The sequence below is a fragment of the Pseudomonas sp. Ost2 genome (assembly GCF_018326065.1).
Classification (GTDB): Bacteria; Pseudomonadota; Gammaproteobacteria; order Pseudomonadales; family Pseudomonadaceae; genus Aquipseudomonas; species Aquipseudomonas gingeri.
Map to the genome: position 1 here is coordinate 6,707,672 of NZ_AP021904.1, position 114,297 is coordinate 6,821,968.

Consider the following 114,297-nt stretch of genomic DNA (forward strand, 5'->3'; position numbering starts at 1 on the left):
CGCTGATTCAACCGGCAAAGTTCTCGATCTTGACCTTCCCCTCAGGAAAGGTCGCGATGATCTCCAGTTCCCCCCCCATGGCACGGATGTAATTGCGCAACGTGCTGATGTACATGTCCGTACGCCGCTCCATCTTGGAAACAGCGGCTTGATTGATGTGCAATGTCTTGGCCAAGGCATCCTGGCTCAACTGTTGCGCCTGGCGAAGCTCATGCAACGGCATCTCGGCACGCAATTGCTGATACAGGGCATCGGTACGCACTCGCGCTTCGGGCGAGCGGCGCGCCACCAGATCGGCGAATTTCTTAGCCATTGTCAAAACCCTCTTCTCTCAAGGTGTCCAGGTGCTCGTCATACAGGCGTTCAGCCTTGGGGATGTTTTCTTCGTACCAGCGGTCCTGACCGGTCTTGTCACCCCCCAGGAGCAAAATGGCACACCGACGCGGATCGAATACATACAACACGCGATAAGGCCTGCCCCCATGCTGTATTCGCAACTCGCGAAGATGCCCATGACGTGAGCCTTTGATATGACTGCTATGAGGGAAGCCAAGATGTGGACCGAAATCCCCCAGCAACATGACCGTCGCCTCGACCGAGTCTTGCTCGGATTCGGTTAGACGATCCCACCAGTGCTCAAACTCATCGGTGTATTCAACTTCCCAATTTGCGCTCAAAGTATGCCATCCAAGGAATATAACCCCAAAGGAATTTTTCATATTTCGAAAGCCGGGACAATAGAAGCAAACAATGAGAAACAATAAGGTCGGGGCAAGCTCTGCCCGACACAGCTCGTCACACCCGGTGCCTACCGAATGGGGTCTTCGAGCCCTACCGTGCATTCGAATCTGTAAGATGTAATGCCCCCCATCCACCCGGAGCCCCACCTTGCCCGACACCCGCCCTCCCGCTCTCGACGAAATCGACCGCCAGCTGATCGCCGCCCTGCAGATCAATGCCCGTGAAAGCGTGGCGATGCTCGCCCGGCAGCTGGGAATCGCGCGCACCACGGTCACCTCGCGACTGGCGCGCCTGGAGAAAGCCAGGGTAATTACCGGCTATGGCGTGCGCCTGGGCCAACGGGTGGTGGATGGCGGCCTGCAGGCCTATGTCGGGATCACCGTGCAGCCACGCTCCGGCAAGGATGTGGTGCGCCGCCTCAGCGCCATGGCGCAGGTCCAGCAGTTGTGCGCGGTGAGCGGCGAGTTCGACTACGTTGCCTGGCTGCGCAGCGATTCGCCGGAGCAACTGGACCAACTGCTCGACCAGATCGGCAGCGTCGAAGGCGTGGAGAAAACCACCACCTCGATCATCCTCAGCAGCAAGGTCGACCGCGGCCAACCGGTCTGACACTCGGGTTTACCGGCTGAACGCAGCACCTGCAGGAGCCGGCTTGCCGGCGATTGCGATGCGCCATCCACCCTCGTCATCGCTGATAAAACGCCGCGCTGTGGGCGCGGCGATCAACGCGGATAGCCCTCATATGCTCCAGCGTTCTTACCGAGGCGATCGCCAGCAAGCCGGCTCCCACAAGACTTCGTCATTCCGAGCAACGATATCGTCATAAAGCATCAATACCTTTCAAAACGACGACACTTTGCGTCTTATTTACGTACTCCCCCCTCCCTACAATGGCGCCAGTCTTTTCCTATCTATACTCCAGCCGGGTAAAAACCGGCCCGAGTCGCCAGCAAGGTCAGCCATGAACAAGAACAATCGCCATCCTGCCGACGGTAAAAAACCGATCACCATCTTCGGTCCGGACTTTCCCTTTGCCTTCGACGACTGGATCGAGCACCCGGCCGGGCTGGGCAGTATTCCCGCGCACAACCACGGTGCCGAAGTCGCGATTGTCGGGGCCGGTATCGCCGGCCTCGTCGCCGCCTACGAACTGATGAAGCTGGGCCTCAAGCCGGTGGTGTACGAGGCTTCGAAAATGGGCGGGCGCCTGCGCTCCCAGGCCTTCGAAGGGGCCGAGGGCATCATTGCCGAGTTGGGCGGCATGCGTTTTCCGGTGTCCTCCACCGCGTTCTATCACTATGTCGACAAGCTCGGCCTGGAAACCAAACCCTTCCCCAACCCGCTGACCCCGGCTTCCGGCAGCACGGTGATCGACCTCGAAGGCCAGACCCATTACGCGGAAAAACTCGCCGATCTGCCGGCGCTGTTCCAGGAAGTCGCCGACGCCTGGGCCGATGCCCTGGAAGACGGCTCGCGCTTCGGCGATATCCAGCAGGCCATCCGCGACCGCGATGTGCCGCGCCTGAAAGAGTTGTGGAACACCCTGGTGCCGCTGTGGGACGACCGTACCTTCTACGACTTCGTCGCCACCTCGAAGGCCTTCGCCAAACTATCGTTCCACCACCGTGAAGTGTTCGGCCAGGTCGGTTTCGGCACCGGCGGCTGGGACTCCGATTTCCCCAACTCGATGCTGGAAATCTTCCGCGTGGTCATGACCAACTGCGACGACCACCAGCACTTGGTGGTTGGCGGCGTGGAACAGGTGCCGCTGGGTATCTGGCGCCATGTGCCGGAGCGCTGCGCCCATTGGCCGGCCGGCACCAGCCTCAGTTCGCTGCACCACGGCGCGCCGCGTACCGGCGTGAAACGTATCGCCCGCGCCGCCGACGGCCAGTTCGCCGTGACCGACAACTGGGGCGACACCCGTCATTACGCCGCCGTGCTGACTACCTGCCAGAGCTGGCTGCTGACCACCCAGATCGAATGCGAGGAATCGCTGTTCTCGCAGAAAATGTGGATGGCCCTGGACCGCACGCGCTACATGCAGTCGTCGAAGACCTTCGTCATGGTCGACCGACCATTCTGGAAGGACAAGGACCCGGAAACCGGACGCGACCTGATGAGCATGACCCTGACCGATCGCCTGACCCGTGGCACCTACCTGTTTGATAACGGTGACGACAAGCCCGGCGTGATCTGCCTGTCGTACTCGTGGATGAGCGATGCGCTGAAAATGCTCCCGCAGCCCATCGACAAGCGGGTCAAGCTGGCGCTGGATGCACTGAAGAAGATCTATCCGAAGGTGGACATCGCCGCGCGTATCATCGGCGACCCGATCACCGTCTCGTGGGAAGCCGACCCGCACTTCCTCGGCGCCTTCAAGGGCGCGCTGCCGGGCCACTACCGCTACAACCAGAGGATGTATGCGCACTTCATGCAGGCCGACATGCCGGTCGAACAACGCGGGATCTTCATTGCCGGCGACGATGTGTCCTGGACTCCGGCCTGGGTCGAAGGCGCGGTGCAGACCTCGCTCAACGCCGTGTGGGGCATCATGAATCACTTCGGCGGCAGCTCCCACGCCGAGAACCCCGGACCGGGCGACGTGTTCGCCGAGATCGGCCCGATCGCCCTGGCCGACTGAACGGAAGCGACTCCATGCGCGTAGCCCTTTACCAATGCCCACCGCTGCCCCTGGACGTGGCGGGCAACCTGCAACGCTTGCAGCAACTGACCGTCGAAGCGCGCGGTGCCGATGTGCTGGTGGTGCCGGAGATGTTCCTGACCGGCTACAACATCGGCGCCGAAGCGGCGGCGGCACTGGCAGAGGCCCGTGACGGCGCGGCGGCGCAACATATCGCCGCGCTCGCCAGGGCCTCGAATATCGCCATTGTGTATGGCTACCCGGAACGGGCCGAGGACGGCCGGATCTACAACGCCGTGCAGTTGATCGACGCCCACGGCCGCAGCCTGTGCAACTACCGCAAGACGCACCTGTTCGGCGACCTCGATCACTCGATGTTCAGTGCCGGACCAGACGACTTCCCGGTGGTCGAGCTCAACGGCTGGAAGCTCGGGCTGCTGATCTGCTACGACGTGGAGTTCCCGGAAAACACCCGGCGCCTGGCCCTGGCCGGCGCCGAGCTGATCCTGGTGCCCACGGCGAACATGGTGCCCTTCGACTTTGTCGCCGACGTGACCATCCGCGCCCGGGCCTTCGAGAACCAGTGCTATGTGGCCTACGCCAACTACTGCGGCCATGAAGGCGAGATCCAATACTGCGGCCAGAGCAGCATTGCGGCCCCGGACGGCAGCCGGATCGCCCGGGCCGGCCTGGACGAGGCCCTGATCATCGGCACCCTGGATCGCCCGCTGATGCAGCAGTCGCGAGCCAGCAACCGCTATCTGCTGGACCGCCGCCCCGAACTCTACGGCGACCTCGGCCAGGACTGACCCGCCGTTATCCGCTAGCATGAGCGCTTCTCTGTCACGGAAGTGCTCATGTCTGCGCCGATCTCCCCCGCCCCTGAATGGACAACCCTGGCCAACGGCCTGCGCGTCTCGCTACGCCATGTACCCCAGCTCAAGCGCTGCGCGGCAGTGCTGCGGGTCACGGCGGGCAGTCATGACGCGCCGCCAGCCTGGCCGGGCCTGGCGCACTTCCTCGAACATCTGTTCTTTCTTGGCACCGAGCGGTTTCCTGCCGCCGAAGGGCTGATGGCCTACGTGCAGCGTCAGGGTGGCCAGCTCAACGCCCGGACCAGCGAACGGACCACCAACTTCTTCTTCGAACTGCCGCCCCAGGCCTTTGCCGGCGGACTTGAGCGTCTGTGCGACATGCTCGCCCACCCGCGCCTGGCGCTGGAGGACCAACAGCGTGAACGCGAGGTGTTGGAAGCGGAGTTTATCGCCTGGTCCCGGGACGCCGTGGCGCAACGGCAGTTCCGGCTCTACGACAGACTGTCCGCCGATCACCCGTTGCGTGGCGTGCACGCCGGCAATCGCTCCAGCCTGAAGGTCGAAGATCCGGCCTTTCAGCAGGCACTGCACAGCTTTTACCGGGACTTCTACCAGACCGGGCAAATGACCCTGAGCCTGGTCGGCCCGCAGTCGCCGGACGAACTGAAGGCCCTGGCCCAGGCGCTGACGACAGATCTGCACCCTGGACCGGCCACTGTACAGGCGCCCCCGCCGGCGCTGCTCGACGCCAGCGGGCAGACTTATCCACAGCCCGACCACCAGCGGCTCGACCTGCTCCTGGCCTATGAAGCCTTGCCCGACGGCTCACGGCAGGCCCTGGACTTTCTCTGCACCTGGCTGAACGACAGCCAACCGGGCGGCCTCTGCGCCGAGTTGCGCTCGCGCCTGTGGATAGATTCGCTGAACGTCACGCCGATCTACCAGTTCGCTGGACAGGCCTTGCTGCATATCGAGTTCAGACTGACGCCCGAGGGTGCCAACCACGCCGCCTCGATCCAGGCACTGCTCGGCGACTGGCTGGCGTTTTTCCGCGGCCATGCCGACTGGCCGGCGTTGCGCCGGGAATACCGTTTGTTGCAAATGCGCAAGGCACGCGGCGGCAGCGCCCTGGAACGGGCCCGGCGGGACAGCGAGCAATGGCCGCTGGAGCTCGGCGAAGCAGGTCTGGTCGCCCTCGGGGAACTGCTCCGGCAGACCGCCTGCGCACCTGTGGATAACCTGGCCGTGTCCTGGCAACTGCCTGCCGCCAATCCGTTCCTGCGCTCCACGGCGCCGGCCGAACATCCCGGCCTGATCCGCGGGCAGAGCAGCGCCCACCGAGGCCTGCGGACCTTCGCCCAGGACCGCCTGCGCGGCCGCCAGACCGCCGTGATCACCTACCACCAGACAACGGACGAGAGCGCAGAGGCAGTGATGTACCTACGTTGGCAGCTGGACAGCAGCGCCGACACCCGCCCCCTGCACGCACGGCTGGAGCACAGCCTGCGAACCCTGGGAGCCCAGGCACGCCAGGCGGGCGTGGAACTGTCTTTCACGATTCACCGCGGAGCCTGGCAACTCAAGCTGAGCGGTTTGCGCGAACCGATGCCGGCCATCCTCGAACAGGCCCTGCGCGCGCTGGCCCAACCTGCCGACAGCCTCTGGCAGAGCGCTGCCGACCTGCCCGAACGGGAGCCGCTGATCCCCATCCGCGAACTGCTCAGGCAACTGTCCGAACGCGCAGGCCTCGACCAGGCTGCCGCGCCGCTCCACGGTGCCGAGGCTCTGCGGGCACTCTGGTCCGGCGCCAGCTGGCACGGCCTGGCGCTTGGTTTCCCGCCAGCGGCACAGCCGGCGCTCAACAGCGCACTGAGCCGGGTTCCCGGGCGCATCGGCCGGCAGCAGACTCCGTCACCCTTCACGACAGGCGAAAAGCACTGGCAGATCGTCCCCTGCGACAACCGCGAACAGGCCCTGCTGCTGTTCTGCCCAAGCCCCACGCAAACCTTCGTCGACGAGGCCTGCTGGCGATTGCTCGGCCACTTGCTGCAGGCGCCCTTCTACCAGCGCCTGCGCGTCGAGTTGCAATTGGGTTATGCCGTCTTCAGCGCCGTCCGCCAGATCGACGGCCGCACCGGTCTGCTGCTGGGCGTGCAATCCCCCGATACCGCGCTCGCTGAATTGCTCGGCCACGTCGAAAGCTTCCTGTCGCAGCTTCCCGACCTGATCAACGCCCTCGACGACAATACCTGGAACACCCGACGCGATGCCCTGGCCGAGCACTTCATACTCGACGACCGGCCCCTGGACGAGGCCGCCGAACTGCTCTGGCAGGCGCAACTGGCTGACCGTTCGTCGGATCACTTCGAACAGCTCGGTCCGGTCATTCGCAGCCTTGGTCGCGAACAACTGCTGAGGGCCGCCCGACAGCTCGAACAGGCCGCGGGCGGCTGGTTGTGCCTGGCAAACGGGCCCGGGCCGACCTCTGGCTGGCAGGTCACAGGGTGATCGTTACCGGTACTGCAATGAGCTTTCTCCGGCAACGCGGTCTATCCTCAGTGTCAGATTTAGTAACATTAGCTGCCTAAGCATCTGAACATCTCCGGCCGGAGGTGGACTATATGTATAGACACCCACCGCCCACCCACCCGAAGGAGTCATTCATGTCCTGGACCAAACCCGCCTACACCGACCTGCGCATCGGCTTCGAAGTCACCATGTACTTCGCCAACCGTTGAGCCGCGTTTTTATCCCGCTGCATGCAGTGCAACGCCTCGGCTCGCCGGGGCGTTTTTATTTTCAGGGCTTTATTTCCAGCACTTTATTTCAAAGAACCTTTTTCAGAAAACTCAGAGAGCGAGTGCCACCGCCATGTTCGTCCAGATCCTAGGTTCCGCCGCCGGCGGCGGTTTCCCCCAGTGGAACTGCAACTGCGCCAACTGCGCGGGATTCCGTGATGGCAGCCTGCGGGCCACGGCGCGTACCCAGTCGTCCATTGCCCTCTCCGACGATGGCGTGAACTGGGTGCTGTGCAATGCCTCGCCGGATATCCGCGCCCAACTCCAGGGCTTCGCGCCGATGCAACCGGGCCGCGCCCTGCGTGACACCGGTATCCGCGCGATCATCCTGATGGACAGCCAGATCGACCACACCACCGGCCTGCTCAGCCTGCGCGAGGGCTGCCCGCATCAGGTCTGGTGCACCGACATGGTCAAGGAAGACCTGAGCACCGGCTTCCCGCTGTTTCCCATGCTGACCCACTGGAACGGCGGCCTCGACTGGCAGCGCATCGAGCTGGCTGGCAGCTTCACCATTGCCGCCTGCCCCAACCTGCGCTTCACCCCGCTGCCGTTGCGCAGCGCCGCACCGCCCTACTCGCCGCATCGCTTCGACCCGCACCCCGGCGACAATATCGGCCTGGTCGTCGAGGACCTGCGTACGGGCGGCAAACTGTTCTACGCACCGGGCCTGGGCAAGGTCGACGAGCCCCTGCTGGAGATCATGGCCGGCAGCGACTGCCTGCTGGTGGACGGCACCCTGTGGGACGACGATGAAATGCAGCGGCGCGGCGTCGGCACCCGCACCGGGCGGGAAATGGGCCACCTGGCCCAGAACGGCCCCGGCGGCATGCTCGAAGTGCTGGAGCAACTCCCGGCCCCGCGCAAGGTCCTTATCCATATCAACAACACCAACCCGATCCTCGATGAGGATTCGCCGGAACGGGCGGAGCTTGACCGGCGCCAAGTTGAAGTGGCGTATGACGGCATGAGTATTGTGCTGTAGCCGAGGGCCCTTTCGCGGGCAAGCCCGCTCCCACAGTGATCGCGTAAACCTGTGGGAACGGGCTTGCCCGCGAAGGCGTCCGACCAGACACCAAAGACTTCAACGGTTGTACACCGGAGAACCGCAATGACCGACACCCCGATGTCCCCTGCCGAGTTCGAGCAGGCCCTGCGCGCCAAGGGCGCCTACTACCACATTCATCACCCTTACCACGTCGCGATGTATGAGGGCCGCGCCAGCCGCGAACAGATCCAGGGCTGGGTCGCCAATCGCTTCTATTACCAGGTGAACATTCCCCTCAAGGACGCCGCGATCCTGGCCAACTGCCCGGACCGGGAAATCCGCCGCGAGTGGATCCAGCGCCTGCTCGACCATGACGGCGCGCCAGGCGAAGACGGCGGCATCGAAGCCTGGCTGCGCCTGGGCCAGGCGGTCGGCCTCGACCCGGATCAACTGCGCTCCCAGGAACTGGTGCTGCCGGGCGTGCGTTTCGCGGTGGACGCCTACGTCAACTTCGCCCGCCGCGCCAGTTGGCAGGAAGCCGCCAGCAGTTCGCTGACCGAACTGTTCGCGCCACAGATCCACCAGTCGCGCCTGGACAGCTGGCCCCGGCACTACCCGTGGATCGATCCCGCCGGCTATGAATACTTCCGCACCCGCCTGGGCCAGGCCCGGCGCGATGTCGAGCACGGGCTGGCGATCACCCTGCAGCACTACACCAGCCACGAAGGCCAGCAGCGCATGCTGGAAATTCTCCAGTTCAAACTGGACATACTCTGGAGCATGCTCGATGCCATGAGCATGGCCTACGAACTGAATCGTCCGCCGTACCACAGCGTGACCGACCAGCGTGTCTGGCACAAAGGAATCGCCCTATGAGCTTCGATCGCAACAAGATCCCGAAATGGCGCCCCGGTTACCGTTTCCAGTACGAACCGGCGCAGAAAGGCCATGTGCTGCTGTACCCGGAAGGCATGATCAAGCTCAACGAAAGTGCCGCCCTGATTGGCGGCCTGATCGACGGAGAACGCCAGGTGACGGCGATCATTGCCGAGCTGGAGCAACAGTTCCCCGGCGTGCCCGAGCTTGGCGAGGATATCGAGCAATTCATGGAGGTCGCCCGTGCAGAGCACTGGATCGAACTTGCCTGAGTCATCCGGCCTGCCACCCAAACCGGAAATCGGCCTGCCGCTGTGGTTGCTCGCCGAGCTGACCTACCGCTGCCCGCTGCAATGCCCGTATTGCTCCAATCCACTGGATTTCGCCGGGCAAGGCAAGGAGCTGAGCACCGACCAATGGCTCAAGGTGTTCAGTGAGGCCAGGGAAATGGGCGCCGCCCAACTGGGCTTTTCCGGCGGCGAACCGCTGGTGCGCCAGGACCTTGCCGAACTGATCGCCGGGGCACGCCAACTGGGGTTCTACACCAACCTGATCACCTCCGGCATCGGCCTCACCGAACAGAAGATCAGCGATTTCAAGGAAGCCGGGCTGGACCATATCCAGATCAGCTTCCAGGCCAGCGACGAGCAGGTGAACAACCTGCTGGCCGGCTCGAAAAAGGCCTTTGCGCAGAAGCTGGAGATGGCCCGGGCGGTAAAGGCCCATGGTTATCCGATGGTACTCAACTTCGTGACCCACCGGCACAACATCGACAAGATCGACCGCATCATCGAGTTGTGCATTGCCCTCGAAGCCGACTTCGTCGAACTCGCCACCTGCCAGTTCTACGGCTGGGCGCAGCTCAACCGGGCGGGGCTGCTGCCGACCCGCGAGCAACTGGTGCGCGCCGAGCGCATCACCAACGAATACCGCGCCCGACTCGAAGCCCAGGGACATCCGTGCAAGCTGATCTTCGTCACCCCGGACTATTACGAGGAACGGCCGAAAGCCTGCATGAACGGCTGGGGCAGCCTGTTTCTCACCGTCACGCCGGACGGCACCGCGCTACCCTGCCACGGCGCGCGGCAGATGCCGGTGCAGTTTCCCAACGTGCGCGATCACAGCCTGCAACATATCTGGTACGACTCGTTCGGCTTCAACCGCTTTCGCGGCTACGACTGGATGCCCGAGCCATGCCGTTCCTGCGATGAAAAGGAAAAGGACTTCGGCGGCTGTCGCTGCCAGGCCTTCATGCTCACCGGAGATGCCAGCAACGCGGACCCGGTCTGCAGCAAGTCAGCCCACCACGGCGTTATTCTCCAGGCCCGCGAGGACGCCGAACACGCCACCCAGACCATCGGGCAACTGGCCTTTCGCAATGAACGAAACTCACGCCTCATCGCCAAAGGCTGAAACACCCCGGTGATCAGGCGAGTATCTGCAAGCCGTGCTTGTGCACGATGCTCAACAGCTTGAGCGCCATGCCGCCGGGTTGCTTGTCCCCGGCCTCCCACTGCTTGACCGTCGAGGCACTGGTATTCAGGTAGCGGGCGAACACGGGCTGGCTGACATGATTGCGCTCGCGCAGCGATTTGATCTGCTCGGGAGCCATTTCGTCAGGCACCCGCGCCAGGCAGGATTGGTCGAACTCGCGCATGGTCGCCTTGCTGATCGCGCCAATGGCATGCAGGGCACTGGCCGACTCATGGATCGATTCGAGTGCCCCGGTTTTGTATTTCTTGCTCATAAGCTATCTCCACAAACTCTTTCATATCCAGCAGTTGCTGAATCTGCCGGCTGCTCAGGCCTTCATAAGCCTTGGCCAATGCCTTGAACGCCCGAAGCTCCTGCTGACTGATATTGCCCTGGTCGCTCTTGGCGAACAGGAACTGGAAGATCCAGTAGCAACGTCCCCGCGCCAGGACAATGGATCGATGGCGGTTTTCATTCAGGCGTTTTTTCCAGACCCCTCCTCCCAGGTCACTGCCCTGTCCCCTGATCACATCGCCCATCGCCATCACCAACTCGGCATCGTCAATCTGTGCCTTTCTGGCACTCGTTGCGAAACCCCGGGTTTTGAAGACCCTGTATCGCATGGAAATCCCTCTCCATAAAACATACCACTCAGTGGTATATAAATTCAAACCCATTCGCGATGCCGCCCGCCAAAAGGCAGCAGCAAGCCCGGACCAGCGGGCTGTCCCATGACCCGGCTGAATGCCGCCGACAAAAAAACACCCCGTGCCAAAAGAGTCAGGCACAGGGCGACGCGTTATACCGCGAGACGGTTCGGGAACAGGTTCAGGAAAGGGCGCCGCAATCTGTCAGACGGCAATACCCTTGCGGCATTGCACCTGGGCGGTACGCACCCGCGAGAAGGCTCGCGCCAGTCGCAGCAGCATCTCGTCGATGGCGCCCTGGCTGACGGTCAGGGCCGGAGAAAAGCGCAGGGCGTCCGGGGTCGGCGCATCCAGCAGCAAACCTTCGTGGCGGGCGGCCTTGACCACCGCGTCCGCCGAATCGTCGCTCAGGGTCAGTCCCCAGAGCAGTCCGGTGCCCCGCAGTTCGCCATGGTCATAACGCCGGGCCAGGCGTTCGAGGCCTTGTTGCAGGTATGCGCCCCGCTCGGCCACCTCGGCGAGGAAATCGCCCGCCAGCAGCGTATCGATCACCGCCAGGCCCGCCGCACTCATCAAGGCATTGCCGTGATGGCTGCCGCCGATCTCACCGGATTCGAAACAGCAGGCCTTGCCACGGGCCAGCAAGGCGGACAACGGCGTGCCACCGCCCAGCCCCTTGCCCAGCGCGATGATGTCGGCCCGCACGTCATAGCGTTGTTCGGCCAGCAGGCTGGCGCAGCGCCCCATCCCGGTCTGGACCTCATCGAAGATCAACAGGATGCCCAGTTCCCGGCACAGGCGCTCCACGCCCTTGAGATACGCCTGCGTCGCCGGCGTGACACCGGCTGCGCTCTGGATCGGCTCGAGCATGATCGCCACGGTCTTGGCATCGACCGCTGCGTGCAGCGCCGGCAGGTCATTGAACGGCACCTGGCTGAATCCCGGTAGCTGGGGTTCGAAGCGGTTGCCGAAGACGTCCTGGCCGGACGCCGACAGCGCCCCGAAACTGCGGCCATGACAAGCATTGCTCGCCGTGATGATCCGGCAGGCACCGCCGCGATGCAGCTGGCCCCACTTGCGCGCCAGCTTGATCGCCGCCTCGCACGCCTCGGAGCCGCTGTTGAGAAAGTACACCTGGTCACTGTGGGTGGCACGGCACAGGCGATCAGCCAGTTTCGATTGTGTCGGGTTATGAAAACCCGCGCCGGCATTGATCAGGCCGTGGGCCTGGTCCGCCAGGGCACGGGCCAGCACGCCAGGGCTGTGACCGAGGCTGTTGGCCCCGCCACCCTGGCTGAAATCCAGGTAGGCGCGTTCCTCGCTGTCCCACAACCACGAGCCCTGGCCACGGACAAATACCGGACATGGCCGCTCGGCAGCGGGCATAAGGTACTCACTGGCCGCCTGGTCATGTCGCGGGGAAGGCCGGAAGTCGGCGGTCAGGTCATCCAGGCTCGGCTGCGGCCGACGCAGTTTGAACAGATTCATGCGCTGCTCTCCGGCCCTGTGAGCCGTGTGAATTGGGGTTAGACTAGGCCTCCCCGGCGTTCACGGCCATTTCGATTTTCGAGCATTTTCGATAAGTACAGCTTATGGATTTCAAGCAACTGCGTTATTTCGTCGCGGTGTATGAAGAGGGCCATGTCGGACGCGCCGCCGAACGACTGTCAATCTCCCAGCCGGCCCTGTCGCAACAGATACGCCATCTGGAACACCACCTGGATGTCAGCCTGTTCGAACGCAGCAGCAAGCGCCTGTTGCCCACCCTGGCGGCCCATACCCTGTACAACCACGCCTTGCCGTTGCTGGACGGCATGCAACGCGCCCGCGATGCCTTGCGCAACTTCCAGGGCCAGGCCCTGCGGACCATCGCCATCGGCGTGCTGCAGACCGTGCATACCAGCCTGGTGCCGCAGATGCTCGAACGGGTGCGCAAGGCCCAGCCCCACCTGGTGGTGCAGATCTACGAATTGACCGGCATGGAGATCGAACGGCGCCTGTTGAACGGCTCGCTGGATATCGGCATCAGTTATCTGCCACCGCGCCAGCCCGGGCTGCACGGCCTGCCGTTGTACGAAGACGAACTGCAACTGGTCATCCCCGCCGAACATCCGCTGCGTGAATTCAAGAAAGTCTCCGTCAGCCAGGCAGCGGAACTGCCCATGCTGTTACTCGGCGAAGAGTTCCAGATCCGGCAGATCTGGCAGGCGCAACTGTCCAACCTGGGTCGTCGTCCGCAGGTGCAGGCGGAATTGAACACGATGGCGGGGATTCTCGACAGCCTGCCGCATACCCGCCTGGCGACCGTCCTGCCCGGCCGCTCGCGGGACGAACACGACGATCAGGCACTGCTCTGGAAACCGCTGACCGAGCCACGGGTGCCGCTGAAAGTCGGCCTGGTCTGCCGGGATGTACAACGACAGCAAGCGACGCTGGGGCTGCTGCGCAACTTGCTGGAGGACGTGACGCACGGCCCGGGCGGGCACCTGCCGGGGACGGCGGGGCTCGAAGGCCTGGGCTGAGGAAAACTTTTTCGCACGCAAAAGAAAACCCCGCCGAAGCGGGGCTTTGCAGACTGTTTCCCTGACATCCATTTCTCTCCACCATCCTGGCGGAATCCTACGTGTCCCTGTTGTTGCTTTTGAGCTTCCTGCTCGACGTCCTTGATTTGTAGGTTAACCCTGGATCCAATCCGGCGATATGGGTAAACAGCAGCACGTTATGTAAGCAAATGCTTACGCGAAAAACGCAGCATCAGAACTGCTCGGCATCCAGTAGGAAGAGCGATTCGCTGCCCGCTTTCACCGAGGCGGTCAGCGAGTGAATACGCGGCAACAGGCGTGCGAAATAGAACCGCGCAGTGCCCATTTTGCTCGCGTAGAACGCCTCCTGTTTCTCCTTGCCCGAGGCTGCCTTGGCCATCAGCGCCCACATGTAGGCATAGGCGGTATAGCCAAAGGCTTGCAGGTATTCGACTGATGCCGCACCGATCTCGTCCGGGTTGGTCCTGGAGCGATCCAGTACCCAGGCCGTCAGTTCGTCGAGGTTATCCACCGCCGCCGCGAGGGGCTGGGTGAACTCGTTCAGGTCGGCGCTCGCCGTGTCGATGAAATGGCGTATTTCCTCGGCAAACAGCCGGTAGTAGGCACCACCGCTGCCGACGATCTTGCGCCCCACCAGGTCCAGGGCCTGGATACCGTTGGTGCCCTCGTAGATCTGGGTGATGCGCACATCTCGCACCAGTTGCTCCTGGCCCCACTCGCGGATATAGCCGTGACCGCCAAAGATCTGCTGGCCGTGCACCGTGGTTTCCAGGCCCAGGTCGGTCAGGAACGCCTTGGCCACCGGGGTCAGCAAGGCCACCAGTTCATCGGCACGCTTGCGGGTCGCCGCATCTTCGCTGAACTTGGCGGTGTCCAGTTGCATCGCCACATAGGTGGAGAACGCCCGGCCGCCTTCGTTCGCCGCCTTCATGGTCAACAACATGCGGCGTACATCAGGATGGACGATGATCGGATCGGCCACTTTATCCTTGGCCTTGGGCCCGGTCGGCGAACGGCTTTGCAGGCGATCGCGGGCATACTCGACGGCGTTCTGGTACGAACGCTCACCCGAGGCCAGGCCCTGGATGCCGACGCCCAGGCGTTCGTAGTTCATCATGGTGAACATCGCGGCCAGGCCCTTGTTCGGCTCGCCGATCAGGTAGCCCACGGCACCGTCGAAGTTCATCACGCAGGTGGCGGAAGCCTGGATGCCCATCTTGTGCTCGATGGAGCCGCAGTTCGCCGGGTTGCGCGCACCGAGGCTGCCATCGGCATTGACCAGGAACTTCGGCACCAGGAACAGCGAGATGCCTTTCGGACCGGCCGGCGCGTCCGGCAGCTTGGCCAGGACCAGGTGAATGATGTTTTCGGTCAGGTCATGCTCACCGCCGGTGATGAAGATCTTGGTGCCGCTGACCTTGTATGACCCGTCGGCCTGCGGTTCGGCCTTGGTGCGGATGATCCCCAGGTCGGTGCCGGCATGGGGTTCGGTCAGGCACATCGACCCGGCCCAGACACCGGCATACATGTTCGGCAGGTAGGCCGCCTTGAGCTCTTCGCTGGCGTGGGTGTTGATCGACACGCAGGCGCCGGCCGTCAGCATCGGGTACAGGCCGAAGGCGAGGCTGGAGGAGTTGATCATTTCCTCGACCTGGGCCGAAACGGCCTTGGGCATGCCCATGCCACCGAAGGCCGGATCGCCGCCGACACCCACCCAGCCGCCTTCGGCATAGGTCTGGTAGGCCTGGGGGAAACCGGCGGGCGTGGTGACCGCGCCGTTGTCCCAGCGGCAGCCTTCTTCGTCGCCACTGCGGCTCAGCGGTGCAATGCTCTTGGCGGTGACCTTGCCGGCTTCTTCGAGAATCGCCTCGACGGTTTCCGCGTCCACGCTCTCGGCCAGGGCAGGCAGTTGGGCCCAGAGATTGGCGACCTCGAAAACTTCATTGAGGACGAAGCGCATATCGCGCAGGGGCGCTTTGTAGTCAGCCATGGCAAACCTCGCAAGATCTAAAACGATACGGCCGCGCAGGGCCGATTTCCGAAGGTTTGAGTGTACCCGAACAACTTTTGCGACACATAGGGTCGGGATGTGACGTTTTTGTTATTTTTGGTCACTGGCAAGCCCTGAGGGTAGGCGGCGCCTGTTCTGGCGCCTTCGCGGGCAAGCCCGGCTCCTACAAGGCAGGAGCCGATTTTGGATGTCGTGCACAAGCGCAAACCTGTAGGAGCCGGGCTTGCCCGCGAAGAGGCCCTCAAGGCCAGCAACCCGACTACAGGGCAAACACCTGCGCCGGTAAACGCATCAGGCACTCGCTCCCCGCCTCCACCGCCGCCCGATGAGCGGCAGTGCGTGGCAGCAACCGCTTGAAGTAGAACTCGCAGGTCGCCAGCTTGCCCTGGCAATACTCCGCGTCGCCGCTACCGTCCTCCAGTTGTGCCTGGGCCACCAGCGCCATGCGCAGCCACAGGTAGGAGAGGATGATGTAGCCGCTGTACATCAGGTAATCCAGGGCCGCCGCGCCCACTTCGTCGGGGTTCTTCATGGCGGCCATGCCGACCTGCATCGTCAGGTCGCCCCATTGCCGGTTCAGTTCATCGAGTTGTGCCACATAGGCCTTGAGCTGGGGATGCCCGGCATTCGTCGCGCAGAACTTGTGCACGATCCGGGTGAAGCCGCGCAGCAGCTTGCCCTGGCTGCCGAGCACCTTGCGTCCCAGCAGGTCGAGCGCCTGGATGCCATTGGTGCCTTCGTAGATCGGCGCAATCCGGCAATCGCGCACCAGTTGCTCCATGCCCCATTCGCGAATGAAACCGTGGCCGCCAAATACCTGCATGCCGTGGTTGGTCACCTCCAGCCCGGTCTCGGTCATGAAGGCCTTGCAGATCGGCGTGAGGAACGCCAGCAGGTCCTCGGCTTCCTGGCGCTGTTCGGCCTGCGCGCCGAGGTGGGCGATGTCGAGCCACTGCGCGGTGAAATAGGTCAGCGCCCGGTTACCCTCGTTGAAGGCCTTCATGGTCAGCAGCATGCGCCGCACATCGGGGTGCACGATAATCGGATCAGCCGCCTTGTCGGGTGCTTTCGGTCCGCTCAAGGCACGCATCTGCAAACGGTCGTTGGCATATTTCACCGCGCCCTGGAAGCTTGCTTCCCCAAGGCACAGGCCCTGCATCCCGGTACCGAGGCGCGCATGGTTCATCATGGTGAACATGCAGTTGAGCCCCTTGTTCGCCTCACCGATGAGGAAGCCCTGCGCTTCATCGAAGTTCAGCACGCAGGTGGCCGAAGCCTTGATGCCCATCTTGTGTTCGATCGAACCGCAGCTCACGCCGTTGCGCGGACCGGCATCACCCGCGGCATCCGGCAGGAACTTGGGCACGATGAACAGCGAGATGCCCTTGGTGCCCGCCGGCGCATCCGGCAGCTTGGCCAGCACCAGGTGCACGATGTTCTCGCTCATGTCGTGCTCGCCGGCGGAGATGAAGATCTTGCTCCCGGACAACGCATAACTGCCATCGGCCCGAGGCACGGCGCGGGTCTTGATCAACCCCAGGTCGGTGCCGCAATGGGCTTCGGTCAGGCACATGGTGCCGGTCCAGACGCCCGCCGTGAGCTTGCTCAGGTAAGTGTCTTTCTGCTCATCGGTGCCATGGGCATGGATCGCCGACATGGCGCCGTGGGTCAGTCCGGGGTACATGCCCCAGGACGTGTTGCTGGAGCCGATCATCTCGCTGATCACCAGCCCCAGCGAATGCGGCAGGCCCTGGCCGCCGTACCGTGGATCGGCGGCCAGCCCATGCCAGCCACCTTCGACGTACTGGGCAAAGGCCTGCTTGAATCCCTGCGGCGTCGTCACCACGCCATTGTCGAAGTGACAGCCCTCTTCGTCGCCGGAGCGATTCAGCGGCGCGAGCACCTGTTCACAGAACTTCGCGCCTTCCTCGAGGATGGCCCCGACCATGTCGGGGCTGGCATCGCTGGCACCCAGGCGGTCGTAATGGGCGTGGAAATCGAAAACATGGTCGAGCAGAAAGCGCATGTCGCGTAGCGGGGCTTTGTATTCAGGCATGGTCGTTTCTCCGGCAGCAGATCACTCAACCTACTGCCGTGTCCCGCCCCCGGACAATCACAGTCCAGTCGCTGAATGCGCCGCCATAACTCAGCCGACAGCTTCGCCCGTGCGTACCGCGCCACGGCGCGAGGTCTGCCCGGCGGCCATCACACAGTTGCGTCCGGCGCCCTTGGCGGCGTAGAGCGCCTGGTCGGCGGACTTGAGCACTTCTTCCGGGGTGCGCTGGTCCTGCTGGCGCTCGGCGACGCCGATACTGACCGTCACCGAGACGCTCGACGCCGCGCTGCCGGCCCGGCGCTGGCGGCCTTGCTGGTCATCCTGCGGGCGATTCTCCGGATTGCGCAGATGGATGTTGTAGTTGGCGATGACTTCACGAATCACCTCCAGGTGCGGCAGGCATTCCTCCAGGCTCTTGCCGGCGAATACCACCGCGAACTCCTCGCCCCCGTAACGGTAGGCGCGGCCACCGCCGCTGACCTTCGCCAGCTTGCTAGCCACCAGGCGCAGCACCTGGTCACCAACGTCATGGCCGTGGGTGTCGTTGAATTTCTTGAAGTGGTCGACGTCGGTCATCGCCAGCACATAGTTGCGCCCCAGGCGTTGCATCCGCTCGTTGAGCGCACGGCGTCCCGGCAGGCCGGTCAGCTCGTCGCGGAACGCCATCTGATAGGCCTCGTGGGCCACCGCCGCGGCGATCATCAGCATCACCTGGCTGCACATGATGTTCAGGGTGAACGGCAGGATAAAGGTCATGGGCAACATCCAGAACAGCCCCAGGAGGCCGATCAACTGGGCCGCATGCAAGGGCCGCGGACTGCGCCAGTACTGCACCGCCAGCAGCAGGAACGCCCCCAGGAAGACCGGGTAGGACAACTGGATCAGGCTCATCCAGGCGCCGTGCAACGCGGGCCAGCGGATCTCCGCCAGCCAGCCGAGCAGCGCATCCGGATAGCTTTGCTCCAGCCCCAGGGCGACGCTGCCCACCGCCAGCAGCACGGCAAAACGCGCCACCATGTCCTGGAACAGGTGCGTGCGCTCCTGCCAGGCACCGAACACACCGAACAGCAGCGGCAGCAGCAGGCAGACCAGGTGGAAAACCACCGCGGCGTCTTCGCGGACCTTGCCGTGGTCGCGGTAGTAATCGGCCTGCGTCGACAGCAGGAAGTAGGCGATATACACCGTGAGCATCAGAAACAGTTCGCGCTGGCGCCGGTACACCGCGCAATAGGCCCCGCCCAGCAACAGCACCAGGGTCGGCAGGACGTTGAACAGCGAGGTGAAGAAAACGTTGAGGTCCTTGACGTAGGCAGCCGCCAGCCCCGCAAGCAACAACAGTAAAGAGGGTAGGAAATGACTGAAATGTACAGCGGAAGAACGCGGCAAGGGTAAAGCTCCGACCGGCTGAATCAAGAGGTGGCATTGTGCCTTTATTTGTGCGAGTAAAGCACAAGGAATGTGACATGGATCACGAATGCTCTCTCTTTAACGGCAGGAAACGGCTTCTTCTTAGTGTTTTGCTCAGGAATATTTGTTGTCGCAAGCGACACCGTCGCGGTACTGGAAAAGCGCCCATGAAAAAGCCGCTTCCCCCGGAGGAGAAGCGGCTTGTCAGAGGTCAACCCGGCGGGAATCAGTAGCCCAGGCTGAAGTTCTCTTCCTTCATGTCCATCAGGTTGTTGGCACCCGACAGCATGGTTGCAACGTGGGCCCGGGTACGCGGCAGGATGCGCTGGAAGTAGAAGCGCGCGGTCTGCAGCTTGGCGGTGTAGAAACCTTCCTCGGTGGTGCCGGCGGCCAGTTTCTCGGCAGCCAGGCGCGCCATGTCGGCCCAGAAGTAGGCCAGGCAGGCGTAACCGGAGTACATCAGGTAGTCCACCGAAGCGGCACCGACTTCTTCACGATCCTTCATCGCGGCCATGCCCACTTTCATGGTCAGCTCGCCCCACTCCTTGTTCAACGCGGCCAGCGGAGCGACGAACTCGCTGACGGCCTCGTTGCCTTCGTTGTTCTGGCAGAACTTGTGGACGATCTTGGTGAAGCCCTTCAGCGCTTCGCCCTGGGTCATCAGCACCTTGCGACCCAGCAGGTCGAGGGCCTGGATACCGGTGGTGCCTTCGTACAGCATCGAAATACGGCTGTCGCGAACGTTCTGCTCCATGCCCCACTCGGCGATGAAGCCGTGGCCGCCGTAGATCTGCACGCCGTGGTTGGCGGCCTCGAAGCCGACTTCGGTCATGAACGCCTTGGCGATCGGCGTCATGAACGCCAGCAGCGCGTCAGCCTTCTTCTTCTCTTCTTCATCCTGGCCGTACTTGACGATGTCGACCTGCTTGGCGGTGAAGTAGACCATCGCCCGGTTACCTTCGGCGAAGGCCTTCATGGTCAGCAGCATGCGACGCACGTCAGGGTGCACGATGATCGGGTCGGCGGCCTTGTCCGGCGCTTTCGGACCGGTCAGGGAACGCATCTGCAGACGCTCGCGAGCGTACTTCAGGCCACCCTGGAAACCGATCTCGGCGTGGGACAGGCCTTGCAGCGCGGTACCCAGGCGAGCGGTGTTCATGAAGGTGAACATGCAGTTCAGGCCCTTGTTCGGCGGGCCGATCAGGAAGCCGGTGGCCGCGTCGAAGTTCATCACGCAGGTGGCGTTGCCGTGGATGCCCATCTTGTGTTCGATGGAGCCGCAGGAAACCGCATTGCGCTCACCGACCGAACCGTCGGCGTTCGGCAGGAACTTGGGCACGATGAACAGCGAGATACCCTTGGTGCCGGCCGGTGCATCCGGCAGGCGTGCCAGGACGATATGGACGATGTTGTCGGCCATGTCGTGTTCACCGGCCGAAATGAAGATCTTGGTGCCGCTGACCTTGTAGGAACCGTCGGCCTGAGGCTCGGCCTTGGTGCGCAGCATGCCCAGGTCGGTGCCGCAGTGCGGTTCGGTCAGGCACATGGTGCCGGTCCACTCGCCGGATACCAGCTTGGTCAGGTAGGCCTCTTGCTGCTCGGGCGTACCGTGCTCGGAAATGGTGTTCATCGCGCCATGGGACAGGCCCGGGTACATGCCCCACGACCAGTTGGCCGCGCCGACCATTTCGCTCACTGCCAGGCCCAGGGACTCAGGCAGGCCCTGGCCGCCGTGGGCCACGTCATGGGCCAGGCTCGGCCAGCCACCTTCGACGAACTGCTTGTAGGCTTCCTTGAAGCCGGTCGGCGTCTTCACGCCCGATTCGCTCCAGGTGCAGCCTTCGGTGTCACCAACGCGGTTCAGCGGAGCCAGGACCTGTTCACAAAACTTGGCGCCTTCCTCGAGGATGGCGTCAACCATGTCCGGGGTAGCGTCCTGGCAAGCCGGCAGGCTCTGATAGTGCGCTTCGTAGCCGAGCAGTTCGTCACGAACGAAGCGAATATCACGCAAGGGGGCCTTGTAGTCAGGCATAGCGATAAACCTCTGCTGATGAAACCTGGAATAAGCGACCGCGTCGATTTGCCACGCCGGTCAAACAGTTGTTTGAAACATACGTTTGCGCTCAAATCTTGTCAAGCATCGTTCATAAGCCATTCGTCATACATAAGGGACAGGCGCGCAGGAAAAGGCCTGCGGCCTGGAGCGTAACGGCTGGCGATAAGCTAAGAATAGTCGAGAGAAAAGCAGGCTTTGAGATCAGTGCATGGGACGCGGAGCGTCCAGAGAAACATTCCCACGGGGACCGTCGGAACGATCAGGTGAGAGGCAACGATCAGGTGAGGGGGAACGGCCAGGTACGCAGGAACGCTCAGCGAGCGAGGAAACAGGGATCAACGGATTTTTGAGCGTTCCCCACGCGCTGCGTGGGAATGCAGCCCGTGACGCTGCGCGTCACAGAGACAGGATCAGGCGTAGGTGTCGATCAGCGTACCCAGGGCCTTGTCGGCGGCCTTCTCGACCTTGGCACCCAGTTCGACCTGGAGCTTGCCCTGGGACATGTCGACCATGGTGCTCGACAGATCCTGCCGGCTACGGTCCACCGACAGCAGGCGCTCGACCTGGGCATCGGAAGACTGGCTCTTCACCGAACGTTCGACAGTGGTATTGGCGATCTGGCTGGCAGCCTGATCGACACGGTTCTGCCCAGACTGAATAGTGCTCAGACCGGCATAAAAAGCGGTATTTCCTGAGATTTCCATGGGCGAACTCGACTGTACGGAAAAGTAACAGTGCTCATTGAAGCAGACCTGCCGGAAAAAGGCCCGTCAAAAACACTAATGGCACAATGCCCCGTGATAGCCAAAACCTAGTCCAGCAGGTCCAGTTGCAGATGCGCCGCCACCGCTTCGGCCGTGGCCGCCTTGAGCTTCGGCACCCGTCCCAGGCACGGCGCGGGCAGGCGCTCCGCCAGCGTCGCGAGGTTTTCTTCCAGACGAGAGGTCTTCGGGTCGATGATATTGGCGACCCAGCCGGCCAGTTGCAGGCCATCACGGGCAATCGCCTCGGCGGTCAGCAAGGCATGGCTGATGCAGCCAAGGCGCACCCCGACCACCAGGATCACCGGCAGCCCCAGGCCCTGGGCCAGGTCCGACAGATTGGCCTGGTCCGCCAGGGGCACCCGCCAACCGCCGGCCCCCTCGATCAAGGTGAAGTCGGCATTTTTCGCCAGCACCTCACGCATCGGCCCCAGCAGCGATTGCACGGTCAAGGCGACGCCCGCCTCGCGCGCCGCCAGATGCGGAGCGATGGCCGGTTCGAAGGCCACCGGATTGACCTCGGCATAGGACAGCGGCACCGAGCACTCGGCCATCAATGCCAGGGCATCGGCGTTGCGCAGGCCCTTGGGCGTCACTTCGCAACCGGAGGCCACCGGCTTGCCGGCCGCCGTACTCAACCCGGCTACCCGCGCAGCGTGCAACAGGCCCGCGGCGATGGTGGTCTTGCCGACATCGGTATCCGTGCCGGTCACAAAATAGGCTGCACTCATAGCGGCTTCTCCAGCACGGCGTAGACCACCTGATAGGTCGCCGGCAAACCCTGTTCCTGGCGAAATTGCTCGTACGCGTTCATCAGCCCGAGAATCCGTGCCCGGCCCGTCAGTCCGCCCGGCCGTCCGGGATTGAGGTTATGCGCGCCCAGGGCCTTGAGTTCATGGGTCAGGCTGCGCACATCCGGGTAATACAGGACCTGCGGCCGGCTTTCCAGGCTCAGCACCCGCAGGCCACTGGCCGCGCACAGGCGCTCATAGTCGGCGAATTCGCGGAAACGATTGACGTGGACCATGCCATCCACGGCCCGCCAGCTGTCGCGCAACTCCTGCAAGGTGCCGACACACAGGCTGGCAAAGGCCATCACGCCGCCTGGCTGCAGAACCCGTCGGGCCTCATCGAGCACTGCCGCGAAATCCGCGCACCATTGCACCGCCAGGCTGGAAAACACCAACGCGCAGCTCTGCGCCTGCAACGGCAACCGCTCCGCATCCCCGGCGATAAAGTGCCGGGCGCCCCCCAGGGGCCGGGCGTGCTCGAGCATGCCCTCGGCGATATCCAGCGCCAGCCCGCGCTCCTCACCGAATCGGGCACCCAGCGCGCGAGTGAAATACCCCGTGCCGCAGCCGACATCGAGCCAGCGCGACGGCTTCAGTGGCGCCGGCAAGCGCAGCAACAGTTCGTGTCCGACATCGCGTTGCAACTCGGCAACGCTGTCATAGCTGGCGGCTGCACGGGAAAACGAAGCCGCGACCTGACGCTTGTCGGGCAGGCCGCCCGGCAACGGTGGGTGGGAAAGATCAGTCATCACCGGACTCATGCAGAAAAGCCTGGATGGCCCCGGCCACTCCGTGGGGGTCCTCCAGAAGAAAGGCGTGGCCGGCCTGCTCGATCAGGCCGACTTCAACATCCGGCAACAGCGCCAGCAACGCAGCCGCGGCCTCGGCCGGGACCAGGCCATCGAGCCCGGCGAACAGATGCAACTGCGGTCCACGGTAGGCTTGCAGGGCCTCGCGGGTATCCAGTTGCGCCAGCACTTCCAGGCCGCTCAACAAGACCTGGGCAGCGCTGTTCGGCGCGCCACTCGACAGCAGACGCGACTGCCCACGCGGGTCCGCGCTGCCCTGGGCACACAGCAGGCTGAAGCGCTTGAGGGTGGCCTGGGGCTGCTCGCGGCAGCCGGCGAGGAACTGATCGAACGTCTCGTTGGCCATCGCGCTGGGCCAGCCGTCGCTGACGACGAAGCACGGGTTGCTCGCCAATGTCAGCAAGCCGCAGCAACGATCGCCACGACGCGCCGCCAGCTCCGAGGCGAGCATCCCCCCCAGGGACCAGCCGCCCAGCCAGGTATCCTCCGGCAGGGTCGCATCCAGTTCCTCGATCCATTGCCCCAGCTCACCGGAGTCCAGTTCCGGCAGCGGTTCGATTTCCACCCGCAGGCGCTCGTCCAGCCCGCGCAAGGCGGCCGCCAGCGGCTCCAGCGGTGAAACACCGAGGCCCCAACCGGGCAACAGGATCAGACGATCACGCATGGTGTGGCTCCAACGGCTCATGGGGACCCAGCAACCTGGAACATTCTGCCAATCCTTCTAACAATAGCTGCACCTGCGCTTCACTGTGGGCGGCGGACAAGGTCACCCGCAAACGCGCGCTGCCGGCGGGCACGGTCGGCGGACGAATCGCCGTGACCATCAGCCCGCGCTCGCGCAGTAACTGCGAGAAACGCAGCGCCCGTCCGGCATCGCCGATCAGGATCGGCTGGATCGGCGTGAAGCTGTCCATCAGTGCCAGGCCGATCTGCCGCGCGCCCTCGCGGAACTGGCGGATCAATGCATCCAGGTGTGCCCGTCGCCAGTGTTCGGTACGCAGCAACTCCAGGCTTTTCAGGGTGGCGCAGGCCAGCGCCGGCGGCTGGCTGGTGGTGTAGATATAGGGGCGGGCGAACTGGATCAGGCTCTCGATCAACTCTTCGCTGCCGGCGACAAACGCCCCCGCCGTGCCAAACGCCTTGCCCAGGGTGCCGACCAGCACCGGCACGTCCTCCTGGCTCAGGCCGAAGTGCTCGACGATCCCGCCACCGTTGGCGCCCAGCGGGCCGAAGCCATGGGCGTCATCGACCATCAGCCAGGCGCCCCGGGCCCGGGTCTCACGGGCCAGGGCCGGCAGGTCGGCGAGATCGCCGTCCATGCTGAACACCCCGTCGGTGACCACCAGCGTATTGCCGGTGGCCTTTTCCAGGCGCTTGGCGAGGCTCCCGGCGTCGTTGTGCAGATAGCGGTTGAAACGCGCGCCCGAGAGCAGCCCGGCGTCCAGCAGCGAGGCGTGGTTGAGACGGTCTTCCAGCACCGTGTCGCCCTGCCCGACCAGCGCCGTGACCGTACCGAGGTTGGCCATGTAGCCGGTGGTGAACAACAGCGCCCGAGGCCGTCCGGTGAGGTCGGCGAGGGCTTCCTCCAGCGCATGATGCGGGCCGCTGTGGCCGATCACCAGGTGCGACGCCCCGCCACCCACGCCCCAGCGCGCCGCGCCGGCCTGCCAGGCTTCGATCACCAGCGGGTGATTGGCCAGCCCCAGGTAGTCATTGTTGCAGAAAGCCAGCAGCCGCTGGCCATCGACCACCACGTCCGGCCCCTGGGGGCTGTCGAGCAGCGGTCGCTGGCGATAGAGGTTTTCGGCACGACGGGCAGCCAGGCGTGCAGAGAGATCGAAGGACATGGGCGCCTCGCAGATGCAATCTCAGGAACACAACATGACCTTGTGGGAGCCGGGCTTGCCCGCGAAGCTCTTGGCGACCTCAAGGACGCCTTCGCGGCGACGCGGCATGCCGACAAGCCGGCTCCCACAGGTTGTGTGTTCCCGCAGGAAGGACGGAGTGGATCAGACCGCAGCGTTATAGAACTGCTCGCTGCTCTTCTGCTCCACCAGCGCCTGCTCGATGGCCGCCTGGTGCACTTCGTCGGCGTGCTCTTCACGGGCTTCCGGCTGGATGCCCAGGCGGGCGAACAGTTGCATGTCCTTGTCGGCCTGCGGGTTGGCGGTGGTCAGCAGCTTGTCGCCGTAGAAAATCGAGTTCGCGCCGGCCAGGAATGCCAGGGCCTGCATCTGCTCGTTCATCGCCTCGCGACCCGCCGACAGGCGCACGTGGGATTTGGGCATGAGGATCCGCGCCACCGCCAGCATGCGGATGAAATCGAACGGATCGACATCATCGGCGTTTTCCAGCGGCGTACCGGCGACCTTCACCAGCATGTTGATCGGCACCGACTCCGGGTGCTCCGGCAGGTTGGCCAGTTGGATCAGCAGCCCGGCGCGGTCATCGAGGGACTCGCCCATGCCGAGGATGCCGCCGGAGCAGATCTTCATGCCGGCATCACGCACGTAGGCCAGGGTCTGCAAGCGTTCGCCGTAGGTGCGGGTGGTGATGATGCTGCCGTAGAACTCCGGCGAGGTATCGAGGTTGTGGTTGTAGTAGTCGAGACCGGCTTCAGCCAGGGCGGCGGTCTGGTCCTGGTCGAGACGACCCAGGGTCATGCAGGTTTCCAGGCCCATGGCCTTCACGCCCTTGACCATCTGCAGCACGTAGGGCATGTCCTTGGCCGACGGATGTTTCCACGCCGCGCCCATGCAGAAGCGGGTCGAACCGATGGCCTTGGCCCGTGCGGCTTCTTCCAGCACCTTCTGCACTTCCATCAGCTTTTCTTTTTCCAGCCCGGTGTTGTAGTGGCCGGACTGTGGACAGTACTTGCAGTCTTCCGGGCAGGCACCGGTCTTGATCGACAGCAGGGTCGACACTTGCACGCGATTGGCATCGAAGTGCGCGCGGTGCACGCTCTGGGCCTGGAACAGCAGGTCGTTGAACGGCTGGACAAACAGCGCCTTGACCTCGGCCAAAGACCAATCGTGACGCAAAGTGGCGGTGATGCTGGCGCTCATCGGCGGAGTTCCTTGTTTTATGCTGGGCAAGCGGCGGGGCAAGCAATACCCACAACCGCGACACGGATGCTCGGCATATTTAAGGAAGCGACATGGACTGTCAACCACATAACAAATCACAGGTTTACATCTGGCTAAAAAACAAACAGAGCTGTTTGTTATGCGATGAACCCGGTGACAGCAGTCATCCACTCTGCACGCCCTGTGAAAGCGAACTGCCCTGGCTGCTGGACGGCTGCCAGACCTGCGCCCTGCCCCTGCCGATGCCCGGCCTGATCTGCGGCCACTGCCTGAAGCGGCCGCCCAGCTTCGAACAGGTGATCGCCCCCTGGACCTACCGCTTCCCGGTGGACAGCCTGATCACCCGCTTCAAGCACCAGAGCCAATGGCCGCTGGGACGCCTGCTCGCCGAGCTGCTGGCCGAGGCCCTGCGCGATCGTTTCGACACCGGCCTGCCCCGCCCGGACCTGTTGCTGCCGGTGCCCCTGGCGATCAGGCGCCAGCGCCAACGCGGCTACAACCAGGCGGCGATGCTGATGGACTGGCTGGGCCGAAGCCTGGAAATCCCCGTGGATGACCACCGTTTGCTGCGTATTCAGGACACGGTGGCGCAGCAGGACCTGGACGCCAGGGCACGCCGACGCAACCTGCTGAACGCCTTTGCCCTGGCGCCCGGCGCCCGGGTCGAGGGCCTGCACCTGGCCCTGGTCGACGACGTACTGACCACCGGCGCCACCGCCGAAAGCCTCGCCCGCCTGCTGCTCAAGGCCGGTGCCCGGCGCATCGACGTCTATTGCCTGGCGCGCACGCCGGCCCCACAAAGCCGCTAGTTATGGGAGCGGGCTTGCCAGCGATGAGGCCCGTGAGCCTTGTATCGCCGGACCAGCCGCCATCGCCAGCAAGCCGGCTCCTACAAGGTTGCGGCGACTTGATATGCCGCGCCGGGGCCCACATGTTGCGAGAGCTGGCTTGACGCCACCGACGCCGAAAGGCACCTTGCCTGGCACCTCTACCGTTCGAAGCTCGCCCATGTCCCTGCCCGTCCTGCTCACCCAACATATCGTCCGTCGCCCGCAGCGCATTGCCCTGCTGCAACATATCGCCGAGCAGGGTTCGATCACCCGCGCGGCGAAAAGCGCCGGCCTGAGCTACAAGGCGGCGTGGGACGCTATCGATGAACTGAACAACCTGGCGCAGAAGCCACTGGTGGAACGCAGTGTCGGCGGCAAGGGCGGCGGCGGGGCAAAGCTGTCGGCCGAGGGCGAGCGGGTATTGCGCCTGTACCAGCGCCTGCAAGCCATCCAGGCCCAGGTGCTGGAAGCCGCCGAGGACGCCAGTGACCTCGACCTGCTCGGGCGCCTGATGCTGCGCACCAGCGCCCGCAACCAACTGCATGGCACCGTGATCGCGATCGACGGCCAAGGGCGCAATGACCTGATCCGCCTGGAACTGGCCGGCGGCCTGACCCTGCAGGCGCAGATCACCCATGACAGCACCCTCAGGCTGGAACTGGAAATCGGCACCCAGGTGGTCGCCCTGATCAAGGCCGGCTGGCTGGAATTGATCGCCCCGCAGGCCTTAGTAACACCTGGACACAATTGTCTCAGTGGTCTTGTCGAGGAAATTCTCGAGGACGAAAGCGGGCCTTCGGAGGTCAGGATCGCCCTGCCGAACGGGCAAACCCTCTGCGCCCTGGCCGGGCCGGAACAGCTGATCGCCCTCGGCCTCGTGGCGGGAAGCCCGGTGCAGACGCAGTTTGCGCCGTCCCTCGTATTGCTGGGTACACCGTTGTGACCTCATCACCGGCAAGCCGGCTTCCACAACAGCCCGCCTGCCTCCGGTAGGAACCGGCTTGCCAACGATCGATCCAGCAACACTCGCGACTTTTTCCTGCAACAAATCCGTCATCCCCCCTCACTAAGGTGACCGCTTAACCGCAGGGAGCCTGATGATGAAACTACTAGAAGAAAACCAATCCACCGACCTCGAGCAGATGGTCGGCCTCAGCCGCCGTGGCTTTATCAGTGCCGGTGCCCTGTGTGGCGCGGCGATGTTCCTCGGTGGCAACCTGCTGACCCGCAGCGTGATGGCCGCCAGCGTCAGCGCCGCCTCCGGCAAGCTGCTGGGCTTCGACAGCATTGCCGCCGCCACCAGCGACAGCCTGACCCTGCCGCCCGGCTATATCTCGTCGGTACTGATCAGCTGGGGCCAGCCCCTGGAGAAGAACGGCCCGGCCTTCGACCCCAGCGGCAACGGCACCGCCAAGGCCCAGGAAGTCCAGTTCGGCGACAACAACGACGGCATGAGCCTGTTCCCGTTCCCCGGCGACGACAACCGCGCGCTGATGGCGATCAACAACGAATACACCAACTACCGTTACCTCTACCCCCACGGCGGCCAGCCGAAATCCCTCGAAGACGTGCGCAAGGCCCAGGCCAGCGAAGGCGTCTCGGTGATCGAAGTACGTCGCAAGGGCGAGCAATGGCAGTTCGTCCAGGGCTCCTCCTACAACCGACGCATCCACGGCAACACGCCGATCAGATTCGGCGGCCCGGCAGCCGGCCATCCCTGGCTGCAGACCAAGGCCGACAAGCAGGGGCGCAAAGTCCTCGGCACCTTCCAGAACTGCGCCAACGGCAAGACGCCGTGGGGCACCTACCTGACCTGCGAAGAGAACTTCACCGACTGCTTCGGCAGCAGCAACGCCGAACAGAAATTCGATGCCGGGCAAAAACGCTATGGCGTGGTCGCCACCAGCAAGGAGATCAACTGGCACCTGCACGACCCGCGTTTCGACATGGCCCTGAACCCCAACGAACTCAACCGCCACGGCTGGGTGGTGGAGATCGATCCGTTCGACCCGCAGTCCACTCCGGTCAAGCGCACCGCCCTCGGTCGCTTCAAGCACGAGAACGCCGCCCTGGCCGAAACCCGTGACGGCCGCGCCGTGGTCTACATGGGCGACGATGAACGCGGCGAGTTCATCTACAAGTTCATCAGCCGCGACAAGATCAACCACAAGAATGCCAAGGCCAACCGCGACCTGCTGGATCACGGCACCTTGTACGTCGCCCGTTTCGATAATGGCGACGGCAACCCGGATCGGCCCAAGGGCGCGGGCGAATGGGTCGAGCTGACCTTCGGCAAGAACGGCATCGATGCCAACAGCGGCTTTGCCAGCCAGGCCGAAGTACTGATCCACGCCCGACTGGCCGCCAGCGTGGTCAAGGCCACGCGCATGGACCGTCCGGAGTGGATCGTCGTCAGCCCCATCGACGGCCAGGTCTACTGCACCCTGACCAACAACGCCAAGCGCGGCGAAGACGGCCAGCCGGTGGGCGGGCCGAACCCACGGGAGAAAAACGTCTACGGGCAGATCCTGCGCTGGCAGGCCGCGGGTAACGATCATGGTGCCCTGCGCTTTGACTGGGACCTGTTCGTGGTCGCCGGCAACCCGGGCGTGCATGCCGGCACCGCCAAGGGCGGATCGTCGAACATCACCCCACAGAACATGTTCAACAGCCCGGACGGCCTGGGTTTCGACAAGGCCGGTCGGCTGTGGATCCTCACGGACGGCGACTACAGCAACGCCGGCGACTTCGCCGGCATGGGCAACAACCAGATGCTTTGCGCCGACCCGGCGACCGGCGAAATCCGTCGCTTCATGGTCGGCCCGGTGGGTTGCGAAGTCACCGGCATCAGCTTCGCCCCGGACCAGAAGACCCTGTTCGTCGGCATCCAGCATCCGGGTGAAAACGGCGGCTCGACCTTCCCCGAGCATCTGCCGAACGGCAAGCCGCGCTCGTCGGTGATGGCGATCCGGCGGGAAGACGGCGGGATCGTCGGCGCCTGATAAACCGCTTTCGCGGGCAAGCCCGCTCCCACATGGGGGCTGTCGTTCACAGGAAAACTTACGACACAGCACCTGTGGGAGCAGGCAAGGCCGTCCCCACATGGGGGCTGTCGGTTACAGGAAAGCCTTGCGACACAGCACCTGTGGGAGCGGGCAAGGCCGTCCCCACATGGGGGCTGTCGGTTACAGGAAAGCCTTACAACACAGCACCTGTGGGAGCGGGCTTGCCCGCGAAGAGGCCCGCCCAGCCACCCCATTTCCCAGCCCGCGACAGCGACTGGAACAGTCACCACACTTCATGGCCCCGGTGCGCTAACATGCTTGGCCGGACGCGGCAGCCTGCTGCGCGCAGGAGCCAGTATGTCCCACCCGTTTGAAACACTTACCCCCGACCTGGTGCTCGACGCCGTGGAAAGCATCGGCTTTCTCAGCGACGCCCGCGTACTCGCGCTCAACAGCTACGAAAACCGCGTCTATCAGGTGGGCATCGAAGATGGCGAACCACTGATCGCCAAGTTCTATCGGCCCCAGCGCTGGACCAACGAAGCCATTCTCGAAGAACACCGCTTCACCTTCGAACTGGCCGAGTGCGAAGTCCCCGTCGTCGCGCCGATGATCCACAACGGCGAAAGCCTGTTCGAGCACGCCGGCTTTCGCTTCACCCTGTTTCCCCGTCGCGGCGGTCGCGCCCCGGAGCCGGGCAATCTCGACCAGCTCTATCGCCTGGGCCAACTGCTCGGTCGCCTGCATGCCGTCGGCGCCACCCGTCCGTTCGAACACCGCGAAGCCCTCGGGGTGAAGAATTTCGGCCAGGACTCCCTGACCACCCTGCTCGAAGGCAACTTCATCCCGCGCAGCCTGCTGCCCGCCTACGAGTCGGTGGCCCGTGACCTGCTCAAGCGCGTGGAACAGGTCTACAAGGAAACCCCGCACCAGAACATCCGCATGCACGGCGACTGCCACCCCGGCAACATGATGTGCCGCGACGAGATGTTCCATATCGTCGACCTCGATGACTGCCGCATGGGCCCCGCCGTCCAGGACCTGTGGATGATGCTCGCCGGCGACCGCCAGGAATGCCTCGGCCAGCTCTCGGAACTGATGGACGGCTACAGCGAGTTCCACGACTTCAATCCCCGTGAGCTGGCGCTGATCGAACCCCTGCGCGCCTTGCGCCTGATGCACTACAGCGCCTGGCTGGCCCGCCGCTGGGACGACCCGGCGTTTCCCCACAGCTTCCCGTGGTTCGGCAGCGAACGTTACTGGGGCGACCAGGTGCTGGCCTTGCGCGAACAACTTTCCGCGCTGAATGAAGAACCTCTGAAATTATTCTGACGGTTGTGGCAGGATTTGCTGACAATGGCGTCTGAAAAGACGCCATCGCTGGCAAGCCAGCTCCCACAGTGGAGAGGTGACAGCCCGTTGCCCTCCAGCCGTTCCCGGAACCTGTAGGAGCTGGCTTGCCAGCGATAGGGCCCCAGCCCCAACACACTCATCACCCCCCTGACATCCATAACGACAATCAGTCCGCAGCCCAAGAAAGGACTCTGCATGCAAGCCGCCAACCCGCGCCGCGGGTACATCCTTGGCCTTACCGCCTACATCATCTGGGGCCTGTTCCCGCTCTACTTCAAAGCCATCGCCAGCGTACCGGCCGTAGAAATCATCATCCACCGCGTGCTCTGGTCCGCGCTGTTCGGTGCCGCGCTGCTGGCCGTCTGGAAACACCCGGGCTGGTGGCGCGAACTGCGGGAAAACCCGCGCCGCCTGGCGATCCTGGCCCTGAGCGGCACACTGATCGCCGCCAACTGGCTGACCTATGTCTGGTCGGTGAACAACGGACGGATGCTCGAGGCCAGCCTCGGTTACTACATCAATCCGCTGATCAACGTCTTGCTGGGCATGTTGCTGCTGGGTGAGCGCCTGCGCCGCCTGCAATGGATCGCGGTCGGCCTCGCGGCCATCGGTGTGGCGCAGCAGGTCTGGCAGGTCGGCAGCCTGCCATGGGTCTCGCTGGTGCTGGCGCTGACCTTCGGTTTCTACGGCCTGATCCGCAAGCAGGCGCCGGTCCAGGCCTTGCCCGGCCTGGTGGTGGAAACCTGGATGCTGGTGCCGATCGCCGTCGCCTGGCTGCTGTTCCATCCCGCCGCCGGCACCGCGCAGGCCGATTTCTGGAGCAGTTCCCAGGCCTGGTGGCTGGTGGCCGCCGGCCCGGTCACGCTGATCCCGCTGGTGAGCTTCAACGCCGCCGCGCGTCACCTGCCCTACACCACCCTCGGCTTCCTCCAGTACCTGGCGCCGACCCTGGTGCTGTTGCAGGCCGTGTTGCTGTTCGACGAACATCTGTCGCCGGCCACGCTGCTGGCGTTCATCTTCATCTGGGCCGGCCTGGCGGTGTACAGCGTCGATATCTGGCTCAGCCTGCGCAAACGCAGCTGATCAAAAAACACACAGAAGCCTGAAAGGCACGGTTTCAAAGGGCCGCAGGCTTCCATCCCAAGGTTATCCACAAGCCGGTCCACGCCGTTTGTGCACAACCCCTTGAAACTGCTCGTTTTTTGCTCAAACCTCGGCAAGCCCCGGCCTACCTGGCCGGGCGCCGTGTCTCCCCAGGTTATCCACAGGCCCGTCCCCGGTTAACTTGGATAACCCGCCTCAACCTTCGCTGCGCAGCACCAGTTCCACCATCAGGTCATCCGCCAGGGTTTCCAGGCGTGCCTGCAAGGTATCCAGGGACAAGGTCAGCGGCACCGCCAGAATCGCCTCGGCATGGAACAAGGGTTCGCTGCTCATCGGCGCCGGGCGGACGTCCGTCACCAACCGCTCGAGGTTGACCCCCTGCTCGCTCAGCAACCGGGTTATATCGCGGACGATCCCCGGGCGGTCGTTGCCCACCAGCTCCATGGCGATGGGCTTCCAGGTACAGGACTGCTCGATGCCGGTTTCGGCGACCAGCACGCGGATGCCCTGGCCGGCGAGCGCCTGCAGGGCGTCGATCAGTTCATCATGGGCTTCAGCCGGCACCCCCACCCGCAGGATTCCGGCGAACTGCCCGGCCAGGCGCGACATTCGGCTTTCCAGCCAGTTGCCACCGTGTTCGGCGATGCACTGGGCGATCCGTTCCACCTGGCCGGCTTTATCCGGGGCGAATACTGTCAGTACGAGATGGTCCACGGGATAGCCCTCTGGTTATGGATCGATTCAGTATAGGCAAGAGGGGCTTTTACGCTCCCCCTGACAGCTCTTGCACGCGCTTGCCCAAAACAAAATTCATACAACTTCAGTTTTGGCATAACTCGATCTTTCGAGCCGAGCGCTCAATCATGCCGATCTATATCGAAACACTGGCCACCATGAAAGTATCAACGCTTGCCGCTGGATATATCATGCCTTGTCCCAATTACGAGAGAGAGGCAGCAAAAATAGGGGCTTTACGCCAATACCTATTTCCCTTAACTGAATGGCATTAGGCTTTTATGCCCCCATCCTTGCAAACACCTACTCAACTCCCGCTGGGTGCAGCTCCTAATCTGAAGCGTTGATTTTCGCTCTGAGAACTCCTGTGCTCAAGGGAAACGCCAGCGCCCTCTTCTGCACTGAGAACATGCAAAACCTTCTCTCTAAATCCGTGAAGCCTTATAGCGAGCCAATCTCCTCCCGCGTACTCAAAGTCCCACTGCTGCCGAAGCGCATTGTCGGGCAATGCAAGTACGACTCTATCGTCGGCTGTCACAGTCAAACACAAGATAGTTGGAAATATAAGGATTTTGAAACCGGAAGTCTCGCCAGTAGTTTCATACCAGAATGCAGCTTTGTTATCTCTGTCATCGGTAATATTAACGCTAACGACGGAACCACAGAGAAATTTTCTTTCGTCTAAGGCTGTGAATATTCTAAATGGCTGATCCGGAATTACCGGCCACTCCGAGTCAGGCTCGATAGTACGATCTGAAGTTGCAGTTTCAGGGGGATTATGACTCTTTTTCATTACCGTTCTCCTTTGCTTGCCGATGGAGGTAACAGCAATGAATACAGCAATGGCGAAGAACCGAGAGAGCTTGCCAACGACTGGCTGACACATAATACCCAGGCCTCCAGTATAGCCTGGTGATAAAAAGCACACGCCCACACCCCGGCCTGACTGACCGGCGGATACTAAACCTACACTGAAAACCAGGCCCCCTCTGCGGTAACCACCGCCGCCGCTCCAACCAACCGACCGACCCACCGACCGAAAAAAAAAACAAATCGTGTACCATTTTCAGATTTATCTGGAACAATCCATGGATTTCTTGAGAACATTAACGGCTTCTGCGTGACTGGATAGAACTCATTGGTCGCAGAACGACGCATTTAGTCTGATTTTCACAACCGCAATCCATCATGTAGTATGCGCCAGCGCACACTACATAACGTTGGATGGATGTCTGCCCGAGTGTCTGTGAAACCACGGAAAGCCCCGCCGGCCAAGCTTGGCGAGGCTAGCCCAGCCGTCCGCAAGGGCATGTTCTGGTACTGTGTTCAGAGAAGCACGCAAGGCTTTAAACAGAAGAGCTGAATAGCTGAGCAGAGTGAGGCAAGCAATGACTGAACACGTTCAAGTCGGTGGCCTGCGGGTCGCCAAAGTCCTGTTCGACTTCGTGAACAACGAAGCCATTCCCGGTACCGGTCTGACCGCCGACCAGTTCTGGGCCGGTGCCGACAAGGTCATCCACGACCTGGCGCCGAAGAACCGAGCCCTACTCGCCAAACGCGATGATTTCCAGGCACGTATCGATGCCTGGCACCAGTCGAGAGCCAGCCAGGCTCACGATGCCGTGGCTTACAAAGCCTTCCTGCAAGACATTGGCTACCTGCTGCCAGAAGCGGCGGATTTCCAGGCCACTACCCAGAATGTCGACGACGAGATCGCCCGCACCGCCGGCCCGCAACTGGTGGTCCCGGTGATGAACGCGCGTTTCGCCCTCAACGCCTCGAACGCCCGCTGGGGCTCGCTGTATGACGCCCTGTACGGCACCGACGCCATCAGCGAAGCCGGCGGCGCGGAAAAGGGCAAGGGCTACAACAAGGTCCGCGGCGACAAGGTCATCGCCTTCGCCCGCGCCTTTCTCGATGAAGCCGCACCGCTGGCAGCCGGCTCCCATGTCGACTCCATCGGCTACAAGATCGTCGACCGCAAGCTCGTGGTCGCCCTCAAGGGCGGCAGCAACAGCGGCCTGCGCAACGATGCCCAGTTGATCGGCTTCCATGGCGATGCCGCGGCACCCAGCGCGATCCTGCTGAAGAACAACGGCCTGCACTTCGAAATCCAGATCGACGCCAGCAGCCCGGTCGGCCAGACCGACGCCGCCGGCGTGAAAGACCTGCTGATGGAAGCGGCCCTGACCACCATCATGGACTGCGAAGACTCGGTCGCCGCGGTCGATGCCGATGACAAGGTGGTGATCTACCGCAACTGGCTCGGCCTGATGAAGGGCGACCTGGCGGAAGAAGTCGCCAAGGGCGGCACCACCTTCACCCGGACCATGAACGCCGACCGCACCTACACCGCCCTCGACGGCAGCGAACTGAGCCTGCACGGTCGCTCGCTGTTGTTCGTGCGCAACGTCGGTCACCTGATGACCATCGACGCGATCCTGGACAAGGACGGCAACGAAGTGCCCGAAGGCATCCTCGACGGCCTGGTCACCAGCCTCGCGGCGATCCACAGCCTCAACGGCAACAACGTGCGCAAGAACAGCCGTACCGGCTCGGTCTACATCGTCAAGCCGAAGATGCACGGTCCGGAGGAAGCGGCGTTCACCAACGAACTGTTCGGCCGCATCGAAGACGTCCTGAACCTGCCGCGCAATACCCTGAAAGTCGGGATCATGGACGAAGAGCGGCGCACCACGGTCAACCTGAAGGCCTGCATCAAGGCCGCCAGCGAGCGCGTGGTGTTCATCAACACCGGCTTCCTCGACCGTACCGGCGACGAGATCCACACCTCCATGGAAGCCGGCGCGATGGTGCGCAAGGCCGCCATGAAGGCGGAAAAATGGATCGGCGCCTACGAGAACTGGAACGTCGATATCGGCCTGAGCACCGGCCTGCAGGGCCGCGCCCAGATCGGCAAGGGCATGTGGGCCATGCCCGACCTGATGGCGGCGATGCTCGAACAGAAAATCGCCCACCCGCTGGCCGGCGCCAACACCGCCTGGGTGCCGTCGCCGACCGCCGCTGCGCTGCACGCGCTGCATTATCACAAGGTCGACGTGTTCGCCCGCCAGGCCGAACTGGCCAAGCGTGCCCGTGCCTCGGTGGACGATATCCTGACCATCCCGCTGGCGGGCAACACCGACTGGTCGGCCGAAGAGATCCGCAACGAACTGGACAACAACGCCCAGGGCATCCTCGGTTACGTGGTGCGCTGGATCGACCAGGGCGTCGGCTGTTCGAAAGTGCCGGACATCAACGACATCGGGCTGATGGAAGACCGCGCGACCCTGCGCATTTCCAGCCAGCACATCGCCAACTGGTTGCGCCATGGCATCGTCACCCGGGACCAGGTCATGGAAAGCCTCAAGCGCATGGCGCCGGTGGTTGACCGGCAGAACGCCGGCGACGCCCTGTACCGTCCGCTGGCTCCGGACTTCGACAGCAATATCGCCTTCCAGGCGGCGGTCGAACTGGTGATCGAAGGCACCCAGCAGCCAAACGGCTACACCGAGCCGGTGCTGCATCGCCGTCGCCGCGAGTTCAAGGCCCGCAACGGCCTGTAATCAGGCGACACAACGGAAAAAGCCCTGGTCGGCAACGACCAGGGCTTTTTTCATTACGCTGTCCCGTCCTGAATAAGGTTTACACCTTCTGACCTTTTTTCAGGAGGACGCAATGGATTCAGGCAAAAGGCGCAGTCAGCGAGATTACACACTGGCTTTTAAATTGTCGGTCATCGATCAGGTTGAAAAAGGCGAGTTGAGTTATAAAGAAGCTCAACGGCGCTATGGTATCCAGGGCCGGTCTACGGTGTTGGTGTGGCTACGCAAGCATGGTCGGCAGGATTGGAGCCAAGGCGCGTCTATTCGAGTGTTGAGGACCAGGTCCATGACCGAGCCAACTCTACCGCTGACACCCGAGCAGCGAATCAAAGAGCTTGAAGAACAGCTGGCGCTGAGTAACCAGAAAGCTCAGTTTTTCGAAGCCGTCGTGAATGTTCTGAAAAACGACTACGGTATTTCCGTCGTAAAAAAGCGACCCGGCAAGTCCTCTCACAAGGGCAAATCGAAGACCTGAGCATCACCAGGGCTTGCCTGTTCATGGGGATTTCTCGTCAGGCCTATTACAAGCGCAATCGGGCTTATGATGCACGGCTCAGCCACAATCAACGGATAGTGGATTTTGTCTTGGAAAAGCGGCGGCGTCAGCCAAGACTTGGAACACGTAAGCTGCACCATTTACTGCAGAGCGAAGCAGAAACGGTGCTGCAGGTAGGGCGGGACCGCTTGTTTGCAATCTTGCGAGAGGTGCGCGAACTGGTCCCGCGCAAGCGGGCTTATCACAAAACGACTCATAGCCATCATCGCTTTCGACGCCATCCCAATCTGCTCAAAGCAGGTCCGGATCAAGTCGTTGCCAATGGGCCTGAACAGGTATGGGTTGCGGATATAACCTATCTGCCCACCCAAGAAAGCGTGGCTTACCTGAGCTTGGTAACTGACGCTTACTCGCGAAAAATAGTGGGCCATCATGTGCATGAAAGCCTGCATACAGAGTCAGTCATCAGGGCGTTGAAGAATGCCGTTGCAGAGCGCAAAACCAAGCAGACGTTGATACATCACTCGGACCGTGGTGCCCAGTACTGTTCTGATCTTTATCAACGACTGCACATCAGGCACGGCATTATCTGCTCGATGACGGATGGTTATGACTGCTATCAGAACGCTCTGGCCGAGCGCATAAACGGAATTTTGAAGACCGAGTTCCTGTTGCATCGCCCAAGGGACTTGGCAGAGGCGAAGAAAATGGTGGATGAATCGGTCCTGATCTACAACGGAGAGCGGCCGCATTTGTCCCTGAAATACAAAACGCCCAATGCGGTGCATCGGGCGTTTTGAGTGAAATAGGTGTCAACCTATTTCAGGACTAGACACGCAGGCTCAATACACCGCCATTCCCTGTAGGAGCTGGCTTGCCAGCGATAGCAGCGGTGTGGCTTGCATCGCCATCACCGGCCAGCCGGCACCCACAAGTTTCAGGCCTAGGCCACCAGCCCCAGTTCGCGCTTGACCAGTTTCAGCAGATGATCGGCATTGATCGGCTTGAGCAGAAAATCCACCACGCTCAAGTGCATGGCATCAATGGCATCGCGCACCTCGGCATTGCCGGAGACGATGATGATCGGCAGCGCCGCCCGCTCCGAAGCGCGGACCTTGCGGATCAGGTCCAGGCCATCGTCGGCCATGCGCAGGTCGGTGATCAGCAAGCCGATCGAGCGGTTCGCCTCCAGCAGCTCGAACGCCGCGCCACCACTGGCGGCGGTCATGCAGTGAATACCATCCAGGGCAAAAATCTCCGACAACAGCTCACGGGCGTCCTGGTCGTCATCGACGATCAGCACGCGTTGCGGTGGTAATTGCGGTGCCTGCATCACCTGGAGGAGTGCCTCACGCTCGGCATCGCTCAAAATATCGTGGTCGGACATACGGTTCTCTAGCTTCCCTTAGCTATCCAATCCCCTAGCATTGTGGTCAGACATCGCTAAACGGGTGCTCAATGTGCACTTCGTCGGAAAGTTTTCCAAGTGGGACTTCATTAAGAACTCGACTAGTTAACTGTAGGTTATTTCTCAAACCTAGACTTACGTCCAATGGGCACCCGCCAGCAAGCATCCGACCATGGGTAAAACAGTCCGATAACAACAACAGACAACAGCGATAGCGGTCATGAGCAAAGCGGATGCCTTCACCCAGGCAGGGAAGACCGCGGTGTTGCAAAACATCCACGGCACCATGCAGTTCCTGCAGCGATTCCCCCCTTTCAACCAGATGGAACACGCCCATCTGGCGTACCTGGTCGAGCAGTGCCAACTGCGCTTCTACAGCCAGGGCGAGAGCATCATCAAGCCGGCCGACGGCCCGGTGGAACACTTCTATATCGTCAAGCAGGGCCGCATCGTCGGCGAACGCCCGCACACCGCCAGGGGCGGTACCGAGACCGTCTTCGAAATCGCCACCGGCGAATGCTTCCCGCTGGCCGCGCTGCTGGGCGAACGCGCCACCCGCACCGAACACCTGGCGGGCGAAGACACCTTCTGCCTGCAACTGAACAAACCGGCCTTCATCAAGCTGTTCTCGCTGTCCGACCGCTTTCGCAACTTCGCCCTGCGGTGTGTCAGCAGCCTGCTGGACCAGGTCAACCAGCAGGTCCAGCAGAAAGCCGTGGAAACCCTCGGCACGCAATATTCCCTGAACAGCCGCCTCGGTGAGCTGGCCATGCGTCATCCGGTCACCTGCAGCCCGCACACGCCGCTGCGCGAGGCGGTGACCCTGATGCACGAGCAGCAGGTCGGCAGCATCGTGGTCGTCGACGAGCTCAAGGCCCCGGTGGGCATCTTTACCTTGCGCGACCTGCGCCAGGTGGTGGCCGACGGCGTCAATGACTTCAACCAGAGCATCGACCGGCACATGATCAAGGCGCCGTTCGCCCTGACCCCGGACCACAGCGCCTTCGACGCGGCCATCGCCATGACCGAACGGCATATCGCCCATGTCTGCCTGGTGAAGGACCAACGGCTGTGTGGCGTGGTCTCCGAACGTGACCTGTTTTCCCTGCAACGGGTCGACCTGGTGCACCTGGCGCGCACCATCCGCACCGCCGCCCGGGTGGAAAACCTGGTGGCGATACGCGGCGAGATCGGCCAGTTGGTGGAGCGCATGCTGGCCCACGGCGCGTCCTCGACCCAGATCACCCATATCATCACCCTGCTCAACGATCACACGGTGTGCCGGGTGATCGAACTGACCCTGGCCGACCGCGGTGATCCGGGCGTGCCCTTCAGTTGGCTGTGTTTCGGCAGCGAAGGCCGTCGCGAGCAGACCCTGCACACCGACCAGGACAACGGCATCCTCTTCGAAGCCCGCGACGCGGCCCATGCCGCCGAGATCCGCGGCAAGCTGCTGCCGCTGGCCCAGCAGATCAACCAGAGCCTGGCCCTGTGCGGCTTCACCCTGTGCAAGGGCAATATCATGGCCGGCAATCCCGAGCTGTGCCTGTCCCGCGCCGAATGGGCCCGGCGCTTCGCCGCCTTCATTCGCGAGGCGACGCCGGAAAACCTGCTGGGTTCGAGCATCTATTTCGACCTGCGAGTGGTCTGGGGCGACGAACAGGCCTGCCAGCAACTGCGCCAGGGGATTCTCGCCCAGGTCGCCGACAACCGCCTGTTCCAGCGCATGATGGCCGAAAATGCCCTGCGCAACCGTCCGCCGGTGGGGCGTTTCCGCGAGTTCGTGCTGAGCCGCAAGGGCAGCGACAAGGCGACCCTCGACCTCAAGGTCCAGGGGCTGACACCCTTTGTCGACGGTGCCCGCCTGCTGGCCCTGGCCAACGGCATCGAGGCCAACAACACCCTGGCCCGCCTGCAACAGCTGGTCGCCCGGGAAGTGATCGAGCCCCTCGACGGTGCCGCCTATGAAGAGGCCTATCACTTTATCCAGCAGACCCGCATGCAGCAGCACCAGTTGCAGACCCGGGACAACCTGCCGTACTCCAACCGGGTCGACCCGGAAAGCCTCAATCACCTGGACCGGCGCATCCTGCGTGAGTCCCTGCGCCAGGCCCAGCGCCTGCAAAGCAGCCTGGCCCTGCGGTATCAACTATGAGGCTGTTTTCCTGGCTGAAGTCCAGCACACCGCAGCTCACGCCGGCGCAACTGGAACGCCTGCGGCAATTGCCGGGCGCGGCCCCCCTGGGCGAATGTTCGCTGCGTGAACAGCGCTGGATCGTCGTCGACCTGGAAACCACCGGACTCAATCTCAACCGCGACCTGGTGATCTCGATCGGCGCGGTGGTGATCGAGGATGGCGCCATCGACCTGGGGCAATCCTTCGAGCGCACGCTCTTGCGTACCGAGCAGAGCGTCAGCCCCAGCGTGCTGATCCATGGCCTGGGGCCGAGCGCCCTGGCAGCGGGCAGCGATCCGGCCGAAGCCTTGCTGGACTTCATGGATTTTGTCGGCGACAGCCCGCTGCTGGCCTTCCACGCCCCGTTCGACCAGCACATGCTGTCCCGCGCCCTGAAGGACAGCCTGGGCTATCGCCTGCAACACCCGTTCCTCGATGTCGCCGATATCGCGCCGCTGCTATGCCCACAGGCCACTCTGCGCGAAGCCGGGCTGGATGACTGGATCGGCCACTTCAACCTGCACGTCGAGGAACGCCACCACGCCAGCGCCGATGCCCTGGCCACCGCCGAGCTGGCGCTGATCCTGTTCAGCCGTGCCCGGCAGCAGCAGATCCACAGCCCGCTGAACCTGCAGCAGCGGCTGAACCAGTGGAAACGACGCCAGCACAGCCACTCGTTCTAGGCAGCCTCACTTGATCGTTCCCACGCTCCGCGTGGGCATGCAGCCCGTGACGCTCCGCGTCACTTGCAGAGCGGACGCGGAGCGTCCAGTGAGGCATTCCCACGCAGAGCATGGGAACGATCATCGGAGCCCCCATGCAAGCTCCTTTCACACAAACTCCATACCGCGTAATGGCTTCCCGACCAGCAACCATTGCGCCTTTTCCTACGCCCTGACACAATCGCGAATAATTCTCGTTAGTTTAAACTTCCCATCGGTAACGTCCGTGTCGTCAGCCCGAAGCCCGCACAATGAGCTTGTTGGAGCCTTGTATCGCGACCATCGCGGCTGGCTGCTGTCGTGGCTGCGACGCAACATCGCCTGCCCGCAGCGGGCCGAGGACCTGAGCCAGGACACCTTCGTCCGCCTGCTGGGACGGGACGAACTGAAGACGCCCCGTGAACCCCGGGCCTTCCTCGCGGCCATCGCCAAGGGCCTGCTGTTCGACTATTTCCGCCGCGCCGCGCTGGAACAGGCCTACCTCAACGAACTGATGCTGATCCCGGAAGGCGAACAACCGTCCCTGGAAGAACAGCAACTGATCCTCGAAGACCTCAAGGCCATCGACCGCCTGCTCGGCAAACTGTCGAGCAAGGCCCGCGCCGCGTTTCTCTACAACCGCCTGGAGGGCCTGAGCCACGCCGAGATCGCCAGCAAGCTCGGCGTCTCGGTGCCCCGTGTGCGCCAGTACCTGGCCCAGGGCATTCGCCAGTGCTACATCGCCCTGTATGGCGAGCCGACATGAATCAGTTCAGTTCCAAACCGGTTTCCGCCCGCGTCCTCGACGCCGCCATTGCCTGGCAGCTGTGCCTGGACACCGGCGGGCGCGGCTCCGTGGAACAGGCCGAGTTCGAGAAATGGCACGCCGCCCATGAAGAGCACGCCAGGGCCTGGAGCCAGCTGGGCATGCTCGACCAGCGCTTCAGCGGCACCAGCGCGCCGGCCCGCAGTGCCCTGCTGAAATCCCGCGACGGTGTCCGCCAGCGCGTGCGCAAGCTCGGCAGCGGCCTCGCCAGTGTGATGCTGGCCTGCGGCCTGGCGCTGTTCCTCGGCAATCGCTATCTGCCCATCGATTACTGGCTGGCCGACCAGCGCACGGCCACCGGCGAGCAGCGCACCCTGCACCTGGCCGACGGTACCGTTATCCAGCTCAACACCCACAGCGCCCTGGATGTACGTTTCGACGAGACGACCCGACGCATCGTGCTGAGGGACGGCGAGATCCTGATCGAGACCGGCCATAACGATGCCCGGCCGTTTATCGTCGAAACCGAGGATGGCCGCATGCGCGCGCTGGGGACGCGGTTCCTGGTCAAGCGCGAGGAAGACGGCACGCGGCTGAGTGTCCTGCAGTCGGCGGTCGCCGCCCGTCCGTACGCGGTCACCGACGAACAGATCCTGCATGAAGGCCAGCAGGTGCTGATGCACCGCGATGGCCTCGGCCCGCTGCTGGCCCTCAACCCCGGCGCCGATGCCTGGACCCGCGGCATGCTGGTGGTGGACAACGTGCGGCTGGCGGACATGCTCGAAGAACTGGGCCGCTATAGACGCGGCCACCTGGGCGTCGACCCGAAAGTCGCCGACCTGCGGATCACCGGCAGCTTCCCGCTGCACGACACCAACCTGGCGCTGACCGCCCTGCTGCCGACCCTGCCGGTGCAGATCGAGCGGCATACCCAGTGGTGGGTAACGGTGCAGGCCAAGGCCATCAGCAAACCCTGAATAACAACGCCGATCGCTCCCACGCTCGGCGGCTGATCGTTCCCACGCTCTGCGTGGGAATGCCTCTCTGGACGCTCTGCGTCCGCTGTGTATCGCAGAGCGCACGGCTGCCTACCTGCGCAGCCTGTGGGGACGATCCAGATATCAAGGACGAACACAGACCTGTGGCTCACTCGCCACAGGAGCCCACTTGATATTTTGTAAGCAGAAAATTCGTGAATCTAAATTATTTTCAATCAGCCCTATCACTTTTCGGATTTCGTTCGGCACATAGGCATTGAGAAACATTTCCATTCAGGAATCCATCCTATGCCCCGCTCGCTCGACATCCTGCTCCGCCCCAGTCTCCTGGCCGTCGCCATCGCCCTCGGCACTCCCCTGCTCAGCCCGGCGCTGGTCGCCGCCGAACAGACTGCCAGCGTGCGCGCCTACAACCTGCCGGCCGGCCCACTGGGCGTGACGCTGAGCCAGATCGCCAGCCAGGCGGGACTGACCCTGAGCCTCGATCCGGCGCTGGCGTCGGGCAAGACCTCGGCGCCGGTCAAGGGCCAGCTCGATGCGATCACCGCACTGCACACCGCCCTCGGCGGCACCGGCCTGCAACTGGTGCAGAGCAGCGCCGGGACCTACACCCTGATCGCTGTTCCGAGCGGCGTCATGGCCCTGCCGGAAACCAATATCACTGGCGAGGGCAGCGCTGAAAGCGCCTGGGGCCCGGTCGAAGGCTACACTGCGACCCGCACTGCCGCCGGGACCAAGACGGACACCGCGATCGTCGAGGCACCCCGCTCGATCTCGGTCATTACCCGTGAACAGATGGAAGATCGCGGCGTACAGAATCTCGACGATGCCCTGCGCTACACCCCGGGCGTGATCGCCAGCAGCTACGGCAGCGACTCACGCGCCGACTGGCTGCGAATCCGCGGCTTCGAACCGACCCAGTTCCTCGATGGCCTGCCGCTGCCCAAGGGTTCCTATGCCAACCCCAAGGCTGAAACCTGGGATCTGGAACGCATTGCCGTACTGCGCGGCCCGGCCTCCTCGGTCTATGGTCAAACCCCGCCAGGCGGCATGCTGGACATGGTCAGCCGACGCCCCGAGGCCGAGACCAGTCACGAAGTACGCGCCGAAGTGGGCAGTAACAATCGCAAGCAGATCAGCTTCGACAGCACCGGCAAGATCGATGACGAAGGCCGGTTCCTCTACCGCATCGACGGCGTGATCCGTGACGGCGGCACGCCCATCGACCATATCGACGACAAGCGCTACAACATCGCCCCCAGCCTGACCTGGAATATCGACGACGATACCCACCTGACCTTCCTGTCGCAGTACACCCGCGACGATACCGGCATCAGCGGTCAGTTCCTGCCGCTGCAGGGCACCAAGCTGCCTTCGGCGGCCGGGGATATTTCTCATCACAAGAACCTGGGCGACCCGGACTCGGACTACTACGACCGTACCTACTACGCCCTGGGCTACAGCTTCGATCATCGGTTCAACGATGTCTGGCAGTTCAAGCAGAACCTGCGCTACACCAAAAGCGAACTGGCCTTCCGCCAGGCCTATGCATCCTTTGGCAATGTCGTCGCCCCGGATGGCACCCTTACCCGCCTCGTCGACAAGGTCAACGAAGACATCAGCCAGTTCGCGCTGGACAACAACTTCCAGGCCGACTTCCAGACCGGAGCCCTCAGCCACACCGTGCTGCTGGGCCTCGATCATCAGCGCAGCGACACCAGCTACCACTGGCAGGAAGGCAGCGCGCCCAGCAGCAACGTGATCCACCCGATCTTCGGGCAGGACTTCTCCAACATCGCCTACAACACCTTCTATAACTACAACCAGAAGACCAACCAGACCGGCCTGTATGCCCAGGACCAGATCTCCCTGGACAAGTGGCGCCTGACCCTCGGCGGGCGTGAGGACTGGATTCATACCGGCACCACCTTCTTCAACCAGAACGATGCCACCAGCACACGTCGCGACAAGGCCTTCAGCGGCAACGCCGGGCTGAGCTACGTCTTCGACTCCGGGATCACCCCGTATATTTCCTATACCGAGTCGTTCCAGCCGTCCCAGGGTGCCAACGCCAGCGCGACCCAATCCTTCAAGCCGACCGAAGGCCATCAGTACGAACTGGGCGTGAAGTACCAGCCGCCGGGTAGCAAGACCCTGCTCACCGCCGCCATCTTCGACCTGCGCCAGGAAAACGTCTCGGTCAGCGACCGTGGCATCACCAGCCAGATCGGCGAAACCAAGGTCCGTGGCCTGGAGCTCGAAGCCACCTCCAACGTGACCGAGAACCTCAAGCTGATCGCAGCCTACACCTACACAGACTCGGAAATCCTCAAGGGCGACGACAAGGGCAACCGCCTGCAACTGGTGCCACGCAACCAGGCCTCCGTCTGGAGTGACTACACCTGGCGCACCGGCTTCCTCGACGGTTTCGGCGTCGGCGGCGGCGTGCGTTATGTCGGTGACACCTACGGCAATACCGCGAACACCGCCAACGGTCACGTAGGCTCCTACGCGGTCTACGACGCGGCCGTGCACTACGACTTGGGTCGCCTGAGCAGTTCATTGGCCGGTGCTTCGGTGGAAGTCAACGCGAAGAACCTGTTCAACAAGGACTACCTTTCCACCTGTGATGGCACCTGGTGTTACTACGGTGACGAGCGCAACGTGGTCGCCAGCGTGAACTACAAGTGGTAACGGCACCCGCCTTGATCACGCGGACCACCTGAACCACCGCGGACCTGTAGGAGCCGGCTTGCTGGCGATGAGGCCCTTGAGCCTTGCAGCGCCCATTCGGACGCCATCGCCGGCAAGCCGGCTCCCACAGGCCTTGTGACGTTTCCCGCCTCCCACTTGCTTAGCCGGGCAACCTTGAGACAAGCCGCATTCCCATAGCGCGCCCTCATCCAGACTGTGGTCAACCATGAAAAGCAAAACCATCCGCCGCTGGTCCTTTATCCACACCTGGACCAGCCTGATCTGCACCCTGTTCCTGCTGATGCTGGCGCTGACCGGCCTGCCGTTGATCTTCCACCATGAGATCGACCACCTGCTGGGCGATGCCGCCGAGCTCAGGCAGATGCCCGCCGACACCCCGACGCTGGACCTGCAGCAACTGGTCCGCGCCGCCGAGGCCCATCGTCCGGGCGAGGTCATGCAGTACTTCGGCTGGGACGAGGAAGACCCCAATGGCGTGATCGCGATCATGGCGAAAACCGCCGGCACCGAGCCCAACTCGTCCCATACCTTCATGCTCGACGCCCGCACCGGAGAAGCCCTGGAACTGCCCTCGGCCAACGGCGGGCTGATGATGGTCATGCTGCGCCTGCACGTGGACATGTTCGCCGGGCTGCCCGGCAAGCTGCTGCTGGCCTTCATGGGTGTGCTGTTCGTGCTGGCGATCATCTCCGGCGTGGTGCTCTACCTGCCGTTCATGCGTCGCCTGAAGTTCGCCACGGTCCGCCAGGACAAATCCACCCGCCTGCGCTGGCTCGACCTGCACAACCTGATCGGCGTCGTCATCCTGACCTGGTGCCTGGTGGTTGGCATCACCGGCGTGATCAGCGCCTGCGCCGACCTGATCATCGCCGCCTGGCGCAACGACAGCCTCGGCGCCATGGTCGAACCCTACCGCAACGCCCCACCGCTGACCGACCGCGCGCCCGCCACGCATCTGCTGGAGATCGCCGCCCAGGCTGCCCCCGGCATGCGCCCGGACTTTATCGCCTTCCCCGGCACGCGCTTCTCCAGCGAGCACCACTACGCGGTGTTCATGAAGGGCAGCACGCACCTGACCTCCCACCTGCTGACCCCGGTGCTGATCGATGCCAGCACCCTGCAGGTCACCGCAGTGGCCGAACGGCCCTGGTACATGGACGCCATGGGCATGTCGCAACCGCTGCACTTCGGCGACTACGGTGGCATGCCGATGAAAATCCTCTGGGCCGTCCTCGATGTGCTGACCATCATCGTGCTCGGCAGTGGCGTGTACCTGTGGTGGGTCCGGCGCCGGGCCACGGCGGGCGTCGCGGCGGAGGTCGCGGGATGAAGCCGAGGCAATCGAACTTCTGGAAGGTCTTCGGCCTGCCGACCGTGATCGCCCTGCTCACCGCCGCCGGGCTGTTCGCCGCCTTGCTCGGTGACGGTGCCTGGGATGCGCTGAGCTGGCTGGGGCTGGGGATACCGGCACTGATCGCGGTGCAGGCGTTGCTCAGACGCGCTTCGCGAAAATAAGCGAGGTCATACGATGACGGCCTGCGTCGTGTCTTTCGCGGGCAAGCCCGCTCCCACCTAAGACAGGGCCAGTCCGCCCCGAGCGCTCGTCGGTAAAAAGCCGTTACGGGCGCTTTTTTATTGCGCTCGCGATTGACATCCCCGCCAGACACTCCTTATAAAGGCCAAAGTCATACGACGACATACAACGAAACAAATTTACTCCAATAAAAATAATTCAAAGAGTGTCCACGCCAATGATCCGAGCCGCCGCTTTCTCCGCAGGCCTTCCCCGATTGCGCTCCCTGCGCTTGCACACGGTCGGTACGCCGCCCTTGTGATGTCTTTCCCACCCCGCCAGGCGCTCGCGCGCGGGGTGCCATGCACCACCCCATTCCAAAAATAACAATGGTGAAGTGATGAAAGTCAAAGGCATCCGCTGGTGGATGATCGCCCTGGTCACCTGTGGCCTGATGGTCAACTACCTGGCTCGCAATACCCTGTCGGTGGCGGCACCGACGCTGATGAACGAGATGAACATCTCCACCGAGCAGTACTCGCATATCGTCGTCGCCTGGCAGATCGGCTACGCCCTGATGCAACCGATTGCCGGTTATATCGTCGACGCCATCGGCACCAAGCTGGGCTTTGCGATCTTCGCCATCGCCTGGTCCCTGGCCTGCGCGGCGGCGGCCCTGGCCACCGGCTGGCAGGGGCTGGCGTTCATGCGCGGCCTGCTCGGCGTCACCGAGGCCGCCGGCATGCCGTCGGCGGTCAAGACCTCCACCGAATGGTTCCCGGCCAAGGAACGCTCCGTCGCCATCGGCTGGTTCAATATCGGCTCGTCCTTCGGCGCGCTGCTCGCCCCGCCACTGGTGGTCTGGGCCATCCTGCACAGCGGCTGGCAACTGGCGTTCATCAGCGTCGGCGTCCTGGGCATCGCCTGGAGCGCGGCCTGGTTGCTGCTGTACAAGCATCCCCGTGACCAGAAGCGCCTGAGCGACGCCGAACGCGACTACATCCTCAGCGGCCAGGAAGACCACTTCAAGGACACCACGACAAAAAGAGGCAACTGGAAAAAGGTCGTCGCCAGCCGCAACTTCTTCGCCATCGCCAGCGCGCGTTTTCTCTCCGAGCCGGCCTGGCAGACCTTCAACGCCTGGATCCCGCTGTACCTGATGACCGAGCGGCACATGAACATCAAGGAAATCGCGATGTTCGCCTGGCTGCCGTTCCTCGCCGCCGACCTGGGGTGCATCGTCGGCGGCTACCTGAGCCCGTTCTTCCACAAGCACCTGAAGGTCAACCTGTTCACCTCGCGCAAGATGGTGATGTTCCTCGGCTGCAGTTGCATGATCGGCCCCGCCTGCATCGGCCTGGTGGACAGTCCCTACGTCGCCATCGCCCTGCTCTGCGTCGGCGGCTTTGCCCACCAGACCCTGTCCGGCGCGCTGTATGCGATCACCTCCGACTCCTTCGGCAAGAACGAGGTGGCCACCGCCACCGGTGTCAGCGGCATGTTCGGCTTCTTCGGCGCGGCCCTGTTCACCATGGTGCTGGGCATCATGGTGACCAAGGTCGGCTACAGCCCGCTGTTCGTGACCCTGGCCATCCTCGATATCGTCGCCGCCTTCCTGGTGTGGAACGTGGCCCGGCCGCTCAGGTCGAGCCCGGTCGAACCGTCGCCGGCCGGCAGTCCTGCCCTGGCCTGAACCGGGGCGGAAACAGGCTGGCGATCCGTTTCGCCAGCTGCGCCCCGCAGCGCTGATCCTCGCGCAGCCCCAGCGACCTACTCATGGACCACCCCGCTCTCGGCGGGCAGCGCCCCGGCCGCCCTGGCCTGGCCGATGCCGTACCAGTCGAGCTTGCGGGTCAGTACCATGAACACCCCGAGCAGGCCGAACAGCAGCAGCGAGCCCATCAGCAACGCATAGTCTTCGGCACTCAGCAGCCCAAATAGCAGGCCATACAAAGCGGCCAGGGCGGCGGCAAAGCCCAGGCCATGGCTCAGACTGCGCAACACATGGCAGACATAGAAACCGATCAGGCCGACACAGGCAGCGGCTGACAACAGGTAGGCCAGGCCGAACCCCAGGTGCTCCGACAGCGACAGCAACAGCAGGTAGAAGAACGCCAGCGCCGCGCCGACCAGGGCGTACTGGATCGGGTGCACCGCCAGGCGCTTGAGCACTTCGAACAGAAAGAAGCCGGCGAAGGTCAGGGCAATGAACAGCAGGGCATATTTGATCGCCCGGTCGGACTTGAGGTACTGGTCCACCGGCTCGATAAAGCTCACCCCGAAACTGCGCGCCTTGAACGCCTCGCAATTGCTCGTCTCCAGGCACTGGTTCAACGCTTCATGCAGGTTGGTGGAGAAGAACGACGTCTGCCAGTTGGCACTGAAACCCTGATCGGTGATTTCCCGCTGGGCCGGCAGGTAGTTGCCGATAAAACTCGGATGTGGCCAATCGGCGCTCAGGTGCACGCTGCTGGTCTTGCCCACCGGCATCACCTGCAATTGACCGGTGCCCTGCAAGGCCAGGTCGAAAGCAAAATCCAGGCGTTTTTCTTCGCGACCGTCGACACGCGGCAAGGTCACGTGGACGCCATCCCCCAGCCAGCTCACCTGGGTCCCTGGCAGGAACTCCAGTTGCTGATTGCCCAGTTGCAGGGTCAGCGCGTTCTCGATGCCGCGGATATCGCTGATGCCCACCGCCAGGTACGGCTCGTCGAAGCGGTAATCGGCGAAGTCCTCGCTGATGCCCAACTGCGCCGGCAACGCGAAGGTGCCGCTGATGTGGTTGTTGGCGTGAAACAGCCGCGCTTCATAGATACCCCGCGCACGCAGCTCGGTCTGCACCTTGCCATCGAGCTCGAAACGCTCCGGCAGGAAGTACAGGCGCCCGCTGGTTTCGCTGGTCTGCTGGAAACGCTCGCCCTTGTCATTGGTCTTCCACTCACGCACCGTCTGGCGATACGGCACGACCATCACCGGGCCGCTCACCAGCTGGCTGTAGCTGGAACTGCGGGCGATGTCCTCGAGGACGCCGTCACGCAGGCCCTGTCGTTCATCGATCATCCCGTCGATCATCATCAGGGGAATCAGCAACAACAGCATCAGTAGGGCAATCGCCCCGAATTTTATCGCCAGACTGCGGTTCATGGGGTCTCTCTCCCTGTTGGAATGGGAGAGAGTCTGTGCTGCCCGTGTGGAGCCTTGATGGGCGAAATATGGAGACTGTGTGGAGACTGCGTGGAGAGTCAGGGCAGACGCAACGTCACCTCGACACCGCCAGGGACATTGCCGATCAGCAGCTCGCCGCCATGCAGCTTCACCACTTCCTCGACAAAGTTCAGTCCCAGCCCGGTACTCTTGCGCCCGCTGCCCGGACGCGGCAGCGAATAGAAACGCTCGCTCAGGCGCGGCAAGGCGTAGTCGGGAATCGCCTCGGCCTGGTTGAACAGGGTGAAGCACGTCTGCCGCCCCTGCTGTTCGGCGGTGAAGCGGATCAGCCCGCCCTCCGGGGTGAAATCGAGGGCATTGTCCAGCAGGTTGCCGATGGCCTGGCGCAGCAGAAAACGTTCACCGAACACCTGGATGCCCGCCGCGATCGTCTGTTCGATGCGCAGCCCGGCCCGCTCGATCCGCGCACCCTGGGCCTGCACGACTTCGTCCACGAGGGCCGCCAGCGGCACCTCGACCTGTTCTTCGAGCACCTGGCGCTGCTCCACCAGGGCCAGGTTCAGCAGCCGCTCGATCAGTTGCTGCATGCGTGCGCTTTCGCTCTCGATATTGCTGACGAAGCGCTGTTGCTGCGTCGCCGGCATGTCTCCCTGCAACAACTCCGCCGCGCCGCGAATCGCCGCCAGCGGGCTTTTCAGCTCATGGGTCAGGGTGTGCACATAACGCTCGACATAGGCCTTGCCTTCCAGTTGCGTGCGCATATGTTCCACGGCATTGGCCAACTGCTCCATCTCCCCGCCGCGATAATGCGGCAGCTCGGCCCGGCGACCTTCACTCACCGCCTGGGCGTAGGCGGTCAAACGGCGCAATGCCGCGCTCAGCCACCAGGACAGCAACGCACCGAACAACAGGCCCAGGGCGATCAGCCCCGCGCCCCACCACAGCAGGCGGCGCTCGGTGCGGTCGACATAGGGCTGCAACGAACTGTTGGGCTTGGCTACCGTGACCACGCCGATGATCTGGCCGTCATCGGTAATCGGCGCGCCGACATGCATCACCGAGGAGTTCGGATCGTTCGCCTCGGAGCGGGTCGAGCGGGCGCCGTATTCGCCACGCAGGGTCAGGTAGACGTCGTTCCAGCGCGAGTAGTCCTGGCCCACCGCCAGTTCGGCGGAATCGAGCAGGACGATGCCCTTGGCGTCGGTCACGTAGATCCGGTGATTGACCTGGTTCTTCGCCAGGCCCCAGATCTTCGCCCCCGGCTTGCGCTGACCGTAGGCCTTGAGCACTTGTGGCAGGCGACTCTGGCCGAGGGTGCCGGCCTTGACGTCGTCGTGGAGGATTTCCGCCAGCAGGTTGGCGGTGTCCACCAGGGTTTCCTCCGTGGACTGGCGCACGCCGGGACGGATTTCCTTCATCACCGTGCTCAGCACGAAATAGCCGGTGAGACCGACGAACAGGAAATACATCAGGAAGATCCGGATCCCCAGCGGCATCAGCTGTTCCCCGGACTGTAGCTGTAGCCCAGGCCACGGTGGGTCTGGATCGGCTCGGCCTCGGCGGCCACCGCCCGCAGCTTGGCCCGCAGGCTCTTGATATGGCTATCGATGCTGCGTTCATAACCGGCATCCGCCGGCACCCCGACGGCATCGAGCAACTGCTCGCGGCTGAAGACCCGCTCGGGCTGTTCCAGCAGGCAGGCCAGCAGGCGGAATTCATGGCGGGTCAGATTCAGGGCCTGGGCGCGATAACTGATCTGCACCCGTTCGTGATCGACCAGGAAACGCTCGCCGGGCAACACCGGCGATGCCTGGGGCAGCACGCGCTTGAGAATCGCCCGGACCCGCGCCGCCACTTCCCGTGGGCTGAAGGGCTTGACCACATAGTCGTCGGCGCCGATCTCCAGGCCCACCACGCGGTCGATCTCGCCGTCACGGGCACTGAGGAACATCACCGGCACTTCGGTAAAGCGCCGCAGTTGCTTGCACACCTCGAAGCCGCTGATATCCGGCAGGCCGATATCGAGAATCAGCAGGTCGGCCGGCGTGGCGCGCTGATGTTCGACCGCGGCGCCGCCCAGGTTCAGCCAGGTGGTGGTGAACCCTTCGCCCTGCAAGGCATACACAAGGGTATCGGCAATCGCCGCTTCGTCTTCGACAATCAGGATATGGGGCATGGCGTCCGAGCACTGGCATTAATGGCGCAACGGTGCCGGACGCGTGTCGCCCCGTCAATCAGCAGTCGGGTTTGTCGGCGGTATAACGCCGCGCCGGATTCACCGCCGCACCGAACTCGCGCAGAGCCTTGGCACCGATCAGCAGCGGGTAGTTGAAGCTGCTGCGGTTGGTCAGGTTGACCTCCACCGTGCGCTTGACGTTGCCCAGGCACATTTCCAGGTCCACCACCGGGCGCTTGCTCGGGTCGGCGACCTCGCTGTCCTCGTCTTCCTCGGTACGGGTCTTGATCTTGCTGATGCGCGAGACCTTGTGCTCATAGACCTTGTTGTCGGCATCGGCGGTGCCGAGGCGGAAGCGCACCCAGTCCTCGCCGTCGCGCTTGAACAGCTCGATATCCTTGGCCGACAGCGAGGCGGTCAGGGCACCGGTATCCATCTTGGCCTTGAAGGTCTGGCCGATTTCCGGCAACTGGATGTATTCGTAGCGCCCGTACAGGGTCGGCTCGGCGGCCAGGGCGGGCAGGGCCAGGAGGGGCAACAGGGCAAGAAGGGCTTTCACTGGGGCGGTACCTTTGAGTGGACGCACATGGGTCGGCATTTTAGACCGCGCCGACCGCGTTGGTTCATGAACAAATCAGAAACAACCCCGTCACCTTGTAGGAGCTGGCTTGCCAGCGATGACGCCCGCAGGGGTGCCGCAGGGTTGGAGGGCCTTATCGCAGGCAAGCCAGCTCCCACAGGGGGAAGTGTCCGCCACTGGATTTGGCGTCCGGCCGCGCCACCTTTATCATGGCGCGCCCTCACGTTTTTAAAGAGTTCCCGTATGCGCCGCCTGCTCACCGGCAGCTTCGTCACATTGCTGCTATTGCTCAACACGCTGGTGCTGTTCGGCCCGCTGATGGTCTTTGCCCTGCTCAAGCTGGTACTGCCCGGTCGTTTTCGCGACTACGCCAGTTGGGCGGTGATGTGGATCGCCGAGACCTGGGCCGAGATCGACAAGCTGATCTTCGCCCTGTGCATTCCCACCCGCTGGGATATCCGCGGTGCCGAAGGCCTGCGTGGCGATACCTCGTACCTGGTGGTCAGCAACCATCAGTCCTGGGTCGATATCCCGGCGCTGATCCAGACGCTCAACCGGCACACGCCCTTCTTCAAGTTCTTCCTCAAGAAGGAACTGATCTGGGTGCCCTTCCTCGGCCTGGCCTGGTGGGCCCTGGACTACCCGTTCATGAAGCGCTACTCCAAGGCCTTCCTCGACAAGCACCCGGAACTCAAGGGCCAGGACCTGGAAATCACCAAGGCCGCCTGCGAGCTGTTCAAGCGCCAGCCGGTCACCGTGGTCAACTACCTGGAAGGCACCCGGTTCAGCGAGGCCAAGCGCCAGCAACAGGCTTCGCCCTTTACCCACCTGCTCAAGCCCAAGGCCGGCGGCGTGGCCTTCGTCCTCGCGGCCATGGGCGAGCAGCTGGACGCGATCCTCGATGTCACCGTGGTCTATCCGCAAGCGCGTATTCCGGGCTTCTGGGACCTGATCAGCGGCAACGTGCCCAAGGTCATCATCGACTTCCAGACCCACGCCATGGACCCGTCGCTGTGGCAAGGCGACTACGAGAACGACCCGGCATTTCGCGAGCATATCCAGAACTGGGTCAACCAGCTCTGGAGCGAGAAAGACCGCCGTATCGCCGCCCTGCGCAACGAGCGCGGCTGAACCTCAGTCGAGGATCACATGGGGCAGGAAACGGCTGGTGTCCTTGGTGATCAGTGAGTTGTCCTCGCGGATGCCGATGCCGGCCGGCTGATCGCCGATCACCCAACTGCCCAGCACCGTGTGACTGCCGGCAAACAACGGCAGCGGCTGGAACTGCTGGAGGACAAACGGCCCTCGTTCATAAGGCCCCGGCTGGCTGACCCGTTCACCGCCAGGCGTGTGGATCTCGACATTGGCGCCCTCCCGGGAAAAGAACGGCTTGCGTACCCAGCCCGCCCCCAGTCGCGCGGTGGGGTCCGGGTCGATAAAGGTCGGCAGCAGGTTCGGGTGGCCCTGGTTCATTTCCCAGAGCAGCGCCATGGCCCCCTTGTTCGACAGGATCGCCTTCCACGGCGGCTCGACGAACAGCGTCCGGCTGTGTTCGATGGCCGGTCCGAACGCTTCGCTGAACAGGTTTTCCCAGGGGTAGAGCTTGAACAGGGTAGCGATCGGCGAGCCCAGCTCATCGACAAAACGCCCGGCCTGATCCAGCCCGATGTCCTCGATATCGATCAGCCGTGTACCGAGTCCGGCCTGGCGGGCGATATCGCGCAGGTACTCGACCGTACCGCGATCCTCCAGCGAGCCCCTGATCGACGAGAAGTGGAACGGCGACTGGAAGCCACCCTCGACAAAGGCCTGCAGCAACTTGTCCTCGATGCTGTTGAACTGATCGGCCCGGGCCGGCAGTTGCCCGCGCTTCATCTGTTCTTCCAGCCAGACGTACTGGAAAAAGCTCGCCTCGTACAACGAGGTCGGCGTGTCGTAATTGGTTTCCAGCAGTCTCGCCGGGCCCTGGCCGTCGTAGCACAGGTCCATCCGCCCATAGAGATGGGGGTGGCCCTGGCGCCAGGAGTCGCGGATCAGGTCGCGATAGGCCTCGGGAATCGCCAGCCGGTCGAGCAGTTGCTCGCTGTCCACCACCTGTTCGACCAGGGCCATGCACAGTTCATGCAGTTGCCGCGTCGGCTCTTCCAGCTCGTCCTCGATCTGGCGCAGGCTGAACCGGTAGTACGCCGACTCATCCCAATAGGGCTCGCCGTCGAAGGTGTGGAAATGAAAGCCCAGGCGTTCGGCGGTGGCCCGCCAGTCCGAACGTGGCGCCATCTGGATGCGCTGCATCAGGAACCCCAGCTGCCGTGGGACGAGCCGAAACCGCCGCGGCTGACCGCCCGTGGCGCCGAGCCGTCATAGAAGCCGGTGATGAAATGCGCCGGGCTCGCCACCCGGAAACGCGCATTACGCGACTGGGCGAAGGTCTTGCCGGCCTTGACCTGCTGGTCGAGGCTGCTCAGGCGGTAACCACCACGCCCGTCGCGCTCCTGGTACAGCGGCTCGCTGAAGTAGCGCGGCGCATAGGGGTCGGTGCCCAGGCCTATCCAGCGCCAGACCCGGCTGGCCCAGCCATTGGAATGGCTGGCCGTTGTCGAACCGCCGCTCGATCCCCCATAGCCGCCACCACTGCTGCCCCCCGACGACCAATAGCTCGAAGTCGCGGCTTGCTCGTCCTGTTTCTGCGCCGGCACCGGTTGCTCCGGCGGCACCGTCACCGCGCGCAAGGTGGTCAGGGCGAACCCGGCCATCAACGGATTGAACTGCGCACGCTGCGGATCGGCGACACAACTGTCGAGGGAAAAATCAATGGCACAGGCCGTCTGGTCGCCATAGACCGGCGCGATCTCCCGATGCTGCTCCAGGGCCGTCGCCGCCGCATCGGCACAGACATCCGCCGCGATACCGGCGGCCACACAGGCCTGCTCGTTGGCATACCGAGCGGTCTCGCTGACGTCGCGCGTCAGGACCTGCTCGCCATCGCAGGCCACCAGCACAAAGGGCACGCTGCCCAGCAATACCAGGCCCACACGTTGACTGCGTTTCATCGCGGGCGCCCTCAGACCGAAGGCGTCATGCAGGCCGCATTGAGCAGGCCGACGCTGATGGAGATGGCTGCCGCCAGGATCGCCGCCGCCGACTCGCCGTTGCCGATGCGTGTCGACAGGCCGCGGATCACCCAGGCGACCAGGGCGAACGCCGCCAATTGCGCCACCAGCGCGATCAACGCCCAGACCAGGAAATCCACCAGTGAGACCGAATGGGCAATGGCGCTGGCGGCGGGAATCGCAAACCCGACCAGGGCGCCGCCCAGGGCGATTGCCGCGGCCACGTTGCCCTCGCGGATCAACGTCCATTCCTTGTGGGGTGTCAGACGGGTATAGAGACAGGCATACAGCCCAAAGACCAGCAGCGCCACCAGCAGATACAGGACAAATCCCATGACCGCATCCAGGTGCAACGACATTTTCACTGCATCGACCAACATGCTTGCGCCACTCTCTCCATGAACAGGCGGCGACAAATAGCACACTGCACGACAGAACTGAACAGACCTTCGCCGCCACAGACAAAAACGCACCGGGCCTTTTCAGGTTCCCGGTGCGTTTTTCAGTCGCGCTGGCACTGCCGGCCTGCCGGAGCCCTCAGCCGCCGGCGCCCCAGATCCCGCTCAGGCTCTGCAACAGCGGCCCGCCCACGCCCTGGTCGCCCAGGTACTTGAGAATGATCGGGGCGAACTGGCCGACCATGTTGCTGTTCATGCCCAGGGCGCCAAAGGCATTGTTCAGGTCACCGGTATCCTTCACGTTGCCCAGGGCACTGCCGACGTCGGCAGTGCTGCCCGACTTGCCGCCCAGCAACCCACCGAGCCCGGCCAGCGCACCGCCACCGGACAATTGATCCAGCCCCGGCACGCTCTGGCTCAGTTGCGAATAATCGTTGCCGCTGAGTTTGTTCTTCGCCAGCCCGAGCATCGCGCCGGTCCCGCCGATGGCCTGCTCCGGCGTGACATGGAGCTGCGAACCGAGGGAACTGAGCAACCCGTTAGCCGGTGCCGCGGCATTCTTGTCGCCGCCCTGCATGGACGACACCGCATTGGCCGCATCGCTCAGGCTGAAAGCCGCAAACACCGGCGTGACGGCGAACGCCATGAGCGAAGCCAATACAACACCGCGTGAAATCTTCATCGCTACCACCTCTTGAGTCATCGAAAACCCCTTCGCACAGGGGCCTGGCACTGCTCGTTGGAGTCGAAAAACCCCGGCTTGTTCCCCAGGGGCCGCGCACCACCGCAATTGCATCCGATTCAGGCTCGCCTGCGTATATCAGGCACGGATGGCCAATGGCCGGAACCCTGGACGCCCCTTCTGCGAGCCGCATGAATGAATGGAATAACCCCGTGCCGTGGACTAACCTCAGCCAGCAAGGTGCACCGCGCGCGGTCCATTCAACGTAGTGTGATTGTCTGGAGAATGCCCATTTCCACCGCCGACGCCGATCAACTCAGGCAGCTGCTGGCCCAGTGCTCACTGGGTAACCGCCGCGCATTCGAGACGCTTTATCGCAACGTCGCCCCGCGTCTCCACGGCATAGCCCTGCGCTGCATGGGCCGCCCCGACCTGGCCGAAGAAGTGCTGCAGGAAAGCTTCGTGCGGATCTGGAACAACGCCTCTCGCTACGACGCCAATCTGTCGGCACCGATGACCTGGATGGTGAATATCACCCGCAACCTGGCCATCGACCAGTTGCGCAAGAAGCGCGAGGAACGCCTGGGCGAGTTCCGGGAACAGGAACTTCCCGACGACGCCCCCAGCGCCCACGACCAGTTGACCAGCAGCCGTGACGCCTCGGCACTCAACCGCTGCCTGGACAGCCTCGAAGGCATGCAGCGCCAATCGATCACCATCGCCTACTTCCACGGCCTGTCGTACGCGGAACTGGCCGAACAACTGGCCGCACCGCTGGGCTCGGTCAAATCCTGGATCCGCAGGGGCATGGAGCGCCTGCGCCGGTGCCTTGAATCATGAACTACCAGAACCCCCGCCTGCGCCGCGCCCTGGCGGCCGACTACGCGATCGGGCTGATGTCCGCCGCTGGTCGTCGTCGCTTCGAAAGCCTGATGCGTGACGACGCGCGGCTGCGCGCGCAAGTCGCCGAATGGCAGGAAACCCTGGCCACGCTGACCGAATCCGTGCCGCCGCAACCGGTGCCGGACCGGGTCTGGCAAGCCATCGTCGCGCGCATCGACCCGCAGCAGTTGCACATACCGGCCAGGCGACCGTTCTGGAACTGGCTGCGCGCCACGGCGGCGATCGGTTCACTGGTGGTGATCGTGGCCCTGGGCGTGCTCTACCGGCATGACCCGATCAGCGCCAGCGCGACCCTGCTCAGCGGCACGCAACAGCCGGCACTGCGGATCGAGGCCCATGCAGGCTACCTGCAAGTCGAGCCATTGACCATGGCCGCGGTGGACGCCAACCGCAGCCTGGAACTCTGGGCGATTCCACTGGATGGCAAGCCGGTGTCCCTCGGCCTGGTGCCCCGGGAAGGCAAGGGTCGTCTTGAATTGAGCGAGGCCCACAAGACCCTGCTCGGCACCTCGGTGGTGCTGGCGGTCAGCCTGGAACCACAAGGCGGCTCTCCGACCGGACAACCCAGCGGGCCGGTACTCTACTCGGGGCCGCTGGCGGCGCTGTGATCTGCTGATCCTGCGTGGCGGCTCAAACTGAAAGCAGCTCTACGGCGGCTTGAACAATTGGCCGCGCCCACTCGGGCGTTCCCTGCAGAGCCTGGGCATCCTGCGGATCGGGATAGACCATCTGGCCCTCAACCATTTCCAGCACCAGCAGCGGGTCCGGAATCTCCTCGCCGGGCGCGGCGTCGGTGCTGTTGTCAAAGACTTGCAGGTGGGTCAGGTACGGCATCAGGGCAATCAGGTTCAGCCGTGAGTTGACCCAGCGTTCGCGAATCTTGCTTTGCGCAATATCGTGACCGCCACGGGAAACCCGCAAGTGCACGCGTTGCAGGTGCTGTTCCGGCGAGGACAAACCACAGAACAACACCACCACCTCGTGGCTCTGCGCCGCCTGGGCGAGCATCAGGGCGATGGTATTGCCACCCAGCGTGGTTTCGAACGCATAGTTGCGGCCTTCACGCAGGGCGTTTTCCAACTGGCTGCGACCGTGTTCCCAGGCCAGGCCATTGGCCTGGGCCGGCTCGATCCCCATCGAAGCGATCAGCTCACGGGCAAAGCTGTTCGGATTGAACCAGTCCAGACCATGCTCGGCGAGCAGCGCACCGCCTACCGAACTCTTGCCAGCGCCATTGACGCCGGCCAGGACAAAAATAAAGGGACGTTCGACGACCGGCGTCACTGGCATCAGAAGGTAGAACCGGCTTTGGGTCGTTTGGCCAGCTTGCCCTTGGCCGCCAGCAACGAACGCAACCCCGCCGTAGCCTGGGGTTGCTGCAGGCTCTCCAGCCGCGCATTGAAGCGCTGGGTCAGCTCATCCAGCGCCGATTGCTCCCGCGCCTTGTAGGCCTGCACTTGTGCAGTCAGCTGCTGATAGGTCTCGGCGTCCAACAGGACCATTTCCACGGTGGCGTGGTTGGTCACCGCGACACTGCCGGACTGGTGGACCAGACGAACCACATCCGCCCACTTGTTCTTCACCTGGGAAGCGTTCTGACGGGGCAGATCAAGCAGATCAGGCAAGGCAATCATGGCGCGTGCTCGCAGAAAGGGGAGACAGGCTCACTATAACAAGACGACACCATTCTGGCTATTTTTGCCATATTGGCCTTTTTGATCGTCCTCCCCGCCTTGCTTCCGCGCAAGCCCGAGGCTTATAGTCCGCCGGTCGCCCTGATTGGCGATACGGGTTTGGCGACTCGTTTATAGACCATGCGAAAGCCCTGCGCTTGTTTGCAGGTGCCTTCGTACCCGCAAAGTCGCTCCATGGCGGCTGTGCGCGGGAGACCTTCGGGTCTGCCGGCTTGGTCTATTCCGGTTCGCCAACCTGCGTACAGCTGCCACCCGCTTCGTTTGGCGACGAATCGGGCGGTTTCAAACCCAATAGACTGAGACTTTGCCCATGAACAAGTACACCCCGCTCACCGCCATCGACTGCCTGATCCCCAGCCTGTTGATCGACGCCCAGAGTCCGACCGACGTCCTTCACGCCAACGCCACCGCGCGGATCCAGGCGGCCACCCGGATGCTCGAATCCCTGGCCCGCCTCGAACTGCATAACGCCAATGACATCGACTTGCAGCAGATCCTCCAGGCCCCCGCGATCCTGCTGCGCGATGGCTGCGACCTGATGGATGTACTGGGCTGGCGACTACGGGCCTGACCGCCCTGTGGGAGCCGGCTTGCTGGCGATGACGGCCGACCGAACACTGCAAGACCCAAGGGGCTTATCGCTATCGGAGTAGCACGGCCCGTCCTCTTTGATCGTTCCCACGTCAAGGCGACGAATCGTCGGCACGGGAACGATCACGGCCCATCAAACACCCCTGCCCTTGCCCGCGCAGTTGCCGTAAAGTGCCAGTCCCTTCAGGAGAATGTACACATGGACGTAAAGATCGGCGCAGCAGCCCTGGTCACTATCCTGGCGGGCCTGGCCATCGCCTTCGGTGTGAGCGAATGCCAGCGCGGCCCGCTCAATCCGCCAGTGGCCGCCGACACCAGCGACGAGCAAAAAGCCTGGCTGACCCTCGAACACCGGATCAAACGTACCGACCCGGCCTTTACCGAGGTCACGCGCTACGGGGAAACGCTGAATATTGTCTACCAGCCGGCCAAGGCGGCCGAGGGTGACGAGGCATGGCCGCCGCGCCTGCTGCGTGTGGTTGGCCAGGCAATCGCGGCCGTGAATGGCGCACCGGGCGGCAAGCAGTACACGCAGGTGACGATCAATGCGCAGATCATCGCCCCCAATGACGTGGAACTGACCTACGCGATGGTCGATTTCGACGCCCTCAAGACCCAGCCAGGCGGCTACACCACCTTTGCCAGCAGCCCCCGCGTGCTCAGGTTCAGCAGCGCGAGCCTGGTCCAGGCACGCGACTATTGCCGTGGCCCGAGCGCCCAGGGCTTCTATCCCGAGTTCTGCCAGCGGGTCGACAGCGCCAAGGCCAGGCAGCTCTTGCAGTAGGCGTCGGCACGGGTTGATCGGATAACTATGTATTACCCGCCCCTGGTGCGTATCGATGAGGATGCCTGTGCAGGACAACATCACTCAATCAATACCCAGAGGCTTGCATATGGATATGTTAACAAGCGCAATCATCGAGGCCGGCATCGACACCTTGTCTGCCCTCACGGACGTCGACCCCACTGCCTGCATAGAGCACCAGCCCCTCGAAAACGGCTTCAGGAAATTTGTCTTCTTCCTGAAGAAACGCCCGGACGAAGACGACCTGGAAGTCAGGATCAACGCCCGGATCAGCCTGTTTCACGATTGCAACCAGCGCTCGATCGAAAAGACCGACCTTGAGAAAACCGCGGCCGGTTACTACCGGATCGACCAACCCGTGTACACAAAAACAAGGATGGGTTGCAAGCTGCGAACCTATACCGAGACCGATACCCTGTACGGTGACGGCTATACCCTGCCCTATGACAGCAGCACCCCCATCGTCATCCATGCCTTCGCCGGTTTCGACCCGAGGGAGGACGTGTATGTCGGGGACGACGTCATCCACAAGTCCATGCAACCGCGCGAATTGCACGTATCGGCTGCACGCTCGTGAACATGTGAACACGCCGCCGGCCACCGGAACCCGGATAACGACCGCGGCATAAAAAAGGGCGACCGAAGTCGCCCTTTTTTCCGTCTTGCCCTTTGCTACTTACGCCGCACTGAACAGCTTGTGCGGGTCGATCACGAATTTCTTCGGCACGCCGGCATCGAACTCGCCATAACCCTTCGGTGCGTCATCCAGGCTGATGACCTGCACACCGACGATTTCGGCGATATTGATCCGATCCCACATGATCGCCTGCATCAGCTGGCGGTTGTACTTCATCACCGGGGTCTGGCCGGTGTGGAAGCTGTGGGACTTGGCCCAGCCGAGGCCGAAGCGGATGCTCAGGCTGCCGATTTTCGCGGCGGCGTCCACGGCACCCGGGTCTTCGGTCACGTACAGGCCCGGAATACCGATCTTGCCCGCCACGCGGACCACTCCCATCAGCGAGTTGAGCACGGTGGCCGGAGCCTCATGCTTGACGCCTTCATGACCGTGACCACGGGCTTCGAAGCCCACGGCATCGACGGCGCAGTCCACTTCCGGCTCGCCCAGCAACGCAGCGATCTGTTCGTGCAGCGGGGTGTCCTTGGACAGGTCGGCGATTTCGAAACCCTGAGCCTTGGCGTGAGCCAGGCGGATCGGGTTGACGTCACCGACGATCACCACGGCGGCACCCAGCAGGCGCGCCGAGGCGGCGGCGGCCAGGCCGACCGGACCGGCACCGGCGATGTACACGCTGCTACCCGGACCGACACCGGCGGTCACAGCACCGTGATAGCCGGTCGGCAGGATGTCGGAGAGGCAGGTCAGGTCGCGGATCTTCTCCATGGCCTTGTCGCGATCCGGCAGTTTCAGCAGGTTGAAGTCGGCGTACGGCACCAGCACGTACTCGGCCTGGCCACCGGTCCAGTCGCCCATGTCGACGTAGCCGTAGGCACCGCCGGCGCGGGCCGGGTTGACGGTCAGGCAGACGCCGGTGTGCTGTTCCTTGCAGGAGCGACAGCGTCCGCAGGCAACGTTGAACGGTACCGACACCAGGTCGCCGAGCTTCAGGTTCTCGACGTCGCTGCCCTTCTCGACCACTTCACCGGTGATCTCGTGACCCAGGACCAGACCGACCTGGGCGGTAGTGCGACCACGGACCATGTGCTGGTCGGAGCCGCAGATATTGGTGGAAACAACGCGCAGGATGACACCGTGCTCGATCTTCTTGCCGCGCGGGTCCTGCATTTTCGGATAGTCGATTTTCTGTACTTCGACCTTGCCATTGCCGAGATACACCACACCACGATTGCCAGACATGCTTTCACCTCGCTGTTGTTTTTATGTAGCGGCGCGCCGCCAGAGGGGCCGCGCGTTGATTGCTCGGGTTGTTGCCTGTGGTTGTTGCGTTGTTCCTGCCGGCCTCATCGCTGGCAAGCCAGCTCCTACAAGGGTATTGCGTCGCAGCAGGCACCGCGCCCACTGTGGGAGCCGGCTTGCCGGCGATGAGGCCGGCACGGGCAGCCAAAAATCAGAGGACCACCGTCCTGTTGGCGTTCAGGAAGACCCGCCGTTCAATGTGATAACCCACCGCCCGGGCCAGCGTCAGCCCTTCGATGTCCCGGCCCTTGGCGATCAGGTCCTCGGGATAATGGCTGTGATCCACCACTTCCACGCCCTGGGCGATGATCGGGCCTTCGTCCAGGTCGTTGTTGATGTAGTGCGCCGTGGCACCCACCAGTTTCACCCCCTTGTTGTAGGCCTGGTGATACGGCTTGGCGCCCTTGAAGCCGGGCAGCAACGAGTGGTGGATATTGATGGCCTTGCCGTCGAGCTTGCGACACAGCTCCGGCGACAACACCTGCATGTAGCGGGCGAGGATCACCAGTTCGGCGCCGGATTCCTCGATCACCTGCCAGACCTGGCGTTCCTGGCCCGGCTTGTCGTTGGGATCGAGGGGGAAATGGTAGTACGGAATCTGGTGCCAGTCGGCCAGGGGCTTGAGGTCCGGATGGTTGGACACAACCGCGGCGACGTCCATGGACAATTGACCGATGCGCTGACGGTAGAGCAGGTCGTTGAGGCAGTGATCGGCCTTGGAGACCATGATCACCACTTTCGGCCGGTAGTTCGGCGCGGTCAGTTCGAACACCATGCCGAAGGACTCGCCGCGCTCGGCCAGGCCGGCGCGGAAGGCCAGTTCGTCGAAACCCTCGGGCTGGCGGAACTCCACGCGAATGAAGAACCGACCGGAGAGACGGTCATCGAACGAGTGGTGTTCGGTGACATAGCAGCCCTGCTCGAACAGATAGCGGGTCACCGCATCCACCGTGCCGAGCACGCTGGGGCAATCGGCGGTCAAAATCCATGTATCGGGTGCGCGGCTCATTGCTTGACTCCTGTTCGTGAATAACAGAGCGATGCAAAACCTGTGGCGAGGAGCCCTGGTCCTGATCGTTCCCACGCTCTGCGTGGGAACGCCGCCATGGACGCTCCGCGTCCGCTCCTGGGACGCAGAGCGTCCCGGGATGCATGCCCACGCAGAGCGTGGGAACGATCAATCCTTACCCTTGTGTACTGTGGGAGCCGGGCTCGCCCGCGAAGCTTTCAGCGATCTCGCCAGCCCCTTCGCGGCGATTCGACAAGCCCGGCGCCTACAGTTTTGTTCAGATCTCAGGCCTGGACGCTGAGACCGTACTCGGCCGCCGCATCCTGCAACCACAACCACCAGTAATCCGAGAAGCTGCGGCGAATCACCAGCTCCCAGGTGTTTTCGGCGGTGTGGCGGATCATCAGTTGCGACTTGGCGAACACCGTGCCGACCGCCTTGCCCACCGGGAAGTTGTTCGGGTGCACGTCGTAGCTGGTGGACTTCATCAATACCTGGCGCACGTTCGGGCCGCTCAGCTCCAGCAGTTGCTGGCCGCCGCTGACATTGACGATGGCCACATGCAGATCGCCCAGGGCTTCGCGCAGCGCCTTCTCGGCGGCGAACTCTTCGCCGCTCGGGACGATCAGCAGCCACTCGTCGGGGCCGAGCCACTGCAGGCTGGTCTCGCCCTTGGCAACCACGGTCAGGGCCACGGGCAGCTCCAGGCCCAGGGCCTTGTGCACGCCGGCGGCGAACGCCGGGTCATGGCCGTCGCCACGAATGGTCAGGTGACCGAGCAGTTTCTTTTCCCGCACGGTCACGCCGGCGTTCTTGCGGCCCTTGCCCACCAGGCTGGCGAGGTCGGCATGGTGCAACGACGACTCGGCCTTGGCCCCGGAAGTCGGGCGTTGTTGGTAAACGTTGGCTGTGGTCATAAAACACCTTTAACTCAGGTTGATCGTTCCCACGCTCTGCGTGGGAATGCCGCCATGGACGCTCTGCGTCCGCTCTTGGGACGCAGAGCGTCCCGGGATGCATTCCCACGCCAGGCGTGGGAACGATCGACTTAAATGTTCTGGCGATCGCCCTTCGGATCGAAGAACACCGAAGAAACGATTTCCGCCTCGATCACGCTGCCGTCGGCCAGCGGTGCGAACACCCGCTCGCCGATGCGCTTGAGACCACCCTTGACCACGCCCATGGCAAACGAATAGCCGAGGGAGTTGTGGGCATAGCTGGAGGTCACGTGACCGACCATCTTCATCGGGATCGCCTGCTTGGTGTCGAACACCAGCTGCGCACCTTCCGGCAGCCACTTGGTCGGATCGATCGGCTTGAGCCCGACCAGTTGCTTGCGCTCCTCGCGCACGCAGTCCTCGCGATTCATCCCACGCCAGCCGATCCAGGAGAACGGTTTGGTGCGACCGACACACCAGCCCATGTTCAGGTCGTCGGGGGTCATCGAGCCGTCAGTGTCCTGGCCGACGATGATGAAGCCCTTCTCGGCCCGCAGCACGTGCATGGTCTCAGTGCCGTACGGGGTCAGGTTGTACTGCTTGCCCGCCTCGGCGATCTTTTCCAGGACGCCCATGGCGTAGTCGGCCTGGATGTTGACCTCGTAGGACAGCTCGCCGGTAAAGGAAATCCGGAACACCCGCGCCGGCACGCCACCGACCAGGCCTTCTTTCCAGGTCATGAACGGGAACGCGTCCTTGTCCAGGTCGATGTCGGTGACTTCGCTGAGCAGCTTGCGGCTGTTCGGGCCGGACAGGGTCAGGGTCGCCCAGTGGTCGGTCACGGAAGTGAAGTACACCTTCATGTCCGGCCATTCGGTCTGGTGGTACAGCTCCAGCCATTGCAGGACGCGCGCGGCACCGCCGGTGGTGGTGGTCATCAGGAAATGGTTGTCGGCCAGACAGGCGGTGACGCCGTCGTCGAAGACCATGCCGTCTTCCTTGCACATCAGGCCATAGCGGGCCTTGCCCACATCGAGCTTGGTCCAGGCGTTGGTGTACACGCGGTTGAGGAACTCGCGGGCATCCGGGCCCTGGATATCGATCTTGCCCAGGGTCGAGGCGTCGAGCAGGCCGACGCTGTCGCGCACGGCCTTGCACTCGCGCTTGACCGCGGCATGCAGGTCCTCGCCGTTGCGCGGGAAGTACCACGGCCGTTTCCACTGGCCGACGTCCTCGAACTCGGCGCCCTGTTTCACGTGCCAGGCCTGCAAGGCGGTGTAGCGCACCGGCTCGAAGATATGCCCGCAGTGACGACCGGCGACCGCGCCGAAAGTGACCGGCGTGTAGTTCGGACGGAACATGGTGGTGCCCATCTGCGGGATGGTCACGTTCAGCGAACGGGCGGCAATGGCCAGGCCGTTGACGTTGCCCAGCTTGCCCTGGTCGGTACCGAAGCCCAGCGCGGTGTAGCGCTTGACGTGCTCGACCGATTCGAAGCCTTCGCGGGTCGCCAGTTCGATGGCGGCAGCGGTGACGTCGTTCTGCAGGTCGACGAATTGCTTCGGCGCCCGTGCGGTGGCTTTTTCATGGGGCACCTGGAACAGGGCCAGGGTCGGCTCTTCCAGACGCGCCAGGGCCTTGGGCAGGACACCTTCGACCGCCTTGAAACCGGCCTCGCTGGCCGCGCGCACGCCGCCCTCGAAACCGTCGGCCAGGGCATCGGCAAGGCCGTAGACGCCGTTGATGCCACCCACGCAGACGCGTTTCTGCGGGGCTTCGCCAGGGACGAAACCGAGGATGTCTTCACGCCAGATCGGCTTGCCGCCCAGGTGCGAGGCCAGGTGGACCACCGGGCTGTAGCCGCCGGAGCTGGCCACCAGGTCGCAGTCCAGCCATTCGCCGGGACTGGTGACTTTATGGGCCTTGACGTCGATGGCGGCGATGCGCGCACCGGTCACGTGCTTGCTGCCACGGGCCTCGATCACGGCACTGCCGGTGAGAATGCGGATGCCCTTGGCCCGCGCTTCTTCCACCAGCTCGCCGCGAGGATTGCTGCGGGCGTCGGCGATGGCGACCACTTGCAGGCTGGCATCGAGCCAGTCCAGGGCCACGCGGTAGGCGTGGTCGTTGTTGGTCGACAGCACCAGTTTCTTGCCCGGGGCCACGCCGTAACGGCGCACGTAGGTCGAAACGGCACCGGCGAGCATGTTGCCCGGCACGTCGTTGTTGCCATAGACCAGCGGACGCTCATGGGTGCCGGTGGCGAGGACCACGCGCTTGGCACGCACGCGGTGAATACGCTGGCGAACCTGGCCGATCGGCGCGCGGTCTCCGAGGTGATCGGTGAGACGCTCGTGGATGGTCAGGAAGTTGTGGTCGTGGTAGCCGTTGACGGTGGCCCGAGCCAGCAGCAAGACATCCGGCAGGGCCTTCAATTCGGCGATCACGCTGGCGACCCACTCGGCCGCCGGCTTGCCATCGAGGCTTTCGCGGGAATCGAGCAGGCTGCCGCCGAACTCTTCCTGTTCATCGGCGAGGATCACCCGCGCACCGCTGCGGGCAGCGGCAAGGGCGGCGGCCAGACCGGCAGGACCGGCGCCGACGATCAGCACGTCGCAGTGCTGGTTCATGTAGTCGTAGGTATCCGGATCGTTCTCGGTCGGCGAGCGACCCAGGCCCGCGGCCTTGCGGATGTACTTCTCGTAGGTCATCCAGAACGACTGTGGATACATGAAGGTCTTGTAGTAGAAGCCCGGCGGCATCAGCTTGCCGCCGACCTTGCCGAGAATCCCCATCATGTCGTTGTTGACGCTCGGCCAGCCGTTGGTGCTGGTGGCGACCAGGCCCTGATACAGCGCTTGCTGGGTAGCCCGCACGTTGGGGATCTGGGTGGCCTCGGTGGCGCCGATCTGCAGCACCGCGTTCGGCTCTTCGGCACCGGCGGCGAAAATGCCCCGTGGCCGCGAATACTTGAAGCTGCGCCCGACGATATCCACGCCGTTGGCCAGCAGCGCGGCGGCCAGGGTGTCACCTTCGAAGCCCTTGTAGGTCTCGCCGTTGAAGGTGAAGCTCAAGACTTTGTTGCGGTCGATGCGACCACCGTTGGACAGGCGATTGACCTGGCTCATACCTTTTCTCCCACAGCCGCGCCGGGCACTTTCGAACTGTCTGCTTTGGCGGTGAATTGCGGTTTCTCGCCGATCTTGTAGGTTTCCAGGATTTCGTAGGTCACGGTGTCACGGGTCACGTTGAAATACTGGCGGCAGCCGGCGACGTGGTCCCAGAGCTCGTGGTGCAGCCCGCGCGGGTTGTCGCGGAAGAACATGTAGTCGCCCCACTGCTCGTCGGTGCAGGTGTTCGGGTCCAGGGGACGCGGGATATGCGCCTGGCCGGAAGCGTGGAATTCCTCTTCGGAGCGCAGTTCGCCGCAATGAGGACAGAAGATATGCAACATAGGGATTTCTCCTGTTAGTGGGCGACCGCTGCAGCGCCGTGTTCGTCGATCAACGCACCGTTGTGGAAACGGTCGATGGAGAAAGGTGCGGCCAACGGGTGCATTTCACCCTTGGCCAGGCTCGCGGCAAACACGTTGCCCGAGCCCGGGGTGGCCTTGAAGCCGCCGGTGCCCCAACCGCAGTTGAAGAACATGTTCGGTACCGGCGTCTTGGAAATGATCGGGCAGGCGTCCGGCGTGGTGTCGACGATGCCGCCCCACTGACGGTTCATGCGCACGCGGGACAGCACCGGGAACATCTCGACGATGGCCTGGATGGTGTGCTCGATCACCGGGTACGAACCGCGCTGGCCGTAGCCGTTGTAGCCGTCGATACCGGCACCGATCACCAGGTCGCCCTTGTCGGACTGGCTGATGTAGCCGTGCACGGCGTTGGACATGATCACGCTGTCGATGATCGGCTTGATCGGCTCGGACACCAGGGCCTGCAACGGGTGCGATTCGACCGGCAGGCGGAAGCCCGCCAGCCGGGCCATATGTCCGGAGTTACCGGCGGTGACCACACCGACGCGCTTGGCGCCGATAAAGCCCTTGTTGGTTTCCACACCGATGCACACGCCGTTTTCCTTGCGGAAACCGATCACTTCGGTCTGCTGGATCAGGTCCACGCCCAGGGCGTCGGCCGCACGGGCGAAGCCCCAGGCCACGGCATCGTGACGGGCCACGCCGCCGCGACGCTGGACGGTGGCGCCCATCACCGGGTAGCGGGTGTTCTTCGAGCAGTCCAGGTACGGAATCTCGTCCGCCACCTGTTTGGCGTTGAGCAGTTCGCCGTCGACGCCATTGAGGCGGTTGGCGCTGACCCGACGCTCGGAATCACGGATGTCCTGCAAGGTGTGGCAGAGGTTGTAGACGCCACGCTGGGAGAACATCACGTTGTAGTTGAGGTCCTGGGACAGGCCTTCCCACAGTTTCATCGCGTGTTCGTACAGGTGCGCCGACTCGTCCCACAGGTAGTTGGAACGCACGATGGTGGTGTTGCGGGCGATGTTGCCGCCGCCCAGCCAGCCCTTCTCGACCACGGCGACGTTGGTGATGCCGTGCTCCTTGGCCAGGTAGTAGGCGGTCGCCAGGCCATGCCCGCCACCGCCAACGATGACCACGTCATAGACCTTTTTCGGGGTCGGCGTGCGCCACATTTTCTGCCAGTTTTCGTGATGGCTGAGAGAGTGCTTGAAGAGGCCGAAGCCCGAATAGCGTTGCATAGTCATTTACTCCAAAACCGCTCTCAGCGATAAACCGGGAAGTCCGCGCACAGGGCTGTCACATGCTTGGCGACGTTGGCCTCGACATCGGCATCGCCGAGGTTGTCGAGGATGTCGCAGATCCAGCCGGCCAGTTCCACGCACTGGGTCACCTTGAAACCGCGGGTGGTGACGGCCGGGGTGCCGATACGCAGGCCGGACGTGACGAACGGCGACTGCGGGTCGTTCGGCACCGCGTTCTTGTTCACGGTGATGTGGGCACGGCCGAGGGCGGCATCGGCCTCCTTGCCGGTCAGGCCCTGGCGAATCAGGCTGACCAGGAACAGGTGGTTGTCGGTGCCGCCGGACACTACATCGTAGCCGCGTTTGATAAACACGCCCGCCATCGCCTGGGCATTGTCGATCACTTGCTGCTGATAGGCCTTGAAGCCCGGCTCCAACGCTTCCTTGAAGCTCACGGCCTTGGCGGCGATCACGTGCATCAGCGGGCCGCCCTGGGCACCGGGGAACACCGCGGCGTTGAGTTTCTTCTCGATCTCTTCGTTGGCCTTGGCCAGGATCAGGCCGCCACGGGGACCGCGCAGGGTCTTGTGGGTGGTGGTGGTGACCACGTCGGCGTAGGGCAGCGGGTTGGGATACAGGCCGGCGGCGACCAGGCCGGCGACGTGGGCCATGTCGACGAACAGCAGCGCACCGACTTTATCGGCGATCTGGCGGAAGCGAGGGAAATCGAGGGTTTTCGAGTAGGCCGAGAAACCGGCGACGATCATCTTCGGTTTGTGCTCGACGGCCAGGCGCTCGACCTCATCGTAGTCGATCAGGCCGGTATTGGTGTCGATCCCGTATTGAACGGCGTTGTACAGCTTGCCCGAGGACGACACCTTGGCGCCGTGGGTCAGGTGCCCGCCGTGGGCCAGGCTCATGCCCAGGATGGTGTCGCCGGCCTGCAACAGGGCCAGGTACACGGCGCTGTTGGCCGAGGAACCGGAGTGCGGCTGGACGTTGACGTAGTCGGCACCGAACAGCTGCTTGGCGCGTTCGATGGCCAGGGCCTCGACCTTGTCCACGTGCTCGCAGCCACCGTAGTAGCGCTTGCCCGGATAACCTTCGGCGTACTTGTTGGTCAGGCCGCTGCCCTGGGCCTGCATGACCCGCTTGCTGGTGTAGTTCTCCGACGCGATCAGCTCGATGTGATCTTCCTGACGCTGCTCCTCGGCATTCATGGCCGCCATCAGTGCATCGTCATAACCCTGGATCTGGTCTTGCTTGCTGAACATCGCGTCTCTCCCAGCGGCGGTGGTACGCCATTCGTCTCGGTGAGGCCTTTGCCGTGCGGCAGTGCCCTTTGGACGTGATGGTATGACCGGCGCAGACAGGTCAAATGCCTACGCACGCCTTGCAAAGGTGCGTTTACGACATGGCTTGGCGCGCCGGGATAATCTATGCCCGAACGACCTGGCACGACGCGGTTTCGACAACACAGCAATCCCCTGTAGGAGCCGGCTTGCTGGCGATAGCGGCCAATCGGACGATGCAAGGCTCACTGACCCCATCGCCAGCAAGCCGGCTCCTACAAGGACAACGCCAACCTTCCGGCAATAGGAGGGTTTTCCTACGGAAACTGTGCCTGTGCGACACCGCCAATTCTGGTTACAGTGCGCACCATAAACGATCACAAGGACCGGGCCATGACCGACAAGAGCCAACAATTCGCCAGTGACAACTATTCCGGTATCTGCCCCGAAGCCTGGGCCGCCATGGAACAGGCCAACCACGGCCACCAGCGCGCCTACGGCGACGACGAGTGGACCCAACGCGCCGCCGATGGCTTCCGCAAACTCTTCGAAACCGACAGCGAAGTGTTCTTCGCCTTCAACGGCACCGCGGCCAACTCCCTGGCCCTGTCCTCCTTGTGCCAGAGCTACCACAGCGTGATCTGCTCGGAGACCGCCCACGTCGAGACCGACGAATGCGGCGCGCCGGAGTTCTTCTCCAACGGCTCCAAATTGCTGACCGCCCGCACCGAAAACGGCAAGCTGACCCCGGACTCGATCCGCGAAATCGCCCTCAAGCGCCAGGACATCCACTACCCCAAGCCACGGGTCGTGACCCTGACCCAGGCCACGGAAGTCGGCAGCGTCTACACCCCGGATGAAATCCGCGCCATCAGCGCCACCTGCAAGGAACTGGGCCTGAACCTGCACATGGACGGCGCGCGCTTCTCCAACGCCTGCGCCTTCCTCGGCTGCTCGCCGGCCGACCTGACCTGGAAGGCCGGGGTCGACGTGCTGTGCTTCGGCGGGACGAAAAACGGCATGGCGGTGGGCGAAGCGATCCTGTTCTTCAACCACGACCTGGCGGTGGACTTCGACTACCGCTGCAAGCAGGCCGGGCAACTGGCCTCGAAAATGCGCTTTCTCTCCGCGCCCTGGGTCGGCCTGCTGGAAAACGACGCCTGGCTCAAGCACGCCCGGCACGCCAACCACTGCGCGCAGTTGCTCAGCAGCCTGGTCAGGGATATTCCCGGCGTGGAACTGATGTTCCCGGTGGAAGCCAACGGTGTGTTCCTGCAACTGTCGGAACCGGCCATTGCCGCGCTGACCGCACGGGGCTGGCGCTTCTACACCTTCATCGGCAAGGGCGGTGCGCGCTTCATGTGCTCGTGGGACACCGAAGAGGCGCGGGTGCGGGAGCTGGCGGCGGATATCCGCGCGGTCATGACCGGCGCCCTGTAGGAGCCGGCTGTTTCAGGCGGCTACCGCCGGTCGCGACTGTCATTTCTGACAGTATTGAGCGCCCTCCCGAGCGTGGGAAAATGCGGTCAGCCTGAAAAGGAGTGTGTGCAGTCTTTCAGGATATGGGCACGTCATTCAAGAAATGACCGCCGCCATACCTATGGAGAGATCGACATGACAAAGCAAACCGAATACGTTCTCAAAGCAGACGGCAAGGCCAAAACCTACCCCGTGATCACCTTCGAAGAACTGTTGAAGCTGGCCCATATCGGCGAGCGCATCGAGAACAACGCCGGAACCAAGCTGGTCGTCAAGAGCAAGACCTACAGGCTAACGGAGAACGGCTTTTACGAAATCAGTCTCACGGTTAACGAGGAATAATCCTGCGCTGCCTGAACCACGCCGTTCAGGCAGGCGTCGACTTGCCAACGATAGCGTCCGAGCCCAAGGGCCTTATCGTCGACAAGCCGACGCCGACCAGGGTTCGATCCATCCCGCGACCGGGATATCACCTCAGTTCTGCCCGATCGTCTTGGAAATCACTTCGACCGTGGCGCTGACTTGCTCTTGATAACGGTCGAGTTCCTCGCGGTGCTGGCGTTGCGCCTCGATCTGCCGGGAACACAGGTTCAGGGCGGCCAGGACCAGCAACTGCTCGCCGATCAGCGTGGGAAACTTCTTCTTGGTATCGACCAGGGCCGTCTTGAGCATCAGGGTTGCGTCCTGCAACGTCTGCTCCTGGCCGGCAGGTGCCTTGATCGAATATTCCTCACCGAGGATCGAGATGACGGTCACCCCGTCGGTGCTGGTTCTCATGCGCCGACAGGACCTGCGCTGACGCGCTCCACCAGCGCCTGGATACGGGCGGCGGTGGCGCCGTGCTTTTCTTCCTGTTCCATCAGGCTCAGTTGCAGGCTTTCGTTTTCATCCCGGGCCTGGGCCAGTTCGCTGCTCAGCGCCGTGTTGGCAGCCAACAGCTCCTGCTTCTGCTGAACCAGCTCGCTGACCAGTTGTTCCAGTTGATTGAGGGAAGTCTCCAACATTTTCTTGATCTCTCGGGCAGTTTCAAAGGGCGCGTACGATAAAGAAAAGCCCCTGGGTTTGCCAGGGGAAAACGCTCTCAAAGCCTTGATTTTCCTGGCGGGATGCTTTTCTTCGCCCCCTAGGGACTGCGATTGGCGGAACATGTTCCCGGTCCCCTGTCGGAAAGCCGTCCCTGCGACAAAAACGCGCAGGGGGCTTTAGACTTTAGTCGTATGACCGATAGGTCAGACAGACCTCGTCTCCAAAGCCGCACGGAACGCGCTTTCTCTCAGGAAAAACCATGTCCCTACGCACTATGAACATCGCCCCACGGGCGTTCCTCGGCTTTGCCATGATCGGCGCTTTGATGCTGATCCTGGGTGTGTTCTCGCTGAACCAGATGAGCAAGATTCGTGCGGCGGCCCAGGAGATCACTGCCAACAGCGTGCCCAGCATCAAGGCCCTGGACGAATTCACCCAGCTGACCCTGCGCCTGCGCGTCCTGTCCTACCGGCTGCTGACCAATCGCGAGCCGGACACCCAGGCCAAGACCCTGGATCTGCTCGTCCAGCGCAACCAGCAGATCGACAAGGCCCGGGTGGTCTACGAAAAGCTGATCGCCGCCCCTGAGGAACGCTCGATCTATGAGCAATACGTCCAGTTGCTCGGCCAGTACCGGCAGATCGAAGACCGCATGAAAACCCTGTCGCGCAACAATCAGGTGACCGAGCTGGCAAACCTGCTCAACAGCGAGCTGCTGGCCAACTCCGAGCAGGTCAACACCGTGCTCAACCGCCTGCTGGACATCAACACGCAGCAGACCAACGCCACCAACCAGCAAGCCAGCGACCAGTACGACTCGGCCTTCAACCTGGTGGTGGCCCTGCTGGTGCTCGCCACCGGCCTGACGCTGCTGTTCGCCTGGCTGCTGACCCGCAGCATCACCCAGCCGATCGCCCAGGCCCTGAGCGCCGCCGAACAGATCGCCGAAGGCGACCTGACCCGTCCGATCCAGGTCGATGGCACCGACGAAGCCGGTCGCCTGTTGCAGGCCATGGTCAAGATGCAGCAGAAGCTGCGCGATACCCTGCAGCGCATTTCCGGTTCCGCCACCCAGCTGGCCTCGGCCGCCGAAGAACTGAACAGCGTCACCGACGAAAGCGCCCGTGGCCTGCTGCAGCAGAACAACGAGATCGAACAGGCCGCCACCGCGGTCAATGAAATGACCAGCGCCGTGGAAGAAGTCGCGCGCAATGCAGTGAGCACCTCCGAAGCCTCGAAGAGCGCCACCACCTCGGCCGGCGACGGACGCGACCTGGTGCAGGAAACCGTCAGCGCCATCGAACGCATGAGCGGCGATGTACAGAGCACCGCGACGCTGATCGGCAACCTGGCGGAAGAATCCCGCGATATCGGCAAGGTCCTGGACGTGATCCGCGGCCTGGCCGACCAGACCAACCTGCTGGCGCTGAACGCGGCGATCGAAGCGGCACGGGCCGGGGAAGCCGGTCGCGGCTTCGCGGTGGTGGCCGATGAAGTGCGGGCACTGGCGCACCGCACCCAGCAGTCCACCAGCGAAATCGAACGGATGATCGGCAGTATCCAGGGCGGCACCGAGCAGGCGGTGGACTCGATGCGCAACAGCACCGAGCGGGCCGAATCGACCCTGAGCATCGCCAAGGGAGCCGGCCTGGCACTGGACACCATCAACACGGCGATCGTCGAGATCAACGAACGCAACCTGGTGATCGCCAGCGCGGCGGAAGAACAGGCTCAGGTGGCCCGTGAAGTGGATCGTAACCTGGTGAATATCCGCGACTTGTCGGTGCAGTCGGCGACCGGCGCCAACCAGACCAGCGCCGCGAGCAACGAACTGGCCCGCCTGGCGGTGGATCTCAACAGCATGGTAGCGCGCTTCAGCCTGTAGAAACCCCCGAGAGAGCGGCGCTGCCTTCGCGGGCAAGCCCGCTCCCACAGGAGGGAGGCGCACCGGGCTGTCGTCTAGCCCGGGACCTTGTAGGAGCTGGCTTGCCAGCGATGACGATGCCAGCCACCCCGCCGCTTTCGCGGGCAAGCCCGCTCCCACAGGATGGGGGCTCGCCACGGACTATGGTCCAGCCTGGAACCTTGTAGGAGCTGGCTTGCCAGCGATGACGATGCCAGCCACCCCGCCGCTTTCGCGGGCAAGCCCGCTCCCACAGGGCTCCGGGCTTGACGCAGGTCTTGTGGGAGCGGGCTTGCCCGCGAAAGAAGCGCCGCGGTGTGCGATCAGTACTCGATCCGCACATCACCCTTCGGCACACTGCAGCACGACAGGATATAACCCTCGGCCACATCGTCGTCGGTGATCCCGCCGTTGTGGTCCATCTCCACTTCCCCGCCCAGCTTGAGCACCTTGCAGGTCCCGCAGATACCCATGCCGCAGGCCTTGGGGATCATCAGGCCAAGCTTGGCCGCCGCCGCGTGCACGGTTTCGCCCGGTGCCACGCGAATGCTCTTGCCGGTGGCGGTGAACTCCACCTGGTGCAAGTCCGCGGCATCCACTTCCGGCGCCTCGGCGGCCTGTTCGGCCTGCTCCACCGCATCGGCACGGGCTTCCGGTGGCGTCGCGCCGAAGGATTCCTCGTGGTAGCGGCTCATGTCGAACCCGGCCGCTTCCAGCAGGCGCTTGACCGCGTTCATGTAAGGCGTCGGGCCGCAACAGAACACTTCGCGCTCGAGGAAGTCCGGGGCCATCAACTCCAGCATCTTGTGGTTCAGGTAGCCACGATAACCGGCCCAGGGCTCGCCCAGGCCGTGTTTTTCGCAGATCAGGTGCAGGCTGAAGTTGTCGATCCGCGACGCCATGTGCTCCAGCTCGCGGTGATAGATGATGTCCTTGGGCGAACGGGCGCTGTGGATAAACACCATGTCGACATTGCCGTTGGTGTCGTAGAACCAGCGGGCCATGGACATCACCGGGGTGATGCCGACGCCGCCGCTCAGGTACAGCACCTTGGGGCTGGGGAAGTCGATGGCATTGAACAGCCCGACCGGCCCGTGCACCGCCAGCTCCTGGCCTTCGTGCAGGGTGTCGTGCAACCAGTTGGAAACCTTGCCGCCCGGCACGCGCTTGATGGTCACGGAAAAGCTGTAGGGCACCGATGGCGAGCTGGAAATGGTGTAGGAGCGCATGATCGGCTGCCCTTCGATTTCCAGCTCCAGGGTGACGAACTGCCCCGGCTTGAAGAAGAACATGATCGGCTGGTCGGCCATGAAGCAGAAGGTCCGCACATCCCAGGTTTCCTGGATGACCTTCACGCAGCGCACGATATGCCGACCATTGGCCCAGGTCTGGGTGGTTACCGGATTGAGGAAGTTGTTCGACATATTGTTCTCCACCGCCGACTGTCGGCTCTATGTTGGCGATTCTGCGCAAGCGCCGGGGCGACCATTTACCTATCCGCGACATTGGCATGCTTATCGCGACCAGCCCCCAACGACCGGGGGTTGGGCGTCGGGAACGGATTCGGCCATGTCGCCCATGGATAAGGTTCGTGTCGCTGCCGCCCCCACACTCGCTCCATACCAAGACACCTGACGTACACCTTGCGTAGCACCCCTGATCAGCCACTATTCGCCGGCCACACCGCATGGCCATGAGGACTAAATCGATGGACGTCACCGCAACCCTGAGCCTGGGCGATCCGCTGGAACCCGCACGCAAGGCCACCGCGAAAATGCTGCAAGAGCGCGAGCGGACCTTTTCCCTGCCACAACCGTTCTACTCCGATGAGCGGCTGTTCGAAATCGATATGCAGGAAATCTTCCAGAAGGAATGGTTGATCGCCGGCATGACCTGCGAGATCCCGGCCAAGGGCAACTACATGACCCTGCAGATCGGCAAGAACCCGATCATCGTGATCCGCGGTGCCGACGGTGTGGTCCACGCCTTCCACAACGTCTGCCGCCACCGCGGTTCGCGCCTGTGCACCAGCGACAAGGGCAAGGTCGCCAAGCTGGTCTGCCACTACCACCAGTGGACCTACGAACTGGACGGTCGCCTGCTGTTCGCCGGCACCGAGATGGGCGCCGATTTCGACATGAAGCAATACGGCCTCAAGCCGGTGCATGTGAAGACCTCGGGCGGCTACGTCTTTATCAGCCTGGCGGAAAACCCGCCGCCGATCGATGAGTTCCTGGCGACCCTGAACCACTACATGGAACCCTACGACATGGAGAACACCAAGGTGGCGGTGCAAACCACCTTGATGGAGAAGGCCAACTGGAAGCTGGTGCTGGAGAACAACCGCGAGTGCTACCACTGCGGCGGCTCCCACCCGGAACTGCTCAAGACCCTGCTGGAGTGGGACGACGTCACCGACCCGCGCGCCGACCAGGCGTTCAAGGACCATGTGGCCGCCTCCGCCGCCGCCTGGGAAGCCGAGAAGATCCCTTATGCCCACGCCAGCTTTGGCCTGCGTAACCGTATCGTGCGCATGCCGCTGCTCAAGGGCACCGTGTCGATGACCATGGACGGCAAGCAGGGCTGCAAGAAGCTGATGGGCCGGATCAAGAACCCGGACCTGGGTTCGATGCGCATCCTGCACCTGCCGCACTCGTGGAACCACTGCATGGGCGACCACATCATCGTGTTCACCGTGTGGCCGATCAGCGCCCAGGAAACCATGGTCACCACCAAGTGGCTGGTACACAAGGACGCGGTCGAAGGCGTCGACTATGACGTGGCGCGCATGCGTGAAGTCTGGGATGCGACCAACGACCAGGACCGTCGCCTGGCCGAGGAAAACCAGCGCGGCATCAACTCCACGGCCTATCAGCCGGGCCCGTACTCGAAGACCTACGAGTTTGGCGTGGTCAATTTCGTCGACTGGTACAGCGAGCGCCTGCTGAGCAACCTCGGGGCAGAGCCTGCACCGTACCTCAAGGGCGTGCCCGTTCACGGCTAAAAGCTTCGCGGGCAAGCCCGCTCCCACACGGCCCCGGGCTAGACGACAGTCCGTGGTGCGCACCCTCCTGTGGGAGCGGGCTTGCCCGCGAAAGCGGCGGTGCGGCTGGCATCGCCATCGCTGGCAAGCCAGCTCCTACAAGGTCCCAGGCTAGACGACAGTCCGTGGTGAAACATCGCCCTGTGGGAGCGGGCTTGCCCGCGAAAGCGGCGGTGCGGCTGGCATCGCCATCGCTGGCAAGCCAGCTCCTACAAGGTCCCAGGCTAGACGACAGTCCGTGGTGAAACATCGCCCTGTGGGAGCCGGCTTGCTGGCGATAGCGGCAGTGCGGCTGGCATCGTCATCGCTGGCAAGCCAGCTCCTACAAGGTCTCGGGCTAGACGACAGTCCGTGGTGCGCCACCCTCCTGTGGGAGCGGGCTTGCCCGCGAAAGCGGCGGTGCGGCTGGCATCGCCATCGCTGGCAAGCCAGCTCCTACAAGGTCCCAGGCTAGACGACAGTCCGTGGTGGAACATCGCCCTGTGGGAGCGGGCTTGCCCGCGATAGCGGCGGTGCGGCTGGCATCGTCATCGCTGGCAAGCCAGCTCCTACAAGGTCCCAGGACAAGGTCGCGCTTCACGCCCACAGCGCGGTCAACAGCGAACTACCCGTGTGACGCCCACCGCACCGCCCCATCCTCGCCGACAAACTCCTCGATGATGTTCTCCCCGCTCAAGCGCACCCGCGCGTAGCCGTTGAGCACCCGTTCCGGGTATTCATCGTCCCCGGCATTCTGCGTCTCGGAAAACAGCACCCGCTCATTGCCGTCCAGTTCGCTGGTCACGCCATAGGGAATCGCCCCGTGCCCGGCGCAGCGCGCCCGCAGCCCGTTCAGCTCGGCATAGACGATGCCGTTGTGCAGGTGCCCCCAGTACCAGTAGTCCGGCACCCGGCCCAGGGCCGCGCACACCTGCTTGTACAGGTCGTTGGGGTTGTGCCCGCTGATATCGAAGCCCTGGTGATGACTGAGCACCATCAGCTTGCCGCGCTTGGGCAGCGTCTTCATCCAGTCGATCTGCTGCGGGTTCAGAGTGCCGTCCATGTAGAGATTGAGCGGCTTGGAGGCATAGGCCGAATCCAGCCCGACGATCAGCCAGTCATCGTTGTACAGGGCGAAGTAACTGGTGCCCTGCTGCATCGGGAAACGGGACTTGAGCTCGGCGAAGTAACCGTGGGCACCGCTGTACATCTCATGGTTGGAATTGAGGGTGAACGCGCCGTGCTTGCCCATCGGCCAGCCGGCCATGTCGACGTCCTCCTGGGAGCCGGTGCCGGCGTAGTAGACGTCGCCCAGGTGAATGGTGAAATCGGCCTGGGCCAGTTGCATCTGGTTGGCGACGGCGACCGCCGGCGCATGGCTGTCGAACGGCCCGGTGCCCCAGTCGCCGGCAATCGCCAGGACCACGTCGCGATCCATCATCATCACCATCGGTGTGGTAGCGAAGGTGGCATGACGCCGCAGATTCTCGATCCACTTGATCAGCGCCTCGCTCCACAGCAGGTCCAGCAGTTCCCACTTGCGACAGCCCAGCAGCGTACCGTCCTTGAGCACCCGCGTCTGCAACTGCGCCTCCGAGGTCGGCAGGGCCTTGGCATCGCCCAGGTGCAGGATCGACAGGCCATGGGACAGCTCCCACGGCACCGACGGCTCGTCGGTCGGCAGGTCGCCGTGTTCCAGCACGTACTGGGCCTGGTCATGGCCGCGCTGCAGGAGCATCTGGATGGCCTGGAACTCTTCGGGCTCGATCTCGCTGATGAGTTTTTTCCAGGACAGCTCCAGCCGTGCCTTCAAGCCGCTGAGGCGGACGCGGATCTTCGCCAGCTCGTGTTCGAAATGATGCATGGTCATGGCGGTCTCCCTACAACGTCTTCATGAATTCGATCAGCGCCCATTTCTCGGCGTCGGTCAGTTGGGTGCCGTACAGGTGACCACTGTTGTGGTTGCCTTCCAGGCGCGTGTCGTACTTGAAGTAACCCGGCGCCTCGACCTGCTGGCCGCTGGTGACGAAGCCGACCTTGACCGGGTCGTAGACATCCGAGCCGGTGCTGAACGCCACCGGGCGTTTGTCCGGGGTCTGCAGCAGATCCCACAGGCTCGGCACCGAACCGTTGTGCAGGTACGGCGCGCGCATCCACACGCCATCGGTGGGAGTGTTGCTGTAGCTCTGGGTCTTGCGGTAGGCGTTGAAGTCGAACGGCGGTTTCTTGAAGCCATGGAATGCCTGCACCAGGCCCACGGTGAAGGAGTCCAGGCGATGCGGGTCGGTGCCCAGTTGATCGATGCGGGTGGTGACCTGGCCGGTATCGGCCTTGCCGAACTCATGGCAGCCCGCGCAGTTGTTGTCCCAGATCGGCTTGCCCTGGGCGACCCGCGCCTGATCCAGGGCGAACGGCCAGGCCGGCGGCTTGGTGCCGAGCAGCCAGTTGGTGACCCGGTTGAAACTGGCCGGCAACACCGACTGCGGTGTCGCGCCCACGGCCATGGCCGCGGCGTAGTTGCGCTCGTGGATATCGTTGTTGTTGCCGTCCCAGTGCAGGTACAGCGATTCGCGCGGTTTCTGGTTCCAGATCTGCGGCAGGTCGACGGTGCCGATGGTCGAGTCATCCGGGAAGCCGAAGACCACCATCTTGGTCGGGTTGAAGGTGTCGGTGCGCCCCGGGCCCTGGGCCGGCCGCAGTTTCTGCCAGGCGTAGGCCTGCTTCTGCTTGAGCAGCGCGGTCTTGGCCATGGGGATGATCAGGTAGCGGTTGTACAGGCGTTCGAAGAAGCCCAGCTGGAACTTGCCGTTGATCGCGGTCATCACCGCGTCGGTGGTGAATTTCGGATCGCTGGCACAGTCGTAGGCGAACCACTGGAAGGCCTGCAATTGCAGGGTATTGGCCGGCGCCGTGGCGATCGGCCTGGCGACATCGCTCGCCGAAGCGCGGTACGAGCCGGTATGGCACAGGGCGCAGTTGGGTTCGACCGTCGGGTAGCCGATCTGTCGCTTGGCCATGCCGATAGGCAGGTCGCGACCATTTTCATAGAGGAAGCCGAACGACTCCCAGCCAGCGCCGGCCCTGGGCATCTTTTCCGGGCACATCTGCGGCAGCACGGCAAACAGGTAGTAGGGAATCCGCGCCTCGATCCCCAGGCCGATGGCGGCGTACTTGAAGTGGTCCTCGTCGGAGGCGAACTTCTCCTCGGGCACCACCCGCAGCATGTTGTACCAGGTCTGGTAGCCGATAAAACCGAGCACCAGCACGGTGACCAGCAGGCCCACGCGGAAGCCGTGGCGCTGCCAGCGCACGGCCCAGCCATGGCACCAGCTGTGCCAGCCACTGGCGAGCAGCGCCCAGGGCCGCTCGGCCGGCGGGCTGCCGAGGTAGAGCAGGATCCCCAGGATGAGGAACATGCTCAGGTCACCCATCAGCATCGGGAAAAACACCGAGGCCTGGTTGCTGGTATCGATCAGGTAGATCCAGAACGCCACGGCAATCAACCGGGTCAGCACGCACAGCCAGGAGTGGATGGGAAAACGCCGGGCGTTGAAGCCCGACGGCATGTAGAACACGCTGATGCCCACCAGCAGCATGCCGGCGTTTTCCAGCCAGGGGTCCGACAGCACCGGCGGCAGGCCGACCACCGAGGTCAGCAGTGCCGGAGCGAACAGGGCAGGCAGTGCGAACACCATGTTCATCACGATGCCTATCCAGATAAAGCGTTGAAACCAGCGGATGTAACTGTCCATATCATCCTTCCCTGCCAATCCGTTTTTTCCGGCCGAGCACGATCCTTGTAGGAGCCGGCTTGCCGGCGATGGCGGTTGCGAGGTCGATGCAAGGCTTGCGGGCCTCATCGCCGGCAAGCCGGCTCCTACAAGGTTTCGCGGTGTTTTCCAGACTGATGCGCATCAGCCCAGCGCGGTCTTCTCCAGGTGCTCGAGGATCAGCGGGTAAACATCGACCACCGCGTTCTTGCCGAACATGCAGTCGATATGGCCGTAGCCCGGCACCACATGGCGGCTGAACAGCTCGGGGCCGTGCAGACTGACCAGGCGCTCGTAGGTCTTCTCGGTGCTTTCCGGCAGGTAGCACTGGTTGTCGGCGCCGCTGATGAAGCAGATCGGCATCTGCAACCGCTCGAAGTGCGGCATGTAGACGTCATTGCCCTTGAAGTCCACCAGATGCCCCTTGCGGCAGATCAGCGCCAGGTGCTCGAAGGTCTGGATATTCGACTCGCCGAACAGTTCGTGCAGGTTGTCGTGCAGGGTTTCGTTGAGGGTGTCGTGACGGTACAGCGAGGCATACATAAAGGTGATCCGGTGACAGACCGGGTTGGTGCAGTAGCCCTGGGCCTCGATCCGCGCATAGACGTTGAGGGCCTTGTCATACAGTTTGTTGAACCAGCTCTCCTTGCTGTCGGCATAGGCGGTCAGTGACTTGATGCCCACCGCATCGAGCATCCCCGGCAAGTGCAGGCCGGCCTTGATCCCGGTCGCCGTGGCCACCACGGTATCGGCGGCGATCTGCGAACAGACCACCGAGCGCACGTCCTGCAACCCCGCCAGCAGCGACATGAAGAAGGTCGTGGCACCGTAGCAATGCACCACGCACTGCACGTCCAGGGCCCCGGTGGCCTGGCGGATCTGCGCGATGGCGGCCTTGTAGTCGTACTGGGCGATCTGGTCGCCGTTCCATTCGTGCTTGCTCGCCGGCAACAGGATGCTGACACGGAAATCCAGGAGCCAGACGTCGTACTCATGCTTGCACAGGTACTCCAGCAGGTTGGTCTGGATGGTGTCGGTGGAGAAGATATTCGAGCCCACGCCCAGCCCGTGCACCAGCATCACCGGGCCCTTGCTGCCGGCCTGGTAACGGGTCAGGCGCAGCTGGACCTTGTCCTCGGTCTCGAAGAAATGCACGGTCGGCACCGGCGCATCCAGCGGCCGCTTGTGCCGGGGCGGCGCATCCGGGTTGAAGTAGATATCGCCGGCAAATACCCCGCCGTAGCTTTCCCAGAGAATCCCGGCGAAGAACTTGCCGAAGCGCGCCAGGGCTTCGATACGCTCGCGTTCGTTGCGGGCATTGAGCACCTTCATGGTGGTCATCTGCCTGGCGAAGTCGGCGGGCAGGATATGCATGACCCCGGAGCCGAGTACCGCGCCGCTCTTGTCCGGCCCCTGGTAGAGCGTGACATAGAGAGTGCTGGTGTCCGGCCAGATATTCAGCACGCCGTTATCCTCGGGCACGGTCTTGAAGGCGCTGAAGTAATAGTCGCGACCGTCCTCGGCGGTCAGCTTCATGTCGTAGTTCATATGGCGTACGCCGACCTGCTCTTGGTACTGTTCGAACAGGTTGAACACACCGTTGCTGGCCGTCAGTGGATACGGCGACAGCGCCGGGGCATTGAGGGTACCGACCAGGGTGGCGGCGTGCTCCGGCTCCTTGATCATCCGGTTGAGGTCATTGGCGGTGATGGTCAGGGTGAACTCGATGGGCGAGTTCTGTGCCTCGCCACTCTTGGCCGCTGCTTCGTACAGCTTGAGGTCGGTGCCCTGGGGCTGGGTGAAATCCCTGGAGAAATAGCCCTTCATGGTTTCGGTGAACTGCACGCCGAGGGTCGGCGGCGCCACCGGTTTGCGCGGTGCCGACGGCAGGCGGTAGTCGATGACCCAGCCACGATCGGCGGCCAGCAGGCCCATGTTGCGCTCGCTGACCGCGGAGATGGTCAGCAGCGGATTGACCGCCAGCGACGTCGGGATCACCGCGCCATCGGTCACGTACAGCCCCGGATGGACATCGGTGCCGCTGGTGCCGCTGAACACCTGGCCCTTGTGGTTGACCACGCCCTGGGTGGCGTCCTCGCCCATCACGCAACCGCCCAGCGGGTGCACCGAGACGATGCTGTGCTTGAGCAGTTTGGTCCAGATCGGATTCGGCACCCAGACCCCGCCCAGGGCCTGGGTCGAGCGGTGCAACCGGTCATTGCCGAGCTTGAAGTTTTCCTGCTCGCCCACGCCCGGCCAGTCGATGCGCAGCTGGTCCTGGGCGTCCAGCACCATGCGTCCCTTGCCGTCGTCATGGCTCATGATCAGATAGGTCTGCATATTGTGCAGGGCACCGTAGTAGGGGCCTCGCAGAAAGCTCTCGGCCTCGCGGGCCTTGTAGTGCAGTTCGGCGCTGACCCCCTTGTCGGTGGCCTCGCCGATCATCTCGGCGAAACCGGCCATGGCCGGCACCATGGGACGGCCCAGGGCGCCGGGGATCGAGCCCTCCTCGATGACCATGCGACTGCGCCAGTCGCCTTCGGTGCGCATGTCGATGATCGAGGTGATGCACGGGCCCACCGGTTGCAGTTCCTTGGCCGAATGAGCGCCGAAACCGATGCCGTTGATGGTCTGTTCGCAGTTGTGGCCGAAGCCGAGGATATCGCCGTTGCCACTCATGTTTTCGCCCAGTTGCCCGGACATCGGCACGCCCTTGCTGCGGGAACGCAGGAGGATTTCGGTGGAGCCCAGGGTGCCGGCGGACACCACCACGATGTCGGCCTTGACGAACAGGGTCGGCGCGGAGAATTTCTCCCGGCCGCTGTCCAGGTACTGGAAGTGCACGATCCAGCCATTGCCGTCGCGCTCCAGGTGCCGCACCTCGGCCTGGCAGAAAATCTCCGCGCCATGGTTCCAGGCATCCGGCAGGTAGTTCATCAGCGTGGTGTTCTTGGCCTTGTTGTTACAGCCCGAGACGCAGTCGCCGCACTGATTGCACGGCAGTTGCTCGACGCCGACGTGGTTGAGGTTGTTGGGCAGCTTGTCGAAGGTCACATTGATCGGCGGGGTATAGAAATGCGCCTTTTCCTGCAGGTAGTCCGCCGACTTGCGATTGGCGTCCAGCTTCGCCAACTTGGGCGCGGACGCCGGATAGGGATTGGGCTTGAGCATTTCCCGGGCCCGCGCATAACCCTCGGCGAGCAGGGTGTCGCGGTGCTCGCGCACCGCCCGGGGCCAGCGCGGATCATCGAAGACGCCCGGCTCCGGCTCCAGGGACACGTTGGCGTTGATCAGCGAAGTGCCGCCCAGGCCACAGCCGACCACCACGTTCTGCTGGGCATTGACGTGCAGGTCGAACAGGCCGGTGCGCGAACCGATATGGCCATCCGGGTCATGCACCTGCAACTCCTCCGTCGCCGCGACCATGGTGTTGGGGTATTCCCCCGGCTGGATCTCGCGCCCGCGCTCCAGCAGACAGACGCTTTTCCCGGCACGCGACAGCCGTGAGGCGGCGATGCCGCCGCCATAGCCGGAACCGATCACGATAACGTCGTAGCGTTCCTTGATCTCACTGATGGATGTCGAAATCCGTGTCATGGTTGTTTCCTCTATCGGGCCCTCTATCGGGCTAAGACGGGCAACTCTGCGGTTGCCACCACGGGGGCAGACGGTGGAGCAACAGGCGAGCGCGCACGCGGGTTCTCCAGACAAACCGGGCATACGCAAAAGATCGGGATGGCGCGCAAGCGCCGGGTCAGGCGCTACAGGCGCGCACGCTGGTTGGTGGCATGGCGATGAATGCGCCTGGGCACCAGGGCACTGGCTCGGGCCACGGCATTGAAGGTGGAGGGGGACGGCGGGTGGTGGTACGGCTGGCGACCCATCAAGCGTTCTCCCTGAACCTGATATGGATGCGAATAACGTTGTGTCCTTGTGCCATGAGTGAAGACTTTGACCGCAGGGGTGTCAATAAACACCCTTAGAACTGTATGAAATTTGATCTATAGCACTCTGCGCTATAAGAACCGGGGCCTGGCGGGCTTGGCGAACAACTTATCCACAGAACCACCCACAGCAAATGTGGGCAAGTACCGGTTCATGCCCTCTCGATGACGAGAGAATCTGAATAAAATCCGTGACTTATTCAGAAAGACCGGTTCAGGCCGCCTTTGATCATTTATTGATCAATAGCATGCAAGCCGCGATTTAAAAGGCTCGTAGAGGACCGCGAACACCTTATCCACAGAAAGGCCAACAGACTTTGTGTGCAAGTCGGCGATTTCCCCGAGCCTCTGTGGAAAACCTCTGAAAACCGCGAGATATGAAGGTTTCAGGCTAATCATGTGAAGAAAGCACTGCAATTGGATGTTTTTTGACCAGCACTTTGCAGGCCTTGTAAAACAAGGCCTGCAAGGGACAGCGAACAACTTATCCACAAAAGCGCCAACAGACTTTGTTAACAAGTCGCCCGCGAAGCAGCATCCTGCAAGCGTCTTATCCACACAAAAACCTGAACAAAAACCGTCAGTTAGGCTGATCATTTTTCGTACGAAGGGCTATACCCCTTGATCTGCGTGGGATACAGCGATGCACGAACATCTTATCCACAGACCCGCCAACAGCCTCTGTGGACATTTGTCGGCGCGCCCCACCGAAGGGCTCGCCTGGCATCCTTGAACTATCGACTACACTTCTCGCACAGCGCGCCATGTTCTTGCAGTAAAGGTGTCTTGGCCTGACGCATTTACCCGAGGATGTCCAGATGGTGCGATCTCCATGCGGCCGCTTGCGCTATTTCCCCTAGCGTCTCGCCGCCCATCTGCAGCCGGCTTCACCCTGATCGAGTTGCTGCTTGCCCTGGCATTGCTGGCAACCCTGGCCACGGTGGCCTATCCGCTGACCGCCCTGATGGGCAAACGCGAACGTGAACTCGACCTGCAACGCTCGTTGCGGGAGATCCGCCGTGCCATCGACGCCTACAAGGAGGCGGTCGATGACGGACGGATCGACAAGGGCACGGGCAACGGTTATCCACCGTCCCTCGAAACCCTGATCGAAGGCATCGTCGACAAGAGCGACCCGAGCGGCGGGAAGATCTTTTTCCTGCGCCGTATTCCCCGCGACCCGGTCTGCGAATGCCCGGACCTGCCCGCCGAGAAAACCTGGCGCCTGCGCAGCTACAAGAGCACCGCAGAGAGTCCGGCCGAAGGCGAGGACGTCTTCGATATCAGCTCCACCAGCCAGCGGGAGGGCCTCAATGGGACTCCGTACAATCAATGGTAAGGCCAGGGGCTTCACCCTGATCGAGCTGCTGGTGGTGATGGCGATCATCGCCACGCTGATGACCCTGGTCATGCCGCAGTATTTTCGCCAGCACACCAAGGCCCAGGAAACCGTGTTGCGCCACAACCTGGTGTCGATCCGCCAGGCGCTCGATCACTACCGCGAAGACAAGGGCAGCAACCCCGAATCCCTGGAAGACCTGGTCAACGACCGCTACCTGCGCGAGATCCCCCGCGACCCGATCACCGGGCGGCGCGATACCTGGCGCTTGCAGAGCGGCGAGGACAGCGGTTTCGGCGATGTGCACAGCGGCGCACCCGGGCAAGCAGTGGATGGAACGGACTATGGTTCCTGGTAATGGTCGCCATGCGCGCGCACCGCAGCGCGGCTCGGTGTTCATAGGCCTGCTGGTCTCGGTGGCCATCGTCGCCGTGCTGCTGATGGAAGTCGGCGTGCTCTGGTCGACCCAGCTGCGCCGCGAACGCGAGGCGCAGCTGCTCGCCCAGGGCGAGGAAATCCGCCGGGCCATCGGCCTGTATTACGAACAAAAGAACAGGCTGTACCCGAAGACCCTCGAGGACCTGCTGCTGGACCGCCGCGAACCGACGATCAAGCGCTACCTGCGCCGGGTCTACCCCGATCCCATGAGCGGCAAGGCCGACTGGGGCATCATCGCCGGTCCCGGGCAAACCATCATGGGCGTGTTCAGCCAGGCGCCGGGACAGCCCCTCAAGCAGGGCAACTTTCGCCGCTACCAGGAGAGTTTCACAGGGCAAGGCAGTTATCAGGGGTGGCAGTTTCTGTACCGGCCTGGACAGAGTAGCTCCTCCAAAAGAACGTAGAACCTACGTTGGAGGTGAGCATGTGGGGTGATCAAGCCAGTCGTTGAGTGAAATACCGAAAGCCCGAAACGCTTCGGGTGGTTTTTTCCAACTTGAACGTGGACTGAACTATGAACAGCTTACATTTCTACGCACGATCCATTATCCGCTGCGCCCTGGCGGCGTTGTTGGCGATGCCGGCGCTGGGCTGGAGCCATGGGGCGATCGAATCGCCTGCGACACGCCAGGTACTGTGCCGCAGCTTCCAGGACTTCAACGGGTCTCCCGAGCAGATGAAGGACGAGGGCTGCCGCAGGGCCAAGACCGAATACCCGGCACAACTGGTCCACGGGATCACTCAATGGCATGAGGTCAGCGCGAACATCAAAGGCAGCTACGCGGATCCGGACGGCGGCGATGCCGCCGCCAGGAGAATCGTACCCGACGGCAAGCTCTGCTCGGCAAACCGCTCGGGGATGGATGTGCTGAACATGGCCATGCCGCAGTGGACCAAGACCAAGGTGACACCCGATGACTCGGGCAAGATCACGGTGCGCCTGGCCACCACCCAGCCCCATATGCCCAGCTTCATCAGGGTCTACCTCAGCAAGCCCGGCTACGACAGCGCGACCCGTAAACTGGGGTGGGACGACCTGGAACTGATTCACGCCCAGGAACTGACCGATGTCCGCAAGGATTGGTCCCCCGCGCCCATCATCTCGGACCCCAACACGTTCTTTCTGCTCAAGGTGCAGATTCCTCCGGGCCGCACGGGCAATGCCGTGCTCTTCACCCGCTGGCAACGCCGCGATCCGGAGGGTGAAGGTTTCTACGGCTGCAGCGATATCGCTTTCGACGACAAGACCCAACCATCCCCCTGGATCAAGGAGAAGGTGTTTATCGACGGCAACGGGATCGATCCAAAGGCCGGTGATACCGTGCACTTTCGCGTATTCGGACATGACCGGGCGGTCAGCGAACTGGTCGACCTGAAACTGCCCATCGACGCCAGCAACCAGAATCCCGCGGTGTGGGGCGCGCAACTGGCAAACCAGTTGAGCAGCAGCCAGCACCTCATTCGTGTCGGGGTCAAAAAAGATGAAACCATCACCTTCAATCCCACTGACGTCTACGCCAACTACAACTACCTGAGCGATGCCAGAAACTCCACGCAGATGTCCATCGACGCCGAAGGCGATGGCGAGAACCCCGGTCCGGTGGATGAACGCCCCCCCGTGGCGGTGATCGAGGGGGCGACCCAGATCAAGGCCGGTGAACGGTTCACCCTGGACGGCCGCAAATCCATTTCCTACAACAGCACGCCACTGCGCTATGTCTGGGCATTCGTGGGTGGGCCGGGCTGGACCTATGGCTCCAACACCGAACCCACCTTCACCATTACCACACCAGCCAGTGACAAGGTCTCGACCGCGAAGCTGTTGCTCAACGTCTACGATGAAGCCAACAAGAAACGCCATGAAGCCGAAGTGACCCTGACCGCGACCCCGGCATCGGGCGGCGGCGATGCACCACCCTACGTGGAGGGTACGGACTACAAGGCCGGCGATATCGTGAGCAACGCCGGCAGTACGTACAAGTGCAAACCCTGGCCCTATACCGCCTGGTGCAAGGGCGCGGCCTGGGCCTATGCCCCCGGCACCGGCGTCCATTGGCAGGAAGCCTGGGAAAAGCTCTAGCAATGGGTGAGGCCCCGTGACGCCGTACTTCATGTACGGCGTCATCCCTGCGCTGTATTCATTTTTATATTTCCCGACAACAAGGGTTCTCTTTTTAATAATAAAGAGATATAACCCCCAGCCCCTTGCCGCCGGGGGTATTGAACTAGAGTTACAGTCAGTCATTCACCCATGAGACATGTTCAACGTGTACCTGCCGGTGGTGCCCACCTGATGTAGGGCCGGAATAGGTTATGAAGTAACCGCGTTCCCTGCCTCATCAGCCGAGCGGCCACCATGAACGGTCCATCGTCACGCCCGCGCCTCGCACAGCCCTCATTCGGCTTCACCCTGCTCGAACTGCTGGTGGTCCTGCTGATCATCGCCCTGCTCGCCGGCTATGTCGGGCCGAAGATGTTCGACCGCCTGGAGCTGGCGAAAGTCCAGACCGCCAAGGGCCAGATGAAATCTCTGGCCGATGCCCTGCAGCAGTACCGCCTGGACAACGGCCATTACCCCAGCGAGGCCCAGGGCCTCAACGTGCTGGTCGAACGGCCGGCCAGCGAACCCGGCTGGCACGGGCCGTACCTGTCCAAGGGCGTACCGCCCGATCCCTGGAACAATCCCTATCTCTTCAAGAACCCCGGCGCCGGCCATGAAGTCGAGATCATCTCCCTGGGCCGCGATGGCAAGGCCGCGGGCGACGGGACCAACGCCGACATCGTGTTTGGCTTCTGAGCCCGGAGTCCCCCGCCCATGCGCCACTCATTCGAACTGCTGATCGCCCTGGGTGCGCTGCTGATGGCCGGGACCGGCGCGGCCAACTGTTTCCAGGACGCCGGCGAGCGCTATCACATCGATCCGCTGCTGCTCTACGCCATTGCCCAGGCCGAGTCCGGGCTCGATCCGCGGGCACGCAACACCAACCGCGATGGCAGCCGTGATATCGGCCTGATGCAGATCAACAGCCGCCACCTGGAGCGCCTCGCCGCCTTCGGGATCGCCGAGCAGAACCTGCTCGACGAGCCCTGCACCAGTGTCATGGCCGGCGCCTGGATTCTCGCCCAGTTCGTCCAGCAACTGGGCTACGGCTGGCAGGCCGTGGGCGCCTACAACGCCGGTGCCCGCGTCGAGCGCGACGCCAACCGCAGCCGCTACGCCCGCCGGGTGTGGGGCTACTACGCCAGCCTGCTGGAGTTGCGCCAACGCAGCGCGGGCACGCTCGCCGCGCGCAACGGTGGACGACCATGAGGGAGTTCGATGCCCGCGTCATCCGCCAGGGCCAGCTACGCAACCTGCGCCTGCAGGCCGCCGACCTCGACGATGCCCGCCGCCAGTTGCAGGACGCCCAGGTGGTCTCGCTGCGCCAGCGTGCCTCGTTCAAATGGCCGGGACGCGGTGCGCGTTTCGCCCTGGGCCTGTTTATCCAGGAACTGGTGGTGCTGCTCGATGCCGGGCTGGTGCTGGTGGAGTCGGTGGAAACCCTGCGCGACAAGGCCGCGCCGGGGATCAACCGGCAAGTGCTGAGCGAATTGCTGGAGTCGATGTACCAGGGCAACGCCTTTTCCCGGGCCATGCAGGCCAAGCCGGCGATCTTTCCCGACCTGCTGGTGGCCACCGCCGCTTCTTCCGAACACAGCGGCCAGTTGTCGGTGGCGCTGCGCCGCTACCATCACTTCGAAGCCCATCTGGAAACCGTGAAGAAGCGCGTCAGCAGCGCGCTGATGTACCCCCTGGTGGTGCTCGGCGTGGGCGCGGTGATCCTGCTGTTCCTGTTGTTCTTCGTGATCCCGCGCTTCGCCTCGGTGTTCGACGCGATGAGCGACCTGCCGGCGACCGCGCGGTTCATGGTCTGGTGGGGCGAACTGGTGGAGCAACAGGGCGGCCTGCTGATGGGCGGCCTGGCGGCGGTGATCGCCGCCCTGGTGCTGCTGGCGCGAACCGCGACGGTCAAGCGTCACCTGGCCGCCCTGCTGTGGAAAATCCCCAGCCTCGGTGCCCAGCGCACGCTGTTTATCCTCGCGCGCTTCTACCGCACCGCCGGCATGCTGCTGATGGGCGGGATGCCAGCGGTGTCGGCCCTGGAAATGGCCGGGGCGCTGCTGCCGGCCGAGCGCCAGGGCGACCTGCACCGCAGCCTGGGCGATATCCGCGCCGGCCAGCTGCTGTCCACCACCCTCGCCCGCCACCGGCTCACCACCCCGGTCGCCGAGCGCCTGTTGCGCGTCGGCGAGCAGAGCGGCGAACTGGCGTCCATGTGCGAGCGTATCGCGCAGTTCCACGACGAAGCGCTGGAGCGCGCCATCGAGCTGTTCAGCAAGGTCTTCGAGCCGCTGCTGATGCTGGTGGTCGGCGGGCTGATCGGGCTGATCGTGTTCCTGCTGTACATGCCGATCTTCGAACTGGCCGGTTCCATCCAGGGGTAGCACGATGGACACACTCAGGCAGCAATGGCAGCAGCAGGCACGACAGGACAACATCCCGTTGGCGGAGTACCTGCAACAGGTGCTGGAGGACACGCCGGAACACCTCGCCGACGTCGCCGCGCTCCTGGGCCTGACGCCACTCACCGAGGCCCAGGTCGAGGGTCACGAGCGCTTCGACACCCTGACCCTGCCCCAGGCGCTGAACCGCCGGACCCTGCCGGTGGAGATCGACGGCCAGGCCTACCTGGTGCTCGGCGCGCCCTTCTCCCTGAGCGGTCGCCAGTGGCTGCAGGCCCATGCCGAACTGGCGCCGATGGCCCTGGCGATGAGTCTGCCGGGGGTCGTCGAGGCGCAACTGAAAAAGGCCGAGGCCAGCCAACGGGTGATGGACCCGTTCGCCCGTGACGACGAAGACGCGCGGGTGGCCGAGGCGGTCCAGGAAATCTCCCTGAGCAGCATCGCCCGCGATGACAATCCGGTGGTGCGACTGGTCAACTCGATGCTCTTCGATGCCCTGCAGAGCCGGGCCAGCGATATCCATGTCGAGAGCACCCCCGAAGGCCTGGTGATCAAGTACCGGATCGATGGCGTGCTGCAACAGATCGGCCAGAGCGCCGGGCTCGACACCGCCGAGCAGGCGCTGTCACGGCTCAAGGTGCTTTCGGGCCTGGATATCGGCGAGCGCCGGGTGCCCCAGGACGGTCGCTTCAAGGCGCGCATCCAGCAGCGCGACGTCGACTTCCGGGTCTCGATCATACCCAGTATCCACGGCGAGGATGCGGTGCTGCGGGTGCTGGACAAGTCCCAGCGCGGCGAGTCCCTGAGCCTCGACAGCCTGGGCCTGGACGCGGACGCGATCGGCCGCATCCGCCTGCTGGCCAGCGAGCCCTACGGCATGCTGCTGGTCACCGGTCCCACCGGCAGCGGCAAGTCGACGACGCTGTATGCCGCCCTGTCGGAGACCAATACCGGCGAGAAGAAAATCATCACCATCGAAGACCCGGTGGAGTACGAGCTGCCCGGCGTGTTGCAGATCCCGGTGAACGACAAGAAGGGCCTGACCTTCGCCCGCGGCCTGCGCTCGATCCTGCGGCACGACCCGGACACCATCCTGGTGGGCGAGATCCGCGACGGCGAAACCGCCGGGATCGCCGTGCAGGCCGCCCTGACCGGCCACCTGGTGCTGTCCTCGGTGCACGCCAACAGCGCGTTCAGCGTGCTGGAACGCTTCAACTACCTGAAGGTGGAGCCGGCCAGCTTTGTCGAGGCGCTCAACGGCGTGGTCGCGCAGCGGCTATTGCGACGGGTTTGCAGCGAATGCGCCGAGGCCACCGAGCCCGACGCGCAACTGCTGCAACTGGCGCACTTGCCGGCCGATGCGCCCGGCAGCCACTACCGGCTCGGCCGGGGTTGCGAAGCCTGCCGCCATACCGGCTATCGCGGCCGGCTGGCGCTGGCGGAAGTGCTGACCGTCACCGACGCGCTCAAGGAAGGCCTGCTGCAACGTCGCTCGGCCGCCGCCCTGCGCGAACTGGCACGGGAGTCGGGCCACCGCTTCATGCGCGATATCGCGCTGGCGAGCGCCGCCGCCGGACACACCACCTTGCAGGAGGTGCACCGTGTCCTCTCCCTTTATTGATCACGTGGTGCTGCTGGCCCAGGACGAAGTCCGCTGGGCCGCACGGCCGCGCTGGCCCGCCGGCCCTCCCTGGCAGGACCACGAACGGGGGGATCCGCTGGCGGCCTGTGCCGCGCTGCTGGAGCGGGCACCTCATGGTCGCGTGAGCTACCTGGAGCGGGCCACCCTGCTGCTGGGCTTTCCCCATGTGCATTACCGGGTCCTGCCCTGGCAGGAAGGCCTCTACAGCCCGCTCGACTGGCAAGGCTTCGCCATGGCGCTGTTCAGCCAGCACAACGATCTCGACCCCGCCCAATGGCAGGTTTCGATCGATCCCGCGCCGTTCGGCCGCGTGCGCCTGGCGGCGGCGGTCAACACGGAACTGATGGAATCCCTCAAGGCCCTGTTCCAGGCCCGTCACCTGCCCATCAGGCGTTGCGCGCCGCTGCTGATCGATGCCCTGCAACGCCATTGGCCCGGGTTGCCCGAGGACTACCGCTTCGCCGTTCGCGAACCCGGCGCCCTCAGTTGCGTATTCGCCCACCAGGGTTGGCCGGCGCAGGTCTGCGTCCTGCCGCTGAACCCGCAAACGCCCTTGTCCGATGCCTTGCTGATGGCCGATGTGCTGTGCGACGAACAGGAACAGCAGACCCTGGTGGTGGCCGTCGAGTCGGCCTTCGAACCGTCGACGACAATGCCCTGGCGCTGGCTGGGACCGCTGCATCCCTGGCTGGCGGAGCCGTCCTGATGAACTCGACCCTGATTCGGCGCTGGCGGCGCCCGCGGGCGCCGCTGATCGACCTGCGTGGAGAACGGGCCAGTCTCTGGCTGGTGCTCCTGCTGGGCGCGGTCGCCCTCGCCCTGTGGCTGCTGCTGTGGTCGGACTGGCAGGCCCTGCTGGTCCGCGAAGCCGAGGCGGAGCAGGTGGAACGGCAATTCACCGCCATGGCGATTCAGCAGGAACAGTTGATGCAGGCCTCCCTGCGCACCTCGCCCCTGCAGAAAAAACAGCTGGAAACCTTCGCCCGCCAGAACGCCACGCCCTTCGCCCTGCTCGATGCCCTCGGCCAGGCCTGGTCACCGGACGTCGCGCTGTTGCGCCTGGAGGTCAACACCGCGGCCCGGGAGCTCAGCCTGGACCTGGAGAGTCAGCGCCTGGAAGGCAGCCTGCGCTTTATCGAGAAACTCAAGACCGACACCGGCCTCACCGTCAGCCTGCAACAGAGCGCGCGCAATACCCGCGATCCGATGCTGCCGATGAGCGTCAAATTCAAACTCAGTGCCCCATAGGGAGCGGACAGGCCATGAAGCCGATGATCCGCCAATGGCCCGACGCCGCCCAACTCCAGGCGCGGCTGCGCTGGTCCCTGGCCCAGGTGCAACGCCTCCTCGGCTTCTGGGGCGGCTTGGCGCTGCTGCTGATCGTTGCCGCCCTGGTGATTCGCCAGGGCCTGGTCGTCCCCGGCCTGGAAGACAGCGCCCTGCGTCTGCGCGAGGCCCGGGCGGGTATCGCCGAAGGCCCGCTGGACCTGCATGCCGCCGAGCCGCAGGCGGTCCGCCGCCTGCCCGACACCGACAGCTTCGAGGCACGCCTGGAAAGCCTGTTGACGGTCTTGCAACAAAACGGTTTCGCGGTCCTGCAAACCGACTTCCAGTACTCGTCCCCGGGGGACGACCAGACCCGGCGCCTGGAGCTGGATATTCCGCTGAGCGGCGCCTATCCGACCTTGCGCAAGGCGCTCGATGAAGTGGCGCGACAACCGGCCGTGCGCATAGAAAGCCTGAGCCTGCAACGCAAGGACATCACCACCGCGCAACTGGATATCCGCCTGCGCGTCAGCCTGCTGGCGGTGCTCAAGTGAAGCTGCCGCTGTATCTGCGCGTGCTGCTCGGTGTGGTGCTGCTCGGTTGTGGCTGGCTGTTCTGGCAGGACCTGGACACGCCTGCGCCACCAGTCAACCCGGGGCCCATCCCGGCCCCCGGCCCGCCGACGCGCGTGCCGCTCGCCACGCCACCAGCGGTGCCCGACGACAGCGCGCCGCCCCAAGCCACGGCGCTGGTGGATCTGTTTCCCAGCCAGAGCTGGCTGCCACCAGCGCCACCCGCCGCGCCGGCGAAACCCGTCGCCCCGCAGGCACCGCCGATGCCCTTCACGGTGAGCGCGCAATGGCGCTACCAGGGCCAGTCGAAGATCGTCGTGCTGCAAGGCCAGGGCGTGCGCTACACCCTGTGCAAGAGCTGTTCGGTGGAAGGACATATCCGCCCGGGAGCGACACTGGGCAAGGACTATCGACTGGACAAACTGACCGACACCAGCGTGGTGCTGACGTACTTGCCCCTGCGCCAGGTGACCACGTTGCGCCTGGATACTCCCTGAGCACGGACGGCTCTAGCGAAGAGAACGATCATGTCAAAATCTATCCGGCCATGGCTGGCCCTGCTGGTGATCGGGATGACGGCCTGCCAGTCCCAAGGCCCGCTCAACGAGAGTGAGCTGCTGCGCCAGGACGGTGATATCACCCGCTCGGTGGATGTGCTGCGCGCCGCCGTGAAAGAACACCCGGACGACATCCAGTTGCGCGCCGCGCTGTTCAGCCGGACCGAACAACTGGTCGACCAGTACAGCCGCCAGTCCAGCGACGCGCTGGCGCGCAACGACGATGCCGGGGCCATCGCGGCCATGCAGCAGATCCTCAAGTACGACCCCGGCAACCTCGGCGCCAGCCAGGCCATCCGCACGATCCAGAACCTTGCCCGCCTGCGTCCCGAACTGGCGCGGGCCAATGCCCTGCGCGAGAGCAACCCGCGGGAGGCCCTGGCCCTGGTGCGCCAGATCATCGCGCAACAACCCAACTACCGTGACGCGCTGGACCTGCGCGACAGCCTGACGCGCACCCTGGTCAGCGTCGAGAGCCTCAAGCCGAAGCTGAGCGAGGCGATGAAAAAGCCGGTCAGCCTGCACTTCAGTTCCCAGAGCCTGACCACCATTTTCGAGACCATCGCCAGGCTGTCGGGGATCAACTTCGTGATCGACAAGGACGTCAACCCGAACGCGGCCGCCAGTATCTCCGCGTCCCGTACCACCGCCGAGGATGCGCTGAACCTGCTGTTGTCGACCCATCAGTTGCAGATGAAGGTGCTCAATGCCGACACCGTGCTGATCTACCCTTCGCGCCCGGACAAGGAGCGCGAGTACCGCGAGCTGGCCGTGCGGACCTTCTACCTCAGCCACGCCGATCCGAAACTGGCGGCGGCCGAGATCAAGCAGTTGCTCAAGCCCAAGGAAGTGCTGGTGGACGAACGGCTCAGCGCGGTGATCGTGCGCGACGGCCTGGAAACCCTGAGCGCCGTGGAGAAGCTGGTACAGGCCATCGACCTGGCCGACTCGGAAGTGACCATCGATATCCAGGTAATGGAAGTCAGCCTGGTGGACGAACTCAACCTGGGGATCAACTACCCCGGCTCCATCGGCCTCTCGTTGCCCGGCACCATCTCGTCCGCCACAGGCCTGGGTGGGCGCCAGCTCGAAGTCGGCAGCCTGGAAGCCAAGATCAACCTGCTGCAACGCAGCGGCAACACGGTGACGCTGGCCAATCCGCGGATCCGCGTGAAGAACCGGGAAAAGGCCGAGATCAAGATCGGCGACAAGATTCCGGTGATCACCTCGACCACCGCCAACCTCATGACCACCGCCTCGGTCTCCTACCAGGATGTCGGGCTGAGCATCGAGGTCCAGCCCAATATCAGCCTCAACGACGAAATCAATTTGCAGATGGTGATCGACATGACCCACATCACCAAGCGCAACGAAGGCACCGACAACATCCCGCCGACCTTCGAACTGGGCTCGCGCTCGACCCGCACGACGCTGACCGCGCGCAACAATGAAACCCAGGTGGTCGCCGGCCTGATCCGCACCGCCGATATCGACGAGGGCAGCGGCCTGCCGGGTCTCAGTCGTCTTCCAGGGTTGGGTCAGGCGATTTTCGGCACGAACAAGAGCGAGCAGGGCAAGAGCGAGATCATCCTGCTGATCACCCCGCGGATCGAGCGCAACCTCGACCTGCCGGCGTCCCAGGTCAGCACCTTCAGCAGCGGCACCGAGGCGCGCAGTTCGACCGAGGGCATGGTCCTGCACAACAGCCAGAACCTGAACATGCAGACCAGCGGTGGTGCCGGCGGCAACGCTATTCCACCACCCCTGGCGGTACCGCGGGCGAATGAGAACCGGCCCCCATGGAGCAACCGGTGATGGAGTCGCCGCTGCCCAAACCGGCGGAGCAACCGCCGGCGGCCGCACCGACCGCTCCGCCGCCCTAGGCTGTCTCATGCCAAAGGACAAGGCCCCGCCACGGACTGTCGCCCAGCCTGGAACCCTGTAGGAGCTGGCTTGCCGGCGATGACGATGCCAGCCGCACCGCCGCTTTCGCGGGCAAGCCCGCTCCCACAGGATGGGGGCGCACCGCGGACTGTCGTCTAACCTGGGACCTTGTAGGAGCTGGCTTGCCAGCGATGACGATGCCAGCCACACCGCCGCTTTCGCGGGCAAGCCCGCTCCCACAGGAATCAACGACCGCAGTTGTCAGCGCACGACACCTTCCTCGATCAGCAACTTGAGGATCGCCTCGGCACCCGCTTCGGCGCTGACGCCCTTGAGCACCTGGCCACCGCCGCCGCTGGCCTTGGCCGTGGCGGCTTTCATGCGGTCGGCGCCACTCTTCGCCTTGATTACCTTCAGACGCTTGGGCCGTGGCTTGGCCGGCTGCAGCAACGCACCGGCGAACAACTCATCCTCCAGCACTTCGACTTCCTCGGCGTGCAACACCCCGCGCTGGGCCGGGCCATAGGCGCTCTGGCGCGGCTTGGGCGCGGCGTTATCCACCGTGGCGAGGAACGGCAGGCGGACTTTCAACCGGCGCCGCTGGCCCCGTGGCAAGGCCTGCAGCACATGGGCCACGCCGCCTTCGATAGACTCGACTTCAGCCAGACCCACCACCAGCGGCCAACCGAGGTTTTCCGCCAGCAGGAACGGCAGCATGCCCGAACCCTCGCCGGTTTCCGCCTGGCTGCCGGTCAGCACCAACTGGGCCCCGGCATCGCGCAGGTAATCGGTCAGCGCCGGCAGCGCATCGGCGCCGGCCGGTTGCTCCAGCACCCGCAATTCGTCCAGGCCCATGCCCAGGTAGGCCCGCAGCGCCGGCTCGGCGACATCGCCGGCATGCACTACCTGCAAGTCATCCCCGGCCAGTTGCAGGCCCAGTTCCACCGCGCGGGCATCCTGCTCGGCGCGCCGGGCGCGGCCGGAGGTGGGGTGGGCGCCGATGGACACCAGGCTGATTACATTCGTACTCATGACGTCATCCCTACCTTAAGCCGCATCGCGCTTGGCGCCGTTGCGATATGCCGTCACCGCCGCGATCAGGGCGCGGAAGATCTCGCTGCTCTCGCCGATCACCGACAGGTCGGCACGCTTGATCATGTCGCAGCCCGGATCGAGGTTGATCGCCACCACCTTGTCGCAGGCACCGATGCCTTGCAGGTGCTGGATCGCCCCGGAAATCCCCACGGCCACATAGACCCGCGCCGTGACCCAGGTACCGCTGGCACCGACCTGGCGGTCGCGGGCCATGAAACCGTCGTCCACCGCCACCCGCGAAGCCCCTTCGGTGGCCCCGAGCGCCGCCGCCGTCTCGTGGAACAGCGCCCAGTCCTTGACCCCGTTGCCGCCGGAGAAAATGAACTCGGCCTCGGCCATGGGAATCGCCGCCGGGTCCACCGCCACCGCGCCCAGATCCTCGATACGGGGCAGGCTGCGGGCGATGCTTGTGGATAACTCCACCGGCAAGGCCTCGTGACGGGTTTCGCTGACCGGTTCGGCACATTCGGCGGCCGCCAGGATCAGGCGCGCCAATGGCCGCGCCAGGTCCTGCAGGCCGGCACCGGCACGGCCGATGCACTCGTCGCCCTTGACCTGCCAGACCCGCGTCGCCGGGCGTTCGCCCAGGCTGGCGGCAAACCGGCGGCCCAGTTCGCCACCGCCGCTGCGGCTATCCGGCAGCAACCAGTGGCGGGGGTTGAACTGGTTATCCACAGCCCGCAGGCCCTGGACCCGTTGTTCCGGTGAATAACCGCTGAACTCGTTGCCTTCAAGCACCAGCAGGCGGTCGACACCCGCCGCGGCAAAGGCGCTTTCCTTGTGCTCGCCGAAGACCACGGCCAATACCGCGCCGTCCTTGCCGGCGAGTTGATGGGCCAGGCCAAGCAGGTCGCGGTCGTGGCTGCTCAGGCGACCACCGACCATGTCCGGCACCACGCTGATGTAGAACGCCGGTTGCGGCACCTGATGCAGCGGCAACTGCACTTCGACAGTGGCCGAACGCTTGCTCGCGCCGCCCTGCTGGGCGCCGCTGCGGTCGATGCGCTTGATACCGTTGGGGCCGATAAAACCGATGCCGTGGACATTCTTGCGAACGATCCCGTTAGGCCCCATCCAGCTGTGTTGCACCGGCTGCATGGCCGCATGCAGCGGATGCAGACGGTTGCGGGCGATCCATTCGGCGCGGGGATCGCGGCGGATAATGTCGCTCATCAATGCACCTCCGCGGGTTCACGCTTGGGCGCCGGTTTGCTCGGCGCCGCCTCTTCTAGCAGGGCGTCGGCCACCAGTTCGGCCAGGTCCTTGATCAGGGGGCGCGGTTCGACCACGCCTTCGAGCATCGCCGTGCATTGCGGGCAACCGACCGCCACCAGTTCGGCGCCGGTTTCGCGGATATCTTCCATGCGCATATCGGGAATCCGCTGCTTGCCGGGAATGTCGGTGATCGGCGCACCGCCACCGCCGCCGCAGCAACGGGAACGGAAACCGGAACGCTGCATTTCCCTGACCTCGATCCCCAGTGCCCGCAGCACGTCACGCGGCGCTTCATACTCGCCGTTGTAGCGGCCCAGGTAGCACGGGTCGTGATAGGTCACGCTGTTGCCCTTGTGCTGCCCGAGGTTGAGGGCACCGGCAGCGATCAGTTCGGCCATGTAGGTGCTGTGGTGCTGCACCAGGTAATCGCCGCCAAAGGCACCGTATTCGTTTTTCAGCACATGGAAACTGTGGGGATCGCAGGTGACGATGCGCTTGAAGCCGTACTTGGCCAGGGTCTGGATATTGCGCCTGGCCAGCAGTTGGAAGGTGGCCTCGTCGCCCAGGCGTCGCGCCACGTCACCGCTGTCGCGCTCTTCCAGGCCAAGTACCGCGAAGTCGACCCTGGCCGCCTTCAGCACTTTGACGAAGGCGCGCAAGGTGCGCTGGTTGCGCATGTCGAAGGCGCCGTCGCCGACCCAGAACAGCACATCGGTGGTTTTCTTGTCACTGAGCAGGTTGAGGTTCAGGTCCGCCGCCCAGTTCATCCGCCCGCCGGGGGCGAAACCGCCTGGGTTGTCGGTGGCGATCAGGTTTTCCAGGACTTCGGCGCCCTTGTTCGGGGTCGCGCCTTTTTCCAGGGTCAGGTGCCGGCGCATGTCGACGATGGCATCGACGTGCTCGATCATCATCGGGCATTCCTCGACGCAGGCGCGACAGGTGGTGCAGGACCACAGGGTCTCGGCGTCCACCAGGCCGTTGACGATCGGCTGGTGCGGGTTGCCGGAATGTTCGCCGACCGCCTTGCCGGGATACGGACTGCCGGCGAAGTTCGCGTCAGTGCCGCCGGCCAGGCCGACCACCATGTCCTGGATGAGTTTTTTCGGGTTCAGCGGCTGGCCGGCGGCGAACGCCGGGCAGGCGGCTTCACATTTGCCGCACTGTACGCAGGCATCGAAGCCCAGCAGTTGGTTCCAGGTGAAGTCCTTGGGTTTCTCGACCCCCAGCGGTGCCTGCGGATCAGTCAGGTCCAGCGGCTTGAGGCCGGTGGAGCGGCCGCCGCCGAAGCGTTCGGCGCGACGGTGCCAGGCCAGGTGCAGGGCACCGGCGAAGGCGTGCTTCATCGGTCCGCCCCAGGTCATGCCGAAGAACAGTTCCGACACGCCCCACAGCACGCCGAGGCCGAGGATCACGGCCAGGACCCAACCGCCGAAGTCTTGCGGAAGAATGCCGGCCACCGGCAGGGTGACCAGGAAGAACGACGCCGAGAAGGCCAGCAGGCTTTTCGGCAGGCGCATCCACGGGCCTTTCGACAGGCGGCTCGGCGGATTGCGGCGCCGCAGATAGACAAAGATCGCGCCGACGAACATCACCGCCGACATCACCAGCAAGGCATAGCCGAGGATGCGGTCATGCAGGCCGAAGCCGTGTACCAGGATCGCCAGGACAATCGAGGCCACCGCGCCACCGGCCGTGGCGACGTGGGTATTGGCGATGTATTTGTCCCGCGCCACCACATGGTGCAGATCGACCATGTAGCGCTTGGGCATGGCGAACAGGCCACCGAGCAGATCGACTTTCGACGGTCGGCCGCGGCGCCACATGGCGACCCGCCGCAGCGCGCCGAGGACAGCCAGGCCCAGGGCGGCGAACAGCAGGATGGGAAGAAGGGTGTTCAACATGGTGCAGCTCCCAAAGACCTCGGGTCTTGCAGGTCGAGATGCCTTACTCGGTTCCTGTGGGAGCGGGCTTGCCCGCGAAAGCGGTGGGTCAGTCGACATCGATGCCGACGGACAGGTTGCATTCGCGGGCAAGCCCGCTCCCACAGGGTTATGTGCAAGCCGTTAGAAATCCTTGCACAGACGCAACGCGTCATAGATCGCCGCGTGCGTGTTGCGCTGGGCCACACAGTCGCCGATGCGGAACAGCAGGTAACCGTCACCCGGCTGGCTCAGCGAAGGCTGCGGCTTGATCGCGAACAGGGCGTCGATATCGATCTGGCCCTTGTTGCGCGAACCGTCCTTGAGCCCGTAGTAGATCTCTTCGTCCGGACGCACGCCGTTCTCCACCACCACCTGGTCCACCACCCGCTCTTCCTTGGCCCCGGTGTATTCGTTCTCCAGCACCGCCACCAGTTTGTCGCCCTCGCGATAGACCTTTTCCAGCATCATGTCGCCGGTCATGATCACTTCCTTCGGGTACATGCTGCGGTAGTAGGTCGGGAACGACGTACCGCCGATGGCCACGCCCGGCTTGATATCGTCAGTGACGATCTCGACCTGGCTGCCCTTGTCGGCGAGGAAGTCGGCCACCGACATGCCGGTGAACTCGCAGATGGTGTCGTAGACCAGCACGTTCTTGCCCGGCGCGACCTTGCCGTCGAGCACATCCCAGCTGCTGACCACCAGCCCTTCGGCGGCGCCCCAGTGTTCGTTCTGTTCGAGGAACGGATGACCGCCCACCGCCAGCACGACCACATCCGGACGCAGGTCGAGGATGGTCGCCGCATCGGCGGCGGTGCCCAGCCGCACATCGACTTTCAGGCGTGCCAGTTCCAGCTGGAACCAGCGGGTGATACCGGCGATCTGGTCCCGTTGCGGCGCTTTCGAGGCCGTGGTGATCTGCCCGCCGATGGCGTCCTTCTTCTCGAACAGGGTCACGTCGTGACCGCGTTCGGCGCTGACCCGCGCCGCTTCCATGCCGGCGGGGCCGGCACCGACGATCACCACCTTGCGCCGGGGCCCGGTGGACTTCTCGATGATATGCGGCACGCCCATGTATTCACGGGAAGTCGCGGCGTTCTGGATGCACAGGACATCGAGCCCCTGGTACTGGCGGTCGATGCAATAGTTGGCGCCGACGCACTGCTTGATCTGGTCGACCTGGCCCATCTTGATCTTGGCGATCAGGTGCGGGTCGGCGATGTGCGCGCGAGTCATGCCGACCATGTCGACATAGCCGCCTTCGAGAATGCGCGTCGCCTGGTTCGGGTCCTTGATGTTCTGTGCGTGCAGGACCGGCGCCTTGACCACTTCCTTGATCCCGGCGGCCAGGTGCAGGAACGGCTCCGGCGGGTAGCTCATGTTCGGAATCACGTTGGCCAGGGTGTTGTGGGTGTCGCAACCTGAGCCGACCACACCGATGAAGTCGAGCATGCCGGTGTCGTCGTAATACTTGGCGATCTGCTTCATGTCCTCGTGGGACAGGCCGTCCGGGTGGAATTCGTCACCACAGATGCGCATGCCGACGCAGAAATCGTCACCGACTTCCTTGCGCACGGCCTTGAGCACTTCCAGGCCGAAACGCATGCGATTCTCGAAGCTGCCGCCCCATTCGTCGGTGCGTTTGTTGACCCGCGGGCTCCAGAACTGGTCGATCATGTGCTGGTGCACCGCCGACAGTTCGACGCCGTCCAGGCCGCCGGCCTTGGCCCGCGCCGCCGCGGTGGCGTAGTTGCCGATCACCCGCCAGATTTCTTCCGGCTCGATGGTCTTGCAGGTGGCGCGGTGCACCGGTTCACGGATACCCGACGGCGACAGCAGGGTCGGCCAGTGTTCGCCGTCCCAGCGCGAACGCCGGCCCATGTGGGTAATCTGGATCATGATCTTGGCGCCATGCTTGTGCATGGCATCGGCCAGGTTCTGGAAGTGCGGAATGATCCGGTCGTCGGCCAGGTTCACCGATTTCCACCAGCCTTGCGGACTGTCGATGGCGACGCTGGAAGAACCGCCGCAGATCGCCAGGCCGATCCCGCCCTTGGCTTTCTCTTCGTAGTACTTCACATAGCGGTCGGTGGTCATCCCGCCGTCGGTGGCATACACCTCGGCGTGGGCGGTACTGAGCACGCGGTTGCGGATGGTCAGTTTGCCGATCTGGATCGGCTGGAACATTGCTTCGAAAGCCATGACGGGTTCCTCGACTTACAACGGCTTGACGGTGAACAGGCCATCGTCGTGGCCTTCTTCAGAGCCGCCGTAGACTTGTTCGGCCACGGTGCGGATCTTGCTGCCGCGAGCGGCGAGGATCTGGTCCATGGCCCCGGCGAACCAGCCCGTGAACATGTAGTCGACCTTGCGCCCGACCTTGCCGTAGACGTAGACGAACGCCGAGTGTTCGAGCTTGACGCTGGCGGTGCCCTTGTCGAGGTCGATGTCCTGGATCTTGAACAGGCCCCAGCCACGTTGCGACAGGCGCTTCATGTAGTGCTCGAACACCGCGACGCCTTCCAGGCCATGGCATTCGGCTTCTTTTTCACACCAGTGCCAGGCGGACTTGTAGCCGGCCTTGTAGAGGATTTCGGCATAGGCTTCGGCGCCCAGCACTTCCTCGATACCCATGTGGTTGTTGACGAAGAAATGCCGTGGGACATAAAGCATCGGCAATGCGTCGGAAGTCCAGACACCGGTTTCGCTGTCGACTTCGATAGGCAGTTGCGGGGCGATTTTAGCCATGGGAAACACTCCAGAATTCATTGATTGCGGCTGGCCGCTTACGCCCTGCGCGACGGGCGCGCAGGGTGAGGTGTCGGAAAGAGAAAGCGGGCGGGACTTATTCGCCCCAGACGTCCTTGAGGACGTTGACCCAGTTTTCGCCCATGATCTTGCGCACCACGCGCTCAGAGTGACCGCGCTTGAGCAGGGTCTCGGTGAGGTTCGGGAACTCGCCCACGGTGCGGATGCCCAGCGGGTTGATGATCTTGCCGAAGCTGGTCAGGCGGCGGGCGTAGCCCTTGTCGTGGGTCAGGTATTCGAAGAAGTCCTGGCCATGGCCCTGGGTGAAGTCGGTGCCGATGCCGATGGCGTCTTCACCGACGATGTTCATCACGTACTCGATGGCCTCGGCGTAGTCGTCGATGGTCGAGTCGATGCCCTTGGCGAGGAACGGCGCGAACATGGTCACGCCGACAAAGCCGCCATGGTCGGCGATGAACTTCAGCTCGGCATCGGACTTGTTGCGCGGATGCTCTTTCAGACCCGAAGGCAGGCAATGGGAGTAGGTCACCGGCTTCTTCGATTCGAGGATCACTTCCTCGCTGGTCTTGGAACCGACGTGGGACAGGTCGCACATGATGCCGACCCGGTTCATCTCGGCGACGATCTCGCGACCGAAGCCCGACAGGCCGCCGTCACGCTCGTAGCAACCGGTGCCCACCAGGTTCTGGGTGTTGTAGCACATCTGCACGATACCGACGCCGAGCTGCTTGAAGATCTCGACGTAGCCGATCTGGTCTTCGAAAGCGTGGGCGTTCTGGAAACCGAACAGGATGCCGGTCTTGCCCAGCTCCTTGGCCTTGCGGATGTCGGCGGTGGTGCGTACGGGCATGACCAGGTCGCTGTTCTCGCGGATCAGCTTCTGGCTCGAGGCGATGCTGTTGACGGTGGCCTGGAAACCTTCCCAGACCGACACGGTGCAGTTGGCGGCGGTCAGCCCGCCCTTGCGCATGTCTTCGAACAGTTCACGGTTCCACTTGGCAATGATCAGCCCGTCGATAACGATGCTGTCGGCGTGCAATTCGGCTGGGCTCATCAGGCTGTCCCCTATTGGCGATTCACGCGCCGAATCGTCTGCCGGCGCTTTGGGGCCAGCATATGCCCAGGGGGCGGCGGAGCCGGGTGCAAAAACGACAGGGGAATTGCCGAAAGCGTCAATCCGCGACAAAGGGCGTCAAGACGGTAGGCTCAAGGACTTGTCGCTGTACGACTATTCTTTGCATTCTGCTTGAGACAGAATTGCCCCACATCGCTCTCCTATCCCGTATCAGGACGCCGTAATGAAATCGATTTTCCTGGCCTTGGCCCTTGTCAGCATGGGCGTTCACGCGGCCGAAGAGTCCGACAACTCGCCTTGCGACGCGGTGCCGGACGACCAGCAGACCCTGGAATGCGCCACCTACAACAAAAACACCGCCGAGCAGTTGCTCAAGGAGAACTTCCAGGCGCTGCTGGATCGGGTCGCGTCGCAATATGCGAACAAAAAGGCCGATCTGGCGGACATCACCGGCAAACTGCAGACTGCCGAACAGTTGTGGATAAAATCCCGGGATGCCGATTGCGCCATCGCCCCGTTCCCGGCGAAGGTCGGCAGCAAGCAATACAACATCGACCTGAACGACTGCCTGGCCAGCAAGAGCGACGAACGGTCGGAGTTCCTCGAGTCGCTGTTGCAGGAATGAACCGCGGGACACCCGGAGCGCTGTCCGTGACAAAGGATCTGTATGTACTACCCACGTGAAGCCGCGCGCGATCATCTGTTCAATCGCGCCGCCCTGCTGTTTTTCCTGATCCTGCTGGCCTGCGTCTTCGCGATGATGTCGCGCGAGGATGGCCTGCGCTACGCCGCCCTGCAGACATCGGCCAAGGAAGTCACGGGCACCGTCACCCAGGTCGAAGAACTCTGGAGGGGCCCGGTGTTCCTCGGCCAGTACGTGCACTACCGCTTCGATGACCGCAACACCCGCGGCGATGGCGTTCTGTATCAGGACACCTTCACACCCAGCGGCAGCTACCATGAGGGAGAGCCGGTGCAGGTGGTCTATTCCGAGTGGTTCCCCAGCTATCACAACCTGGCCACGCAGCGGCGCTTCGGCCGACCCGGTTTCTATATCTTCAGCGCCAGTGTCGCCACGGTGGTGCTGGGTTTCGGCCTGCTGTTCTGGACTACCCACCTGATCTTCCGGCATCGGCAGGAAGACCGTTATTACTGAGTCGAACCTCCTGACACCAGAAGCTTGACAAGGCCCAGGGGGAAACTTAACTAAGCAACAAACCGCTCCCGTCCTGAACCGGCTGTACAGACGAGTCCCCCACGATAATCAGGAGATTTTCGTATGCACTCACTTGCAGCCATTCCGTTCTATGCCTTCGCCATCTTTGTCGCCATCGTGCTGTTCATCGACATTGGCCGGCGCATCGGTGCCCGCCATCTGGCCGCCGACCCCGAGGGTGCGCGGATCGGGATTGGCGCCATCGAAGGCGCGGTGTTCGGCCTGCTGGCGCTGTTGATTGCCTTCACCTTCTCTGGCGCAGCCACCCGCATGGATGCCCGGCGCACCCTGATCGTCGCGGAAACCAACGCCATGGGCACCGCCTGGCTGCGCCTGGACCTGCTGCCGGCCGCGCACCAGCCGGCATTGCGCCAGGACTTTCGCGATTATGTGGATGCCCGCATCGCCTATTATCGCGACCTGACCGACGTCGAGCTCGCGACCCGGGAAAACGCCCGGGCCAGTGCCTTGCAACTGGCTATCTGGAAAAAGGCCGTGGCCTCGTTGCAGGACATGCCGACCCCCACCCTGGGCGTCAGCGCGCTGCAGGCGCTCAACGAGATGATCGACATCACCACCACCCGCAGCGTGGCCCTGGAAACCCACCCGCCGCTGATCATCTACCTGATGCTGATCACCCTGACCCAGATCAGCGCCCTGCTGATCGGCTACGGCATGGCCGGCACCGTCACCCGCCACTGGCTGCACAGCCTCGGCTACGCCCTGGTGATGGTCTGCGTGCTCTACGTGATCCTCGACTTCGAGTTCCCACGACTGGGCATCATCCGCGTCGACTACTTCGACAAGATCATGCTGGACTTGCGCAAAACGATGGATTAGGGACCTCGCCAGTCCGGCAACATCAGGCAAACCTTGCCGCATTGTCGACACGGAAAATATAAGCAAATATTAGCAATTCTTATAAAAGACTTATATTATCCCATGAACACAATTTTCTGGACCCCACCTGTTCGACTGGGAAGGCATCCTTAAAGTGGTCAGTATCCAAGAGGTAAAAAAGCGCGATGAACGCACCTACTGACATCCAGATCATCAATGACGCCAACGGGCAGCCGGCTTTCGTCGTGATCCCCTACGCGCAATATGTCGCCCAACAAAGGGAGCCCGAGCTGATCCCCCATGAGGTTGTCAGTCGCATGGTCGACGGGGCAACCCCCATTCGCGCCTGGCGCGAGTATCTGGATCTGACGCAAGATGAAGTAGCCAGGCGCCTGGGCATCTCGCAACCGGCCTATGCCCAGCAGGAATCCGTAGCCAGGCCGCGCAAGGCGACCCGCGAAAAAATCGCGGCGGCATTCGGCATCAAGGCAGACCAACTGGAGCTCTGATCTCCATTCCCAGCGACTCCCAAAGGACTCAAATGACTATCTGCGGCATCGAAATAAAAGGCAGCGAAGCCATCTTCGCCCTCGCCACCCTGCAGGACGGCAGCCCTGAACATGTTGCCGTCGCCACCAGGAAGATCGCCCTGGACGACGATGACGAAGCCGCCAACGTGAAAGCCTTCGCCGGCCAGATCAAGGCCTTTGTCCAGGCCCATGGCATCCAGCGCATCGCCATCAAGAAACGCGGCAAGAAGGGCGAGTTCGCCGGCGGGCCGACCACCTTCAAGATCGAGGGCATCCTGCAGTTGCTGGACAACTGCGAGGTGACGCTGCTGTCACCCCAGACCCTCAACGCGCAGCACAAGAAGTTCGCCTTCGCCCTGCCCGCGACGCTGAACAAATATCAGCATGAAGCCTACAAGGCAGCCTGTGCCGCGCTGCTGAAAAAGTAACCCTTTTCCAGAACATCACAAACCTTGCAGGAGCTGGCTTGCCAGCGATGGCATCCGAAAGGTTGATGTACGACTTTACGGCCCCATCGCCGGCAAGCCGGCTCCTACAGGGAGCCCCCCTACACCTTGATCCCGCGCCGGTCTTCCCGTGGACACTGGGCGAACCGGGCCCGGTAGCTGCGGGTGAAGTACGACGGCGACTCGAAGCCGCTGGCGATACTCACTTCCAGTACGCTCATGTCGGTCTGGCGCAGCAACTGGCGGGCCTTCTCCAGGCGCAGGCCCAGATAGAAGTTGCTCGGGGTGTCCTTGAGATAGAGGCGGAACAGGCGCTCCAGCTGGCGCCGCGTGACCTTGATCGATTCCGCCAGCTCCAGCGTGCTCAGCGGCGGCTCCATGTGCTGCTCCATCTCGCCGACCACCTGCACCAGCTTCTTGTTGCTGATGCCGTAGCGCGTGGCGATCTGCATGCGCTGGTGGTCCTTGCGCGGGCGGATCCGCCCGAGCACGAACTGTTCCGACACCTGGATCGCCAGCTCCGGCCCGTGGGCCTGGCCGATCAGGTCGAGCATCATGTCGATGGATGCCGTGCCGCCCGCGCAGGTGATGCGTCGGCGGTCGATCTCGAACAGTTCCTGGGTCACCTCCAGTTGCGGATAGGATTCCTTGAAGGCCTCCAGCGCTTCCCAGTGCAGGGTCACGCGATGGCCTTCGAGCAGGCCGGCCTCGGCCAGCACCACGCTGCCGGTGTCGATCCCACCGAGGGTGACGCCATCGTGATCGAGACGGCGCAACCAGTGCTCCAGGGCCGGGGTCACGAACTTCAGCGGTTCGAAGCCGGCCACCACCAGCAAGGTCGCGCCCTTCTTCAGCGGCTCCAGCGCCGCATCGGCGTTGACCGACATGCCGTTGCTAGCCAGCACCGCGCCGCCGTCGGCACTGAGCACATGCCAGCGGTACAGCTCGCCACGAAAGCGATTGGCCACGCGCAGCGGCTCGATCGCCGAGATAAAGCCCATCGCCGAAAAACCCGGCATCAGCAAGAAGTAGAAATCCTGGGACATGGAGCGCACTCGCAAGACGGGTAGCGTTGCCGATGTGATACGCCAGTTCGACGACGACGACAAGAGCACAGGTCGCTGCTGTGCAAGAGTCAGTCGCCGCTGTGCGTTTTCAGTGGGCCAGAGCTGCGTAACTTGAGCATCACCGGTGCATCAGACACCGGAACCGACAATAAACGACCTGCCGAGGAAACCATCATGAAACGACTGATCAGCCGCTGTGCAATCGCACTCACCGGTACCGCGCTCTTGAGCACTGGCGTCATGGCCGCGGACCAGGCGTCCTGTCAGAACGTCCGCCTCGGTGTAGTCAACTGGACCGACGTGATCGCCACCAGCGCCATGACCCAGGTGCTGCTCGACGGCCTGGGCTACCAGGTCAAGCAGACCAGCGCGTCCCAGCAGATCATCTTCGCCGGTATCCGCGACCAGCGCCTGGACATGTTCCTGGGCTACTGGAACCCGCTGATGACCCAGACCATCACACCGTTCGTCGACGCCAAGCAGGTCAAGGTCCTCGCCGAGCCGAGCCTCAAGGACGCCCGCGCGACCCTGGCCGTACCGACCTACCTGGCCGACAAGGGCCTGAAGACCTTCGCCGATATCGCCAAGTTCGAGAAGGAACTGGGCGGCAAGATCTACGGCATCGAGCCCGGCTCCGGCGCCAACACCCAGATCAAGGAAATGATTGCCAAGAACCAGTTCGGCCTGGGCAAGTTCCAGCTGGTGGAGTCCAGTGAAGCGGCCATGCTCTCGGCGGTGGATCGCGCCGTGCGTCGCAAGGAAGCCGTGGTGTTCTTCGGCTGGGCGCCGCACCCGATGAACGTCAACGTGCAGATGACCTATCTCACCGGCAGCGAAAACGCCCTGGGCCCGAACGAAGGCATGGCCACCGTCTGGACCGTCACCGCACCGACCTACGCCGCGCAGTGCCCGAACGTGAACAAGCTGTTGACCAACCTGACGTTCACCGCCGAAGACGAGAGCCGGATGATGCAACCGCTGCTCGATCACAAGGACGCGCTGGAGTCGGCCAGGCAGTGGCTCAAGGATCACCCGCAAGACAAGGCCCGCTGGCTGGAAGGGGTGACCACCTTCGACGGCAAGCCGGCCGCCGACAACCTGCAACTGACCAGCAAGTAAACCACCGAAAATCGCACCCGCAGCCCACGACGGCTGCGGTGTGAACCACCACGCCTGTAAGGAACCCGCACCATGAACCACGACGTCATCATCACCTGCGCACTCACCGGTGCTGGCGACACGACCGGCAGAAGCCCTCACGTTCCGGTCACGCCCAAACAGATCGCCGCGGCTGCCGTTGAGGCGGCCAAGGCCGGTGCCACCGTGGTGCATTGCCATGTGCGCAATCCCGAAACCGGCAAGTTCAGCCGCGACGTGGCGCTCTACCGCGAAGTGATGGAGCGCATCCGCGAGGCGGACGTCGACATCATCGTCAACCTCACCGCCGGCATGGGCGGCGACCTGGAAATCGGCGCCGGCGAAAACCCGATGGAGTTCGGTCCGAACACCGACCTGGTCGGCCCGCTGACCCGCCTGGCCCACGTCGAGGCGCTGCTGCCGGAAATCTGCACCCTGGACTGCGGCACCCTGAATTTCGGCGACGGCGACACCATCTACGTCTCCACTCCGGCGCAGTTGCGTGCCGGCGCCAAACGCATTCAAGAGCTGGGCGTGAAGGCCGAGCTGGAAATCTTCGACACCGGTCACCTGTGGTTCGCCAAGCAGATGATGAAGGAAGGCCTGCTGGACGACCCTCTGTTCCAACTGTGCCTGGGCATCCCGTGGGGCGCACCGGCCGACACCACCACCATGAAGGCCATGGTCGACAACCTGCCGGCGGGCGCGGTATGGGCCGGTTTCGGTATCGGTCGCATGCAGATGCCGATGGCCGCGCAAGCGGTGCTGCTGGGCGGCAACGTGCGGGTCGGCCTGGAAGACAACCTGTGGCTGGACAAGGGCGTCCTGGCGACCAACGGCCAACTGGTCGAGCGCGCCACGGAGATCCTCAGCCGCATGGGTAGCCGCGTCCTGACCCCGGCCGAAGGTCGGGCGAAGATGGGCCTGACCAAGCGCGGTTGATCCCCATACCTCCTCCCCCCGCTGTGGGAGCCGGCTTGCCGGCGATGAACGATAACGCGGTCCGCCTGCTGGACCGTGGTGCCTGGATCGCCAGCAAGCCGGCTCCTACAAGGGAATCGAAAACTCTTTCAGGACTGCACTCATGAGCTTTATCACCGAAATCAAAACCTTCGCCGCCCTGGGCAGCGGTGTCATCGGCAGCGGCTGGGTCTCCCGCGCCCTCGCCCATGGCCTCGACGTGATCGCCTGGGACCCGGCGCCCGGCGCCGAGGCGGCCCTGCGCAAGCGCGTCGCCAACGCCTGGGGTGCCCTGGAGAAACAGGGCCTGGCCCCTGGCGCCTCGCAAGACCGCCTGCGCTTTGTCGCCACCATCGAAGAATGCGTGAAAGACGCCGACTTCATCCAGGAAAGCGCCCCGGAACGCCTTGAGCTGAAACTCGAACTGCACGGCAAGATCAGCGCCGCGGCCAAGCCCAATGCCCTGATCGGCTCCAGCACCTCGGGCCTGTTGCCCAGCGAATTCTACGAAGGCGCCACCCACCCGGAGCGCTGCGTGGTCGGCCATCCGTTCAACCCGGTGTACCTGCTGCCGCTGGTGGAAGTGGTCGGCGGCAAGAACACCGCCCCTGAAGCCGTGCAGGCGGCGATGAAAGTCTATGAATCCCTCGGCATGCGCCCACTGCATGTGCGCAAGGAAGTCCCGGGCTTTATCGCCGACCGCCTGCTCGAAGCGCTGTGGCGCGAGGCGCTGCATCTGGTCAACGACGGCGTCGCCACCACCGGCGAAATC

106 protein-coding genes and 1 pseudogene (1 of these 107 running past the window's edge) are annotated in these 114,297 nt (G+C 63.5%); 57 read left to right on the forward strand and 50 right to left on the reverse strand.

Annotation, left to right across the window (positions count from 1 at the left end):
* Positions 1–7: 7 nt before the first annotated feature.
* Both KI243_RS29760 and KI243_RS29765 read right to left on the reverse strand, forming a co-directional pair.
* On the reverse strand, positions 8–313 hold the full coding sequence (locus KI243_RS29760; RefSeq protein WP_017128711.1) for an XRE family transcriptional regulator: 306 nt from the start codon (positions 311–313) through the stop codon (positions 8–10).
* Positions 306–719, reverse strand: a complete 414-nt coding sequence (locus KI243_RS29765) for a type II toxin-antitoxin system RelE/ParE family toxin (RefSeq protein ID WP_212810195.1) — start codon at positions 717–719, stop codon at positions 306–308. The genes KI243_RS29760 and KI243_RS29765 overlap by 8 nt, the downstream gene beginning before the upstream one ends.
* A 169-nt stretch (positions 720–888) precedes the next feature.
* On the opposite strand from KI243_RS29765, the gene KI243_RS29770 reads away from it, so the two are divergent.
* The 9 genes from KI243_RS29770 (at position 889) to pqqE (ending at position 10,275) form a co-directional block, all read left to right on the forward strand.
* Complete coding sequence (locus KI243_RS29770) at positions 889–1,350, forward strand: Lrp/AsnC family transcriptional regulator (RefSeq protein WP_177063064.1); 462 nt, start codon at positions 889–891, stop codon at positions 1,348–1,350.
* Between the two features lie 352 nt (positions 1,351–1,702).
* Entirely contained in the window at positions 1,703–3,385 is a 1,683-nt protein-coding gene (locus KI243_RS29775) for an NAD(P)/FAD-dependent oxidoreductase (protein WP_017128714.1), read from the forward strand.
* A 14-nt stretch (positions 3,386–3,399) separates the two neighbouring features.
* Complete coding sequence (locus KI243_RS29780; protein WP_177084644.1) at positions 3,400–4,194, forward strand: carbon-nitrogen hydrolase family protein; 795 nt, start codon at positions 3,400–3,402, stop codon at positions 4,192–4,194.
* A gap of 48 nt (positions 4,195–4,242) precedes the next feature.
* Complete coding sequence (pqqF, locus tag KI243_RS29785) at positions 4,243–6,708, forward strand: pyrroloquinoline quinone biosynthesis protein PqqF (protein WP_212810196.1); 2,466 nt, start codon at positions 4,243–4,245, stop codon at positions 6,706–6,708.
* Between the two features lie 155 nt (positions 6,709–6,863).
* On the forward strand, positions 6,864–6,938 hold the full coding sequence (pqqA, locus tag KI243_RS29790; protein WP_010444206.1) for a pyrroloquinoline quinone precursor peptide PqqA: 75 nt from the start codon (positions 6,864–6,866) through the stop codon (positions 6,936–6,938).
* A gap of 133 nt (positions 6,939–7,071) precedes the next feature.
* On the forward strand, positions 7,072–7,983 hold the full coding sequence (gene pqqB, locus KI243_RS29795) for a pyrroloquinoline quinone biosynthesis protein PqqB (protein WP_177107701.1): 912 nt from the start codon (positions 7,072–7,074) through the stop codon (positions 7,981–7,983).
* A gap of 126 nt (positions 7,984–8,109) precedes the next feature.
* Positions 8,110–8,862, forward strand: coding sequence for a pyrroloquinoline-quinone synthase PqqC (pqqC, locus tag KI243_RS29800; protein ID WP_177084650.1), 753 nt, complete (start codon positions 8,110–8,112; stop codon positions 8,860–8,862).
* Complete coding sequence (gene pqqD, locus KI243_RS29805; RefSeq protein ID WP_017128720.1) at positions 8,859–9,134, forward strand: pyrroloquinoline quinone biosynthesis peptide chaperone PqqD; 276 nt, start codon at positions 8,859–8,861, stop codon at positions 9,132–9,134. Before pqqC ends, pqqD begins: the two co-directional genes overlap by 4 nt.
* Positions 9,106–10,275, forward strand: coding sequence for a pyrroloquinoline quinone biosynthesis protein PqqE (gene pqqE, locus KI243_RS29810; RefSeq protein WP_212810197.1), 1,170 nt, complete (start codon positions 9,106–9,108; stop codon positions 10,273–10,275). The genes pqqD and pqqE overlap by 29 nt, the downstream gene beginning before the upstream one ends.
* 13 nt (positions 10,276–10,288) lie before the next feature.
* Here pqqE and KI243_RS29815 read toward each other — a convergent pair whose 3' ends face one another.
* From KI243_RS29815 to KI243_RS29825, 3 genes are all read right to left on the reverse strand, one after another.
* Positions 10,289–10,609: a DNA-binding transcriptional regulator gene (locus KI243_RS29815; protein ID WP_177131817.1), complete on the reverse strand. Its 321-nt coding sequence runs from the start codon at positions 10,607–10,609 to the stop codon at positions 10,289–10,291.
* Positions 10,566–10,958, reverse strand: coding sequence for a type II toxin-antitoxin system RelE/ParE family toxin (locus KI243_RS29820; protein ID WP_212811261.1), 393 nt, complete (start codon positions 10,956–10,958; stop codon positions 10,566–10,568). Before KI243_RS29820 ends, KI243_RS29815 begins: the two co-directional genes overlap by 44 nt.
* A gap of 228 nt (positions 10,959–11,186) precedes the next feature.
* Complete coding sequence (locus KI243_RS29825) at positions 11,187–12,470, reverse strand: aminotransferase class III-fold pyridoxal phosphate-dependent enzyme (protein WP_212810198.1); 1,284 nt, start codon at positions 12,468–12,470, stop codon at positions 11,187–11,189.
* A gap of 104 nt (positions 12,471–12,574) precedes the next feature.
* Here KI243_RS29825 and KI243_RS29830 point away from each other — a divergent pair, with 104 nt between their 5' ends.
* Positions 12,575–13,504, forward strand: coding sequence for a LysR family transcriptional regulator (locus tag KI243_RS29830; RefSeq protein WP_212810199.1), 930 nt, complete (start codon positions 12,575–12,577; stop codon positions 13,502–13,504).
* Between the two features lie 232 nt (positions 13,505–13,736).
* Here KI243_RS29830 and KI243_RS29835 read toward each other — a convergent pair whose 3' ends face one another.
* From KI243_RS29835 to bioB, 10 genes are all read right to left on the reverse strand, one after another.
* A complete protein-coding gene (locus tag KI243_RS29835; protein ID WP_177131811.1) occupies positions 13,737–15,515 on the reverse strand; it encodes an acyl-CoA dehydrogenase C-terminal domain-containing protein in 1,779 nt (592 codons plus the stop codon).
* Between the two features lie 280 nt (positions 15,516–15,795).
* The gene (locus KI243_RS29840; protein WP_212810200.1) at positions 15,796–17,592 is read right to left on the reverse strand and encodes an acyl-CoA dehydrogenase C-terminal domain-containing protein; all 1,797 of its coding nucleotides are present in this window, start codon (positions 17,590–17,592) and stop codon (positions 15,796–15,798) included.
* A 90-nt stretch (positions 17,593–17,682) separates the two neighbouring features.
* Positions 17,683–18,978: a GGDEF domain-containing protein gene (locus KI243_RS29845; RefSeq protein ID WP_177107709.1), complete on the reverse strand. Its 1,296-nt coding sequence runs from the start codon at positions 18,976–18,978 to the stop codon at positions 17,683–17,685.
* A 247-nt stretch (positions 18,979–19,225) separates the two neighbouring features.
* Positions 19,226–21,031, reverse strand: a complete 1,806-nt coding sequence (locus tag KI243_RS29850; protein ID WP_103032643.1) for a phenylacyl-CoA dehydrogenase — start codon at positions 21,029–21,031, stop codon at positions 19,226–19,228.
* A gap of 434 nt (positions 21,032–21,465) precedes the next feature.
* On the reverse strand, positions 21,466–21,759 hold the full coding sequence (locus tag KI243_RS29855) for a pyrroloquinoline quinone biosynthesis protein PqqE (RefSeq protein WP_177117691.1): 294 nt from the start codon (positions 21,757–21,759) through the stop codon (positions 21,466–21,468).
* A gap of 107 nt (positions 21,760–21,866) precedes the next feature.
* Positions 21,867–22,547 (reverse strand): dethiobiotin synthase, encoded by a 681-nt coding sequence (gene bioD, locus KI243_RS29860; RefSeq protein ID WP_017128731.1) that lies wholly within the window; start codon positions 22,545–22,547, stop codon positions 21,867–21,869.
* Positions 22,544–23,356 (reverse strand): malonyl-ACP O-methyltransferase BioC, encoded by an 813-nt coding sequence (gene bioC / locus KI243_RS29865; protein ID WP_017128732.1) that lies wholly within the window; start codon positions 23,354–23,356, stop codon positions 22,544–22,546. The genes bioD and bioC overlap by 4 nt, the downstream gene beginning before the upstream one ends.
* Positions 23,349–24,080, reverse strand: a complete 732-nt coding sequence (locus KI243_RS29870) for an alpha/beta fold hydrolase (protein WP_017128733.1) — start codon at positions 24,078–24,080, stop codon at positions 23,349–23,351. Before KI243_RS29870 ends, bioC begins: the two co-directional genes overlap by 8 nt.
* Complete coding sequence (bioF, locus tag KI243_RS29875; RefSeq protein WP_177131805.1) at positions 24,073–25,263, reverse strand: 8-amino-7-oxononanoate synthase; 1,191 nt, start codon at positions 25,261–25,263, stop codon at positions 24,073–24,075. Before bioF ends, KI243_RS29870 begins: the two co-directional genes overlap by 8 nt.
* 162 nt (positions 25,264–25,425) lie before the next feature.
* Positions 25,426–26,481 (reverse strand): biotin synthase BioB, encoded by a 1,056-nt coding sequence (gene bioB, locus KI243_RS29880; protein WP_017128735.1) that lies wholly within the window; start codon positions 26,479–26,481, stop codon positions 25,426–25,428.
* 92 nt (positions 26,482–26,573) lie between these two features.
* Between bioB and KI243_RS29885 the strand changes: the two genes are divergently transcribed.
* The 5 genes from KI243_RS29885 to rarD all read left to right on the forward strand — a co-directional run bounded on the left by KI243_RS29885 (position 26,574) and on the right by rarD (position 32,773).
* Positions 26,574–27,311, forward strand: a complete 738-nt coding sequence (locus KI243_RS29885) for a ComF family protein (RefSeq protein WP_212810201.1) — start codon at positions 26,574–26,576, stop codon at positions 27,309–27,311.
* 199 nt (positions 27,312–27,510) lie between these two features.
* Entirely contained in the window at positions 27,511–28,275 is a 765-nt protein-coding gene (locus KI243_RS29890; RefSeq protein ID WP_212810202.1) for a TOBE domain-containing protein, read from the forward strand.
* Between the two features lie 157 nt (positions 28,276–28,432).
* Positions 28,433–30,334 (forward strand): PhoX family phosphatase, encoded by a 1,902-nt coding sequence (locus KI243_RS29895; protein WP_212810203.1) that lies wholly within the window; start codon positions 28,433–28,435, stop codon positions 30,332–30,334.
* A 360-nt stretch (positions 30,335–30,694) separates the two neighbouring features.
* A complete protein-coding gene (locus KI243_RS29900; protein ID WP_177084680.1) occupies positions 30,695–31,669 on the forward strand; it encodes a serine/threonine protein kinase in 975 nt (324 codons plus the stop codon).
* 216 nt (positions 31,670–31,885) lie between these two features.
* A complete protein-coding gene (gene rarD, locus KI243_RS29905; RefSeq protein ID WP_177117698.1) occupies positions 31,886–32,773 on the forward strand; it encodes an EamA family transporter RarD in 888 nt (295 codons plus the stop codon).
* Between the two features lie 216 nt (positions 32,774–32,989).
* Here the strand turns inward: rarD and KI243_RS29910 are convergent, their stop codons facing one another.
* Both KI243_RS29910 and KI243_RS29915 read right to left on the reverse strand, forming a co-directional pair.
* Positions 32,990–33,508, reverse strand: a complete 519-nt coding sequence (locus KI243_RS29910) for an ACT domain-containing protein (protein WP_017128741.1) — start codon at positions 33,506–33,508, stop codon at positions 32,990–32,992.
* Positions 33,509–33,836: 328 nt separating this feature from the next.
* Complete coding sequence (locus tag KI243_RS29915; protein WP_177107715.1) at positions 33,837–34,322, reverse strand: RICIN domain-containing protein; 486 nt, start codon at positions 34,320–34,322, stop codon at positions 33,837–33,839.
* Positions 34,323–34,917: 595 nt separating this feature from the next.
* On the opposite strand from KI243_RS29915, the gene KI243_RS29920 reads away from it, so the two are divergent.
* Together KI243_RS29920 and KI243_RS29925 are read left to right on the forward strand one after the other, a co-directional pair.
* Positions 34,918–37,095, forward strand: a complete 2,178-nt coding sequence (locus KI243_RS29920; protein WP_212810204.1) for a malate synthase G — start codon at positions 34,918–34,920, stop codon at positions 37,093–37,095.
* A gap of 112 nt (positions 37,096–37,207) precedes the next feature.
* A protein-coding gene (locus tag KI243_RS29925) for an IS3 family transposase (RefSeq protein WP_212809915.1) occupies positions 37,208–38,430 on the forward strand; the annotation gives its coding sequence in 2 pieces (ribosomal slippage) (positions 37,208–37,559 and positions 37,559–38,430; 1,224 coding nt in all).
* A gap of 143 nt (positions 38,431–38,573) precedes the next feature.
* Here the strand turns inward: KI243_RS29925 and KI243_RS29930 are convergent.
* Entirely contained in the window at positions 38,574–39,017 is a 444-nt protein-coding gene (locus tag KI243_RS29930) for a response regulator (protein WP_017128743.1), read from the reverse strand.
* 241 nt (positions 39,018–39,258) lie between these two features.
* On the opposite strand from KI243_RS29930, the gene KI243_RS29935 reads away from it, so the two are divergent.
* The 4 genes from KI243_RS29935 (at position 39,259) to KI243_RS29950 (ending at position 43,658) form a co-directional block, all read left to right on the forward strand.
* Positions 39,259–41,193 carry a putative nucleotidyltransferase substrate binding domain-containing protein gene (locus KI243_RS29935; RefSeq protein ID WP_017128744.1) on the forward strand — a complete coding sequence of 645 codons (1,935 nt, stop codon included), beginning with the start codon at positions 39,259–39,261 and terminating at the stop codon, positions 41,191–41,193.
* Complete coding sequence (locus KI243_RS29940) at positions 41,190–41,897, forward strand: 3'-5' exonuclease (RefSeq protein ID WP_017128745.1); 708 nt, start codon at positions 41,190–41,192, stop codon at positions 41,895–41,897. Before KI243_RS29935 ends, KI243_RS29940 begins: the two co-directional genes overlap by 4 nt.
* A 265-nt stretch (positions 41,898–42,162) precedes the next feature.
* Positions 42,163–42,681, forward strand: a complete 519-nt coding sequence (locus KI243_RS29945; RefSeq protein ID WP_177107719.1) for an RNA polymerase sigma factor — start codon at positions 42,163–42,165, stop codon at positions 42,679–42,681.
* Positions 42,678–43,658: a FecR family protein gene (locus KI243_RS29950; RefSeq protein WP_017128747.1), complete on the forward strand. Its 981-nt coding sequence runs from the start codon at positions 42,678–42,680 to the stop codon at positions 43,656–43,658. Before KI243_RS29945 ends, KI243_RS29950 begins: the two co-directional genes overlap by 4 nt.
* Positions 43,659–43,802: 144 nt before the next feature.
* Here the strand turns inward: KI243_RS29950 and KI243_RS29955 are convergent, their stop codons facing one another.
* Positions 43,803–43,952, reverse strand: coding sequence for a hypothetical protein (locus KI243_RS29955; protein ID WP_212810205.1), 150 nt, complete (start codon positions 43,950–43,952; stop codon positions 43,803–43,805).
* A gap of 15 nt (positions 43,953–43,967) precedes the next feature.
* Between KI243_RS29955 and KI243_RS29960 the strand changes: the two genes are divergently transcribed.
* From KI243_RS29960 to KI243_RS29975, 4 genes are all read left to right on the forward strand, one after another.
* Complete coding sequence (locus KI243_RS29960; protein ID WP_212810206.1) at positions 43,968–46,373, forward strand: TonB-dependent siderophore receptor; 2,406 nt, start codon at positions 43,968–43,970, stop codon at positions 46,371–46,373.
* Positions 46,374–46,599: 226 nt separating this feature from the next.
* Positions 46,600–47,724, forward strand: coding sequence for a PepSY-associated TM helix domain-containing protein (locus tag KI243_RS29965; protein WP_212810207.1), 1,125 nt, complete (start codon positions 46,600–46,602; stop codon positions 47,722–47,724).
* The gene (locus KI243_RS29970) at positions 47,721–47,909 is read left to right on the forward strand and encodes a hypothetical protein (RefSeq protein WP_017128750.1); all 189 of its coding nucleotides are present in this window, start codon (positions 47,721–47,723) and stop codon (positions 47,907–47,909) included. Before KI243_RS29965 ends, KI243_RS29970 begins: the two co-directional genes overlap by 4 nt.
* 398 nt (positions 47,910–48,307) lie before the next feature.
* Positions 48,308–49,600 (forward strand): MFS transporter, encoded by a 1,293-nt coding sequence (locus tag KI243_RS29975; protein ID WP_212810208.1) that lies wholly within the window; start codon positions 48,308–48,310, stop codon positions 49,598–49,600.
* Positions 49,601–49,677: 77 nt separating this feature from the next.
* Here KI243_RS29975 and creD read toward each other — a convergent pair whose 3' ends face one another.
* The 4 genes from creD to KI243_RS29995 all read right to left on the reverse strand — a co-directional run bounded on the left by creD (position 49,678) and on the right by KI243_RS29995 (position 53,807).
* Positions 49,678–51,051, reverse strand: coding sequence for a cell envelope integrity protein CreD (gene creD, locus KI243_RS29980; RefSeq protein ID WP_212810209.1), 1,374 nt, complete (start codon positions 51,049–51,051; stop codon positions 49,678–49,680).
* A gap of 98 nt (positions 51,052–51,149) precedes the next feature.
* Complete coding sequence (gene creC / locus KI243_RS29985; protein ID WP_212810210.1) at positions 51,150–52,568, reverse strand: two-component system sensor histidine kinase CreC; 1,419 nt, start codon at positions 52,566–52,568, stop codon at positions 51,150–51,152.
* Positions 52,568–53,248 carry a two-component system response regulator CreB gene (gene creB, locus KI243_RS29990; protein WP_212810211.1) on the reverse strand — a complete coding sequence of 227 codons (681 nt, stop codon included), beginning with the start codon at positions 53,246–53,248 and terminating at the stop codon, positions 52,568–52,570. The genes creC and creB overlap by 1 nt, the downstream gene beginning before the upstream one ends.
* A 58-nt stretch (positions 53,249–53,306) precedes the next feature.
* On the reverse strand, positions 53,307–53,807 hold the full coding sequence (locus tag KI243_RS29995; RefSeq protein ID WP_042936670.1) for an ATP-dependent zinc protease: 501 nt from the start codon (positions 53,805–53,807) through the stop codon (positions 53,307–53,309).
* Positions 53,808–54,071: 264 nt separating this feature from the next.
* On the opposite strand from KI243_RS29995, the gene KI243_RS30000 reads away from it, so the two are divergent.
* Complete coding sequence (locus KI243_RS30000; protein WP_177084696.1) at positions 54,072–54,959, forward strand: acyltransferase; 888 nt, start codon at positions 54,072–54,074, stop codon at positions 54,957–54,959.
* Positions 54,960–54,962: 3 nt separating this feature from the next.
* Here the strand turns inward: KI243_RS30000 and KI243_RS30005 are convergent, their stop codons facing one another.
* The 4 genes from KI243_RS30005 to KI243_RS30020 all read right to left on the reverse strand — a co-directional run bounded on the left by KI243_RS30005 (position 54,963) and on the right by KI243_RS30020 (position 58,018).
* Positions 54,963–56,120 carry a glutathionylspermidine synthase family protein gene (locus KI243_RS30005; RefSeq protein ID WP_212810212.1) on the reverse strand — a complete coding sequence of 386 codons (1,158 nt, stop codon included), beginning with the start codon at positions 56,118–56,120 and terminating at the stop codon, positions 54,963–54,965.
* Positions 56,120–56,878, reverse strand: a complete 759-nt coding sequence (locus tag KI243_RS30010) for a DUF1190 domain-containing protein (RefSeq protein ID WP_212810213.1) — start codon at positions 56,876–56,878, stop codon at positions 56,120–56,122. The genes KI243_RS30005 and KI243_RS30010 overlap by 1 nt, the downstream gene beginning before the upstream one ends.
* A gap of 11 nt (positions 56,879–56,889) precedes the next feature.
* Positions 56,890–57,315, reverse strand: coding sequence for a DUF350 domain-containing protein (locus KI243_RS30015; RefSeq protein WP_177084774.1), 426 nt, complete (start codon positions 57,313–57,315; stop codon positions 56,890–56,892).
* A 160-nt stretch (positions 57,316–57,475) separates the two neighbouring features.
* Positions 57,476–58,018, reverse strand: a complete 543-nt coding sequence (locus KI243_RS30020; protein ID WP_212810214.1) for a DUF2780 domain-containing protein — start codon at positions 58,016–58,018, stop codon at positions 57,476–57,478.
* Positions 58,019–58,213: 195 nt separating this feature from the next.
* Here KI243_RS30020 and KI243_RS30025 point away from each other — a divergent pair, with 195 nt between their 5' ends.
* Positions 58,214–58,858, forward strand: a complete 645-nt coding sequence (locus KI243_RS30025) for a sigma-70 family RNA polymerase sigma factor (RefSeq protein WP_042936660.1) — start codon at positions 58,214–58,216, stop codon at positions 58,856–58,858.
* Complete coding sequence (locus KI243_RS30030) at positions 58,855–59,529, forward strand: anti-sigma factor (RefSeq protein WP_212810215.1); 675 nt, start codon at positions 58,855–58,857, stop codon at positions 59,527–59,529. The genes KI243_RS30025 and KI243_RS30030 overlap by 4 nt, the downstream gene beginning before the upstream one ends.
* Before the next feature lie 22 nt (positions 59,530–59,551).
* On the opposite strand, the gene KI243_RS30035 is transcribed toward KI243_RS30030, so the two are convergent.
* Positions 59,552–60,211, reverse strand: coding sequence for an AAA family ATPase (locus tag KI243_RS30035; RefSeq protein WP_212810216.1), 660 nt, complete (start codon positions 60,209–60,211; stop codon positions 59,552–59,554).
* Positions 60,211–60,555: a type II toxin-antitoxin system Phd/YefM family antitoxin gene (locus tag KI243_RS30040; RefSeq protein ID WP_017128764.1), complete on the reverse strand. Its 345-nt coding sequence runs from the start codon at positions 60,553–60,555 to the stop codon at positions 60,211–60,213. Before KI243_RS30040 ends, KI243_RS30035 begins: the two co-directional genes overlap by 1 nt.
* A gap of 370 nt (positions 60,556–60,925) precedes the next feature.
* On the opposite strand from KI243_RS30040, the gene KI243_RS30045 reads away from it, so the two are divergent.
* From KI243_RS30045 to KI243_RS30055, 3 genes are all read left to right on the forward strand, one after another.
* On the forward strand, positions 60,926–61,186 hold the full coding sequence (locus KI243_RS30045; protein ID WP_017128765.1) for a hypothetical protein: 261 nt from the start codon (positions 60,926–60,928) through the stop codon (positions 61,184–61,186).
* Positions 61,187–61,405: 219 nt separating this feature from the next.
* Entirely contained in the window at positions 61,406–61,990 is a 585-nt protein-coding gene (locus KI243_RS30050) for a hypothetical protein (RefSeq protein WP_177106917.1), read from the forward strand.
* Between the two features lie 109 nt (positions 61,991–62,099).
* Positions 62,100–62,588 (forward strand): ecotin family protein, encoded by a 489-nt coding sequence (locus tag KI243_RS30055; protein ID WP_212810217.1) that lies wholly within the window; start codon positions 62,100–62,102, stop codon positions 62,586–62,588.
* A gap of 99 nt (positions 62,589–62,687) precedes the next feature.
* On the opposite strand, the gene fdhA is transcribed toward KI243_RS30055, so the two are convergent.
* The 7 genes from fdhA to glyA form a co-directional block, all read right to left on the reverse strand.
* Positions 62,688–63,887 carry a formaldehyde dehydrogenase, glutathione-independent gene (gene fdhA / locus KI243_RS30060; RefSeq protein WP_017128768.1) on the reverse strand — a complete coding sequence of 400 codons (1,200 nt, stop codon included), beginning with the start codon at positions 63,885–63,887 and terminating at the stop codon, positions 62,688–62,690.
* Positions 63,888–64,098: 211 nt separating this feature from the next.
* On the reverse strand, positions 64,099–64,956 hold the full coding sequence (gene purU / locus KI243_RS30065) for a formyltetrahydrofolate deformylase (RefSeq protein ID WP_017128769.1): 858 nt from the start codon (positions 64,954–64,956) through the stop codon (positions 64,099–64,101).
* Positions 64,957–65,240: 284 nt separating this feature from the next.
* The gene (gene soxG / locus KI243_RS30070; RefSeq protein WP_212810218.1) at positions 65,241–65,873 is read right to left on the reverse strand and encodes a sarcosine oxidase subunit gamma family protein; all 633 of its coding nucleotides are present in this window, start codon (positions 65,871–65,873) and stop codon (positions 65,241–65,243) included.
* Positions 65,874–66,004: 131 nt separating this feature from the next.
* Positions 66,005–69,022: a sarcosine oxidase subunit alpha gene (locus KI243_RS30075; RefSeq protein WP_212810219.1), complete on the reverse strand. Its 3,018-nt coding sequence runs from the start codon at positions 69,020–69,022 to the stop codon at positions 66,005–66,007.
* Positions 69,019–69,348: a sarcosine oxidase subunit delta gene (locus KI243_RS30080; RefSeq protein ID WP_017128772.1), complete on the reverse strand. Its 330-nt coding sequence runs from the start codon at positions 69,346–69,348 to the stop codon at positions 69,019–69,021. The genes KI243_RS30075 and KI243_RS30080 overlap by 4 nt, the downstream gene beginning before the upstream one ends.
* Positions 69,349–69,362: 14 nt before the next feature.
* Entirely contained in the window at positions 69,363–70,613 is a 1,251-nt protein-coding gene (locus KI243_RS30085) for a sarcosine oxidase subunit beta (RefSeq protein ID WP_212810220.1), read from the reverse strand.
* A 23-nt stretch (positions 70,614–70,636) separates the two neighbouring features.
* Entirely contained in the window at positions 70,637–71,890 is a 1,254-nt protein-coding gene (gene glyA / locus KI243_RS30090) for a serine hydroxymethyltransferase (RefSeq protein ID WP_017128774.1), read from the reverse strand.
* Positions 71,891–72,301: 411 nt separating this feature from the next.
* Here glyA and KI243_RS30095 point away from each other — a divergent pair, with 411 nt between their 5' ends.
* On the forward strand, positions 72,302–73,348 hold the full coding sequence (locus KI243_RS30095) for a low specificity L-threonine aldolase (protein ID WP_017128775.1): 1,047 nt from the start codon (positions 72,302–72,304) through the stop codon (positions 73,346–73,348).
* Between the two features lie 174 nt (positions 73,349–73,522).
* A complete protein-coding gene (locus KI243_RS30100) occupies positions 73,523–73,729 on the forward strand; it encodes a hypothetical protein (RefSeq protein WP_017128776.1) in 207 nt (68 codons plus the stop codon).
* Positions 73,730–73,861: 132 nt separating this feature from the next.
* Here the strand turns inward: KI243_RS30100 and KI243_RS30105 are convergent, their stop codons facing one another.
* Both KI243_RS30105 and KI243_RS30110 read right to left on the reverse strand, forming a co-directional pair.
* Positions 73,862–74,164, reverse strand: coding sequence for a cell division protein ZapA (locus KI243_RS30105; protein WP_017128777.1), 303 nt, complete (start codon positions 74,162–74,164; stop codon positions 73,862–73,864).
* Positions 74,161–74,391 carry a hypothetical protein gene (locus tag KI243_RS30110; RefSeq protein WP_017128778.1) on the reverse strand — a complete coding sequence of 77 codons (231 nt, stop codon included), beginning with the start codon at positions 74,389–74,391 and terminating at the stop codon, positions 74,161–74,163. Before KI243_RS30110 ends, KI243_RS30105 begins: the two co-directional genes overlap by 4 nt.
* 281 nt (positions 74,392–74,672) lie before the next feature.
* Here KI243_RS30110 and KI243_RS30115 point away from each other — a divergent pair, with 281 nt between their 5' ends.
* Positions 74,673–76,298, forward strand: a complete 1,626-nt coding sequence (locus KI243_RS30115; protein ID WP_042936662.1) for a methyl-accepting chemotaxis protein — start codon at positions 74,673–74,675, stop codon at positions 76,296–76,298.
* Between the two features lie 341 nt (positions 76,299–76,639).
* Here the strand turns inward: KI243_RS30115 and gbcB are convergent, their stop codons facing one another.
* Entirely contained in the window at positions 76,640–77,740 is a 1,101-nt protein-coding gene (gbcB, locus tag KI243_RS30120; RefSeq protein ID WP_017128780.1) for a glycine-betaine demethylase subunit GbcB, read from the reverse strand.
* A 284-nt stretch (positions 77,741–78,024) separates the two neighbouring features.
* On the opposite strand from gbcB, the gene gbcA reads away from it, so the two are divergent.
* Complete coding sequence (gene gbcA / locus KI243_RS30125; protein ID WP_017128781.1) at positions 78,025–79,320, forward strand: glycine-betaine demethylase subunit GbcA; 1,296 nt, start codon at positions 78,025–78,027, stop codon at positions 79,318–79,320.
* A gap of 643 nt (positions 79,321–79,963) precedes the next feature.
* Here the strand turns inward: gbcA and KI243_RS30130 are convergent.
* The 4 genes from KI243_RS30130 to KI243_RS33135 all read right to left on the reverse strand — a co-directional run bounded on the left by KI243_RS30130 (position 79,964) and on the right by KI243_RS33135 (position 86,992).
* Entirely contained in the window at positions 79,964–81,208 is a 1,245-nt protein-coding gene (locus tag KI243_RS30130; RefSeq protein ID WP_212810221.1) for a metallophosphoesterase, read from the reverse strand.
* A gap of 10 nt (positions 81,209–81,218) precedes the next feature.
* Entirely contained in the window at positions 81,219–83,090 is a 1,872-nt protein-coding gene (locus KI243_RS30135; protein WP_177084713.1) for a hypothetical protein, read from the reverse strand.
* A gap of 162 nt (positions 83,091–83,252) precedes the next feature.
* On the reverse strand, positions 83,253–86,705 hold the full coding sequence (locus KI243_RS30140; RefSeq protein WP_178989572.1) for a GMC oxidoreductase: 3,453 nt from the start codon (positions 86,703–86,705) through the stop codon (positions 83,253–83,255).
* A gap of 164 nt (positions 86,706–86,869) precedes the next feature.
* Positions 86,870–86,992, reverse strand: coding sequence for a hypothetical protein (locus KI243_RS33135; protein WP_256261915.1), 123 nt, complete (start codon positions 86,990–86,992; stop codon positions 86,870–86,872).
* Positions 86,993–87,884: 892 nt separating this feature from the next.
* Between KI243_RS33135 and KI243_RS30145 the strand changes: the two genes are divergently transcribed.
* From KI243_RS30145 to KI243_RS30205, 13 genes are all read left to right on the forward strand, one after another.
* Positions 87,885–88,391 (forward strand): type II secretion system protein, encoded by a 507-nt coding sequence (locus tag KI243_RS30145; RefSeq protein WP_177084716.1) that lies wholly within the window; start codon positions 87,885–87,887, stop codon positions 88,389–88,391.
* Positions 88,366–88,749, forward strand: a complete 384-nt coding sequence (locus tag KI243_RS30150) for a prepilin-type N-terminal cleavage/methylation domain-containing protein (protein WP_177084718.1) — start codon at positions 88,366–88,368, stop codon at positions 88,747–88,749. The genes KI243_RS30145 and KI243_RS30150 overlap by 26 nt, the downstream gene beginning before the upstream one ends.
* Positions 88,736–89,233, forward strand: coding sequence for a type II secretion system protein (locus KI243_RS30155; RefSeq protein ID WP_244861790.1), 498 nt, complete (start codon positions 88,736–88,738; stop codon positions 89,231–89,233). Before KI243_RS30150 ends, KI243_RS30155 begins: the two co-directional genes overlap by 14 nt.
* A 110-nt stretch (positions 89,234–89,343) precedes the next feature.
* Positions 89,344–90,909 carry a lytic polysaccharide monooxygenase gene (locus KI243_RS30160; RefSeq protein WP_177118882.1) on the forward strand — a complete coding sequence of 522 codons (1,566 nt, stop codon included), beginning with the start codon at positions 89,344–89,346 and terminating at the stop codon, positions 90,907–90,909.
* A 276-nt stretch (positions 90,910–91,185) separates the two neighbouring features.
* Positions 91,186–91,626 carry a type II secretion system major pseudopilin GspG gene (gspG, locus tag KI243_RS30165; RefSeq protein ID WP_212810222.1) on the forward strand — a complete coding sequence of 147 codons (441 nt, stop codon included), beginning with the start codon at positions 91,186–91,188 and terminating at the stop codon, positions 91,624–91,626.
* Between the two features lie 18 nt (positions 91,627–91,644).
* Positions 91,645–92,139, forward strand: coding sequence for a lytic transglycosylase domain-containing protein (locus KI243_RS30170; RefSeq protein ID WP_177118884.1), 495 nt, complete (start codon positions 91,645–91,647; stop codon positions 92,137–92,139).
* Complete coding sequence (locus KI243_RS30175) at positions 92,136–93,314, forward strand: type II secretion system F family protein (protein ID WP_212810223.1); 1,179 nt, start codon at positions 92,136–92,138, stop codon at positions 93,312–93,314. The genes KI243_RS30170 and KI243_RS30175 overlap by 4 nt, the downstream gene beginning before the upstream one ends.
* Before the next feature lie 4 nt (positions 93,315–93,318).
* A complete protein-coding gene (locus KI243_RS30180) occupies positions 93,319–94,953 on the forward strand; it encodes a GspE/PulE family protein (protein ID WP_212810224.1) in 1,635 nt (544 codons plus the stop codon).
* Complete coding sequence (locus KI243_RS30185; protein WP_244861791.1) at positions 94,934–95,680, forward strand: hypothetical protein; 747 nt, start codon at positions 94,934–94,936, stop codon at positions 95,678–95,680. Before KI243_RS30180 ends, KI243_RS30185 begins: the two co-directional genes overlap by 20 nt.
* Positions 95,680–96,222 (forward strand): hypothetical protein, encoded by a 543-nt coding sequence (locus KI243_RS30190; protein ID WP_212810225.1) that lies wholly within the window; start codon positions 95,680–95,682, stop codon positions 96,220–96,222. The genes KI243_RS30185 and KI243_RS30190 overlap by 1 nt, the downstream gene beginning before the upstream one ends.
* Before the next feature lie 14 nt (positions 96,223–96,236).
* Positions 96,237–96,794, forward strand: coding sequence for a GspMb/PilO family protein (locus tag KI243_RS30195; RefSeq protein WP_212810226.1), 558 nt, complete (start codon positions 96,237–96,239; stop codon positions 96,792–96,794).
* Positions 96,791–97,309, forward strand: a complete 519-nt coding sequence (locus KI243_RS30200; protein ID WP_212810227.1) for a hypothetical protein — start codon at positions 96,791–96,793, stop codon at positions 97,307–97,309. The genes KI243_RS30195 and KI243_RS30200 overlap by 4 nt, the downstream gene beginning before the upstream one ends.
* A 30-nt stretch (positions 97,310–97,339) precedes the next feature.
* Positions 97,340–99,184, forward strand: a complete 1,845-nt coding sequence (locus tag KI243_RS30205; RefSeq protein ID WP_244861792.1) for a secretin and TonB N-terminal domain-containing protein — start codon at positions 97,340–97,342, stop codon at positions 99,182–99,184.
* Positions 99,185–99,514: 330 nt separating this feature from the next.
* Here the strand turns inward: KI243_RS30205 and KI243_RS30210 are convergent, their stop codons facing one another.
* The 6 genes from KI243_RS30210 to KI243_RS30235 all read right to left on the reverse strand — a co-directional run bounded on the left by KI243_RS30210 (position 99,515) and on the right by KI243_RS30235 (position 107,308).
* Complete coding sequence (locus KI243_RS30210) at positions 99,515–100,285, reverse strand: electron transfer flavoprotein subunit beta (RefSeq protein WP_177130726.1); 771 nt, start codon at positions 100,283–100,285, stop codon at positions 99,515–99,517.
* Between the two features lie 15 nt (positions 100,286–100,300).
* Positions 100,301–101,521, reverse strand: a complete 1,221-nt coding sequence (locus tag KI243_RS30215) for an electron transfer flavoprotein subunit alpha/FixB family protein (RefSeq protein ID WP_103032704.1) — start codon at positions 101,519–101,521, stop codon at positions 100,301–100,303.
* On the reverse strand, positions 101,521–103,464 hold the full coding sequence (dgcB, locus tag KI243_RS30220) for a dimethylglycine demethylation protein DgcB (RefSeq protein WP_017128351.1): 1,944 nt from the start codon (positions 103,462–103,464) through the stop codon (positions 101,521–101,523). Before dgcB ends, KI243_RS30215 begins: the two co-directional genes overlap by 1 nt.
* A gap of 162 nt (positions 103,465–103,626) precedes the next feature.
* Positions 103,627–105,687 (reverse strand): dimethylglycine demethylation protein DgcA, encoded by a 2,061-nt coding sequence (dgcA, locus tag KI243_RS30225; RefSeq protein WP_017128350.1) that lies wholly within the window; start codon positions 105,685–105,687, stop codon positions 103,627–103,629.
* Between the two features lie 15 nt (positions 105,688–105,702).
* Positions 105,703–106,233, reverse strand: coding sequence for a DUF5943 domain-containing protein (locus tag KI243_RS30230; protein ID WP_003228980.1), 531 nt, complete (start codon positions 106,231–106,233; stop codon positions 105,703–105,705).
* A 97-nt stretch (positions 106,234–106,330) separates the two neighbouring features.
* Entirely contained in the window at positions 106,331–107,308 is a 978-nt protein-coding gene (locus KI243_RS30235) for a dipeptidase (protein WP_017128348.1), read from the reverse strand.
* Positions 107,309–107,552: 244 nt separating this feature from the next.
* Here KI243_RS30235 and KI243_RS30240 point away from each other — a divergent pair, with 244 nt between their 5' ends.
* From KI243_RS30240 to KI243_RS30265, 6 genes and pseudogenes are all read left to right on the forward strand, one after another.
* A complete protein-coding gene (locus tag KI243_RS30240) occupies positions 107,553–107,954 on the forward strand; it encodes a lysozyme inhibitor LprI family protein (protein ID WP_017128347.1) in 402 nt (133 codons plus the stop codon).
* Between the two features lie 42 nt (positions 107,955–107,996).
* Complete coding sequence (locus tag KI243_RS30245; protein WP_177130717.1) at positions 107,997–108,485, forward strand: DUF3592 domain-containing protein; 489 nt, start codon at positions 107,997–107,999, stop codon at positions 108,483–108,485.
* Between the two features lie 123 nt (positions 108,486–108,608).
* Positions 108,609–109,385 (forward strand): DUF4239 domain-containing protein, encoded by a 777-nt coding sequence (locus KI243_RS30250; protein ID WP_177107387.1) that lies wholly within the window; start codon positions 108,609–108,611, stop codon positions 109,383–109,385.
* Between the two features lie 127 nt (positions 109,386–109,512).
* A pseudogene (locus KI243_RS30255) lies at positions 109,513–109,587 on the forward strand (type II toxin-antitoxin system RelE/ParE family toxin); the annotation flags it as partial.
* Positions 109,571–109,894, forward strand: a complete 324-nt coding sequence (locus KI243_RS30260) for a helix-turn-helix transcriptional regulator (protein ID WP_178989557.1) — start codon at positions 109,571–109,573, stop codon at positions 109,892–109,894. The pseudogene KI243_RS30255 and the gene KI243_RS30260, both read left to right, overlap by 17 nt.
* A gap of 32 nt (positions 109,895–109,926) precedes the next feature.
* Entirely contained in the window at positions 109,927–110,343 is a 417-nt protein-coding gene (locus KI243_RS30265) for a DUF3010 family protein (RefSeq protein ID WP_017128344.1), read from the forward strand.
* Positions 110,344–110,462: 119 nt separating this feature from the next.
* On the opposite strand, the gene KI243_RS30270 is transcribed toward KI243_RS30265, so the two are convergent.
* Positions 110,463–111,407 (reverse strand): GlxA family transcriptional regulator, encoded by a 945-nt coding sequence (locus KI243_RS30270; protein ID WP_017128343.1) that lies wholly within the window; start codon positions 111,405–111,407, stop codon positions 110,463–110,465.
* A gap of 195 nt (positions 111,408–111,602) precedes the next feature.
* Here KI243_RS30270 and choX point away from each other — a divergent pair, with 195 nt between their 5' ends.
* The 3 genes from choX to KI243_RS30285 form a co-directional block, all read left to right on the forward strand.
* Positions 111,603–112,547 (forward strand): choline ABC transporter substrate-binding protein, encoded by a 945-nt coding sequence (gene choX / locus KI243_RS30275; RefSeq protein WP_017128342.1) that lies wholly within the window; start codon positions 111,603–111,605, stop codon positions 112,545–112,547.
* Positions 112,548–112,619: 72 nt separating this feature from the next.
* The gene (locus KI243_RS30280; RefSeq protein WP_017128341.1) at positions 112,620–113,507 is read left to right on the forward strand and encodes a 3-keto-5-aminohexanoate cleavage protein; all 888 of its coding nucleotides are present in this window, start codon (positions 112,620–112,622) and stop codon (positions 113,505–113,507) included.
* Positions 113,508–113,649: 142 nt separating this feature from the next.
* A protein-coding gene (locus KI243_RS30285; RefSeq protein ID WP_121135222.1) for an L-carnitine dehydrogenase crosses the window boundary here: on the forward strand, positions 113,650–114,297 show its 5' portion. Its footprint extends 318 nt past the window's final position; only the first 648 of its 966 coding nucleotides appear in the window; its start codon is at positions 113,650–113,652; its stop codon lies off the right edge, out of view.

Coding starts and splice junctions, on each gene's coding strand:
- KI243_RS29760 (WP_017128711.1), bottom strand. CDS start 313: ATGGCTAAGAAATTCGCCGATCTGGTGGCGCGCCGCTCGCCCGAAGCG.
- KI243_RS29765 (WP_212810195.1), bottom strand. CDS start 719: ATGAAAAATTCCTTTGGGGTTATATTCCTTGGATGGCATACTTTGAGC.
- KI243_RS29775 (WP_017128714.1), top strand. CDS start 1,703: ATGAACAAGAACAATCGCCATCCTGCCGACGGTAAAAAACCGATCACC.
- KI243_RS29780 (WP_177084644.1), top strand. CDS start 3,400: ATGCGCGTAGCCCTTTACCAATGCCCACCGCTGCCCCTGGACGTGGCG.
- pqqF (WP_212810196.1), top strand. CDS start 4,243: ATGTCTGCGCCGATCTCCCCCGCCCCTGAATGGACAACCCTGGCCAAC.
- pqqB (WP_177107701.1), top strand. CDS start 7,072: ATGTTCGTCCAGATCCTAGGTTCCGCCGCCGGCGGCGGTTTCCCCCAG.
- pqqC (WP_177084650.1), top strand. CDS start 8,110: ATGACCGACACCCCGATGTCCCCTGCCGAGTTCGAGCAGGCCCTGCGC.
- pqqD (WP_017128720.1), top strand. CDS start 8,859: ATGAGCTTCGATCGCAACAAGATCCCGAAATGGCGCCCCGGTTACCGT.
- KI243_RS29815 (WP_177131817.1), bottom strand. CDS start 10,609: ATGAGCAAGAAATACAAAACCGGGGCACTCGAATCGATCCATGAGTCG.
- KI243_RS29820 (WP_212811261.1), bottom strand. CDS start 10,958: ATGCGATACAGGGTCTTCAAAACCCGGGGTTTCGCAACGAGTGCCAGA.
- KI243_RS29825 (WP_212810198.1), bottom strand. CDS start 12,470: ATGAATCTGTTCAAACTGCGTCGGCCGCAGCCGAGCCTGGATGACCTG.
- KI243_RS29830 (WP_212810199.1), top strand. CDS start 12,575: ATGGATTTCAAGCAACTGCGTTATTTCGTCGCGGTGTATGAAGAGGGC.
- KI243_RS29835 (WP_177131811.1), bottom strand. CDS start 15,515: ATGGCTGACTACAAAGCGCCCCTGCGCGATATGCGCTTCGTCCTCAAT.
- KI243_RS29840 (WP_212810200.1), bottom strand. CDS start 17,592: ATGCCTGAATACAAAGCCCCGCTACGCGACATGCGCTTTCTGCTCGAC.
- KI243_RS29850 (WP_103032643.1), bottom strand. CDS start 21,031: ATGCCTGACTACAAGGCCCCCTTGCGTGATATTCGCTTCGTTCGTGAC.
- KI243_RS29855 (WP_177117691.1), bottom strand. CDS start 21,759: ATGGAAATCTCAGGAAATACCGCTTTTTATGCCGGTCTGAGCACTATT.
- bioD (WP_017128731.1), bottom strand. CDS start 22,547: ATGAGTGCAGCCTATTTTGTGACCGGCACGGATACCGATGTCGGCAAG.
- bioC (WP_017128732.1), bottom strand. CDS start 23,356: ATGACTGATCTTTCCCACCCACCGTTGCCGGGCGGCCTGCCCGACAAG.
- KI243_RS29870 (WP_017128733.1), bottom strand. CDS start 24,080: ATGCGTGATCGTCTGATCCTGTTGCCCGGTTGGGGCCTCGGTGTTTCA.
- bioF (WP_177131805.1), bottom strand. CDS start 25,263: ATGTCCTTCGATCTCTCTGCACGCCTGGCTGCCCGTCGTGCCGAAAAC.
- bioB (WP_017128735.1), bottom strand. CDS start 26,481: ATGAGCGCCAGCATCACCGCCACTTTGCGTCACGATTGGTCTTTGGCC.
- KI243_RS29885 (WP_212810201.1), top strand. CDS start 26,574: ATGGACTGTCAACCACATAACAAATCACAGGTTTACATCTGGCTAAAA.
- KI243_RS29890 (WP_212810202.1), top strand. CDS start 27,511: ATGTCCCTGCCCGTCCTGCTCACCCAACATATCGTCCGTCGCCCGCAG.
- KI243_RS29895 (WP_212810203.1), top strand. CDS start 28,433: ATGAAACTACTAGAAGAAAACCAATCCACCGACCTCGAGCAGATGGTC.
- KI243_RS29900 (WP_177084680.1), top strand. CDS start 30,695: ATGTCCCACCCGTTTGAAACACTTACCCCCGACCTGGTGCTCGACGCC.
- rarD (WP_177117698.1), top strand. CDS start 31,886: ATGCAAGCCGCCAACCCGCGCCGCGGGTACATCCTTGGCCTTACCGCC.
- KI243_RS29915 (WP_177107715.1), bottom strand. CDS start 34,322: ATGAAAAAGAGTCATAATCCCCCTGAAACTGCAACTTCAGATCGTACT.
- KI243_RS29920 (WP_212810204.1), top strand. CDS start 34,918: ATGACTGAACACGTTCAAGTCGGTGGCCTGCGGGTCGCCAAAGTCCTG.
- KI243_RS29930 (WP_017128743.1), bottom strand. CDS start 39,017: ATGTCCGACCACGATATTTTGAGCGATGCCGAGCGTGAGGCACTCCTC.
- KI243_RS29935 (WP_017128744.1), top strand. CDS start 39,259: ATGAGCAAAGCGGATGCCTTCACCCAGGCAGGGAAGACCGCGGTGTTG.
- KI243_RS29940 (WP_017128745.1), top strand. CDS start 41,190: ATGAGGCTGTTTTCCTGGCTGAAGTCCAGCACACCGCAGCTCACGCCG.
- KI243_RS29950 (WP_017128747.1), top strand. CDS start 42,678: ATGAATCAGTTCAGTTCCAAACCGGTTTCCGCCCGCGTCCTCGACGCC.
- KI243_RS29955 (WP_212810205.1), bottom strand. CDS start 43,952: ATGGAAATGTTTCTCAATGCCTATGTGCCGAACGAAATCCGAAAAGTG.
- KI243_RS29960 (WP_212810206.1), top strand. CDS start 43,968: ATGCCCCGCTCGCTCGACATCCTGCTCCGCCCCAGTCTCCTGGCCGTC.
- KI243_RS29965 (WP_212810207.1), top strand. CDS start 46,600: ATGAAAAGCAAAACCATCCGCCGCTGGTCCTTTATCCACACCTGGACC.
- KI243_RS29970 (WP_017128750.1), top strand. CDS start 47,721: ATGAAGCCGAGGCAATCGAACTTCTGGAAGGTCTTCGGCCTGCCGACC.
- KI243_RS29975 (WP_212810208.1), top strand. CDS start 48,308: ATGAAAGTCAAAGGCATCCGCTGGTGGATGATCGCCCTGGTCACCTGT.
- creD (WP_212810209.1), bottom strand. CDS start 51,051: ATGAACCGCAGTCTGGCGATAAAATTCGGGGCGATTGCCCTACTGATG.
- creC (WP_212810210.1), bottom strand. CDS start 52,568: ATGCCGCTGGGGATCCGGATCTTCCTGATGTATTTCCTGTTCGTCGGT.
- creB (WP_212810211.1), bottom strand. CDS start 53,248: ATGCCCCATATCCTGATTGTCGAAGACGAAGCGGCGATTGCCGATACC.
- KI243_RS30000 (WP_177084696.1), top strand. CDS start 54,072: ATGCGCCGCCTGCTCACCGGCAGCTTCGTCACATTGCTGCTATTGCTC.
- KI243_RS30005 (WP_212810212.1), bottom strand. CDS start 56,120: ATGCAGCGCATCCAGATGGCGCCACGTTCGGACTGGCGGGCCACCGCC.
- KI243_RS30010 (WP_212810213.1), bottom strand. CDS start 56,878: ATGAAACGCAGTCAACGTGTGGGCCTGGTATTGCTGGGCAGCGTGCCC.
- KI243_RS30020 (WP_212810214.1), bottom strand. CDS start 58,018: ATGAAGATTTCACGCGGTGTTGTATTGGCTTCGCTCATGGCGTTCGCC.
- KI243_RS30025 (WP_042936660.1), top strand. CDS start 58,214: ATGAATGGAATAACCCCGTGCCGTGGACTAACCTCAGCCAGCAAGGTG.
- KI243_RS30030 (WP_212810215.1), top strand. CDS start 58,855: ATGAACTACCAGAACCCCCGCCTGCGCCGCGCCCTGGCGGCCGACTAC.
- KI243_RS30035 (WP_212810216.1), bottom strand. CDS start 60,211: ATGCCAGTGACGCCGGTCGTCGAACGTCCCTTTATTTTTGTCCTGGCC.
- KI243_RS30040 (WP_017128764.1), bottom strand. CDS start 60,555: ATGATTGCCTTGCCTGATCTGCTTGATCTGCCCCGTCAGAACGCTTCC.
- KI243_RS30045 (WP_017128765.1), top strand. CDS start 60,926: ATGAACAAGTACACCCCGCTCACCGCCATCGACTGCCTGATCCCCAGC.
- KI243_RS30050 (WP_177106917.1), top strand. CDS start 61,406: ATGGACGTAAAGATCGGCGCAGCAGCCCTGGTCACTATCCTGGCGGGC.
- KI243_RS30055 (WP_212810217.1), top strand. CDS start 62,100: ATGGATATGTTAACAAGCGCAATCATCGAGGCCGGCATCGACACCTTG.
- fdhA (WP_017128768.1), bottom strand. CDS start 63,887: ATGTCTGGCAATCGTGGTGTGGTGTATCTCGGCAATGGCAAGGTCGAA.
- purU (WP_017128769.1), bottom strand. CDS start 64,956: ATGAGCCGCGCACCCGATACATGGATTTTGACCGCCGATTGCCCCAGC.
- soxG (WP_212810218.1), bottom strand. CDS start 65,873: ATGACCACAGCCAACGTTTACCAACAACGCCCGACTTCCGGGGCCAAG.
- KI243_RS30075 (WP_212810219.1), bottom strand. CDS start 69,022: ATGAGCCAGGTCAATCGCCTGTCCAACGGTGGTCGCATCGACCGCAAC.
- KI243_RS30080 (WP_017128772.1), bottom strand. CDS start 69,348: ATGTTGCATATCTTCTGTCCTCATTGCGGCGAACTGCGCTCCGAAGAG.
- KI243_RS30085 (WP_212810220.1), bottom strand. CDS start 70,613: ATGCAACGCTATTCGGGCTTCGGCCTCTTCAAGCACTCTCTCAGCCAT.
- glyA (WP_017128774.1), bottom strand. CDS start 71,890: ATGTTCAGCAAGCAAGACCAGATCCAGGGTTATGACGATGCACTGATG.
- KI243_RS30095 (WP_017128775.1), top strand. CDS start 72,302: ATGACCGACAAGAGCCAACAATTCGCCAGTGACAACTATTCCGGTATC.
- KI243_RS30100 (WP_017128776.1), top strand. CDS start 73,523: ATGACAAAGCAAACCGAATACGTTCTCAAAGCAGACGGCAAGGCCAAA.
- KI243_RS30105 (WP_017128777.1), bottom strand. CDS start 74,164: ATGAGAACCAGCACCGACGGGGTGACCGTCATCTCGATCCTCGGTGAG.
- KI243_RS30110 (WP_017128778.1), bottom strand. CDS start 74,391: ATGTTGGAGACTTCCCTCAATCAACTGGAACAACTGGTCAGCGAGCTG.
- KI243_RS30115 (WP_042936662.1), top strand. CDS start 74,673: ATGTCCCTACGCACTATGAACATCGCCCCACGGGCGTTCCTCGGCTTT.
- gbcB (WP_017128780.1), bottom strand. CDS start 77,740: ATGTCGAACAACTTCCTCAATCCGGTAACCACCCAGACCTGGGCCAAT.
- gbcA (WP_017128781.1), top strand. CDS start 78,025: ATGGACGTCACCGCAACCCTGAGCCTGGGCGATCCGCTGGAACCCGCA.
- KI243_RS30130 (WP_212810221.1), bottom strand. CDS start 81,208: ATGACCATGCATCATTTCGAACACGAGCTGGCGAAGATCCGCGTCCGC.
- KI243_RS30135 (WP_177084713.1), bottom strand. CDS start 83,090: ATGGACAGTTACATCCGCTGGTTTCAACGCTTTATCTGGATAGGCATC.
- KI243_RS30140 (WP_178989572.1), bottom strand. CDS start 86,705: ATGACACGGATTTCGACATCCATCAGTGAGATCAAGGAACGCTACGAC.
- KI243_RS33135 (WP_256261915.1), bottom strand. CDS start 86,992: ATGGGTCGCCAGCCGTACCACCACCCGCCGTCCCCCTCCACCTTCAAT.
- KI243_RS30145 (WP_177084716.1), top strand. CDS start 87,885: ATGCGGCCGCTTGCGCTATTTCCCCTAGCGTCTCGCCGCCCATCTGCA.
- KI243_RS30150 (WP_177084718.1), top strand. CDS start 88,366: ATGGGACTCCGTACAATCAATGGTAAGGCCAGGGGCTTCACCCTGATC.
- KI243_RS30155 (WP_244861790.1), top strand. CDS start 88,736: ATGGTTCCTGGTAATGGTCGCCATGCGCGCGCACCGCAGCGCGGCTCG.
- KI243_RS30160 (WP_177118882.1), top strand. CDS start 89,344: ATGAACAGCTTACATTTCTACGCACGATCCATTATCCGCTGCGCCCTG.
- gspG (WP_212810222.1), top strand. CDS start 91,186: ATGAACGGTCCATCGTCACGCCCGCGCCTCGCACAGCCCTCATTCGGC.
- KI243_RS30170 (WP_177118884.1), top strand. CDS start 91,645: ATGCGCCACTCATTCGAACTGCTGATCGCCCTGGGTGCGCTGCTGATG.
- KI243_RS30175 (WP_212810223.1), top strand. CDS start 92,136: ATGAGGGAGTTCGATGCCCGCGTCATCCGCCAGGGCCAGCTACGCAAC.
- KI243_RS30180 (WP_212810224.1), top strand. CDS start 93,319: ATGGACACACTCAGGCAGCAATGGCAGCAGCAGGCACGACAGGACAAC.
- KI243_RS30190 (WP_212810225.1), top strand. CDS start 95,680: ATGAACTCGACCCTGATTCGGCGCTGGCGGCGCCCGCGGGCGCCGCTG.
- KI243_RS30195 (WP_212810226.1), top strand. CDS start 96,237: ATGAAGCCGATGATCCGCCAATGGCCCGACGCCGCCCAACTCCAGGCG.
- KI243_RS30205 (WP_244861792.1), top strand. CDS start 97,340: ATGTCAAAATCTATCCGGCCATGGCTGGCCCTGCTGGTGATCGGGATG.
- KI243_RS30210 (WP_177130726.1), bottom strand. CDS start 100,285: ATGAGTACGAATGTAATCAGCCTGGTGTCCATCGGCGCCCACCCCACC.
- KI243_RS30215 (WP_103032704.1), bottom strand. CDS start 101,521: ATGAGCGACATTATCCGCCGCGATCCCCGCGCCGAATGGATCGCCCGC.
- dgcB (WP_017128351.1), bottom strand. CDS start 103,464: ATGTTGAACACCCTTCTTCCCATCCTGCTGTTCGCCGCCCTGGGCCTG.
- dgcA (WP_017128350.1), bottom strand. CDS start 105,687: ATGGCTTTCGAAGCAATGTTCCAGCCGATCCAGATCGGCAAACTGACC.
- KI243_RS30230 (WP_003228980.1), bottom strand. CDS start 106,233: ATGGCTAAAATCGCCCCGCAACTGCCTATCGAAGTCGACAGCGAAACC.
- KI243_RS30235 (WP_017128348.1), bottom strand. CDS start 107,308: ATGAGCCCAGCCGAATTGCACGCCGACAGCATCGTTATCGACGGGCTG.
- KI243_RS30240 (WP_017128347.1), top strand. CDS start 107,553: ATGAAATCGATTTTCCTGGCCTTGGCCCTTGTCAGCATGGGCGTTCAC.
- KI243_RS30245 (WP_177130717.1), top strand. CDS start 107,997: ATGTACTACCCACGTGAAGCCGCGCGCGATCATCTGTTCAATCGCGCC.
- KI243_RS30250 (WP_177107387.1), top strand. CDS start 108,609: ATGCACTCACTTGCAGCCATTCCGTTCTATGCCTTCGCCATCTTTGTC.
- KI243_RS30260 (WP_178989557.1), top strand. CDS start 109,571: ATGAACGCACCTACTGACATCCAGATCATCAATGACGCCAACGGGCAG.
- KI243_RS30265 (WP_017128344.1), top strand. CDS start 109,927: ATGACTATCTGCGGCATCGAAATAAAAGGCAGCGAAGCCATCTTCGCC.
- KI243_RS30270 (WP_017128343.1), bottom strand. CDS start 111,407: ATGTCCCAGGATTTCTACTTCTTGCTGATGCCGGGTTTTTCGGCGATG.
- choX (WP_017128342.1), top strand. CDS start 111,603: ATGAAACGACTGATCAGCCGCTGTGCAATCGCACTCACCGGTACCGCG.
- KI243_RS30280 (WP_017128341.1), top strand. CDS start 112,620: ATGAACCACGACGTCATCATCACCTGCGCACTCACCGGTGCTGGCGAC.